The organism is Vibrio ouci, assembly GCF_004551525.1.
In the GTDB taxonomy this organism is placed as follows: Bacteria; Pseudomonadota; Gammaproteobacteria; order Enterobacterales; family Vibrionaceae; genus Vibrio; species Vibrio ouci.
In genome coordinates this window covers 1-115,343 of record NZ_SATR01000020.1, presented here as the reverse complement: position 1 = coordinate 115,343, position 115,343 = coordinate 1, and the positions used below count along the sequence as shown (strand labels likewise).

General features: G+C 44.8%; 91 protein-coding genes, 1 pseudogene and 1 other annotated feature (1 of these 93 running past the window's edge). Of the genes and pseudogenes, 46 read left to right on the top strand and 46 right to left on the bottom strand.

Annotated elements, in window-relative coordinates; all coding sequences use genetic code 11:
• The 4 genes from ELS82_RS14100 to ELS82_RS14085 form a co-directional block, all read left to right on the top strand.
• Window positions 1-1,224, top strand: the 3' portion of a protein-coding gene (locus ELS82_RS14100; protein WP_134836037.1) for an ammonium transporter. It extends 6 nt beyond the left edge of the window; only the last 1,224 of its 1,230 coding nucleotides appear in the window; its start codon lies beyond the left edge, outside the window; its stop codon occupies window positions 1,222-1,224.
• 144 nt (window positions 1,225-1,368) lie between these two features.
• Window positions 1,369-2,385, top strand: coding sequence for a Fe(3+) ABC transporter substrate-binding protein (locus ELS82_RS14095; protein WP_134836036.1), 1,017 nt, complete (start codon window positions 1,369-1,371; stop codon window positions 2,383-2,385).
• 229 nt (window positions 2,386-2,614) lie between these two features.
• Window positions 2,615-4,240 carry an ABC transporter permease gene (locus tag ELS82_RS14090; protein WP_134836035.1) on the top strand — a complete coding sequence of 542 codons (1,626 nt, stop codon included), beginning with the start codon at window positions 2,615-2,617 and terminating at the stop codon, window positions 4,238-4,240.
• Window positions 4,240-5,271 carry an ABC transporter ATP-binding protein gene (locus ELS82_RS14085; RefSeq protein WP_134836034.1) on the top strand — a complete coding sequence of 344 codons (1,032 nt, stop codon included), beginning with the start codon at window positions 4,240-4,242 and terminating at the stop codon, window positions 5,269-5,271. The genes ELS82_RS14090 and ELS82_RS14085 overlap by 1 nt, the downstream gene beginning before the upstream one ends.
• A 56-nt stretch (window positions 5,272-5,327) precedes the next feature.
• Here ELS82_RS14085 and ELS82_RS14080 read toward each other — a convergent pair whose 3' ends face one another.
• The 14 genes from ELS82_RS14080 to hemL all read right to left on the bottom strand — a co-directional run bounded on the left by ELS82_RS14080 (window position 5,328) and on the right by hemL (window position 27,772).
• Complete coding sequence (locus ELS82_RS14080; protein WP_134836033.1) at window positions 5,328-6,740, bottom strand: phosphoglucomutase/phosphomannomutase family protein; 1,413 nt, start codon at window positions 6,738-6,740, stop codon at window positions 5,328-5,330.
• A 53-nt stretch (window positions 6,741-6,793) separates the two neighbouring features.
• On the bottom strand, window positions 6,794-9,202 hold the full coding sequence (locus ELS82_RS14075; protein ID WP_134836032.1) for a glycoside hydrolase family 94 protein: 2,409 nt from the start codon (window positions 9,200-9,202) through the stop codon (window positions 6,794-6,796).
• Window positions 9,203-9,289: 87 nt separating this feature from the next.
• Window positions 9,290-11,200, bottom strand: a complete 1,911-nt coding sequence (locus ELS82_RS14070) for a beta-N-acetylhexosaminidase (RefSeq protein ID WP_134836031.1) — start codon at window positions 11,198-11,200, stop codon at window positions 9,290-9,292.
• Between the two features lie 11 nt (window positions 11,201-11,211).
• Window positions 11,212-12,087 carry a glucosamine kinase nucleotide-binding domain-containing protein gene (locus ELS82_RS14065; protein ID WP_134836030.1) on the bottom strand — a complete coding sequence of 292 codons (876 nt, stop codon included), beginning with the start codon at window positions 12,085-12,087 and terminating at the stop codon, window positions 11,212-11,214.
• Entirely contained in the window at window positions 12,084-13,808 is a 1,725-nt protein-coding gene (locus ELS82_RS14060; RefSeq protein WP_134836029.1) for a glycoside hydrolase family 9 protein, read from the bottom strand. Before ELS82_RS14060 ends, ELS82_RS14065 begins: the two co-directional genes overlap by 4 nt.
• 71 nt (window positions 13,809-13,879) lie before the next feature.
• Complete coding sequence (locus ELS82_RS14055; protein WP_134836028.1) at window positions 13,880-14,875, bottom strand: ABC transporter ATP-binding protein; 996 nt, start codon at window positions 14,873-14,875, stop codon at window positions 13,880-13,882.
• Between the two features lie 42 nt (window positions 14,876-14,917).
• On the bottom strand, window positions 14,918-15,901 hold the full coding sequence (locus ELS82_RS14050; protein ID WP_134836027.1) for an ABC transporter ATP-binding protein: 984 nt from the start codon (window positions 15,899-15,901) through the stop codon (window positions 14,918-14,920).
• A 2-nt stretch (window positions 15,902-15,903) separates the two neighbouring features.
• On the bottom strand, window positions 15,904-16,929 hold the full coding sequence (locus ELS82_RS14045; protein WP_134836026.1) for an ABC transporter permease: 1,026 nt from the start codon (window positions 16,927-16,929) through the stop codon (window positions 15,904-15,906).
• Window positions 16,930-16,931: 2 nt separating this feature from the next.
• Window positions 16,932-17,918 carry an ABC transporter permease gene (locus ELS82_RS14040; protein WP_134836025.1) on the bottom strand — a complete coding sequence of 329 codons (987 nt, stop codon included), beginning with the start codon at window positions 17,916-17,918 and terminating at the stop codon, window positions 16,932-16,934.
• Window positions 17,919-18,091: 173 nt separating this feature from the next.
• Window positions 18,092-19,774 carry an ABC transporter substrate-binding protein gene (locus ELS82_RS14035; protein WP_134836024.1) on the bottom strand — a complete coding sequence of 561 codons (1,683 nt, stop codon included), beginning with the start codon at window positions 19,772-19,774 and terminating at the stop codon, window positions 18,092-18,094.
• A gap of 653 nt (window positions 19,775-20,427) precedes the next feature.
• Window positions 20,428-23,814: a response regulator gene (locus ELS82_RS14030; protein WP_134836023.1), complete on the bottom strand. Its 3,387-nt coding sequence runs from the start codon at window positions 23,812-23,814 to the stop codon at window positions 20,428-20,430.
• A gap of 210 nt (window positions 23,815-24,024) precedes the next feature.
• Complete coding sequence (rsmC, locus tag ELS82_RS14025; RefSeq protein ID WP_134836022.1) at window positions 24,025-25,047, bottom strand: 16S rRNA (guanine(1207)-N(2))-methyltransferase RsmC; 1,023 nt, start codon at window positions 25,045-25,047, stop codon at window positions 24,025-24,027.
• 80 nt (window positions 25,048-25,127) lie between these two features.
• Window positions 25,128-26,219, bottom strand: a complete 1,092-nt coding sequence (locus ELS82_RS14020) for an AI-2E family transporter (RefSeq protein ID WP_134836021.1) — start codon at window positions 26,217-26,219, stop codon at window positions 25,128-25,130.
• Between the two features lie 260 nt (window positions 26,220-26,479).
• On the bottom strand, window positions 26,480-27,772 hold the full coding sequence (hemL, locus tag ELS82_RS14015) for a glutamate-1-semialdehyde 2,1-aminomutase (protein ID WP_053441173.1): 1,293 nt from the start codon (window positions 27,770-27,772) through the stop codon (window positions 26,480-26,482).
• A 252-nt stretch (window positions 27,773-28,024) separates the two neighbouring features.
• Between hemL and erpA the strand changes: the two genes are divergently transcribed.
• The 3 genes from erpA (at window position 28,025) to ELS82_RS14000 (ending at window position 32,828) form a co-directional block, all read left to right on the top strand.
• The gene (erpA, locus tag ELS82_RS14010) at window positions 28,025-28,366 is read left to right on the top strand and encodes an iron-sulfur cluster insertion protein ErpA (RefSeq protein WP_004410128.1); all 342 of its coding nucleotides are present in this window, start codon (window positions 28,025-28,027) and stop codon (window positions 28,364-28,366) included.
• 251 nt (window positions 28,367-28,617) lie between these two features.
• Window positions 28,618-29,700, top strand: coding sequence for an efflux RND transporter periplasmic adaptor subunit (locus ELS82_RS14005; RefSeq protein WP_134836020.1), 1,083 nt, complete (start codon window positions 28,618-28,620; stop codon window positions 29,698-29,700).
• Window positions 29,701-29,711: 11 nt separating this feature from the next.
• Window positions 29,712-32,828 carry an efflux RND transporter permease subunit gene (locus tag ELS82_RS14000; protein ID WP_134836019.1) on the top strand — a complete coding sequence of 1,039 codons (3,117 nt, stop codon included), beginning with the start codon at window positions 29,712-29,714 and terminating at the stop codon, window positions 32,826-32,828.
• A 59-nt stretch (window positions 32,829-32,887) separates the two neighbouring features.
• Here the strand turns inward: ELS82_RS14000 and shyC are convergent, their stop codons facing one another.
• On the bottom strand, window positions 32,888-34,174 hold the full coding sequence (gene shyC / locus ELS82_RS13995) for a peptidoglycan DD-endopeptidase ShyC (protein ID WP_134836018.1): 1,287 nt from the start codon (window positions 34,172-34,174) through the stop codon (window positions 32,888-32,890).
• A gap of 129 nt (window positions 34,175-34,303) precedes the next feature.
• On the opposite strand from shyC, the gene tyrS reads away from it, so the two are divergent.
• Both tyrS and ELS82_RS13985 read left to right on the top strand, forming a co-directional pair.
• Window positions 34,304-35,491 (top strand): tyrosine--tRNA ligase, encoded by a 1,188-nt coding sequence (gene tyrS / locus ELS82_RS13990; RefSeq protein WP_134836017.1) that lies wholly within the window; start codon window positions 34,304-34,306, stop codon window positions 35,489-35,491.
• Window positions 35,492-35,949: 458 nt separating this feature from the next.
• Window positions 35,950-36,795: a magnesium transporter gene (locus tag ELS82_RS13985; RefSeq protein ID WP_134836016.1), complete on the top strand. Its 846-nt coding sequence runs from the start codon at window positions 35,950-35,952 to the stop codon at window positions 36,793-36,795.
• Here ELS82_RS13985 and dacB read toward each other — a convergent pair.
• Window positions 36,774-38,210, bottom strand: coding sequence for a serine-type D-Ala-D-Ala carboxypeptidase (gene dacB / locus ELS82_RS13980; protein WP_134836015.1), 1,437 nt, complete (start codon window positions 38,208-38,210; stop codon window positions 36,774-36,776). The two genes, ELS82_RS13985 and dacB, sit on opposite strands and share 22 nt — an antisense overlap.
• A 101-nt stretch (window positions 38,211-38,311) precedes the next feature.
• Window positions 38,312-39,343: a porin gene (locus tag ELS82_RS13975; RefSeq protein WP_134836014.1), complete on the bottom strand. Its 1,032-nt coding sequence runs from the start codon at window positions 39,341-39,343 to the stop codon at window positions 38,312-38,314.
• 534 nt (window positions 39,344-39,877) lie between these two features.
• Between ELS82_RS13975 and greA the strand changes: the two genes are divergently transcribed.
• On the top strand, window positions 39,878-40,351 hold the full coding sequence (greA, locus tag ELS82_RS13970) for a transcription elongation factor GreA (protein ID WP_134836013.1): 474 nt from the start codon (window positions 39,878-39,880) through the stop codon (window positions 40,349-40,351).
• Between the two features lie 74 nt (window positions 40,352-40,425).
• Here the strand turns inward: greA and yhbY are convergent, their stop codons facing one another.
• A complete protein-coding gene (yhbY, locus tag ELS82_RS13965; RefSeq protein ID WP_134836012.1) occupies window positions 40,426-40,722 on the bottom strand; it encodes a ribosome assembly RNA-binding protein YhbY in 297 nt (98 codons plus the stop codon).
• Window positions 40,723-40,835: 113 nt separating this feature from the next.
• Here yhbY and rlmE point away from each other — a divergent pair, with 113 nt between their 5' ends.
• From rlmE to glmM, 4 genes are all read left to right on the top strand, one after another.
• Window positions 40,836-41,465, top strand: a complete 630-nt coding sequence (gene rlmE / locus ELS82_RS13960) for a 23S rRNA (uridine(2552)-2'-O)-methyltransferase RlmE (protein ID WP_134836011.1) — start codon at window positions 40,836-40,838, stop codon at window positions 41,463-41,465.
• 108 nt (window positions 41,466-41,573) lie between these two features.
• A complete protein-coding gene (ftsH, locus tag ELS82_RS13955) occupies window positions 41,574-43,538 on the top strand; it encodes an ATP-dependent zinc metalloprotease FtsH (RefSeq protein WP_134836010.1) in 1,965 nt (654 codons plus the stop codon).
• A 51-nt stretch (window positions 43,539-43,589) separates the two neighbouring features.
• A complete protein-coding gene (gene folP / locus ELS82_RS13950) occupies window positions 43,590-44,420 on the top strand; it encodes a dihydropteroate synthase (protein ID WP_134836009.1) in 831 nt (276 codons plus the stop codon).
• A 26-nt stretch (window positions 44,421-44,446) separates the two neighbouring features.
• Window positions 44,447-45,787, top strand: coding sequence for a phosphoglucosamine mutase (gene glmM, locus ELS82_RS13945; protein ID WP_134836008.1), 1,341 nt, complete (start codon window positions 44,447-44,449; stop codon window positions 45,785-45,787).
• 61 nt (window positions 45,788-45,848) lie between these two features.
• Here glmM and ELS82_RS13940 read toward each other — a convergent pair whose 3' ends face one another.
• A complete protein-coding gene (locus ELS82_RS13940) occupies window positions 45,849-46,292 on the bottom strand; it encodes a DUF2541 family protein (protein ID WP_134836007.1) in 444 nt (147 codons plus the stop codon).
• A gap of 55 nt (window positions 46,293-46,347) precedes the next feature.
• Between ELS82_RS13940 and ELS82_RS13935 the strand changes: the two genes are divergently transcribed.
• Together ELS82_RS13935 and rimI are read left to right on the top strand one after the other, a co-directional pair.
• Window positions 46,348-46,749, top strand: a complete 402-nt coding sequence (locus ELS82_RS13935; protein WP_134836006.1) for a DNA polymerase III subunit psi — start codon at window positions 46,348-46,350, stop codon at window positions 46,747-46,749.
• Complete coding sequence (rimI, locus tag ELS82_RS13930; RefSeq protein ID WP_134836005.1) at window positions 46,746-47,192, top strand: ribosomal protein S18-alanine N-acetyltransferase; 447 nt, start codon at window positions 46,746-46,748, stop codon at window positions 47,190-47,192. The genes ELS82_RS13935 and rimI overlap by 4 nt, the downstream gene beginning before the upstream one ends.
• A gap of 1 nt (window position 47,193) precedes the next feature.
• Here the strand turns inward: rimI and ELS82_RS13925 are convergent, their stop codons facing one another.
• Entirely contained in the window at window positions 47,194-49,245 is a 2,052-nt protein-coding gene (locus ELS82_RS13925) for a putative bifunctional diguanylate cyclase/phosphodiesterase (RefSeq protein WP_134836004.1), read from the bottom strand.
• A gap of 216 nt (window positions 49,246-49,461) precedes the next feature.
• Between ELS82_RS13925 and prfC the strand changes: the two genes are divergently transcribed.
• Window positions 49,462-51,051 carry a peptide chain release factor 3 gene (gene prfC, locus ELS82_RS13920; RefSeq protein ID WP_134836003.1) on the top strand — a complete coding sequence of 530 codons (1,590 nt, stop codon included), beginning with the start codon at window positions 49,462-49,464 and terminating at the stop codon, window positions 51,049-51,051.
• Window positions 51,052-51,814: 763 nt separating this feature from the next.
• Here the strand turns inward: prfC and srmB are convergent.
• Both srmB and ELS82_RS13910 read right to left on the bottom strand, forming a co-directional pair.
• A complete protein-coding gene (srmB, locus tag ELS82_RS13915) occupies window positions 51,815-53,053 on the bottom strand; it encodes an ATP-dependent RNA helicase SrmB (RefSeq protein ID WP_134836002.1) in 1,239 nt (412 codons plus the stop codon).
• Window positions 53,054-53,143: 90 nt separating this feature from the next.
• Entirely contained in the window at window positions 53,144-53,851 is a 708-nt protein-coding gene (locus ELS82_RS13910) for a tRNA1(Val) (adenine(37)-N6)-methyltransferase (RefSeq protein WP_167489320.1), read from the bottom strand.
• A gap of 317 nt (window positions 53,852-54,168) precedes the next feature.
• Here ELS82_RS13910 and brnQ point away from each other — a divergent pair, with 317 nt between their 5' ends.
• The 5 genes from brnQ (at window position 54,169) to ELS82_RS13885 (ending at window position 60,688) form a co-directional block, all read left to right on the top strand.
• A complete protein-coding gene (brnQ, locus tag ELS82_RS13905) occupies window positions 54,169-55,482 on the top strand; it encodes a branched-chain amino acid transport system II carrier protein (protein WP_134836001.1) in 1,314 nt (437 codons plus the stop codon).
• 162 nt (window positions 55,483-55,644) lie between these two features.
• Window positions 55,645-56,743, top strand: a protein-coding gene (gene prfB / locus ELS82_RS13900) for a peptide chain release factor 2 (protein ID WP_134836000.1) whose coding sequence is annotated in 2 segments (ribosomal slippage) — window positions 55,645-55,719 and window positions 55,721-56,743 — 1,098 coding nt in all. Because the reading frame shifts where the segments join, the coding sequence is not laid out codon by codon here.
• 52 nt (window positions 56,744-56,795) lie between these two features.
• A complete protein-coding gene (gene lysS / locus ELS82_RS13895) occupies window positions 56,796-58,328 on the top strand; it encodes a lysine--tRNA ligase (protein ID WP_134835999.1) in 1,533 nt (510 codons plus the stop codon).
• 283 nt (window positions 58,329-58,611) lie between these two features.
• Window positions 58,612-59,946 carry a cyclic-di-GMP-binding transcriptional regulator VpsR gene (gene vpsR, locus ELS82_RS13890; protein WP_134835998.1) on the top strand — a complete coding sequence of 445 codons (1,335 nt, stop codon included), beginning with the start codon at window positions 58,612-58,614 and terminating at the stop codon, window positions 59,944-59,946.
• Between the two features lie 490 nt (window positions 59,947-60,436).
• Window positions 60,437-60,688 (top strand): DUF1127 domain-containing protein, encoded by a 252-nt coding sequence (locus tag ELS82_RS13885; protein WP_134835997.1) that lies wholly within the window; start codon window positions 60,437-60,439, stop codon window positions 60,686-60,688.
• Window positions 60,689-60,752: 64 nt separating this feature from the next.
• On the opposite strand, the gene ELS82_RS13880 is transcribed toward ELS82_RS13885, so the two are convergent.
• Window positions 60,753-61,787 carry an NADP(H)-dependent aldo-keto reductase gene (locus ELS82_RS13880; RefSeq protein ID WP_134835996.1) on the bottom strand — a complete coding sequence of 345 codons (1,035 nt, stop codon included), beginning with the start codon at window positions 61,785-61,787 and terminating at the stop codon, window positions 60,753-60,755.
• A gap of 128 nt (window positions 61,788-61,915) precedes the next feature.
• Between ELS82_RS13880 and ELS82_RS13875 the strand changes: the two genes are divergently transcribed.
• Window positions 61,916-62,227 (top strand): DUF6482 family protein, encoded by a 312-nt coding sequence (locus ELS82_RS13875; protein WP_134835995.1) that lies wholly within the window; start codon window positions 61,916-61,918, stop codon window positions 62,225-62,227.
• Here ELS82_RS13875 and mutH read toward each other — a convergent pair.
• Entirely contained in the window at window positions 62,224-62,889 is a 666-nt protein-coding gene (gene mutH / locus ELS82_RS13870; protein ID WP_134835994.1) for a DNA mismatch repair endonuclease MutH, read from the bottom strand. The genes ELS82_RS13875 and mutH overlap by 4 nt on opposite strands.
• 620 nt (window positions 62,890-63,509) lie before the next feature.
• On the opposite strand from mutH, the gene rppH reads away from it, so the two are divergent.
• Genes rppH through ELS82_RS13845 form a run of 5 tightly spaced genes read left to right on the top strand, consistent with a single transcriptional unit; the run spans window position 63,510 to window position 68,816 of the window.
• Window positions 63,510-64,028 carry an RNA pyrophosphohydrolase gene (gene rppH / locus ELS82_RS13865; protein WP_006878813.1) on the top strand — a complete coding sequence of 173 codons (519 nt, stop codon included), beginning with the start codon at window positions 63,510-63,512 and terminating at the stop codon, window positions 64,026-64,028.
• A gap of 2 nt (window positions 64,029-64,030) precedes the next feature.
• Complete coding sequence (gene ptsP / locus ELS82_RS13860; RefSeq protein ID WP_134835993.1) at window positions 64,031-66,277, top strand: phosphoenolpyruvate--protein phosphotransferase; 2,247 nt, start codon at window positions 64,031-64,033, stop codon at window positions 66,275-66,277.
• A gap of 35 nt (window positions 66,278-66,312) precedes the next feature.
• Window positions 66,313-67,077, top strand: coding sequence for a sulfite exporter TauE/SafE family protein (locus tag ELS82_RS13855; protein WP_134836058.1), 765 nt, complete (start codon window positions 66,313-66,315; stop codon window positions 67,075-67,077).
• A gap of 56 nt (window positions 67,078-67,133) precedes the next feature.
• Window positions 67,134-67,955, top strand: a complete 822-nt coding sequence (gene lgt / locus ELS82_RS13850; protein WP_134835992.1) for a prolipoprotein diacylglyceryl transferase — start codon at window positions 67,134-67,136, stop codon at window positions 67,953-67,955.
• A gap of 9 nt (window positions 67,956-67,964) precedes the next feature.
• Window positions 67,965-68,816: a thymidylate synthase gene (locus ELS82_RS13845; protein WP_134835991.1), complete on the top strand. Its 852-nt coding sequence runs from the start codon at window positions 67,965-67,967 to the stop codon at window positions 68,814-68,816.
• Window positions 68,817-69,193: 377 nt separating this feature from the next.
• On the opposite strand, the gene ELS82_RS13840 is transcribed toward ELS82_RS13845, so the two are convergent.
• The 6 genes and pseudogenes from ELS82_RS13840 to ELS82_RS13815 form a co-directional block, all read right to left on the bottom strand.
• Window positions 69,194-70,228 carry an IS110 family RNA-guided transposase gene (locus ELS82_RS13840; protein ID WP_134835990.1) on the bottom strand — a complete coding sequence of 345 codons (1,035 nt, stop codon included), beginning with the start codon at window positions 70,226-70,228 and terminating at the stop codon, window positions 69,194-69,196.
• Window positions 70,229-70,417: 189 nt separating this feature from the next.
• Window positions 70,418-70,726, bottom strand: a pseudogene (locus ELS82_RS13835) (Na/Pi cotransporter family protein); the annotation flags it as partial.
• Window positions 70,727-70,752: 26 nt separating this feature from the next.
• A complete protein-coding gene (locus ELS82_RS13830) occupies window positions 70,753-71,253 on the bottom strand; it encodes a hypothetical protein (RefSeq protein ID WP_134835989.1) in 501 nt (166 codons plus the stop codon).
• 9 nt (window positions 71,254-71,262) lie between these two features.
• Window positions 71,263-72,303 carry a hypothetical protein gene (locus ELS82_RS13825; protein ID WP_134835988.1) on the bottom strand — a complete coding sequence of 347 codons (1,041 nt, stop codon included), beginning with the start codon at window positions 72,301-72,303 and terminating at the stop codon, window positions 71,263-71,265.
• A complete protein-coding gene (locus ELS82_RS13820) occupies window positions 72,300-73,316 on the bottom strand; it encodes a radical SAM protein (protein WP_134835987.1) in 1,017 nt (338 codons plus the stop codon). The genes ELS82_RS13825 and ELS82_RS13820 overlap by 4 nt, the downstream gene beginning before the upstream one ends.
• A 595-nt stretch (window positions 73,317-73,911) precedes the next feature.
• Window positions 73,912-75,057: a Na/Pi symporter gene (locus tag ELS82_RS13815; RefSeq protein ID WP_134835986.1), complete on the bottom strand. Its 1,146-nt coding sequence runs from the start codon at window positions 75,055-75,057 to the stop codon at window positions 73,912-73,914.
• Between the two features lie 411 nt (window positions 75,058-75,468).
• Here ELS82_RS13815 and nhaR point away from each other — a divergent pair, with 411 nt between their 5' ends.
• On the top strand, window positions 75,469-76,359 hold the full coding sequence (gene nhaR / locus ELS82_RS13810) for a transcriptional activator NhaR (protein WP_134835985.1): 891 nt from the start codon (window positions 75,469-75,471) through the stop codon (window positions 76,357-76,359).
• Window positions 76,360-76,518: 159 nt separating this feature from the next.
• Entirely contained in the window at window positions 76,519-76,815 is a 297-nt protein-coding gene (locus ELS82_RS13805; protein WP_053441210.1) for an ArsR/SmtB family transcription factor, read from the top strand.
• 94 nt (window positions 76,816-76,909) lie between these two features.
• Here ELS82_RS13805 and rpsT read toward each other — a convergent pair whose 3' ends face one another.
• Window positions 76,910-77,170: a 30S ribosomal protein S20 gene (rpsT, locus tag ELS82_RS13800; RefSeq protein WP_004410238.1), complete on the bottom strand. Its 261-nt coding sequence runs from the start codon at window positions 77,168-77,170 to the stop codon at window positions 76,910-76,912.
• 247 nt (window positions 77,171-77,417) lie between these two features.
• Between rpsT and murJ the strand changes: the two genes are divergently transcribed.
• The 6 genes from murJ (at window position 77,418) to ispH (ending at window position 85,274) form a co-directional block, all read left to right on the top strand.
• Window positions 77,418-78,980 carry a murein biosynthesis integral membrane protein MurJ gene (gene murJ, locus ELS82_RS13795; protein WP_134835984.1) on the top strand — a complete coding sequence of 521 codons (1,563 nt, stop codon included), beginning with the start codon at window positions 77,418-77,420 and terminating at the stop codon, window positions 78,978-78,980.
• Window positions 78,981-79,070: 90 nt separating this feature from the next.
• The gene (gene ribF / locus ELS82_RS13790; RefSeq protein ID WP_134835983.1) at window positions 79,071-80,015 is read left to right on the top strand and encodes a bifunctional riboflavin kinase/FAD synthetase; all 945 of its coding nucleotides are present in this window, start codon (window positions 79,071-79,073) and stop codon (window positions 80,013-80,015) included.
• 55 nt (window positions 80,016-80,070) lie between these two features.
• A complete protein-coding gene (gene ileS / locus ELS82_RS13785; protein WP_134835982.1) occupies window positions 80,071-82,908 on the top strand; it encodes an isoleucine--tRNA ligase in 2,838 nt (945 codons plus the stop codon).
• 217 nt (window positions 82,909-83,125) lie between these two features.
• A complete protein-coding gene (gene lspA / locus ELS82_RS13780) occupies window positions 83,126-83,629 on the top strand; it encodes a signal peptidase II (protein ID WP_134835981.1) in 504 nt (167 codons plus the stop codon).
• 223 nt (window positions 83,630-83,852) lie between these two features.
• A complete protein-coding gene (fkpB, locus tag ELS82_RS13775; RefSeq protein ID WP_134835980.1) occupies window positions 83,853-84,284 on the top strand; it encodes an FKBP-type peptidyl-prolyl cis-trans isomerase in 432 nt (143 codons plus the stop codon).
• Window positions 84,285-84,308: 24 nt separating this feature from the next.
• The gene (gene ispH / locus ELS82_RS13770) at window positions 84,309-85,274 is read left to right on the top strand and encodes a 4-hydroxy-3-methylbut-2-enyl diphosphate reductase (RefSeq protein ID WP_167489316.1); all 966 of its coding nucleotides are present in this window, start codon (window positions 84,309-84,311) and stop codon (window positions 85,272-85,274) included.
• 110 nt (window positions 85,275-85,384) lie between these two features.
• Here ispH and ELS82_RS13765 read toward each other — a convergent pair whose 3' ends face one another.
• Window positions 85,385-86,869, bottom strand: a complete 1,485-nt coding sequence (locus ELS82_RS13765; protein ID WP_134835978.1) for a carbon starvation CstA family protein — start codon at window positions 86,867-86,869, stop codon at window positions 85,385-85,387.
• Window positions 86,870-87,088: 219 nt separating this feature from the next.
• On the opposite strand from ELS82_RS13765, the gene ELS82_RS13760 reads away from it, so the two are divergent.
• Window positions 87,089-87,439: a DUF2799 domain-containing protein gene (locus ELS82_RS13760; RefSeq protein WP_134835977.1), complete on the top strand. Its 351-nt coding sequence runs from the start codon at window positions 87,089-87,091 to the stop codon at window positions 87,437-87,439.
• 105 nt (window positions 87,440-87,544) lie between these two features.
• The gene (locus tag ELS82_RS13755; RefSeq protein ID WP_134835976.1) at window positions 87,545-87,886 is read left to right on the top strand and encodes a hypothetical protein; all 342 of its coding nucleotides are present in this window, start codon (window positions 87,545-87,547) and stop codon (window positions 87,884-87,886) included.
• A 37-nt stretch (window positions 87,887-87,923) separates the two neighbouring features.
• On the opposite strand, the gene murQ is transcribed toward ELS82_RS13755, so the two are convergent.
• Window positions 87,924-88,850 (bottom strand): N-acetylmuramic acid 6-phosphate etherase, encoded by a 927-nt coding sequence (gene murQ / locus ELS82_RS13750; protein WP_134835975.1) that lies wholly within the window; start codon window positions 88,848-88,850, stop codon window positions 87,924-87,926.
• Window positions 88,851-88,858: 8 nt separating this feature from the next.
• Window positions 88,859-89,974 (bottom strand): anhydro-N-acetylmuramic acid kinase, encoded by a 1,116-nt coding sequence (locus tag ELS82_RS13745; protein ID WP_134835974.1) that lies wholly within the window; start codon window positions 89,972-89,974, stop codon window positions 88,859-88,861.
• A gap of 101 nt (window positions 89,975-90,075) precedes the next feature.
• Between ELS82_RS13745 and nagZ the strand changes: the two genes are divergently transcribed.
• Window positions 90,076-91,062, top strand: coding sequence for a beta-N-acetylhexosaminidase (gene nagZ, locus ELS82_RS13740; RefSeq protein WP_134835973.1), 987 nt, complete (start codon window positions 90,076-90,078; stop codon window positions 91,060-91,062).
• A 41-nt stretch (window positions 91,063-91,103) separates the two neighbouring features.
• On the opposite strand, the gene btsR is transcribed toward nagZ, so the two are convergent.
• Together btsR and ELS82_RS13730 are read right to left on the bottom strand one after the other, a co-directional pair.
• Window positions 91,104-91,826 carry a two-component system response regulator BtsR gene (gene btsR / locus ELS82_RS13735; protein WP_134835972.1) on the bottom strand — a complete coding sequence of 241 codons (723 nt, stop codon included), beginning with the start codon at window positions 91,824-91,826 and terminating at the stop codon, window positions 91,104-91,106.
• 9 nt (window positions 91,827-91,835) lie between these two features.
• A complete protein-coding gene (locus ELS82_RS13730) occupies window positions 91,836-93,512 on the bottom strand; it encodes a sensor histidine kinase (RefSeq protein WP_134835971.1) in 1,677 nt (558 codons plus the stop codon).
• A 237-nt stretch (window positions 93,513-93,749) separates the two neighbouring features.
• Here ELS82_RS13730 and ELS82_RS13725 point away from each other — a divergent pair, with 237 nt between their 5' ends.
• Both ELS82_RS13725 and tyrA read left to right on the top strand, forming a co-directional pair.
• Window positions 93,750-94,823 carry a 3-deoxy-7-phosphoheptulonate synthase gene (locus ELS82_RS13725; RefSeq protein ID WP_134835970.1) on the top strand — a complete coding sequence of 358 codons (1,074 nt, stop codon included), beginning with the start codon at window positions 93,750-93,752 and terminating at the stop codon, window positions 94,821-94,823.
• Between the two features lie 22 nt (window positions 94,824-94,845).
• Window positions 94,846-95,973: a bifunctional chorismate mutase/prephenate dehydrogenase gene (tyrA, locus tag ELS82_RS13720; RefSeq protein ID WP_053441229.1), complete on the top strand. Its 1,128-nt coding sequence runs from the start codon at window positions 94,846-94,848 to the stop codon at window positions 95,971-95,973.
• A 56-nt stretch (window positions 95,974-96,029) separates the two neighbouring features.
• On the opposite strand, the gene ELS82_RS13715 is transcribed toward tyrA, so the two are convergent.
• From ELS82_RS13715 to ettA, 3 genes are all read right to left on the bottom strand, one after another.
• A complete protein-coding gene (locus ELS82_RS13715; protein WP_134835969.1) occupies window positions 96,030-97,043 on the bottom strand; it encodes a M23 family metallopeptidase in 1,014 nt (337 codons plus the stop codon).
• 11 nt (window positions 97,044-97,054) lie between these two features.
• Window positions 97,055-97,426, bottom strand: a complete 372-nt coding sequence (locus tag ELS82_RS13710; RefSeq protein WP_134835968.1) for a PilZ domain-containing protein — start codon at window positions 97,424-97,426, stop codon at window positions 97,055-97,057.
• Window positions 97,427-97,594: 168 nt separating this feature from the next.
• Window positions 97,595-99,262: an energy-dependent translational throttle protein EttA gene (gene ettA / locus ELS82_RS13705; protein WP_134835967.1), complete on the bottom strand. Its 1,668-nt coding sequence runs from the start codon at window positions 99,260-99,262 to the stop codon at window positions 97,595-97,597.
• A 257-nt stretch (window positions 99,263-99,519) separates the two neighbouring features.
• Between ettA and sltY the strand changes: the two genes are divergently transcribed.
• Window positions 99,520-101,475, top strand: coding sequence for a murein transglycosylase (gene sltY, locus ELS82_RS13700; protein WP_134835966.1), 1,956 nt, complete (start codon window positions 99,520-99,522; stop codon window positions 101,473-101,475).
• A 14-nt stretch (window positions 101,476-101,489) separates the two neighbouring features.
• Entirely contained in the window at window positions 101,490-101,798 is a 309-nt protein-coding gene (trpR, locus tag ELS82_RS13695) for a trp operon repressor (RefSeq protein WP_134836057.1), read from the top strand.
• A 25-nt stretch (window positions 101,799-101,823) separates the two neighbouring features.
• Here the strand turns inward: trpR and yjjX are convergent, their stop codons facing one another.
• From yjjX to ELS82_RS13660, 7 genes are all read right to left on the bottom strand, one after another.
• Window positions 101,824-102,351, bottom strand: a complete 528-nt coding sequence (gene yjjX / locus ELS82_RS13690; protein ID WP_167489322.1) for an inosine/xanthosine triphosphatase — start codon at window positions 102,349-102,351, stop codon at window positions 101,824-101,826.
• The gene (locus ELS82_RS13685; protein ID WP_134835964.1) at window positions 102,323-104,668 is read right to left on the bottom strand and encodes a putative bifunctional diguanylate cyclase/phosphodiesterase; all 2,346 of its coding nucleotides are present in this window, start codon (window positions 104,666-104,668) and stop codon (window positions 102,323-102,325) included. The genes yjjX and ELS82_RS13685 overlap by 29 nt, the downstream gene beginning before the upstream one ends.
• The gene (locus tag ELS82_RS13680) at window positions 104,652-105,692 is read right to left on the bottom strand and encodes a polyamine ABC transporter substrate-binding protein (protein ID WP_134835963.1); all 1,041 of its coding nucleotides are present in this window, start codon (window positions 105,690-105,692) and stop codon (window positions 104,652-104,654) included. The genes ELS82_RS13685 and ELS82_RS13680 overlap by 17 nt, the downstream gene beginning before the upstream one ends.
• A gap of 168 nt (window positions 105,693-105,860) precedes the next feature.
• Window positions 105,861-107,039, bottom strand: coding sequence for a prephenate dehydratase (gene pheA / locus ELS82_RS13675; protein WP_134835962.1), 1,179 nt, complete (start codon window positions 107,037-107,039; stop codon window positions 105,861-105,863).
• Window positions 107,040-107,052: 13 nt separating this feature from the next.
• Window positions 107,053-107,172 (bottom strand) — a sequence feature (Phe leader region).
• Window positions 107,173-107,289: 117 nt separating this feature from the next.
• Window positions 107,290-107,616, bottom strand: a complete 327-nt coding sequence (hpf, locus tag ELS82_RS13670; protein WP_004410314.1) for a ribosome hibernation-promoting factor, HPF/YfiA family — start codon at window positions 107,614-107,616, stop codon at window positions 107,290-107,292.
• A gap of 337 nt (window positions 107,617-107,953) precedes the next feature.
• The gene (locus ELS82_RS13665) at window positions 107,954-109,393 is read right to left on the bottom strand and encodes an MltF family protein (RefSeq protein ID WP_134835961.1); all 1,440 of its coding nucleotides are present in this window, start codon (window positions 109,391-109,393) and stop codon (window positions 107,954-107,956) included.
• Between the two features lie 116 nt (window positions 109,394-109,509).
• Entirely contained in the window at window positions 109,510-110,235 is a 726-nt protein-coding gene (locus tag ELS82_RS13660; RefSeq protein WP_134835960.1) for an outer membrane protein assembly factor BamD, read from the bottom strand.
• A 134-nt stretch (window positions 110,236-110,369) separates the two neighbouring features.
• Here ELS82_RS13660 and rluD point away from each other — a divergent pair, with 134 nt between their 5' ends.
• From rluD to clpB, 3 genes are all read left to right on the top strand, one after another.
• Entirely contained in the window at window positions 110,370-111,350 is a 981-nt protein-coding gene (rluD, locus tag ELS82_RS13655) for a 23S rRNA pseudouridine(1911/1915/1917) synthase RluD (RefSeq protein ID WP_134835959.1), read from the top strand.
• Window positions 111,351-111,352: 2 nt separating this feature from the next.
• The gene (gene pgeF, locus ELS82_RS13650) at window positions 111,353-112,081 is read left to right on the top strand and encodes a peptidoglycan editing factor PgeF (RefSeq protein WP_134835958.1); all 729 of its coding nucleotides are present in this window, start codon (window positions 111,353-111,355) and stop codon (window positions 112,079-112,081) included.
• 111 nt (window positions 112,082-112,192) lie between these two features.
• Window positions 112,193-114,766 (top strand): ATP-dependent chaperone ClpB, encoded by a 2,574-nt coding sequence (gene clpB / locus ELS82_RS13645; protein ID WP_134835957.1) that lies wholly within the window; start codon window positions 112,193-112,195, stop codon window positions 114,764-114,766.
• The last annotated feature ends 577 nt before the right edge of the window (window positions 114,767-115,343 follow it).

The following is a 115,343-nucleotide window of genomic DNA, read 5'->3' as shown; positions in this document are numbered from 1 at the left end:
TTATCAACAACAGTAACTGAGTTACGTTACGCACTAGACACTTTTTTCTTCCTCATTTCAGGTGCGTTAGTAATGTGGATGGCAGCGGGTTTTGCAATGTTAGAAGCAGGCCTAGTTCGCTCAAAAAATACAACCGAGATCTTAACGAAAAACATCTGCCTATACGCGATTGCTTGTACCATGTACCTGATTGTGGGCTACAACATCATGTATGTCGATAATGGCGATAGCAGTTGGCTACCATCGTTTGGCGCACTTATCGGTACTCAAGGTGAGGGCGCAGACCACTCGCTTGAATCTGACTTCTTCTTCCAAGTGGTATTCGTTGCAACAGCGATGTCAGTGGTATCTGGCGCAGTAGCTGAACGTATGAAGCTTTGGTCATTCCTAATCTTCTCTGCTGTTCTAACGGCGTTTATCTACCCAATGGAAGGTTACTGGACTTGGGGCGGTGGTTTCCTATCACAAGCGGGTTTCAGTGATTTTGCTGGCTCAGGTATCGTGCACATGGCAGGTGCAGCTGCAGCGCTAGCAGGCGTACTATTGCTCGGTGCTCGTAAAGGTAAATATGGTAAGAACGGTGAAATCTACCCAATTCCTGGTTCGAACATGCCTCTAGCAACATTAGGTACATTCATCCTTTGGTTCGGTTGGTTTGGTTTCAACGGCGGTTCTCAGCTAATGGTTTCTGATTTTGAGAACGCAACAGCAGTAGGTCAAATCTTCCTCAACACAAATGCAGCAGCGGCAGCGGGCGCAATTGCAGCACTTCTAGTATGTAAGACAACTTGGGGTAAAGCTGATCTAACAATGATTCTAAACGGTGCGTTAGCAGGTCTTGTCGCTATCACGGCTGATCCGCTCTCACCTTCACCGCTATATGCTGTTGCCATTGGTTCAGTTGCGGGTGCACTAGTGGTATTTAGCATCATTGGCTTAGATAAGATTAAGATTGATGATCCAGTGGGTGCGATTTCAGTTCACGGTGTGTGTGGTTTCTTTGGCCTAATGGTTGTGCCGCTAAGCAATGCAGATGCAACATTTGGCGCACAGCTACTTGGTGCGGCAGTGATTTTTGCATGGGTATTTGGCGCGAGTTTAGTCGTGTGGGCTATCCTTAAGGCGACGGTTGGGATTCGAGTTTCTGAAGACGAAGAGCTGGAAGGTATGGATATGCATGACTGTGGTGTTGGCGCTTATCCAGAGTTTGTAACGGTTAAATAATTTACAACTAGTTACATATTCCTAAGGCAAAAACCTGCTCAAATGAGCAGGTTTTTTTGTTCCTAGTCATTGTTTTCTAAATTTTGATGAATATAATAACGCAACTGATAAACGTTATCATTACGATGTTAAAGGACTGAACCAATGAAAAAACTGCTAACTCTTTCTGCATTAGCCTGTGCGACAATTGCACCAACAGCGGCAATCGCTGCAGAAGAAGTGAACGTATACTCTTACCGTCAACCTTTCCTAGTTGAGCCTATGTTCAACGAGTTCACTAAAGAAACGGGTATTAAAGTAAACGTTAAGTTTGCAAAAAAAGGTCTAGCAGAGAAGCTAGCTCAAGAAGGCGAATACAGCCCAGCTGACGTTATTCTAACTGTTGATATCAGCCGTCTATCTGAGCTAACTAAGAAAGATCTTGTTCAAGCGGTAGAAAGCAACGTTCTTGAGAAAAACATTCCTGCACAGTACCAAGACACTGACAATGAATGGTTCGCTCTAACAACTCGTACTCGTAGCGTTTACTCTTCACGTGACCGTGTTGGTCGTCTAGGTGAAGACTTTACATACGCAGATCTAGCTAAGCCTGAGTTCAAAGGTAAGATCTGTACTCGTAGCGGTAAGCACCCATACAACGTATCTTTAGTTTCTGCGATGATCGCTCACAAAGGCGAAGCGGAAACTAAACAGTGGCTAGAAGGCGTTAAAGCAAACCTAGCTCGTAAACCTCAAGGTAACGACCGTGCACAGGTTAAAGCAATCAAAGAAGGTCTATGTGACGTTTCTCTTGGTAACAGCTACTACCTAGGTAAGATGGTTAACGATAAAGAGCAGAAAGCTTGGGCTGATGCGGTATACATCAACTTCCCTAACCAAGAGACAACGGGTACTCACGTAAACATCTCTGGTATGGCGATGGCTAAGTACTCTCCTAACAAAGAGAACGCAGTTAAGCTAATGGAATTCCTAGCAGGTAACACAGCTCAGAGCATGTACGCTGAAGTTAACTACGAATACCCAGTGAAAGCTGACGTTAAACCTTCAGAGCTTGTTGCTTCTTGGGGTGAATTCAAGGCAGACACTATCTCTCTAGATGCAATTGCTGATCACCACGAAGCGGCAATTAAACTTCTAGACGAAGTTAAATTCGACCTATAATAGTCTTAAGTGGGTCTTTGACCTATTAAGAGTACAACCTCAAGCTGTCTAATTTTAAGGCACTTGGGGTTGTTTGTTTTATACTGAAACACTTCCATTGCACGCTAATGCACAGTGTACCTTGAAGTCACTTACGTATATCGGTATAAATACCCCTAGACTATCAAAGGGATATGAGATGTATTTGCAAACGCATTTATATTTCATACTGCCTCGTTGTAATTAGGCGATGAAAGAAAAGAATTACTTATGGAAAACCAGTAGCGGAGTATTAGCTGTGCTGCTGGTTTTGCCGATCTTAGCAATATTCACCACCGCTGTTGGCGAAACAAATGAGCTCTTCACTCATTTGATGTCTACAGTGATGCCCACCTATGCCTACAATACAGTTGTGCTGGTGTTAGGCACTATGGCACTTTCTCTTGTTCTCGGTATTCCTTCCGCTTGGATTATGGCGATGTGCCGCATTCCGGGCGAAAAAGTACTGCAATGGGCACTGGTGCTTCCTCTCGCGATGCCTGGCTATATCGTCGGTTATATTTTTACTGACTGGTTTGATTTTGCAGGGCCGATTCAAATTCTATTGCGTGATTTGACGGGATGGGGCCCTGGTGAGTATTGGTTCCCAGATATTCGTACCATTAGCGGCGCTATCATCGTTCTGTCGTTAGTGTTGTACCCGTACGTCTATTTACTATGTCGCGCTGCGTTTATGGAGCAAAACGTTTCGTTACTGCAGTCTGCTCGCTTACTGAAATGCTCTCCTTGGGAAAGCTTTCGTCGTATCTCATTACCTTTAGTTCGCCCTTCTATTGCTGTTGGCCTTTCTCTGGTTGCGATGGAGACCATTGGTGACTTTGGTACGGTCAGTTACTTTGCGGTTAATACGCTAACTACCGCCGTTTATGATACCTGGCTTGGATATTCCAGCCTGACCGCTGCAGCCAAGATCTCTGCGATTATGCTGGTGGTGGTTATCTTGTTGCTTAGCTCTGAGAGGTACAGTCGCCGCAAGCAGAAACTATTCCAAAATCAATTCAGCAGCCGTGAAGATTTTCGTTATGTGCTGGTAGGGTGGAGAAAGTGGTTAGCGGTTTCTTGGTGCTGGGGGCTAGTATGTATCGCCTTTATCTTCCCGCTTGGCCAGCTCGTTATCTATGCGTACAAGTATTTTGCCCAAAGTTGGACTGCAGAGTTTCGTGAGTACGCACTGAATAGTTTATATGTTTCGTTTACTGCGGCGATTATTGGTGTCTTCGTTGCGCTAATCGTGAACTTCTGCCAGCGAGTAAATCCGGGCCGCAGAAGTTTGGCATTTATGCGTATTTCATCGATGGGCTATGCTGTTCCAGGAACGGTCCTAGCGATTGGTGTCATGGTGCCAGTTCTGTTTATGGATCATTTGGTGAATGATATTGCCAAGTGGATGGATTGGGACAGACCGGGGCTAATTTTCTCTGGCTCAATGTTCGCACTGATTTTCGCTATGGTAGTGCGCTTTTCTGCGGTAGCGATTGGTAGTATTGAAAGTAGCTTGAGCAAAGTCTCTCCTTCGCTTGATATGGCTTCGCGCACGATGGGCTGTAACGCTAATTCCATGCTATGGCGCATCCATTTTCCATTGGTTCGCCGTGGAGCTTTGATTGCTGGCTTACTTGTCTTTATCGAATCAATGAAAGAGCTTAATGCGGCATTATTGCTAAGACCTTTTAACTTTGAAACCTTGGCTACGTACGTTTATAACTTTGCCTCTGATGAGCACTTGGAGCTGGCGGCGATGCCAGCGGTGTTGCTTGTTCTGGTTGGTTTAGTTCCGTTAGTCATTGTTAACCGTTCTTTGGAGCATTCCCACTAATGAGCTGTGCACTATCCATTAATAACTTAACGTGTAAATACGACGAGCAGACAACGGTTTTAGAATCTTTGTCACTCGAAGTGGTTCAAGGTGAGATTGTTTGTCTTCTTGGTGCGAGTGGTTGTGGTAAGACAACCTTACTTAAAGCCATCGCAGGTTTATTGCCATTAAGCTCAGGTACTATGAGCTTGAACTGCATGATGATCGATGATGGAGCGAACTGGTTACCGCCGGAACAACGTAATATCGGTATGATCTTTCAAGATTATGCGCTGTTCCCTCATCTGACTGTGGCGGAAAACGTCGCCTTCGGCCTACGTGATGTTTCTGCGGCTGATAAAAACGCCAAAGTTGCCGAGATGCTGGAGCTAGTGCACCTGTCCGGTTACTCAGAGCGCTACCCTCATCAGCTTTCTGGCGGTCAACAGCAACGTGTCGCGATTGCACGTTCACTGGCGTATAAGCCAGATCTACTGCTGCTTGATGAACCGTTTTCCAACATTGATACCCAAGTGCGTCATGAGTTGATTGGCGAGATCCGTAAGATCTTCAAGAAGCAGGGTGTGACGGCTATTTTCGTTACTCACAGCCGTGAAGAGGCGTTTGCGTTTGCCGATAAAATGGCGGTAATGAACCACGGTGTTATCGAGCAATATGGCACGGCAAGTGAGCTTTACTACCAGCCATCAAGTAAGTTTGTTGCTGATTTCTTAGGCGGTGGTAGCTACTTAAGCGCGACTCGTTCATCAGAGTCTGAATTTGAAACTGAGCTTGGCTTAGTGGAGGCGACAGCGCAGCAGCATATTCAGATTGGCGACCAGTGTGAGTTATTACTGCGTCCGCAACATGTGCAAATTAGTGCTGCAGAAGAGAGTGCTGTGACCGTGCTTGAGCAGCAGTTTATGGGCGATCATTGCCGCTACGTGATTGATGCAAGCGGTAGTCGTCTATTAGCAAGCTCAGCAGAGCCATTAACGATTGGCCAGCAAGTGTCAGTCAAGGTCGAAACCCAAGGGGTTCTGGCCTTTTAAAACATAAAAAAGCCCGGTATCAGTGCCGGGCTTTTTAGTGCTAAGTCGAGTGACGGTTATAGCTGCAAAAAGTCTTTCACTTGCTGAACGACTTTCTCTGCCGTCTCTTTATCAGCCATTTCAGCAAAGATACGCAGCAGAGGCTCAGTACCAGAGAAGCGAGCGATCACCCAGCCGCCATTCTTGAAGTACACTTTGGCACCGTCGTCATAGCTAACCTTGTCGATCTCAAACTCAAACTCAGGTAACTGTTTTTCAACATAGATACGGTTGTACAGCGTCTCTTTCTGGGCAGGCTTAAAGGTGCAATCACCCTCTGCAGTATAGGCATAGCCATATTTACCGTAGATCTCATCAAGCAGCTCAGACAGTTTTTTGCCAGTAACGGATAGCATCTCTACCAGTAGGCTTGAAGCAAACACCCCATCTTTACCTTTGATATGGCCGCGAATCGTTAGACCACCAGAACTCTCACCACCAATCAGTGAATCATCGGCTTCCATCTGTGAGCTAATGTGCTTAAAGCCCACTGGAACCTCGAAAGATTTCTCGCCATGATCTGCAGCGATCTTGTCGAGAATATGCGTAGTGGCAATATTACGTACCACAGAGCCTTTCCAGCCTTTGTATTCCAGTAGGTAGTAGTAAAGTAACATCAGCACTTCATTCGGGTGAATAAAGTTACCTTTTTCATCGATGATACCTAAACGGTCAGCATCGCCATCAGTACCAATACCAATATCGTAGCCTTCAGCCGCAACAAGATGTTTTAAGCGGTATAGGGTTGCTGCGCTTGGTGATGGCATTAAGCCGCCAAAGTCCGGGTTTTTACCATCATTGATTACGTCAACATCACAGCGACCATTGATCAATACTGTCTGTAGCGCGTTTTTCGCCACACCAAACATAGGGTCGATCAGTACGCGTAGGTTAGCCTTTTTGATGGATTCGATATCAATGAAGTTAATGATCGAGTCAACAAACTCGTTCATTGGGTTAATCACTTCAACCAGTTTATCTTCAACCGCTTGTTCAAATTCGACTGACTTTACTTTAGCTAGTGTTAGTTGAGCGATTTGAGTTTCGATCTTTTCAGTGATGATTTCATCCGCATCACGTCCGCCTTCAATAAACACCTTAATACCGTTGTAGTCGGCCGGGTTGTGAGAAGCGGTAATACAGGCAGAGTAGGCACAGCCCATCTCTTTGGCTTTGAACATCACGATAGGAGTTGGGACAAACTTATCAATAAAGCTGACTTTGATGGCGTTTGCTGCGAGTACTTCTGTAAACCAGCGGCCTGCTTTGTCAGATAAAAAGCGGCGGTCATAACCGACCACGAAACCTTTGTCTGCCACTTGTTCGTTGTTAATGATGTTGGCCAGAGCTTGGGCGACGAGTTGGACATTGTCTTTGGTAAACTCTTCGCCGATAAATGCGCGCCAGCCACCTGTTCCGAACTTAATCATGGTTTAATCCTTTAAGTAAACAAAGAGCCTCTGTGAAGAGGCTCTGCTGACAATTAACCTAGTACAACAACAACGTCATTGACGCTGCCATCAGCTTGAACTGGAACAGCATTACCAGTGATAAGCTCACCGTTAACTGTGATTGATTTAACGCCTTTGCTCACTGAACTTGGGTTTTCAACTTTGATGTTGTAAGTCGCACCTAGCCATTGACGAGTTACCTCGAAACCAGGCCAATCCGTTGGGATACATGGGTCAATCGTCAGACCATCGAAGCCTGTACGTACACCAAGGATAAAGTTGGTTACCGCGAAGTATGCCCAGCCAGATGTACCCGTTAGCCAAGGGTGGTTTGCACGACCATGGTCTTGGTGATCGCGACCCATGATGAACTGAACGTATGAGTATGGTTCTGCGATACGTTTTTCGATGATGTCATTTTGGTTGTATGGGTTAAGTGCATCGTAGAACTTCATTGCACGGTCACCACGACCAAGCTTCGCCTCAGCAACCCATGCCCATGGGTTAGGGTGAGAGAAGATAGCGCCGTTCTCTTTCACGCCTTGGTATACGCGAGTTACGAAGCCGATGTCATCGTTTGGCGTTGCGAATGAAGGTGAGTTTAGATGCAGGCCGTATTCAGAGAATAGGTTCTCATCTACCGCATCCATCGCTTTCTCGCCACGTTCTTGAGAAACCGCGCCAGAGAGAACTGCTAGGGTATTTGACTCTAGGTGTACACGACCTTCAGCTTGCTGCGCAGTACCGATCTTATCGCCATCTTTAGTTAGACCACGGATGTACCAGCCACCTTCGTCATCCCAAAGATGACTTTCACATGCTTCACGAACGTTCGCTGCCATTTCAGTGTATTTAGCGACATCTTCATCTTTACCAAGGAACTTGGCTAGGTCGATAAACTCTTGTAGAGCCCAGAAATGTAGGAATGAAACCATTGATGATTCACCACCACCTAGGTTTAGACAGTCATTCCAGTCTGCGCGAAGACCTTTACAGATACCTGTTTGGCCTACGTACTCAGCAGAGAAATCTAGCGCTGCTTTCATATGTTCATAGACAGAGGCATCGCCGCCGTCTGCGTATGGAATCACTTCATCAAAGAAGCTGTGCTCACCGGTTTCCATTACGTACTTACAGATAGTTGGAACTAGCCATAGGTGGTCATCAGAACAGGTGTCTTCAATACCGTGGATTTTGTCATCATCAGATGGTGTAGGAACAACGGTTGGAGATTTTGATGGCGCCACATCCGCTTTCTCTGGATCGAACCAGTCTGGATCAAATAGGTGCAGACCGTAACCCGCTTTCACCTGACCGCGTAGTAGGTCAACGATACGCTTACGCGTCATTGCAGGGTTGGCATGTGGAACAGAAATCGCATCTTGCGCAGTATCACGGTAGCCAAGGCCTGTACGTCCACCAACTTCGATAAATGAAGCAAAACGAGACCATACAACACAGGTTTCTGCTTGGTAGAGTGTCCAAGCATTGATCATAGTGTCTAGACCTTCGTTTGGAGACTTCACTTGGAATTTCTCACAACGTTCGTTCCAGTGCTGCTTAATGCCAGCAAATGCAGCATCAACATTCGCAAGATCTTGGTACTTCTCGCGTAGGCGCTCACCGTTGCCTTTACCGATACCGAGAATGTAAGCAAAACGTACTTCTTCACCCGGCTGGATAGTGAACTGCTTGTGTAATGAACCACAATGGTTGTAACAAGTTTGCGCTGTGTTTGAACACTTACCTTGCTCTACTGCAATTGGATTTGCTTCATCGCGGTATAGACCTAAGAAGCTATCACGTTGGCCGTCGTATGAGTCTGGGTTAAATGTTGAAGCTAGATAGTAGAAACCTTCAAAGTCATTGGTGTTGTAGTAAAGGTCGTATTCGATCACGCCTTCACGGTACTCAGTACCTGCAGAGTAAAGAGACATCTGATGGTTTTGGTTATCAGATTGAATGTGGCTAAATGAGAACTCAACAAATGAGAACGCACTGATTGTACGTGGTTTGTCGGACGTGTTTTTAATCACGACATCCCATACTTCTGCGTCTTCACCTTTAGGCACGAACAGTGTTTTCGTTGCTGAGATACCGCTGTAGTCACATTTGAACTTTGAGTAAGAAAGACCGTGACGAACTTCGTAGCTTGCCTCGTCTAAACTCTTTGCAACTGGCTGCCAAGAGATTGACCAGTAATCACCAGTCTCATCATCACGTAGGTAGACATAGTGTCCAGGGCGGTCAAACGTTGCGTTCGGACGGAACTTAGTAACACGGTTATACTCTGGAGAGTTGTAGAAAGAGTAACCTCCAGCGTTGTGTGAGATAACGGTACAGAACTTTTCTGTGCCTAAGTAGTTAGTCCATGGCGCAGGGACGTCAGGGCGAGTAATGACGTATTCGCGATTGTCGTTATCGAAATAGCCGTATTTCATGTTAATTTCCTTTTTACCAAGCTACCAGTGGGGTAGCCAAAACTTTAAGCTAGTGAAAACTGCGAATGGACACCATTCGCTCAGTTGTTATTTCCAAGGTTGGCGGTATTCAATCTCTTGTTTATCAAGTAGAGCTAAATGACTCTTCAACCGTGATAGATAATCTTCCCAATCCCGCGCTGGCTTTTCGGTCCAACAGGCTTCTGCCATGGCGGTCAATCTTGGGAAAATCATGTAATCCATGCGAGATTGGGTCGTGACAATCTCACTCCATAAGGCACATTGAATGCCTAAAATACGTTTACGAATTGGGTCATGTTCAGGGACCTGAGCCAGTGGTTCATAGCGATATGCATTTTCTAACGGAATCACAGCAGCCCAATCGACCCCAGGCTCTTCCGGACTATAGTCTTGAGTCATATCTAGATACGTTGACTGACCTGGCTGCAAGATCACATCGAAGCCTTGTTTTGCACAGTTAAGCGCCGCTTCTTCGCTAAGCCATGAATAAATCACAGTATCTTTGCTGACCTTGTCGCCATGTTGTGCTTCTTCCCAGCCAACCATGCGCTTGCCAAGTGAGCGAAGTTTTTTCTCTGCGTAGCGAAGGAGGTGTCCCTGCAGCTCTTTAGCACTTTGGTAGCCTTCTTGCTTCATCAAGGCTTGGCAGGCCGGGCTTTCTAGCCAAACCCCATCAGGCACTTCATCTGCGCCGATATGAACCCAAGTGGAAGGGAATAATTCAGCTACTTCTTCCAATACTTTATCTAAGAACAGGTAAGTACCTGGTAGTGCTGGTGAGAGCACATTGTCGTTGTAGTGCTGAATACTGCGGTATTGAGAGCGATCTTCTGGATCTGCGAGCAAATCAGGTAATGATTTGATTGCCGCGCGGCAGTGGCCAGGAATATCGATCTCTGGGATGACGTTAATGCCTCGCTCTTCCGCATAGGCGATCACTTCTTTGATCTCTTCTTGGCTGTAATAGCCACCGTACACATCTGCTAAATGACTGTATTGTGGTTCGAGTGCTGTTTGAGTACCGCGGTAAGCACCGATAGATGTCAGCTCTGGCAGTGATTTTATTTCAATGCGCCAACCTTCATCGTCAGTAAGGTGCCAGTGAAAGGTATTGAATTTGTAGTGAGCAAGTTGATTGATCAGTCGCTTAACCATTTCGAGTGAATGGAAGTGGCGAGCACAGTCCAGCATCATGCCACGGTATTTAAAACGTGGGCGGTCGATGATTTTAAGATAAGGGATAGAGAGATTGTGTTGCTCATCGACTTGAATTAATTGGATCAGAGTTGCACTTGCATGGACAAAGCCTGAGCGAGAACCTGACTCTAGTCGAGCGCCTGAGCTATTGACCGTTAATTGATATTCCCCTTCATCAAGTGTTGGGTTGTTGCGATAAACAATGTCGCTTTGACCAATTGCTGGCGCAGTGAAGTCATATAATTGCGTTAGTTCTTGTTGTAACCAAGTTGCTGCTTTTTCAGCCAGCGATGCCTGTAGAGTGATCTGGCTTGAGTGAGTAAGGGAGAAATAGCCATCTTGAACTTCGATGTGATTCGGCTTTGGTATTAAGGCCAACTCACTTGGTTTAGCCTGTGCGAGTTCGCTGCGTTCACGGAAAGGTGAGGCTAAAGCAATCGGAGTTAGAGTCACAGGGTATTTATTTTCGCCTCCGTCAGCCACAATCAACGCGTCCTTAAAGCCGTCAGTGTAAAAGCGCAGTGGAGCGGTATTAATGCTAAATTCGCAGTAGTAATGCTGGTTCGCGGCTAGGCAATCAACATCAGGTTGCACGGTGCAGAAGCTACCAATTTGCACCACTTCACCATGAGTAAAACTGTCAGGTAAAATAAAGCGATCAATGATGAATTGCAGGCGCCAGTCGGTTAAATCCTTGTCGCTTAGGTTATGAATAGTCAGGCCGAAGCGGCAAAATTGTTTTTGCTCGGAAAGTACTGCAAGTTCAACGCGGTAGCTCATAGTTCTCGTCCTTAATACAAATTATGTTCAGGCTTGCCTGCAAACATAAGTGCGCCTTCAATCGCGTCAAACTGAGGTTCAACAACCCAAGCTTGTACGGGTGGAGACAGCCACGCTTTGATTCGTTCAGCGATACTGCCCATCAAACAGATACGCGTTGCTCCTTTACGGTTTAACGCGACAAGAAACATCTCTATATCAGCAGCAGTTTGTTGCAGCATTTTGATCGCTAATGGATCGCCTTGATGAGCATGGTGAAAAATAGCTGGCGAAAACTGACCGTAATCGCGTGGCAGGGCATTCTTAGACCAAGCGACGATTTGATCGACATCGTGATTAAAGTGAGCCATTACATGTTGAGAAAGAGGTGTTTTCTCAATGATATCGTCTTGCGCGAGTAGAACTTGCTGGATCAGGTGAAGGCCCATCACCGCGCCGCCACCTTGATCGGAAATTGGAAACTCTCGACCACCAACAACGTGCTGTGTACCGCCGGCTAGGTAAATGCCACATGAGCCGGTACCTGCAATCATGATCGCACCATCGTCACCGTTATGTGCGCCCACACATGCACCGTAAGCGTCGGTATTAAGAACCAGAGAGGCAAATGGATGAGGCAGAGCCATAAATTGCTGCCAAGCCGACTTTTGCTCTGCACCTGCCAAAGCAAGGCCTACGTGCATGGAGCCAAAATCAGACTCGCTTAGGTCACCTTGTTTCGCCGCTTGAGTAATAGCGTCGACAATTGAAGTCATAGCGACATCGACACCTAATAAAATATTAGCGCTACCACTTTTAGCTTCACCGATAAACTCGCCATTTTCAGTGCGAATACGTGCGCGACAAGAAGTGCCACCGCCATCAATGCCTACATAATAAAGCGTCATGACTTGTCTCCTTGAGCAATGAAGTAAGTAGAGTGGTTAAGAATTGCCAGCAGATACCAAGCACCATGAGGGATCCATTGCTCGCCCCAGCGCCAGTTCTGCAGCATGTCATCTTTCTGTTTAGGCGGGTTAAAGGCGATATCTTCTTCATCCTCAAATCCAGCAGTGATTCCGTTACAAACCCCGCCTTTGGCATTAAAGAAGCCTAGATCAGGTAGGTAGTCTGGGTTGTTATGACCGTGACCATCAAGCATGCACATGTCGTAAGGATTCAAGCCTAAGATCCAGTTGAGGCAATCTTGCGAGAAAGTCATCAGGTGCTGTTTCAGTGCTGGATCTTGCAGGTATGGCAAGGCAAAGAAAACCATGCTGCTCAAAGACCCTAAACGTGCATTTTCACCTTGCCACCAGTAACCAGTTTCGTTGTTGTGTGCGACGAAGAAGGCATCACGTTTATCACTATCAACCGCTTTTACATATTGGCGCGGGTAACCAAATGGGTTAGCGACGTGGGAAGTTATCGCCAGCTCAAATTGCAGCGCTTGAGTGACTGTGTTGAGAGCGGCAGCGTAAAGCGCCTCATCAGATTCAATCGCGAGGTATTCACATAGGGCTATGACAGGTAAGCCAGCTTCAGCCGCGTGATAGTATGGACGACTGCCATCACTATTGGCTGACCAGAAATGGTTAAACTGCTCATCGCTACGTTGGCGTTGCTGAAGTTTTTCACTCCATAGACGGCACTCAGTGAGGAACTCAGGATTGCTGCTGCTCTTAAATAGTTCAATAGCCGCGAGCAGAGCGCAGTACTCATCAATGATGTTCTCTTCACCATCATTTAGGTATTGTTGATTGTGCTCTTTTAAGTGCCAGTAACCGCGAGTGGCGGCATTTAAGTAATCACTAGACTGGTATTCACCATGTTCATCTTGGCGTGCTGCTGCGGCTAAAGCTGCGATGGCAACACCACCACCTTGTCGGTATGCCGCTTGATAATCTTCCGACTTAACGCCTTCTTGGGTCGCATAAGCACAGATTTCACGCTGCTTGATATCTTTCGACCACTTGTCGAATACCGTCATATAGAAGAAGCCTGCTTCATCTTGCATGCGGACTAAGAAGTCGGCACCGAACAGGGCTTCTTCGGTCAGGCGAACTTTAGAAAATAGCGGGACGTTATCATTGTCGCTAATGAGCTCGGCACCTTTAAACATATTCCACACAACCATTGGAATTTGTTGCGGGTTAAGGTAGTTCGCGTAAGAAAGGTGGCTTAGGTATTTACTCACGTCACCTGAGGCATCATACCAACCGCCATGTACGTCAGCGGTTTTGTCTGAGCCAAGCAGTGGAGCTTGACTGTCTTGCTGGTCAAAACGGCCACCACAGCGTTGAGACTTAAAGTAATGTAGAACGTCAGAGAAGGTATTTTTCAATAGTAAGCCTTCAGCTACCTGAAAGATTTCAGAGCGTAAATTGTCGACTCTTAGGTAGTAACGCCCAACTTGTTCAAAGTGGGAGAATTCGATGCGAAAAAAATTCCCTTGGTGCCAGTTGGCGACCTTAGTACCCTTATTGATACTAAAAGACGCTACAGTTTGATGACTATCAGCACAGACTAACAGCGCAGTGGTAGAAGAAAGTCGTGGCTTACGCGTCATCAAAACGGCCTGCTTAGGCCCAAGGGCTTCATAACCAATATGGTTAGTAAGTAGCAGCATCAAAATCTCCGAAATTAATATGTTATAGGTCTAGTAGAAGCGCCAAGAGCCGGAGCTCTTGGCGTAGGTCATTAATTTTCGTATAGGTAACAACGGACAAAGTGGTTATCAGACAGTTGAGTGACTGCTGGTAATTGTTCACGACACTTGTCTGAAGCATGTTGGCAGCGTCCAGCAAATGGACAGCCTGCAGAAGCTGGAGTCCAAAGAGGGATTTCCCCTTTGTTGCCCTTCAGCTTTTCATGGATCGATTTGCTTGGATCCGGTACTGCGGAAACCAGCAGTTGGGTGTACGGGTGTTGAGGGTTATGAATGATCTCATCAGTGTCACCCCACTCAACCATATGACCCACATACATAACCGAAAGATCTTCAGCGATGTAACGTGCGGTTGCGATATCGTGCGTGATGTAAAGTAGAGACATCTGCTTTTCAAACTTCATCTCTTCCATCAGGTTTAAAACACCTGCACGGATTGATACATCAAGCATCGATGTCGGTTCATCGGCCAATACCACTTCTGCGCCAACAGCGATGTTGCGAGCAAGGTTGACACGCTGACGCTGACCACCAGATAGCTGGTGAGGGAACTTCTGCGCAGTCTCTTTTGGCGGGATCAAACCTACTTGTTCTAGTAGATCGTAAACGCGCTCTTCCTGCTCTTTTTTATTGCGTGGATCGACTTTCTTGTGGATCAGCAATGGACGCAAAATATGGTGAAAGATGTTATGAGTTGGGTTAAGAGAACCAAATGGGTCCTGCCATACCATCTGCACACCTTCACGGTAGTTCATGACATCAGAACGCGAGGTGATTTTTTGAATATCACGCCCTTTGTATTCGATTGCGCCAGACGTCGGTGCGTACATTTTGGCAATCATCTTCGCGGTGGTCGATTTACCTGAACCTGATTCACCTACTACAGCAAGGCCGCGGCTTTTATACATTTTGAAAGACACGTCATTAATTGCACGCATCATAGGTTGTTGTAAGGAATTACTATTGATTGGGAAATCCTTAATTAGGTTTTTTCCCTCGACTAGTAATTCACCAAATTCTTTGCTCATGATTGTCTCCAGTAATCTTTATTATTATTTCTCAATCGCTTTCTAGAGCTTCGCTTGAGCGATTGGCTCACCATATAGGTGGCAGTTTGAGAAACGATTTGGCTCAATTTGTCTTAGCTGGGTTGGGATGCGAGTACAAGCTTCATGAACGCGGTCACAGCGAGCTTGGAAACGACAGCCTTGAGGTACCTCTAAAAGGTTTAGAGGGTTGCCAGGAATACCCGTTAGCTTAGTTTTAGGGCCTGTTAATGGAGGGAAAGAACTACCCAAACCTTTCGTGTATGGGTGGAAAGGACTTTCCAAGATCTCTTTCGATGGAGCGACTTCAATCAGTTCACCGGAGTACATGATGCCGATGCGGTCTGAGAATTCGACCATCAATGAAAGGTCGTGAGTAATGAATAGGATAGAGAAACCAAACTCTTCTTTTAGCGCATAAATCTTTTGTAGGATTTCGCGTTGTACAACCACATCTAGCGCGGTAGTTGGCTCATCCATGATGATCATTTTCGGGTTTAGCGCGAGTGCAATCGCAATCACTAGACGTTGACGCATACCACCAGAGAACTGGTGAGGGTAGTCATTCAGACGGCTAGGGTGAATATCAACGATTTCCAATAGACCTTCAGCGCGCTTACGAGCTTGCTCGCGAGTCATGTTGGTATGACGCATGATTACGTCGCAGAATTGGTCTTCCATTGTCAGTACTGGATTCAGCGCGTTCATCGCACTTTGGAACACCATAGACATCTCACTCCAGCGGAACGCCTGCATACGATCATCGCTGTATTTCAGAATATCTTCACCGTTGAAGATTACCTCGCCACCAGTAATAAATGCTGGCGGCTTGTGAAGGCGCATTAGTGAGAATGCGACGGTTGATTTACCACAGCCTGACTCGCCTGCTAGGCCGAAAACTTCGCCTGGTGCAATATCAAAGCTCACATTATTACAGGCACGGACGTCGCCCGCTTCTGTAATATAGTCAACGCATAAGTTGCGGATAGAAATGAGTGGTGCTGTCATGATTATTTATCTCCGCTCCAAAGTGCATTTTGAGGTGCTAGTTCTGGCTCACGCTCTTTTTGGTCTTGTGCTGCTAGCTTCTTCCAACGCTTCATACCTTTGTGTGAGCGAAGTTGTGGGTTAGCAATTTCATCAACTGCGAAGTTAAGGAGTGCTAGGCCAGTGACTAGAATGGTTAGTGCAATACAAGGTGCAACAACTTCCCACCATGCACCAATCAGCATTGCAGATGATGTTTGTACGTTGTACAGCATGATGCCCCAACTGATAGTGCTTGGGTCGCCTAGACCTAGGAATGAAATAATAGACTCCATACCAATTGCGTACATTACTGAACCAATGAAGCTTGCGCCCACGATTGGGATTAGGTTCGGTAGAATCTCAACGAAGATGATTCGGAATGAAGACTCGCCTAATACTTCAGCGGCTTTTACGAACTCTTTCTCACGTAGCGCTAGAGTCTGAGAGCGTATTACCCTCGCACCCCAAGCCCAGGAGGTACAGCCAATGATGATGGCAATGGTTAGTGGGCCTGCTTCACCGATGAAAGCAGCAAGAACGAACAGTAGTGGATATTGGGGGATTACCAGCATGATGTTCATCGCAGCAGTGAGCACGTCATCCACGCGACCGCCGAAGTAACCCGCTGAAATACCGATGACTGTTGCTAGGAAACATACAGTTAGACCTGCACCAAAGCCGACACCTAGAGAGATACGCGCACCGTGTACTAGCTGTGACCAAATGTCACGGCCCATACGGCTTGTACCTAAAACGTGGTCCGCTTTCTTTGACATGATCATAGTGCGGCGGTCAGTTGCTAGGTTTTCAGCGATCCAACCGTCTGGGTTAGCTTGAGCTGATTTTACGATATAGCTTGGGTATTCATGTGGGTTACCCGTACGTTTATCTGGAGCATGCTTAGTGATAAGCGGCGCGGCAAGAGCCATAAAGATAAACAATGAAACAATCACTAGGCCTGCACATGCGTATGCATTGCCAAGAATAAGTTTGAATAGGTCTTTCATAATTATTTCCCTCCCTTACGAAGGCGAGGATCTAGAACAACGTAAAGCATGTCGGCAATAAGGTTAAATGACAGCATGAATAGCGTCATGATGATCAGCTGTCCTTGCAGTACTTGGTAATCACGAGCGTGGATAGCATTAAGAAGAACCGTACCAAGACCCGGGTAGTTAAAGATGATTTCAATGATTAACTGACCACCGATTGCCATACCTAACGACATAGATAGCGCGGTGACACTTGGTAGTAATGCGTTACGAGCTGCGTAGTTGAAGACAACGCGGTTTTCACTTAGGCCCTTACCTTTCGCCATTGTGATGTAGTCTTCTGCCAGTAGGTTGATCATGTTGTTACGCATGTTCACTAGGAAGCCGCCGATTTGGATAATAGACGCACAGAAAAGCGGCAATACGGCGTGATAAGCAACGTCTTTATAGAACTCCCAGCTTGTCCAATCGGGTGTAACACCTGCTGTGTAGGCATAACCAGTTGGGAACCATTTAAGTCCAATTGCAAAGATGAAGAGCGCCATCATTGCGATTACAACCTGAGGTACTGCCTGAATGATTAGCATACCTGGAGTAACAAACGCATCGTATTTACTACCGCGTTTCCAAGCTGCGAAAATACCTAGGATTGAACCTAACGAGAAAGAAAGGATAACCGCAGAGCCAGCTAAGAATAGAGACCAGCCAAAAGCGCCACCTAGTAGTTTATTTACTGAAAGCGGGTAGAACTGGATAGAAGTACCTAGCTCCCAGCTCAAAATGTTTTTCATGTAGGCAACATATTGTGCAAATAGACCGCCATCGACAAAGCCTAGTAGCTCTTTCATAGCAGCAATACGTTCCGGTGTTACCTGTACCGAAGCGTTAGCAAACATCATGGTAACCGGATCGCCCGGCATCGCACGAGGAATAATAAAGTTTAGTGTCGCAGCAACTAATAACGCGACAAAGTAAAACGACAAACGTCTTAAAAAATAACCCATAACTCACACCTTACTCACCCAGATTTTCCCTGTTTCTGGTTTCAGGTCGCTCCTAGCGAAAACTCAAATTTAGAGCGAATAATCCCCTGACGACAGGCGCCATATTGTAAATAACTCATAGAGTGGGGGATTGAGTGGCGCACAGGAAGTGCGCCACAAGATAGAACAACTACTTATTTAACTGGTTTTAGGTCCAGTACGTGTAGTAGACGCTCTGGGATACCAGCCCAAATGTTTGGACGGCCTTTTGGATTTTCTTCGTTCCACCAACCAGTAAAGCGAGTTGTGTTGTATTGGAACATGTAAGCACCAGATAGAACAGGAATCGTTACTTGGTCTGCAGCGATGATTTTTTGGATACCATGAGCGATGTCTAGCTGTTCGTTCTTATCAGCTGTTTTGTAGAAGCTGTTTAGAAGACCATCTAGCTTGTCGTTCTTGTAGTAGTGCATTGCAAAGCGAGGCATACCGTCACCAGACTGTAGCTCTGAGTTGTAAGCACTGTTCCAGTATAGGTGTGGATCCGCACCGTGGAAGTAGTTGGTGTAAGCTACGTCGTACGTTGCTTCAAGCATAGCTTGGTTGTACACAGAGAAATCTGGAGTACGAGCTTTCGCTTTGATACCAATTTCTGCTAATTGCTCAACTGCTAGCTGAACAGTGTTGTTAAAGTCTGTCCAACCGTTAGGAGATTGAATTAGAAGCTCGAAAGACTTACCAGATGGAGTGTCAACGAAACCATCTTTGTTTACGTCTTTAAAGCCTGCTTTCTTAAGTAGCTCTTTAGCACCTTCTACGTTGTATGTGTTGTAGCCTTGGTATTTCTTATGAGTTCCCTCATCAGACCAAGTCTTAAACGCGTAACCTAGGCCAGATGCGAAGTCATTTACCGTACCGCCACCGTAGAATGCGATATCAATGATAGTTTGACGGTCAAGAGCCATAGAGAACGCGCGACGGAAGTCTACGTTAGTTAGCGCTTCGTTCTTCGCAGCATCAGGGTGCTTGAAGTTAACTACGAATGCCTGTGTACCTGCTGGCGGGTACCAGTATTGGTGGTTAGGGCTTGCAGCCGCGTAAGTACGGTCGATATCTGGAATGAATGATGAAGTCCAGTCCATTTCGCCGTTTACAACTTTACCAAGGAATTGGTCGTTGTTCGCAATTTGTGGAACACGTAGACAGTCAACGTCTAGGTTGTCTGCATCCCAGTAGTTAGGGTTTTCACACTGAATGTAAAGCTGTGGAGTAAACGTTGCGATTTCAGTAAATGGACCAGAACCTACAGGGTTTTCGTTAGTGAATGTTGAAGGATCTTTAATCTTGCTCCATACGTGCTGTGGTACTACAGGCACTTTCACGATTTCGTAAGGAGCGTTTGAGTTAGCTTCTTTGATGTTGAACTTAACTTGGTAGTCGTTCAATTTCTCAACGCTAGAAACCCAAGAGTTGATGCCGCTTTGATCTAGCTCTGGCTTCTCTTTAACTAGGTTGAAAGAGAAAATTACGTCGTCTGCGTTGAATGTTTCACCGTCAGACCACTTAACACCTTTACGTAGGTCAAATACAACACTCAGTAGATCGTCAGCAATTGTGTAGTTCTCTGCTAGACGGAATACAGGAGTGTTACCTTGCATTTCGTTGAATACTACTAGTGGCTCGTATAAGAAGTCAGTCGTAGTGTGTAGGTTAGTAGCACCTAGGTACGGGTTAAAGTTACGTACAAAAGTGGTGAACTCTTTAGGGTGGATCGTTAGTTCACTGCGCTCAGCGGCTGCTGCAACAGATGTGAATCCGGTTGCTGCTGTTGCAATAATTGCTGTTGCTAGTGCTGTTTTTTTAATGTTGGCAAGCATAGCTGTTCCTTACTATTTGCTTTCATTTCACTTATATGGATGGAATGTCATCAATTGATAAACACTCACTAAGGCCTACCTCTCTGTCTGAACATCTTCCGGAGGAGGTCGAGGTTCGAGAGTGGCCTGTAGGCCTTAGGCACAGTAAGAAAACACCTTAACGTTAATTTTCGCAATTGCTATTCCCGTTAAAACCGTTAAAACCTCACTCGCCATCGTCAATTCCGTTGAAAAGTTTGCGTTTGCTGTTTTTTTGTTCGCAATTTGCACTTTGAACTGAGTCGCATAACATCCTACCTTGAATTTTGAATGTAAGTGGTTACTTACTTGTCGTGTTTTTATTTGTATGAATTTTTGGTGCTGTGGATAATCTTGAGATCTTGGTCACTGGTGTTGGTTAGTGTTAATTTACGTGCCTAAATAAAAACTGCCGTCTTGTTGTGATTGCCTTCGCAATATGAACTCTTTTTATCCAATGAGCGAGGTTTTAGGCAATTTTAGATACTCAGTGAGCGCTTTTATGCAGCGATACATTGACGTGAAATCGTGTTGTTTTACGCAGCGTATTAACTACAAGTGAAGGCCATACCATCGATTTTTAGCCAATAAAAAAGCCCACATATAGCGGGCTTTGTTTAGTATTGAGATGCTCTTTAACTGGTGAGTAAATGCTGCAGTTTATCGCGTAGCGCTTCGATATGACTGCGCTCAGGGCTTTGCTCATTACAGTGCTCTAAGATGTAATCTAGCGAGCTTAAAACCGTTCTCCAGCGAGGAGTTTTTGGCAAGGTCTCAGGGCGTAGATACTTATCAAGAGTACGTGTCTGTAAGGTGCTACGGTCAAGGTAGACACGCCATAACCCACTCTGCTCGGCGAAAGCGAACTTGGTTTGCCCTGTGACGGACTCCCAATATGAAATCGCACTTGTCATTGCATCAACCAACACTTCGCGCATGATATCTTGCTTAGACTTGCTATCACTAGCAACGCGGTCTGCAAGGCGGGTAAATTCGCCACCTAGCTCTTTTAGCTCTTGCAGCTTAGCTTTGTCGCCTTCAAAGGCAAAGCTAGAAAGCGCCTCAATCGCTGTCTCTAAATTATTGATGCGAGATGCATTAATACTGCCGCCAACATTAAAGATGTACATTGACTTCAAACCTGCGCCTTCTGGCAGTTTTAGAATATCGGCAGAGAGGTGTTGTCTAACATCTTCTACGTAGATATCAATAATGCCACAGTAATGTTCCTGCACGACATTTAGGAACTTAGGCGCAATCAATTCGTCAGCATTAGAGCGTTTCAGTTGCTCCGTTGAACGTTTGAAAAGTCGCGAAGCTGCTTCATTAGCAAAGCGAATCTTGTTGTCATCACGGACACAGACAATCGCTTCAGGCGCGGTTTCAAGCTGCTCAAGCAGGCGGCCTTGTGTCTCTAACAGACTTGCTTCAACCATCGCACGTTGTTTTAGCTCCAATTGCAGCGCTTGGTTTTCTAATCGACGTTGCTCTGCTTTGCTTGCCGTTAAGTGTGCAACGATACGTGCCGCCAACTCTTGCTTATTAAATGGCTTCGACAAATAGTCGTTGGCACCGACGCTAAAGCCTCGAACTCGATCATCGGTTTGATTTAATGCTGTCAGCATGATAATTGGGAGCGCGGCATGATCGTAAGTTTCACGTAGTGATTCACAAACTTGGTAGCCGCTCATACCTGGCATCATGATATCAAGCAGCAATAGCTCAGGCTTTTCTTTTTCAACCGCAGCAAGTGCTTCATGACCATCTTTTGCGGTGCGAACGCGGTAGCCTTCAAGGCGTAGGAAACTGTCTAATACTCTTAAGTTGACCGGTTCATCATCAACCACAAGTAACAATGGGCCATCCGGGTTTTCTGGCAGGCTTGCAGGCTCTGCTAATTCAATATTGCCAGTTTCTGGCGCTTTAAAGTGCGGTGCTTCGTATTGGTTGGCGACTTCAATTTGTTCAAGTGACGCGATTGGTAGGGTAAAGCTAAAGGTTGTTCCTACCATCGGTTGGCTGCTGACATACAACGAGCCGTTCATCAGCTCAATCAACTGACGACTAATCGATAAGCCCAGACCAGCACCTTGGCGGTAACGGCTAGAATCACTGCCCGCTTGAATTAATGGTTCAAAGATATGCTCAAGCTGATCGGCTGGGATACCTTGACCAGTATCGACCACTTGTACACGAATATTGTCATCAACCACATTAGCTGAAATAACGATCTTACCTTCACTAGTGTACTTGATCGCATTGCCAACTAGGTTATACAGCACTTGTTCTAAGCGCTGAGGATCCGCGCTGACCCAAACGGGTTCATTAGGCACTTGGTTAATGATGCGAATCGGTTTATTGCCCAATAAGTGTGAAGAGAGCTCAAGTACAAGGCGGGTTGAACCAGCAAGATCAACCGCACTGGTCTCAATGTCTAAGTTGCCATAGCGCATCTTGTGGTAATCAAGCAGGTCATCAACCAAGGTTGCAAGTCGCTGTCCGCTGCTGATAATGATATCGAGCTGATATTTATGCTCTGAAGTAATTGGTCCATTTGCGCCAGAGGCCAAAGCTTCGGCGATACCCACCATACCGTGCAAAGGGGTACGTAACTCGTGAGAGGTGGTCGCTAAGAACTCATCTTTCAGCTTGTTGGCCAGTTGTAACTCATCATTTTGCTTTTGAATAAGTTTAAGGTTGCTTTCCAGCTCTTCGTTTTGCTGTTTGATGAGCAAGATCTTTTCACGAATTGAGCGCTGCATACGCTCAAAACTGACTGCAAGTCGACCGATCTCATCTTTGCGCTGAGTATTGGTCATATCTGCGTCAAGATCACCCGCCGAGACTTTTTCCGCTGCCCAAGTTAGCTTGAGTAGTGGCGAGGTAATAAAGTTAGACAGGTAATGAGAGGCCATCACTACCAGCAAAATAGCGGTCAGCATGGCGAAGATAAACAGTGTTTCAAGTTGGTGAACCCGAGCAAAAGCAACGCTTTCAGGCACCTCAACCACAATCGCCCAATCAATGCCTTTTAGTGAAATTGGGCTATAAGCAGCGATGATCGCTTCGTCTTCCGTATTTGAGTAGGTACCAACATTTGTCAGTCCTGATAGGGCGAGATCGACCACTTGGCGGCTCTTATCAATGTCTTCTTGTTGATAAGCGAGCGTACGAGATTGGTGATCACTGCCGACTAGCAGTGTTTTCATTGAGGCAATGTTGTTGGTGTCAGCGATGAGCTTGGTGATGCCATTATTCGGTAAGCGGAATAATGCATAGCTGTGCAAATAGCCTTGCTGGATGATAGGCGCACCGAACCAAGCGACTGATTTACCTTGTTCTTGTGAGAAATCAGAAAGGACAACTGGGGTAAAATCCTCGTTGGTTTTACGCTTTTCGGTCACTAGCCTGTTTAGCTTGGCAAAGGTTTTACCGAGATTAGCGTCTTTGTATTTTCCGGTCAGTAAGTTGGTGCCGTAGTTATCGTACTTGTAAATAGAGTAGGTAACGTTACCCTCTCTATCGACCAAGAGAATGTCGTCAAAATCAGAACGTTTTAGCAGTTCTTGATACGCCCAGTGATAACGTTTATGCAGCAGTCGGTATCGCTCGGTGCCATTGTAGTTGCTTGATTGCGGCAATATTGACGTTTTGATCTGATCCCCAGAGCCTTCAATATAGCGCTTTTGAGCATATTGACGTGCTTGTTCGATATCGATGCCGAGACTTTGAAAGGCGTTAACCAAGCCGTAAAAGCGCCCACCACTCGCGTAAGCCAGTTCTGAGCGGACGAACCCCATCACTTCTGACTCTTTGGCATACAAGTAGTCAATCACTTGCTGCTGTTTGCTATCTCGGACAGAAACTAGGTGTGACGTGCTCTGTTCCTGCAGATCTTTGGTATGAGATTGTAAGAAGAAAATGGCGATAACAGTAAGAGGGGTAATGCTCAAGACGAGAAACGCGAGCATTAAGGTGTTTTGCAGACGCTTAAATTTTTGCTTTCGATACAGCTTAAACATGATCTAATTAGACTTTCCGTGAGAATTCAGCTTGTCGCGTCAAAGTGCACATCAACAAGCGAGTTGAAAACGTTATTTTCCTAAGATGACAAAATTAACGAGTTTTTTTACTTTGACAAGTAAGTTGCAAGGAAAGCGTGCAGATAAGCGCAATTTTAGCGAATTGCGCTGAAGGTTTGCCCAATCAAAGGCAATGATTGGGCGGCTGTGTTACTTTTTCGCCTGATAGATAGCGAATTTGTTGGTCTTATTTAGCGTCTCGCAATTACCGAATGCCTTTTCAATAATTGGCGGGTATTTTAGAAAGCTATTAGCAACAATAAACAGCTGACCTGATTTAGCCTGATAGCTTGGCGCTTTGGCAAGTAAGGTCTCAGTGGCACTGTAGCTGGTGTCTAACCCAGCGTGGAATGGAGGGTTGCTGATAATGAAGTGATAGTCATTGCTAGTATTTGAATAGACATCTGACGCAAACACTTTACCGCTTAAGCCATTGGCCGCTAACGTTGCTTTGCTTGACTCAACGGCTAGCGCACTAATATCGCACATCTCCAGTTCGATCTTTGGGTTGAGTATCGCCATAACACTGCCAATCACCCCAGCACCACAGCCAAAATCGAGCACTTTGCCTGAAAGAGCAGGTAGGGTGTCTAGCAGCAGTTTACTGCCAATATCGAATTCGCCATGACTAAACACACCCGGTAAGCTTTTGATTGTCAAAGAGGTCTCTTTGTAGCTGACTTGGTAACTCTTGAACCATTGATTGAGCTCAAAACGTTGTGGTGCTTGTGTACACTGGCCCCAGTAAAATGAACAGCGTCGTGCAGAGTCGTATTTAGTGATTGGGCCGTAAGGCTTGAACATCTTTTCAATGCTCTTAATACCTGAGCGGTTTTCACCCACAACAACGATTTCAGTATCTTCCCCAAGCTTGCTCATAAGCATGGCAAGTAAGTACTCAGCTTCAGCCTTCGCTTTTGGCCAATAGAGCAACACCATATCTGCTTGTGTATCTTGATCAAACTCTGCACCAAACACACTTTTGATGTTAGGTTGCGACTCAAGTTGTCTGTAATAACCATAGTTAGTGGTAAACACAGTGACTGAGTGGCAATGATTCGCTAGTTCAACAGGGAAAAGATCTTCGGCTTCTCCAGCAACTAGGACGTGTTTACCTTCAAAGTAAGCAAGTTGTCGCTGAGCAATTTGGCTAGGAGCGATGTAAGCAGACATAATGAACTCGGTGTAAAAAAGTGAGGGAGGATTCTCGCATAATCCTCCCTCCGCGTGTAGTGGTAAATCGTGTTGACTGACTAGCTACGATCTTGCTGATCTAGGAAGCCCTGAAACTCTTCTTCATAGATATTAAATAGCACCATAGTGATGGCGAAGATCAGTGGGCCGTAAATTAAGCCGATCAAGCCAAATAAGTGTAAGCCGCCTAGGAGCGAGAAGAAGATCATCAGAGTGCTCATGCCGGCATTACCGCTACCCTGCATCAGTAGTGGGCGTAATAGGTTATCGATAGAGCCTACAATCGCAACACTCCAAACGGTTAAGAAGATAGCCCAAGTAGTATCGCCAGTAACGTATAAGTAGATCGCTGCGGGAATCCAAATTAGTGCGGTGCCGACGACAGGAATAAACGAAGCAAAACCCATCATGGTTCCCCAGAATAATCCTGGGAAGCCAGCAAGCCACATACCTAAACCACCAGCAACACCTTGTGCAATGGCGGTGAGGAATGAGCCCATCACCGCTGACTTTGAAACTTGCTCAATTTCATCCAACAGTTTGTCTTCTTGGCTGCGAGAAAGAGGCAAGATGTGACGCATGGCACTGATGATCTTATCGTGGTCACGCAGCAAGAAGAACAGCACGAACAACATCAAGAAGAAATCCATCAGGAAGCTTGTTGCATCACCTAAGATTTTTGCACTGATCCCGACAAGGTTACTACCAAATGATGTGGCAAATTGCGCCACTTTTTGCGCGACTTCTTGTGGTTCGATGGTATCGAAAGGTAAGTAGGTATTGACCAGAGACAAGCCTTTGACCACCCATGGATGTTCGAAAATTGCTTGGATACCGCCGTTTGTCACCCATTGATAGACATTCTGAGAAAAGTTGGAGCCTTGCTGTACTATTGCAGCGAATACAAACAACAGTGGCACAACGACGATAAAGGTCAGCACAATGCACGACAGCAATGAGGTGATGTTGTGATGATTAGGCAGACGTTTCTCTAGCCACTCATGAATAGGGAACATCAGCAAAGAGATGATGAATGCCATAACAATTGAGTTGATGTAAGGCTCTACAAGCAAGAAGCAAGCAAAGCCTGCAGCAAGTAGTGCAACAATCAATACCCAATGGCTGGAAGTTATTTTGACCTTATCTGACACAATAGTTGTCCAATGATGCGATTTTATACCAGTATAATGGCTGCAAAATTTCCAGTCTTCAATTCAAAATCAAAAAGTTATCCATGAGGCATTTATTTTATGGGCTGTTGTAACAATGAGAAGTGCGCAAGTGAAGCTAAGGCAAAGAGACGTAACCTCCCTTGGTTTAGTCTGCTAGTTGCGGCATTGGTTGTGTTGGTAGTACTTAACTGGCAATAAAAAAGCTGCACTAGGCAGCTTTTTTATAAGTAAGGAGCTAATTAAGCTTCTTGAGCAAGGATAGCAAAACAGCGGTCTGCTGCTTCTAGCGTTGCTTCAATTTCTTTACTGCCATGTGCTAGTGAAGTAAAGCTTGCTTCAAATGCTGAAGGTGCTAGGTAAACACCGTGCTTAAGCATTAGGTGGAAGAAGCGCTTAAAGCGTTCGATATCGCACTTAGTAACGTCTTCGTAGCGAGTGATGGTCTCTTGCTCAGTGAAGAAGAAGCCAAACATACCGCCTACTTGGTTAACCACCAATGGGATACCGTGGCTCTCTGCCAGTGCTTTAAAGCCATCTGCCAGTTGCTTAGTCTTAGAAGCAAGGCGTTTCTCGTTGCCTTCTTCTTTTAGTAGGTTAAGACATGCGAAGCCCGCAGCCATTGCTACTGGGTTACCTGAAAGTGTACCTGCTTGGTAAACTGGACCTGTTGGAGCGATGTACTGCATCACTTCCTTACGGCCACCAAACGCGCCTACTGGCATACCGCCACCAATCACTTTACCTAGTGTCGTTAGGTCTGGTTTGATGTTGTAGTAACCTTGAGCGCCACCAAGAGCAACGCGGAACCCCGTCATTACTTCATCAAAAATCAGTAGTGCGCCTTCTTCATCACAGATTTGACGCAGACCTTCGTGGAAGCCTTCTACAGGTGGGATACAGTTCATGTTGCCCGCAACTGGCTCAACAATGATACAAGCGATTTCACCTTTGTTTGCAGCGAACAGCTCACGTACTGAGTCAAGATCGTTAAATGTTGCGGTTAGGGTATGTTTTGCAAAGTCTGCTGGTACACCTGGTGAGCTTGGTTGACCAAGTGTTAGAGCACCAGAGCCAGCTTTAACTAGTAGGCTATCTGCGTGGCCATGGTAACAACCTTCGAACTTCATGATTTTATCGCGGCCAGTGTACCCACGAGCTAGGCGAATCGCACTCATGGTTGCTTCTGTACCTGAGCTCACCATGCGGATTTGCTCCATTGATGGTACGAGCTCTGACACAAGCTCAGCCATAGCGATTTCCATCTCAGTAGGAGCGCCAAAGCTAAGGCCGCGCTGCGCTGCATCAATAACCGCTTCACGGATCACTGCATGGTTATGACCTAGAATCATAGGACCCCAAGAACCAACGTAGTCAATGTACGCCTTGCCATCAGCATCAAAAATCAATGGGCCATCTGCACGCTCAACGAAAATCGGTGCGCCGCCAACGCCATTAAAAGCACGTACTGGAGAGTTCACGCCACCAGGAATGGTTTGTTGTGCTTTTTGAAATAGATCTGCTGATTTGGTCATGGGATATCCTCTTTTGATTGCTCGGACCAATTTGGCTCGCATTGTACCTGCCCAATCCAATTCAATAAAACGCTTTGCGCCACATTCTGAGTACTTTGGCAGCAAATAGACCAGTTTTTGCGTAAAAAATAGCTTCAAAAGTGGTGAATACTTGAACGCTTCACTCAGGTATTAGATAATCAGCCTAATATTAGAATATAAAACTCCAGATGGTGAGAGCGGTCTGGGTATAGACGACTGAGAGAGGTCATCGTGAGCGAAGTAAATATCCCACTAACATTTTCAGACGCAGCCGCTAACCGAGTTGGGGCGCTGATTGCTGAAGAAGAAAATCCGAATCTAAAACTGCGTGTTTACATCACGGGTGGTGGCTGTAGCGGTTTCCAATACGGTTTCACTTTTGACGAGAGCGTCAATGAAGGTGATACAACAATCGTAAACAGCGGTGTGACATTAGTTGTTGACCCTATGAGTTTGCAATATCTAGTGGGTGGCCAAGTCGACTACACCGAAGGTCTAGAAGGCGCGCGCTTCTTTGTTAACAACCCGAATGCGACAACAACCTGTGGCTGCGGTGCATCATTCAGTGTTTAATCACTAACAACTTCCCTAAGGCTGCTTTCGCAGCCTTTGTTTTATCTAGTATTCCTTATCGCCACATAGTGATTATTCCAGAAACTGAGACCTGACCTAAATTACTGTCCAACTGTATTTTATTTTTTAGTGGTTAATTTATATCCTGATAAATAGTTCTTGTTTAGTTCTGAGCTGCAATACATAAAAGATGATGTTTTAACCGCATTTGACGCGTATCTAAATACTAAGTAGCAACACTAAGGACAGTTATGGCTAGTTTCTCTCCACTGCGTTTTTTCGCAGTTCGCCCCTATTTGATCTCTCTGATTCTGGTAACAATACTGACGCTGTGGCTTGGTGTAGGTATGTTGAATGCTGAAGACACGACGCCTCAGAAGGAAACTGAACAGATTCCACTGGCTAAAGTAGCCTTTACCACCTTTACTGCGCAATCGACGCATAAGTCGATAGATCTTTATGGCCGCACTGCGCCGAATAAGCAAGCCAAGTTAGGCGCAGAAATTGCCGGCAAGATTATTCAGCTTAAAGTGAGAAAAGGGGACAGCGTTAAGCAAGGTCAGGTTATTGCCCTGATTGATAAAGGGGATCTCGAGATTCAACTTCAGCGCGCTCAAGCGATGCTGAAAGTAAAAGAGAAAGAGTATAAAGCGGCCCAATCACTGAAGAGCAAAGGTTTGCAAGGTGAAGTCGCATTTACCAATGCCCAAGCGGGATTAGTCGAAGCTAAGGCAAGCGTCAGTAATGCCAAGATTGCATTAAGAAACACATCTGTTACTGCTCCTTTTGGTGGCGTGGTGGATCATTTATTTATCGAGAAAGGTGACTTTGTTGGGGTTGGCGATCCGGTGGCGACTCTGATTGATCTAGAAAAAATTATTATTGAAGCGGATGTCAGTGAGCGCCATATTCAAGATTTACTTGCTGATCAACAAGCTAAAGTGCGCTTTATTAATGGCCAAGAAGCTATGGGGACGGTGCGCTACATTTCACGTGTTTCCTCTTCTTCGACCAATACCTTCCCAATTGAAATCGAAATGGCCAATCCTGAGCAGAAAATCCCAGCTGGTATCAGCGCCGAAGTGACATTAAACCTGCAAGATCAGTTGGCGATTAAGATAACCCCTGCAATGTTGGCGCTTGATGAAGCCGGCAATCTGGGTGTCAAAACCTTAGTTAAAGAACGTATTGAGTTTGTGCCTATCCAACTGGTGAAGGCCGAGCAAGATGGGGTTTGGCTTACCGGTCTTGGTGAACGAGTCAAGATTGTCACGACCGGACAAGGTTTTGTGCGTGATGGCGACCAAGTCGTTGCCATCGAGCAGCAAAACTAGGAGGCACAATTATGTTTGCATTAATTGATGCCGCGATGTCGCGTACCCGCACCATGATGGTATTGCTGATATTCATTTTGTTGGCAGGTATTGGCACTTATATCACCATTCCTAAAGAGTCGAGTCCGGACATTACCATCCCGATTATTTATGTGTCGGTTGGACACCAAGGGATTTCCCCTAACGATGCTGAGCGATTGCTAGTTCGACCTATCGAGCAAGAGCTGCGAGCGATTGAAGGGGTGAAAGAGATGACCTCGACTGCCTCAGAAGGCCACGCTTCGGTGATGCTTGAGTTCAGTGTTGGTGTCGATTTGAATAAGGCGATGTCGGATGTGCGTGAAGCGGTCGACTTAGCCAAACCTAAGCTGCCTAGTGACAGTGATGAACCTACGGTAAATGAAGTGACGCTAGCCTCGGAAGAGCCAGCGTTATCCGTAGTGCTCTATGGCACAGTGCCCGAGAGAACCATTGTACAAATTTCCCGTCAGTTAAGAGACAAGTTGGAAAGCTATCGTCAGATCCTTGAAGTCGATATTGCTGGTGATCGAGAAGATATTGTTGAGATTATCGTCGATCCGCTGTTGATGGAAAGCTACGGTCTTGATCAAGCGGATATCTACAATCTAATCGCGTTGAATAACCGCGTGGTTGCCGCAGGCTTTGTTGATACGGGGTATGGGCGCTTTTCGGTCAAAGTCCCATCGGTCTTTGACTCATTGAAAGATGTGTTGGACCTGCCGGTTAAAGTCGATGGTAAGCAGGTAATTACCTTTGGCGATGTCGCAACAGTTAGGCGAGCATTCCGTGATCCTGAAAGTTATGCACGATTAGATGGCAAATCAGCCATCGTTATGGATGTGAAAAAGCGTGCTGGCGAGAACATCATTGAAACCGTTGATTTGATTAAACTGGTATTGGAAGAAGCGCAGAAGCGTCCTGAATGGCCGAACAACTTATTGGTTAAGTACACTTGGGATCAGTCGAAAGATGTCAAAGTGATGCTCAACGATCTGCAAAACAATATCTTATCAGCGATCATATTAGTGGTGATTGTCATCATTGCTATCTTAGGTGTCAGAACCGCATTTCTGGTTGGGGTCTCGATTCCTGGTTCTTTCCTTACTGGTTTATTGGTGCTTTCTGTATTCGGCTTAACGGTCAATATCGTGGTGCTTTTCTCATTGATCATGGCCGTGGGCATGCTGGTGGATGGCGCGATTGTTGTTACTGAGTTTGCTGATCGGCGCATGCAAGAGGGTACGCCGAGACGTGAAGCATATCGAGATGCCGCTAAGCGCATGGCTTGGCCGATTACCGCATCAACAGCCACAACACTAGCTGCGTTCGCTCCGCTACTATTCTGGCCTGATGTCACTGGCGAGTTTATGAAGTACTTACCGTTAACCTTGATCGCCACACTCAGTGCTTCGCTAGCCATGGCATTGTTATTAGTGCCTGTGTTGGGCAGTTTGATTGGCCGACCGCAGCATGTGACCAAAGAGCAGCGCGAGAAAATGGTCGCGTTACACGATGGCGATTTTTCTAAAGCGACAGGGCTGACCAAACTCTATTTCCATACCTTAGATATTGCTATCAAGCATCCGCTAAAAATCCTGTTTAGTGCTATTTTGCTCGCTATTGCGGTGGGCTTTACCTACGCCAAAGCGGGGTTGGGTGCGGAATTCTTCCCTGAAGTTGATCCGCCATTCTTTACCGTCAAAGTTCGTTCGTATGGTGACTTATCTCTTGATGAGAAAGACGTGATTATGCGTGATATTGAAGCGGTAATGCTGGGCCATGATGAGTTTGAAAGTGTCTATACACGTACTGGCGGGGACGATGAAATCGGTCAGATTCAGATTACCCCGGTTGATTGGCAGTATCGACGTAAAGTGAAAACCATCATTGAAGAGCTGAAACAGCAAACCGATCATTATGCTGGGGTAGAGATTGAGTATAAGTTCCCAGATGCAGGTCCTCCAGTAGCACACGACCTAGTGATCGAAATGTCTGCTCGCATCCCAGGCGAGTTAGATAACGCGGCTAAGTTAGTTAGGCAGTGGGCGGACAACCACCCTGCGTTTACTAATATCAGTGATACCTCCAGCAAAGAAGGTATCGACTGGCAGATTGATATTCGCCGAGATGACGCCTCTCGTTTTGCAGCCGATGCAACACTGGTCGGCAATACGGTTCAGTTTGTGACTAATGGACTTAAGATTGGTGATTACTTGCCAGATGATGCCACCGAAGAAGTGGATATTCTGGTTCGTTACCCAGAAGAAAAGCGCGATATTGGTCGATTCGATCAGCTGCGGGTAAAAACGCCTGCCGGGCTGGTGCCGATCACCAACTTTGCCAATATTGTTCCTGAACATAAGCAAGACACTATCCGCCGTATTGATGGCCATCGCGTGATCAACATAATGGCTGATATGAAAGAGGGTTATAACCTAGCGCTAGAGTTGCCTAAGATAACTCAAGCGGTCGCCCAGCTTGAATTACCTTCAGGGGTCGAGTTTAAGATCCGCGGACAGAACGAGGAGCAAGAGAACTCTTCTGCCTTCTTACAAAATGCGTTTATGGTCGCGCTTGTCGTGATGGCGCTGATATTGATCACTCAATTTAATAGCTTCTATCAGGCATTCTTGATCCTAAGTGCGGTGCTGTTTTCAACCGTTGGGGTATTTGTTGGTTTGCTGGTATTTCAAAAGCCGTTTGGCATTATTATGTCGGGTATTGGTGTGATTGCCTTAGCGGGCATAGTGGTGAACAACAATATCGTTTTGATTGATACCTACAATCAGTTGTTAAAGCGTGGACTGGATAAACGAGAAGCGATATTACGTACCGGTGTACAGCGTCTGCGCCCCGTATTATTGACGACAGTGACGACGATTTTAGGACTATTACCTATGGTGCTAGAGATGAACATCGACTTGATTAACCAGAAGATTGAGTTTGGTGCACCAAGTACTCAGTGGTGGTCGCAATTAGCGACTGCGGTTGCTGGTGGGTTGGCGTTTGCTACGGTTCTGACATTAGTTCTGACGCCGTGTCTGCTGATGCTGGGTAAGCAGCACAAGGTAGAAGAACAAGCCAATAGGGTGATAGAGGCTGATTAGCCGAAGAAACTCCAATAGAACAAGACCCGCTCTAGTAGGCGGGTCTTTTTTATTGGTATTTATTGTGTGGCGAGCAGCTCGCCATATCGTTCCAACTTATCCAATCTTATCTTCGCATTGGCAATAAAGGTGGTTTTTGTTTTACCAGTTAAAGACTTAGACTGAGGTAACTTAACCGTTCTGGCATTTTTATGTACCCCATTAACGAGGAATTCATAATGCAGGTGAGGGCCTGTCACGCGGCCTGTTCCGCCCAGAGTACCAATCGTCTGTCCCTGTTTAACGCGTTGGCCTGTTTTCACGGTACGTTTGGTTAAGTGGAGGTATTTGGTAATGTAGGTATTGCTGTGTTTGATAAATACGTAGTTACCATTGAACTGGTTGTAGCTAGACTTCTGAACAATACCATCACCAGCAGCCCAAATCGGCGTACCTACTGGAGCTGCGTAATCGGTGCCGCGGTGTGCTCGCACTTTACCCGTTACTGGGTGGCGGCGAGTTGGATTGAAGTTGGACGTTACACGACGAAAATCAAGCGGTGAGCGTAAGAAGGCTTTCTTCATCGCACGGCCGTTTTCATCATAGTAATTTCCGCTCTTATCATCACGGATGGCTGTAAAGGTATCGCCTTGGTTGGTAAAGATCGCAGCAATGATTTTACCTCGACCTACCACTTCACCTTCGACCACTTTTTCTTGGTAGAGGATTCTGAAGTTATCGCCATTACGAATATCGAGTGCGAAGTCGATATCCCAGCCAAAAATTCCCGCCAGTTCCATAATCTGATTGGCTGTTAAACCTGCACTAATACCCGCATTCCAGAAGTTGGAAGTGATTTTCGCTTCAGCATAGTTGTATTGAAAGTGAACGTCTTTTTTATCAATGGTAGAGGTGTAGCCATTATCAGACTTAGTCACTAAGAAAGCTTCGTAAGGGCTAAGTTGACGCTTAATTTGAATCAGTTGTTTGTCTGCATCAAAACCAAACTGAAAAGAGTCACCGGGTCTTACTCGTGTTAACTGACGTTCAATATCTTTGTTGGTTGAAGTTAGCTCATACAGCAGACGAGAAGATAGTCCTGCGCGTTGAAATAGCAAAGCCATGCTATCACCGGAGCCAATGGTGTGTTTTTCCCAACGTAGCACAGCTAGTGTAGGTACAGAGGATTGCTCTGCGAATATCCCTTGATCAATTTTGATCGGGTAAGCCTTGCCGATTTGGTAATTACTTTCCTCCTCTCGAAGATCTTTCGGTGCAGGAAGAAACAGCGCGACAACAATAATGGCGCTAAAAAAAGCGATGAGAGCTCGGTGAATCCATGGAAGTCGAGCGAAAAGCGACAACATCTTATGTCCGTTCTAAAAAATTCAATAAAAAAGCTAAGCTGTTTAGTCTAACTGGTTTCAAAAAGCATCGCTATTCAAGTAAGATGGCAAACTAACAAATTTTTGCCAAATCTGTGGGAGTGAACAAGAATGGCGAGCATTGAAGCTGCACTAGCCGAGATTAAGCGCGGTGTTGACGAATTAATTCCAGAAGAAGAACTGATTGCTAAATTGAAAGAGGGTCGTCCTCTTCGCATCAAATTGGGTGCCGATCCAACTGCTCCTGATATTCACCTAGGTCATACAGTTATTTTGAACAAGCTGCGCGCTTTTCAAGAACTAGGTCATGATGTGACGTTCCTAATTGGTGACTTCACTGGCATGGTTGGTGACCCAACTGGTAAGAACACGACTCGTCCACCACTGACTCGTGAAGACGTTCTGCGTAACGCTGAAACGTATAAAGAGCAGGTGTTCAAGATTCTTGATCCAGCAAAGACTAAGATTCAATTTAACTCTGAGTGGCTATCTGAACTTGGTGCTGAAGGTATGATTCGCCTTGCTGCTAACCAGACTGTTGCTCGTATGCTTGAGCGTGATGACTTTAAAAAGCGCTACACAGGCGGCCAGCCAATTGCTATCCATGAGTTTATGTATCCACTCCTACAAGGTTATGACTCAGTAGCAATGGAAACAGACGTTGAGCTAGGTGGTACTGACCAGAAGTTCAACCTACTGATGGGTCGTGAACTGCAAAAAGCACACGGTCAAAAACCTCAGGTTGTTCTGACAATGCCACTTCTTGTTGGTCTTGATGGCGAGAAGAAGATGTCTAAGTCAGCGCACAACTACATTGGTGTGAGCGAAGCGCCGAGTGAAATGTTCGGTAAGATCATGTCGATTTCTGATGACTTGATGTGGAGCTACTACGAGCTGCTGTCATTCCGTCCTCTGGAAGAGATTGCAGACCTTAAAGCTGGCGTTGAAGCGGGTAAAAACCCACGTGATGTGAAAGTTGCACTAGCAAAAGAGATCATTGCGCGTTTCCACACTGAAGCTGATGCTGACGCTGCAGAGCAAGAGTTCGTTAACCGTTTCGCTAAGAACCAAATCCCTGACGAAATGCCAGAGTTTGAGTTTGATGCAGGTCTTCCTGTGAGCAATCTTCTGAAAGAAGCGGGTCTGTGTGCGTCTACTTCAGAAGCGATGCGTATGGTTAAGCAGGGCGCAGCGAAGATTGAAGGTGAGAAGGTAGCAGATTCTAAATTTGCACCAGAAGCAGGCACATACGTATTCCAAGTTGGTAAACGTAAGTTTGCTCGTATTACTATCAAGTAATCGACGATAAAGTCATTCAACTGACCGTTCATAAAAGCGCCTAGTTAGGCGCTTTTTTTATATTTTCCATTCGAACTATAACTTGCTCAAATATTGTGCTTTTTTTGCCTAAAGTGACTGATTTTCTGTTTGGGTTTTGTTACTATGCCCGCGCTGCTATTACAGCAGTTTATTCGGAGACTTTTATGAACAATATCGACCATCCTCCTAGTATCAAGGGAGAAAAATAAACCTCATCGGTATTGTCATATTTGCCTCTACCTATGTGGTAGAGCAGTCCGCTTTTCTCTGATTCCTCTCATTTTTCTCCATGAAAACTAGTACTTAAATACTCAGCTAGCTTCACTGAACCGTTTAGTGATCGTGGTTAGTCGTGAGCTAACTTCGGCCACACCGCTATATTTGTCGGTTAGCTGGTGTTTGATGGTCGTTACCTATTGCCAATCGGGAGATTCGCCATGACGGTAATGAGCAATACTTACATTGAAAATACACCTCACTTTTCCAATGAAGAGATCGGGGCAGCTCGCAATGCATTTCTGCGTTATGAGCAAACTCAACAAGTCCACCTATTAACGGTAATGCCTGTTGAAGAAGCGGTAGCCATACTTCACCACTGTTCTATCGGCTATGTACAACAGTTGATTTCAGCGTTAGAAGTGGAAGGACATGACAAGCTAGCAAGGCATTACGCTCACCAGCTTGGTTTTATTCATTCTGAAGTTGAGACACCAAGCAGCTATCTTGATACTACGGTAGTAGAGCATGTTAAGCAGCGTATTGGCTGGATCATCGCTTTAGCGCTATTAGGGATAGTCTCTGGGCTTATTATTTCCCAGTATGAAGATACCTTAAGCCAACTTGTGCTTTTGGCGATTTACATGCCAGTTATTGCCGCAGCAGGGGGGAATACCGGGACTCAGGCGGCGACGTTAGTTATTCGTGCTCTGGCAACAGGGGAGTTACGTAAACGCCAATGGCTAGCGGTATTTTGGAAAGAGAGCCGAGTGGCTTTATGTCTTGCGTTAGCTATATCGCTGGTGATTGTTGGCCGCATTTTATTATTCAGTGACGCTAGCGCTACAGGTGGTTTTGACCTTAACCTTATTGCATTAGCGATTGCGGTAGCGCTGTTTATCCAAGTGACTATGTCCACAACGCTAGGTGGCTTGCTGCCGATCTTAGCCAGAGCGTTTAGACTGGACCCAGCGGTTCTCGTGAGTCCAGTGTTAGCGTCAATTGTTGATATCTCAGGTATGTGGATCTATTTCTCGGTAGTGAACTATTTCTTAGGGATTGCCTGACTGAAGTTCACTACATCTTGATAGAACAGAGTTTCAAACTGAGTAATTGGAGCGACGGTAGGTTTACTGTCGCTCTTTACTTTAGGAGGGTGATAGTCAGCGACAAACTGAACAAACAGTGTACTTGGCTTGCCAGATTTGTCTAACCCAAATCCTGCCATATTTGAGCTGCCATATAGCGAACCACTTTTTGCGGTGATCTCACCTTTCACTGGTGCTTTACGCATGCTGCGACGGTATTTTAATGTGCCATTTGTGCCGGAAGTTGGCATCAAAGCGATCAGGTCTAATTCATCGTCATGTTGCCAGATATAGCGTAAAACTGCGGCCATATTTTGGCTGGTAAAACGGTTATTGCGCGATAAGCCAGAGCCGTCTGCCAATGGCGTATGCTCGATATCAATCCCTGTGTTAGCAAATAAGATCTGCTTGATCGCTTGAGTACCATTACCAAAGCTGCCTGGTTGGATATAGAACTTAGCGCCAATGGTTTTAGTTAGGTTATCAGCAATCAAGTTATCGGATTTGCGTAGCATCACTTCTAATAGCTCGGGTAGCGTTTTTGAGTTATGAGTCGCTAACTGTTTGCCCTGTTGATTGGCTGAACCGACTTTAATACTGCCCTTGAGCTCAATATTCAGTTGAGAAAGCAGTGTATGAACGACGCGCTGGGTATACAGCGAAGGGTCTTGTACTGCAAACTTAAGTGGTAATGGCTTACTACGTTGCTGCAAGCACCCTTGCAATTGGTAATGATTGTCTGGAGATGTGAGGAGTTCTAAATCGCACTGCAGGCTCTCTTGTTCGCTCTTGGAGACAGTAGCTGCCTGTGTCGTTACGTAGATTGGTTGATGTTCCGGTACGTAAACACGGGTTTTACCATCATCTTGGGTATAAATTGAAGCTTGTACACAGTTGTCATCAAGAGTAATAGCACTGGCAGGCGCGCTATAGCAGACGCCAAGAATATCCCACGGCCAACCGACTGCACGGTCATAGCCAGTAAACGCGCTATTGTCTAACCACAAATCCCCTTGAATTGTTTTTACGCCACTATCTCGCATCGTGCTGAGGAGCTGCTTGAGATCTTGTGTGGTTAAGGTTGGATCGCCACTAAAGCGAACAATGACGTCTTTGCCCGATTTATCGATACTGGTTTGATAATAGAAGTCATCTCCAAGCTCTAGTTTTGCTGCTAGAGCCGTGACGATTTTTAGGGTACTTGCTGGTGGAAAAAGCTGGCTCTGATTGTCGGTGGCGACATAGCTTTGATTGTTCGACAGCCCTTGTACTTTAAGCGCTGCGCGACTGCCTTGAGGCAATTCGTTGAGTGGAGAGTACGAAGACGCCACGGCTAACATAGGGAGACAAAGCGCTAACAAAGCGAGAGAGAGTTGTTGTATGGAGTGTCGCATAGTTAAAGAGCCACTATTGAGTCGAGAAATTTCAGTATAACGAGTAAAAAAAACGCCCGCTATAGAGCGGGCGTCTTAGATTCATGACATTAAGCCATAAATTAGAAGTCGTAACGTAGACCGATTGCTAGTTCGTCTTCAGCTTGTGCTTTAGTAGCAGTACCGTTACCTGCACCAATCTCACCAATTGCATCGCCTGCACTGATTAGGTTGAAGTTGTACGAGATGTAAGTACGGAAGTTAGGCTTGAAGTAGTAAGTCGCATCGATTGCAACGTTGTCTGCTGATGTTTCGCCATCAGTTTCAGCGTTGTTGTACGTTGCTGTGAATACTGTCTTCTTTAGCGTGTACGCTGTTGCGAATTCGTAACCAGTGTAGTCGCCGTTGTCTTTCGCTTTTTCACCATCTGTGAATACACCTGCGAAGTATAGGTCGCTGATGCGGTAAGATGCTGCAAGCATGTATTCGTTTTGCTCGTCTTGGTCAGCGTAACCACCACCAAGTTTAAGACCTGTGTCACCTAGAGCGTAGATTGCAGATAGAGAGTAACCATCTTGCTTGTTATCAGTGTAACCGCCAGTAACTACGTTGTCTTCGCGGTCAGCAAAGCGGTAGCTTGCTTTTAGACCTAGGTCAGCAAATTGGCCTTTGTAAGAAATCATGTTGTCTGTACGGTCAGCAACAGAAATTTTATCTGCAGCAGAGTTACCGTGGTAAGACATGATATCGGTAAAGTCAGTGATAACGCCTAGCGCACCGTCGTTTTTACCGTAAGTTACTTCACCGAAGTCACCGCCGATACCAGCGTAAGTGTAACGGTGGTCGATGTCATTCTGGCTAGTTAGAGAATTATCGTTTGCGTTGTATTCAGCTTCGTAGAAACCAACACCGTATAGGCCGTCAGTGATCTGAGTCTTACCTAGGAAGTTTAGACGTACTCGAGTGTTGTCTTGTGCTTTGCCATCTTTAAGAGATAGACGAGCTTCAGCACGACCACCGATCTCTAGAGAGTTGCCGTTTGAGCTGTATACTGAAGTACCTTCGATACCGCCAGCTTGTTTACCGTCAGCCGCTACTGCGCCTGTCGCCACTGCTGCAGCTGAAACTGCTAGAGCAATCAGAGTTTTGTTCATCTTATTAGTCCTAATTTACTGTCCATAAATAGTTGTTTTTGCGAGTGATAACTCACGTGTGGTTATCCTCTACTTATTACTCTCGTGAATCAATGTTCATATGTGAGACTTATGTCAAAATTACGAAGCATCCAAAAACACGCATGAGCAATCGCTGAGCAATGTTTTACCGTTAAAGTTCCGCTGTGGGGTAGTAAAACGATATAAAAGGCGATTATGAACAGTGTTTTATTTGTGGTAAAAAAATCTCAAGTTATTGTATTTAAATGATTATACCTATTTTCTAATTGGATTTTACTTAGAAATAGTTTTAGTTTTTTTTATTCAATGATGCTTGAGTTAGAGTTTTTTGAAGTTTTTTACAGTGCTGGTTAATTTGGCACCGATCTCACTTTTTGGGCCGGGGTTGATTTAAGGTGATTTAGTTGCCAAGTTTGTTTACACTAGAAGAAATTGTTAGTTAACACACTACCTAGTCCATCGGATTAGGTAGTTTTGTTTTGTCCAAAGATTGCTTTGGCAAAGAGGTACATAATGGAAAAAGTCCCAATGACACTACGTGGCGAACAGCAGCTACGTGTAGAATTAGACCGTTTATTAAAGCTTCGTCCACAGATTTCTGAAGCAATTGCAGAAGCTCGTGAACTTGGCGATCTAAAAGAGAACGCTGAATACCACGCTGCTCGTGAAGAGCAGGGTATCTGTGAAGCGCAGATTCGTGATATCGAATACAAGCTGTCTGTGGCTCAAGTGATTGACGTAACTAAGATGGACAACTCAGGTAAAGTTATCTTTGGTTCAACAGTGACTCTAATTGACTGCGATACTGAAGAAGAGAAAACTTACCAGATCGTTGGTGATGACGAAGCGGACATTAAAGCTGGTCGTATTTCGGTAAGCTCGCCAATCGCACGTGGTCTAATCGGTAAGATGGAAGGTGACGAAGTAGTCATTTCTACACCGGGCGGTGATCGTGATTTTGAAATCGACAGCGTAGAGTATCTCTAAGCTAGCAATACCTATTGCACAAATATCAAAAAAGGTCGCATTAGCGACCTTTTTTATTGCCGATTGACGTAAGATTACTTACGTGGCAATTCGATTTTACGCTCTTCGCCTTGGCGGAATAGCACAAGAGTTTTACCGATTACTTGTACTTTTTCTGCGCCAGTTTCACGCACGATAGCTTCAATGATCAAGTTTTTAGTATCGCGGTCTTCTGACGCAACTTTCACTTTGATCAGCTCGTGGTGGTTAAGAGCAATTTCGATTTCCGCTAGAACAGCTTCAGTTAGTCCGTTAGCGCCCATAAGCACAACAGGTTTTAGACTGTGCGCTAGGCCTTTTAGATGCTGCTTTTGTTTAGTGCTTAGGTTCATTACGCGGCCAATTTTCTTTAATATAAGGGTTGAAAAATACCATTTTAACGCCATCTAACCCTGAAGACTATAATTTATTGGGTTAGTTGTTCCCTCTATCTATTAGGATACCAATGAGTAAACAGAAACACTCGGCCAGTTCTGGTCGCTGGTTGAAAGAGCATTTTGATGATAAGTACGCCAACGAAGCACGAAAAAAGGGCTATCGTTCACGTGCTTACTTCAAGATTGAAGAGATCCAAACCAAGGATAAACTGCTAAAACCAGGTATGACCGTTGTCGATCTTGGTGCGGCTCCGGGCGGTTGGTCTCAATATGCTGCTAAGATAATAGGTGAAGAAGGACAGATCATTGCATGTGACCTACTTCCAATGGACCCAATCGCTGGCGTAAGCTTTTTACAAGGTGACTTCCATGATGAAGCGGTACTTGAAGCATTACTTGAGCGTATCCAACCTTCAATGGTGGACGTTGTAATGTCGGATATGGCACCAAACATTGCAGGCAATAACTCTGTGGATCAGCCGCGCGCTATGTATTTAGTTGAATTGGCTTTAGATATGTGTCGACAAGTTCTAGCACCTAATGGTAGCTTTGTTGTAAAGGTTTTCCAGGGTGAAGGCTTCGATCAATTTGTGAAAGAAGCTCGTGACATGTTTAAAGCTGTGAAAATCCGAAAACCCGACTCATCGCGAGCTCGCTCTCGAGAAGTCTTTGTTGTAGCCACTGGTTACAAAGGTTAACTATTTTGGCCTCTAATGGCCGAGTTAACACTATAGCTACAGGTTATAAACTGTAGTACCCTACCTTTAATTACAATTAGTTATCGAGAGGCTGACACCTTGAGTGACATGGCAAAAAATTTAATTCTGTGGCTTGTTATCGCTGTCGTATTGATGTCGGTTTTCCAGAGCTTTGGCCCTGGAGAGAGCAATGGCAGAGCGGTGGATTACACCACGTTTGTACAGGAAGTTGGCCTAGGCCAGATTAAGGAAGCAACTTTTAAAGACGGTGAGATTAGTTTCACTCGTCATGGCGGCGGCGCGCGTTATGTTACTTACATGCCAGTCTACGACCAAAAGCTCCTTGATGACCTAATTAACAAGAATGTGACAGTACAGGGCACACCTCCAGAAGAGCAAAGCCTACTAGGTACTATCTTTATTTCTTGGTTCCCTATGATCTTACTGATTGGTGTATGGATTTTCTTCATGCGTCAAATGCAAGGCGGCGGCGGTAAAGGCGCTATGTCTTTCGGTAAGAGCAAAGCTCGAATGATGAGTGAAGAACAAATTAAGACCACTTTTGCTGATGTTGCAGGCTGTGATGAAGCGAAAGAAGATGTAAAAGAGCTAGTGGACTACCTACGTGATCCAAGCCGTTTCCAGAAACTGGGCGGTAAGATTCCAACGGGTGTGCTGATGGTTGGTCCTCCTGGTACAGGTAAGACGCTACTTGCAAAAGCAATTGCAGGTGAAGCGAAAGTACCGTTCTTTACTATTTCTGGTTCTGATTTCGTTGAAATGTTTGTTGGTGTTGGTGCATCTCGTGTACGTGACATGTTCGAACAGGCGAAGAAAGCGGCACCTTGTATTATCTTCATCGATGAAATCGATGCGGTAGGTCGTCAGCGTGGTGCTGGTGTTGGTGGTGGTCACGATGAACGTGAACAAACACTAAACCAAATGCTCGTTGAAATGGATGGTTTCGAAGGTAACGAAGGTATTATCGTTATCGCCGCGACTAACCGTCCTGACGTACTTGACCCTGCGCTATTGCGTCCGGGCCGTTTTGACCGCCAAGTTGTGGTTGGTCTACCAGACGTACGTGGTCGTGAGCAGATTCTTAAAGTACACATGCGTAAAGTGCCTCTAGCAGGCGACGTAGAGCCATCTCTAATCGCACGTGGTACTCCAGGTTTCTCTGGTGCAGACCTAGCTAACCTAGTTAACGAAGCAGCATTATTCGCGGCTCGCGGCAATAAGCGCAACGTTTCTATGGTTGAGTTTGAACTGGCGAAAGACAAGATCATGATGGGGGCAGAGCGCCGTTCTATGGTGATGTCTGAAGAGACTAAAGAATCAACAGCGTACCACGAAGCAGGTCACGCAATTGTTGGTCGTCTAGTACCCGAACATGATCCAGTGTACAAGGTATCGATCATTCCACGTGGCCGAGCGCTAGGTGTGACTATGTACCTGCCAGAACAAGATCGCGTAAGTATGTCTCGTCAACACCTTGAGTCTATGGTTTCAAGTTTATATGGTGGTCGTCTTGCTGAAGAGCTAATCTACGGTGCAGACAAAGTATCAACGGGCGCTTCAAACGATATCGAACGTGCGACTGATATTGCGCGTAAGATGGTGACTCAATGGGGCTTCTCTGAAAAGCTTGGTCCTCTTCTTTACGCAGAAGAAGAAGGTGAAGTATTCCTAGGTCGCAGCGTGACACAGACTAAACATATGTCTGATGACACAGCGAAGCTAATCGATACAGAGATTCGTCAAATCATCGACCGCAATTACTCTCGTGCTCGACAGATTCTTGAAGAGAACATGGATATCATGCACGCAATGAAAGATGCGTTGATGAAGTACGAAACGATCGATGCTGGTCAAATTGATGACCTAATGGCTCGTAAAGACGATATTCGTGAACCAGCGGGTTGGGGCGATAACGCCAACAAACCTGAAGAAAAGCCAGAAGTGAAAGCTGAAGAAGCACCTGCAGAGCAGGCAGCTGATAAACCAGCAGAAGAAAAAGTAACTTCTGAGGAAACAACGACTGAAGCGCCAGAGAAAAAAGACTCTGAGTAATTCACTGCTTAAGACCAAACCCCGGGGAAACTCGGGGTTTTTGCATTTATTATGATCTTGAAAGCCAATAATAAATCTCTCGATTTATCCAAGCCCCAAGTGATGGGGATTCTTAACGTTACTCCTGATTCATTTTCTGATGGCGGCAAGTTCGACACACAAGATAATGCGCTTACCCAGGCCAAACGTATGATTGAAGCCGGTGTGACTATTATCGATATCGGTGGCGAATCGACGCGTCCTGGAGCTCCGGATGTTGCGTTAGAAGAAGAGCTGCAACGTGTGATTCCTGTCATCACGGCTATTCGCCAGCATAGTGATGTATGGATTTCGATTGATACCAGCAAAGCAGAGGTGATGCGCCAAGCTATCGAGGCTGGAGCTGATATCATTAATGACGTTCGTGCATTGCAAGAACCGGGTGCATTAGAGGTGGCAGCGCAAGCGGGTCTACCGATTTGCTTAATGCATATGCAAGGCCAACCACGCACCATGCAAGCGAACCCGCACTATGAAGACTTAGTCAAAGAAGTCGGGGAGTTTTTGCAAGAACGCATCGAGGCTTGCGAGAAAGTTGGTATTCAACGTGAACAGTTGATTCTCGATCCCGGTTTTGGTTTTGGCAAAACGCTGGAACATAACTATCATATGCTTGCTCGCCTTGAAGAGTTCCATCAGTTTGGCCTACCAATTCTTGCGGGTATGTCGCGTAAATCGATGTTGTTTAAGTTACTTGATAAAGCCCCTGCAGAGTGTGTCGCTGCCAGTGTCAGCTGTGCAACGATTGCCGCGATGAAGGGCGCACAAATTATTCGTGTTCATGATTTTGAACAAACGCTTGATGCTATGAAAATTGTCTCAATGGTCAAAGAAAACCATTGAAAATTAAAAAATATAAAGGAATAACTATGTCAGACAAGAGACGTTATTTTGGTACCGATGGTGTCCGTGGCAAAGTAGGTCAATATCCTATTACTCCTGATTTTGTCTTGAAGCTAGGTTGGGCAGCAGGCCGCGTACTGGCTAAGCAGGGCACTAAGAAAGTGATCATTGGTAAAGATACCCGTATTTCAGGGTATATGCTGGAGTCAGCGTTAGAAGCGGGACTTGCGGCTGCAGGTTTGAAAGCAACCTTTACTGGCCCAATGCCAACGCCTGCTGTTGCTTATCTAACTCAAACCTTCCGTGCTGAAGCTGGCATTGTTATCTCTGCATCACACAACCCTTACTACGATAATGGCATCAAATTCTTCTCATCTGAAGGCACTAAACTACCGGATGACATTGAATTAGCGATTGAAGCGGAACTCGATAAAGACATTGAATGCGTAGAGTCGTCACTGCTTGGTAAAGCGACTCGACTTAACGATGCTGCAGGACGTTACATTGAATTCTGTAAGAGTACTTTCCAGACAGAGTTAAGCCTAGCGGGTCAAAAAATCGTAGTCGATTGTGCACATGGCGCGACTTACCATATCGCTCCTGCGGTATTTAGCGAACTAGGCGCAGAAGTGGTTGCCATGGGTATTGAGCCTAATGGGACTAACATCAACCATGAAGTTGGTGCGACCGATGTTCGTGCACTACAAAAACGTGTCGTTGAAGAAGGTGCTGCTCTTGGTCTTGCTTTTGATGGCGATGGCGACCGAATCATCATGGTTGATCACTTAGGTAATAAGATCGATGGTGACCAAATTGCTTATATTATCGCTCGTGATGCGTTACGTCGCGGTGAGTTAAAAGGCGGTGTTGTTGGTACACTGATGACCAACCTAGGTATGGAAAACGGCCTTAAGCAGTTGGGTATTCCATTTGTTCGTGCCGCTGTTGGTGACCGTTATGTGATGGAGCAACTGCTGGCGAAAGGTTGGAAGATCGGTGCAGAGAACTCGGGTCACGTCATTCTACTAGACAAAGTCACTACAGGTGACGCGATTGTGGCGGCGCTACAAGTACTTGCTTCTGTTGTCGGCAGTGATATGTCTCTCCATGACCTATCACAAGGCATGACACTCTACCCGCAGGTGCTAGAAAACGTTCGTTTTGAAGGCGACTCAAACCCACTTGAAGCGGAAGCCGTAAAACAAGCGACGGCAGAAGTTGAAGCTGAGCTTGGCGATAAAGGTCGAGTGCTGTTGCGTAAATCAGGTACAGAGCCGTTGATTCGCGTCATGGTGGAAGGACAAGATGGTGAACTTGTTCAAGCTTCAGCACTCAAGATTGCTGATGCAGTAAAAGCAAGCTTTTAACAATAAGCGCTAATATTGAAAGAAGCCACCTGACGAGGTGGCTTTTTTTATTGGCAAATCGTTATTCTTCTTCAGTGCGCTTTTTGCCCCATACTTCAATTTTAGCTTTTTTGCTTAAGCCGACTGCGCTGAGTGTGTTGCTGCCCCAGCTATCATAAGTCATATCGAGCTTTTTAAACTTGGCATTTTCATCACCTGGTAAAGTCCATGCTCGAGTCGACATACCTTTAGTCAAGGTGCCCATTGTTTTTAGCTCTTTAGTGCTGCCATCTGACATGGTGACAACCAGCTCTTTAAGGTTTACTGTGCCTTGAACGACTTTGATTTTTAACTTGCTGAAGTTTCGTTCACTGATATAGGCCAAAGGCTCAACAGTATCGGTTTCAGCTTTATAGTTAACCACCTTGTCGCTGATTAATACCCAGCCATCGGCCTCTTTGGCGAAACTGTGCGGAGCAAAAAATAGAACCAGTGATGACAGTAAAATTGTGATGATTTGTTTCATGTTACCTCTGCGTTTTATGTTAGGATTGCCTCGTTTAATTTAGTGACGATGCCTTATGCCACACCACGAGATACAGTATTTACAAGAAATGGGAATTCAGTATTACCAACTGAACCACCCAGAAAGGCTGCAAGGCTATCAATCGCCAAATATAGTATTGCAAGAGTCTTGTAAACTTTTGCTGGTATCTCCCCAATATCCGAAAAAAGAGACAGCTTTAATGTTTGAACGGGTGTTGAAAAGTATCAAATTGGACTTATCACAGGCGTTACATATTTACCCAGAGCAGCTCTCTCAGCTGGCTCAGCCTTTTACTAGATGGATATGGTTCGCTGGCTGTGAAGCGCCATCGCAAGTCTCAGGACAGATGCTAACGTCTCCTTTGCTCAGCGATATTGATGGAAACAACGAGCAACGTCGTGCTCTTTGGCAACAAATTTGTTCATACCAAAAATGAAAAACTCAATCCTTCCCTTAGATAATGCTCACTTAGACAGTGTGTTACGTATCGAGCGCGCAGCGCATAGTCATCCTTGGTCAGAAAATCTGATTCGAGACATCAATAGTCGCGGCGCTAGTCATCATGTCTTAGTGCAAGATGATAAGGTGGTGGGTTACTTTTACGCGCAGAATATTGTTGGTGAAGTCACTTTACTTAATATCGCTGTTGATCCGAATGAGCAGGGCAAAGGCTATGGTAAGCAGTTGATTGAGAGCTTTCTAACCATGTGTGAGCAGGCGAAAGCAGACAGTGCGTGGCTCGAGGTAAGAGAAAGTAATATTCGCGCGACAGCCTTGTATGAGGCGGTAGGCTTTAATGAAGTCGATCGACGTATCAACTATTACCCTACGATTAAGGGCAAAGAAGATGCGATTATCATGAGCTATATCTTTTTCTAGACTATTTCTGCACGGCTTTAATAACGGTCGGCTCATCAACTGGGTAGAAATTCTTTTCAAATCTCTGGGTTAGCTCTGTTACTGGAAGAGGCTTATCAAATAAGTAACCTTGGAATTGGTCACAGCCCAGTTGTTTCAGAGCTTGCAGTTCATAGGCGTCTTCAACACCTTCCGCAATCACTTCTAGGTTGAGTCTTTTGGCCGTCATAATGATGGTGTCGACGATCGCTTGATCACTCTCATCTAAGTGAAGTTGAGTAACGAACGACCGATCGATTTTCAAGACATCGACAGACAGGTGTTTGAGGTAACGAAGTGAAGAGTAACCGGTACCAAAGTCATCGATAGAGGTTTTCAAATTATGTTGCTTAAGCTCCTTCATTTTTTGTACTGTCCCTTCGACATTCTCTAGCAACAAGTTTTCGGTAATTTCCAGTTCAATGTGCTCACCACTAATGCCTGCCTGTGCCATCGAATCGACGATATGTTCTACAAACGCGCTTTGGGAAAACTGCAAAGGGCTGATATTGATCGCTAAGCGGCGGAAGGTATCGGGTAATACGTTGAGTTTTCTCCACTTAGCGTACTGATAGCATGCTTGTTCAATAATCCAATTACCGATTTGCAGGATCTGTCCGGTTTCTTCCGCAATAGGCATGAAGACCCCTGGCGGTAACAGCCCTTTTTCAGGGTGATTCCAACGAATTAAAGCTTCAACACCAATGATATGGTGCTTGTCATCCACCTGAGGTTGATAGTAGAGCTCAAGCTGACCTTTATTAATCGCTTCATGCAGTCCTTTCTCAATTTCCAAGAATGACTCTACCTGAGCTTGCATCTCTGGCTCATAGAACATGTACTTGTTGCGACCTGCCACTTTGGCTCTATAGAGGGCAGTGTCTGCTTGGCGAAGCACATCAATATTGGTGCCGCCAACCGAAGGGTAAACGGCGATACCGACACTGACCGTACAATAAAGCTGGTGATCGTCAATCGAATAAGGGTTGGAAACAAGAGCCAGTAACTGTTGAGCCAGTTCATGGGCTTTATCAACCGATGTGTGGGGAAGAAGTATGGCAAATTCATCGCCACCGATGCGCGCTGCGGTAAATTCTTCTTGTAGCCATGCTTCAATGCGCATTGAAATCGCTTTGATCAGATGATCGCCAATGGTATGTCCGAGAGAATCATTGATAGTTTTAAAGCGGTCTAAATCGAGATAAAAGAGTGCCCCAGCTTGATTGTCCTTGTTGGCATGAGTAATGGCTTCTTCCAGCATTTGCAGTAATAGGCTGCGGTTTGCTAGGCCAGTTAAGGAGTCATAGTAAGCAAGCTGATTGAGTTTGACCTCTGCCGCCTCTCTGTCTTTCCACAGGGTGTGAAAGGTTTGCGCTAGGTGACCAAGTTCGTCGTCGCGATATTGTGTCGGAGGTGGAAGCACACTGTTTTTATTTTGCAAAGAACGCACCCAGTCAATCAGAGTCACTAACGGCTTCGACAGTTTCTGATAAAAGAACATCAACAAAATAGATGTCAGCAGGATATTTCGGAATAGATCAAACAGCAGAATCTGGGTTGTCTTAGCGATAAAATCTTTGGCGATATAAGCGCCGTTCACCGAAAAGCTTAAGGTACCGACTACAACATGAGAATTAGGCTGATGCAGGTCGGTCCTATAAATCGGTGTAGTGGGTGTTAAATAGCGTGAAAGTGCTTCGGTAAAGTCGCTTTGCTGAGAAATGTTTTTTTCTCGCTCGGTCAGGGTGTCACCAAAGTCATCAATAATTTGCACTTGGTAAATCGCATTATCCATCATCAAGCTTGACGTGACTTGCTCTGCGAGCAGTTGGTTTAAGTGATAGGCGGCTTGGCTAGCGTTAGAGTAGTTCTGCAGAAGCTTAAATTGATAGTGTTCTTCAATGCGCTTTTGCTCCTGATGGAGATCCACCAAAATATGATAGAAGCTAAAACAGATCCCCAAAATGACCGATACTAGGAAAACTGTTTTAGCTTGTCTAAAAGCGAGTGAGTTGATTTTTTTGTTTTCTGGCATAGTTGAGATAAGTTCCTTCTACTTCTTTAGTTATAGTCCATATTTATTGATATTTTAATTTGTAGCAGGATAGAAACTCTTTTTGCGTCATTTTCATTGATGAAGTTGCCCCTTAAGTGAATATAAGCGAAAATACCGCGCAAAATTGAATCGAACCGCTAGAGCTAGAGTTGTGACTCGCTCGATATAGCTCATAGACAGAAGAAGAACCCTTTCATGTCAAATACTCCTTTTCTTGGCGAAGTTTCTAAACGTAGAACTTTCGCTATCATCTCGCACCCAGATGCGGGTAAAACCACTATTACAGAAAAAGTGCTGTTATTCGGAAACGCAATCCAAAAAGCAGGTACAGTAAAAGGTCGTGGCTCTGCTCAACATGCGAAATCTGACTGGATGGAGATGGAAAAAGAGCGTGGCATCTCGGTGACAACCTCTGTAATGCAGTTTCCTTACAATGATTGTCTTGTAAACCTACTCGATACTCCGGGACACGAAGACTTCTCGGAAGATACTTACCGTACACTGACAGCGGTAGACTCATGTCTAATGGTTATCGATGCGGCGAAAGGTGTCGAAGACCGTACCCGCAAACTAATGGAAGTAACGCGCTTACGTGATACTCCAATCGTTACCTTCATGAACAAATTGGACCGTGATGTACGTGATCCAATGGAAGTGCTTGACGAAGTAGAAAGCGAACTTGGCATGGCGTGTGCGCCAATTTCATGGCCTATCGGTTGTGGTAAAGAGTTTAAAGGTGTTTACCACATTCACCGTGATGAAACGATTTTGTACGAATCTGGCCACGGTCATGAAATCCAAGAAGTACGCATCATCAAAGGCCTAGATAACCCAGAGCTTGATGAAAAAGTTGGTGCAGATCTAGCGGAAAGCGTGCGTGAAGAGCTTGAGCTCGTAATGGGTGCATGTCCTGAGTTTGACCACGAGCTGTTCCTAGCAGGTGAACTTACGCCAGTATACTTTGGTACCGCACTAGGTAACTTTGGTGTTGATCACATGCTTGATGGCCTAACTAAGTGGGCGCCAGCACCAAAAGCGCGTCAAGCAGTAGAGCGTGATGTTGAAGCTACAGAAGATAAGTTCTCAGGCTTTGTATTTAAGATCCAAGCAAACATGGATCCTAAACACCGTGACCGTATTGCTTTCATGCGTATTGTGTCAGGTACTTACACCCAAGGCATGAAAATGAACCACGTGCGTACTGGTAAAAACGTCAGTATCTCTGATGCGGTAACCTTTATGGCGGGCGATCGTTCTCGTGCTGAGAATGCTTACGCAGGTGACATCATTGGTCTGCATAACCACGGTACGATTCAGATTGGTGATACCTTTACTCAAGGTGAAGCACTGAAATTCTCTGGTATTCCAAACTTTGCTCCTGAACTGTTCCGTCGCATCCGACTAAAAGATCCATTGAAGCAGAAGCAGCTACTAAAAGGTCTGGTTCAGCTATCTGAAGAAGGTGCGGTGCAAGTATTCCGTCCACTACAGAATAACGACCTTATCGTAGGCGCAGTAGGTGTGCTTCAGTTTGATGTGGTTGTTGCGCGTCTAAAAGCAGAATACAACGTAGAAGCTATCTATGAAGGTGTTAACGTTGCGACAGCACGTTGGGTGGAGTGTTCAGACGGTAAGAAGCTAGATGACTTCCAGCGTAAGAACCAAACCAACCTAGCACTGGATGGTGGTGATAATCTGACATACATCGCACCAACTATGGTGAACTTGAATCTGGCTAAAGAGCGTTTTCCAGAAGTGGAGTTCCGCGCGACTCGCGAGCACTAATCTTCTTCGCCTTTGCTGCGATAGCAGCGTTGACTGCGTAAACTCACTGGAGTGCCAGCCCAGCTAAGTCACGTAGCGTACTACGCTCCCAAGGTTGAGTTTACTTGTCGCCTTGCTCTCACAGCAAACGCTTTGAAGAACTATTTCCGAAATACCGCCTTATTAAGGCGGTATTTTTTATCTGGTCAAAGCAGTCATTCCTTAGAACGACGAAGGAGTGAGTAAGGAACCTCTCAAAGCGCGTCGTAACTTTGATGAGATCCCCAACTCGTTCGTACCTCACTCTTGAGGATGACATTGTCTTATCATCGCTGAATATGTACGCGTCATTCGACGAAGGAGTGAGTAAGGAACCTCTCAAAGCGCGTCGTAACTTTGATGAGATCCCCAACTCGTTCGTACCTCACTCTTGAGGATGACATTGTCTTATCATCGCTGAATATGTACGCGTCATTCCTTAGAACGAAGAAGGAGTGAATAAGGAATCTCTCAAAGCGAGTCGTAGTCTCGATGAGATCCCCAACTCGCTCGTGCCTCACTCTTGAGGATGACGTTGTCTTATTGTGGTTGAATATATGCGCGTCATTCCTTAGAACGACGAAGGAGTGAGTAAGGAATCTCTCAAAGCGAGTCGTAGTCTCGATGAGATCTCCAACTCGTTCGTACCTCACTCTTGAGGGTGACATGGTCTTAATATGATTGAATAAAAGAAAGGGTTGATGCTTTCACATCAACCCTTACCAATATTGTTTAAATCAAAAGATTACTTTTTCTTCTTAGCGACTTTCTTCTTACCTTTAACGGCAGTTTTCTTCTTGTCGTCTTTTTTCTTGTTCTTTTTCTTAAACACAGGCTTTTTGTGTTTAGGACGCATCTCTTTGATAAAGCGCTCTTTGATCTCTTCTTTTACGTAGCGAGCTACACGGTCTAGCATTGGTTGATCGTGCGCTTCAACAAGAGATACTGCATTACCTTTCTTGCCGGCACGGGCAGTACGACCAATTCGGTGTAGGTAAACGTCTGCACTACGAGGCATGTCGTAGTTGATAACATGGCTTACGTCAGGAAGGTCGATACCACGCGCTGCAACGTCGGTTGCCAGTAATACGTTCACCGTACCGTCACGGAAGCGGGCGATGGCGTTATTACGACGATCTTGTGGCATTTCACCTTGAATCCAAGCACACGGAATTTGCGCTTTTTCAAGTTCAGCACGAAGCTCACCAAGACGCTCACGAGTTTTTAAGAACACAATTGAACGCTCAGCTTGATCAGTGATTATCTTTTTCAGCAGCTCAAGTTTATGGTTCATGTCATCAGCACGGTGGTACCACTGTGCGATTTTCTTACGCTCACGGCGAGATGGCTCAGCGTCAATTTCTGCAGGCTCTTTTAGTAGATCGGCTGTGAAGCCTTCTACACCTTTACCTTCAAGCGTTGCAGAGAAGAGTAGCGTCTGTTTACGCCAGCGGCATTCTGTAGAAAGGCGATCAACTGTTGGGCCAAAACCCATATCTAGCATGCGATCGGCTTCATCAAGGATCAGCCATTCAATCGCACGACAGTCAAAACGCTCTGCGTTGATGTATTCCATCAAACGGCCAGGTGTTGCTACCACGATATCTTGGGTTTTACCTAAGATATCTGCATGCTCTTGGTACTGAACACCACCAGTGATAGTAAAGATATTGAGCTTAGTATGCTTCGCTAGTGCACGTGCTTGGTCTGCAACCTGCATCGCTAACTCACGTGTTGGAGTCAGGATCAGAACACGAGCAGGCCCCGGTTTACGGCGAGGAAAATCTTGCAAATATTGCAGTGCAGGTAAGGCAAATGCTGCTGTTTTACCTGTCCCTGTTGGGGCAGACGCCAAGATATCTCGGCCATCTAACGCTTGCGGAATGGCTTCAGCCTGAATTTGTGTTGGGCGGTCATAACCCATTTCTTCAATGGCGAGGAGTAGGTTAGGGTCTAGCTCCAATTCAGCGAAATTTCTGATCACTATAAGGTCTCCACAAGCGAGTTGGTGTGAGCATTAAATTTAAGGGGTCGTATTATAGAGTGTTCGGTGATAAGGATCACACCTTATTTTCTACATCTTTAGATAAAACGCCTTTGTTAGCTGAACAAAGTCACTGCTATAGCCGCCATTATCATGAATGGTTAATGCTGAGTGAACCACAGGGATGGATACTTTACCTAATTGAATCAGTAGCCTAGATACCTCTTTGCGCTCAGTTGGTTTAACTTGGCAAAGACGTTGTAGTGACCAACCTTGCTGCTTGGCTAGCGCAATAAATATATCCCCTTCTACTTTAGGTAGCACAAAGCTAGCGTAGCCGTGATCGGTTAATAGATCCCAGCAGCGCTTGAGCAAATCTTGATGGCTTAAGCTAGTAGTATGTCTGGCGGTTGCTCGGCTGATATTTTGCGCTTGTTCACCGCTATTAAAGTAAGGAGGGTTGCAGATTATGCAATCAAACGTGCTATCAAACGAATAAGTCAGCACATCTCCACAGTGAAGCTCGATACGATCATGCCAGGGAGAATGGGTAAAATTGTATTGCGCCGCTTCCACAGCATGATTGTCTATCTCAATCGCATCAATGCGTAAAGATAGTTTACGTTGAGCACTCATTAGACTCAGTAGCCCAGTACCAGTACCTATGTCGAGTAAGGTTTTAGGGTTCTCCAGTTCTGCCCAAGCACCCAACAACACTCCGTCGGTGCTGACAGGCATCCCCGAGTATCTTCCCGAGACGCTAAATTGTTTAAATTCAAAACTTTTTGTCTTTTTCATAAAAAATTATGTTTATCGGTCAATGTTCGATTTTTAAGTTAAATGATCTGTTGTTAATAAATTGTTTGGATTTTTGTTCTGATTGTTTTTTATTTGTAGTGCTTATTGATTAGTTAATTGGCCTGGTTATTTTTATTGATGTAGTGATATATGCTGCATTTGTGACGATATTTTGAATTTATATGGCGTTTTAAGTCGATGACTTGCTACTGAATCAGGATTTCGTCATTATGCGCGCCTAAATTTTATAGAGTGGACATCTATTTGTACTGCTCAACAAACACAACATCGATTAAATAATAATGAAAGGGTCTACAGTGAATCAGACTTTAAAATTAACAGATATTATTGCGGTAGGCTTTATGCTTTTCGCATTCTTTTTAGGTGCAGGTAACATCATATTCCCTCCATTGGCAGGTCAGCTTGCTGGTGAGAATTTATTGCCGGCGATGGCAGGTTTCCTTTTAACTGCGGTAGGTCTTCCTCTAATTACCATCGTTGCTATTGCAGTTGCTGGTGGCTCTTGGGATCACTTGACTAAAGATCTGCCGAAACGTGCGGCTATGACCATCGCGATACTGATCTTTATTATTATTGGCCCTGCTTTTGCTGCTCCAAGAACTGGGTTAGCGGCTTATGAGATGGCAATCAAACCATTTTTCGTCGAGGCGACGCAATCGCATTTGACCATCTTTTCCATACTGTTTTTTGCAGTAGCAATGTCTTTCTCGTGGTCTCAAGGCAAGCTTATCGATGTCATCGGTAAGGTGCTAACTCCTGTTCTTTGCCTGGGACTAATTACACTTGCAGTTGCTGTATTTATTGACCCTCAAGGTGAAATTGTCGCTGCTCATGGAGAGTACTTAACTCATCCACTGCAGAAAGGTTTCCTTGAAGGTTACAACACGATGGATACTTTTGCTTCATTGATGTTCGGCGCTTTAATGGTTGATGCTTTAAAACGCAAAGGTATTACTGAGCAAAAAGCAACGTCTAAGTATTTAATTAGCGCTGCGTGTATTGCAGCCGTTGGTCTGACGATTGTTTATGTAGCACTGTTTTACTTGGGTGCAACCAGTGCGGCTGTTGCATCAGGTGCAGACAATGGTGGTGTGATCCTTAGCCTATATGTTCAGTCTCTTTTTGGTCCATATGGTCAGTCTGCTTTGTCTATTATCGTGCTACTTGCTTGTTTAACGACGGCGATTGGCCTTATCTCTGCTTGCTCTGATTTCTTTAGCTCGTTGACTCCTATTTCTTATAAAGGCTGGGTGATCATCAATGGTATCGCGTGTGCAACCGTCGCTAATGTAGGGCTGTCTCAATTGATTGCTTTATCTGTGCCGGCATTATTTGCTTTATATCCGGTGGCTATTGCGCTAGTGGCATTGACCTTCTTACGTAAGAAACTACCAAACCCTAAAGCGGCATACCGCGTAGTGATCCTAGTGTCTTTAATGTTTGCTTTGATTGATGCAGCTAAAGTTGCTGGCGTTGACGTGTCTGCATTCAACATGTTGCCGCTATTTAATATCGGTATGGGTTGGTTGTTACCGACCGTTGTAGCGATGATTGCGATGATGTTCGTCGGCAAAGCAGAACAACCTGCAATCGCAGAAGAAACTGCATAATAACTCAGTAAACCTGAATCATTGATCCCCTGTCACGTAAGGCGTGGCAGGGGATTTTTTATATCGGTGGATTTTTATTCGCCAATAAAAAATTCCTGTATCTTCGTCACACTTTTGAGTACAATTCTTCGGTTAAATTCTACTCATAAATGTTGAGCAAACATGTTTGAAATCAATCCTATTAAAAACCGCCTAAAGGACGTGTCTGAGTGCACTAATGTCCTGAGGGGGTACCTTTGACTATGACGCTAAGCAAGAGCGTCTAGAAGAAGTCAACGCAGAACTAGAACAGCCGGATGTATGGAACGAGCCTGAGCGTGCGCAAGCGCTAGGTAAAGAACGTTCTTCATTGGAAGCGGTTGTTGAAACGATTGATCAACTTGAGCAAGGTGTCGAAGACGTTGAAGGTCTTTTAGAGCTTGCTGTTGAAGAAGAAGATCAAGAGACGTTTGACGAGATCGAACCAGAATTGGCAGAACTTGAAGCGAAACTTGAGAAGCTTGAATTCCGTCGTATGTTCTCTGGCGACCATGACTCATCGGATTGCTACATTGACCTGCAGTCTGGTTCTGGTGGTACAGAAGCGCAAGACTGGACATCAATGATGCTACGTATGTACCTACGTTGGGCTGAAGCGAAAGGCTTTAAGACCGAGGTTATCGAAGTATCAGAAGGTGAAGTTGCTGGCCTTAAAGGCGCGACAGTCAAGATCTCTGGTGAGTACGCTTACGGTTGGTTACGTACTGAGACCGGTGTTCACCGCCTTGTTCGTAAGTCTCCATTCGATTCTAGTGGTCGTCGCCATACGTCGTTTGCTTCTGCGTTTATTTACCCAGAGATTGATGACAACATCCAGATCGATATTAACCCTTCGGATCTTCGTATTGATGTTTACCGCGCATCTGGCGCGGGTGGTCAGCACGTAAACACCACTGAATCTGCGGTACGTATTACCCACGTACCAACCAATACTGTGGTTCAGTGCCAGAATGACCGTTCTCAGCATAAGAACAAAGACCAAGCGATGAAGCAGCTTCGCGCTAAGTTATTTGAATTAGAGATTCAAAAGCAAAATGCTGAGAAGCAAGCCAATGAAGATGCGAAGTCTGATATCGGTTGGGGTAGCCAGATTCGTTCTTACGTTCTGGATGACTCACGTATTAAAGATTTACGTACTGGCGTTGAAAACCGCAATACTCAAGCGGTTCTTGACGGCGATCTAGACAAATTTATTGAAGCTAGCCTGAAATCAGGTCTTTAAGCTTTTCACCGAAAAAACTATTTTTCATATAGCAAGACAGGATACATCGAAAATGACTGATGCTGTTCAAAACGAAAACGTACAAGAAGGCTCTCTCCCTGAAGAGAACAAGCTAATTGCTGAGCGCCGCGCTAAACTGGATCATATCCGTCAGGGCTGCAAAGCAAATGGTCACCCAAATGACTTCCGTCGTGACGCACTAGCGGGCGACCTTCAAAAAGAGTTCGGTGAAAAGACTAAGGAAGAGCTGGAAGAGCTAAATCATGTAGTTGCAATTGCAGGTCGTGTAATGGCTAAGCGTGGTCCTTTCCTTGCGATTCAAGAAACATCGGGTCGTATCCAAGCATACGCAGCGAAAGATGTACAAAAAGAGCTGAAAGAAAAGTACCAAGGTCTAGATATCGGTGACATCATCGGTGTTAAAGGTGCGCTTCATAAGTCAGGTAAAGGCGATCTTTACGTGAACATGGAATCTTACGAGCTGCTAACTAAAGCACTTCGTCCACTTCCAGAGAAGTTCCACGGTCTAACTGACCAAGAGATGCGCTACCGTCAGCGTTACGTTGACCTAATCGTGAACCAAGATTCGCGTGAAGCATTCATCATTCGTTCTAAGCTTGTATCGGCTATCCGTAACTTCATGAGCTCAAAAGGCTACCTAGAAGTTGAAACACCAATGATGCACGTGATCCCAGGTGGTGCAACGGCTCGTCCATTCATCACACACCACAATGCACTAGATATCGACATGTACCTACGTGTTGCTCCAGAGCTTTACTTGAAGCGTCTAGTAGTGGGTGGCTTTGACCGTGTATTCGAGATCAACCGTAACTTCCGTAACGAAGGTCTATCACCACGCCATAACCCAGAATTCACTATGATGGAATTCTACCAAGCGTACTCTGATTACAAAGATCTAATGGTTCTGACTGAAGAGATGCTAAGCACAGTAGCGATGGATGTTCTTGGTTCAACATCTATGCCTTACGGTGATGAGACGGTTGAGTTTGGTGGTAAGTATGCGCGTCTAAGCATGTTCGATGCTATTAAGCAGTACAACCCTGATCACGCTGAAATTCAAGCGCTGACAGAAGCCGATCTACAAGACCGTGACAAGATGGTAGCAATTGCTAAGTCTGTACACGTTGAAGTCGAGTCTTTCTGGACATGTGGTCAGCTTCTTGAAGAGATCTTTGGTGAAACAGCTGAGCCTCAGCTAATTCAACCAACTTTCATCACTGGTTACCCAGCGGACATCTCTCCACTGGCTCGCCGTAGCGATGATAACCCGTTCTTCACTGACCGCTTTGAGTTCTTCATCGGTGGCCGTGAAGTTGCAAACGGCTTCTCAGAGCTTAACGATGCACAAGACCAAGATGAGCGTTTCAAAGCGCAAGTGAATGCAAAAGATGCAGGTGATGACGAAGCAATGTACTACGATGCAGACTACATTACTGCACTAGAACACGGCTTACCGCCAACGGCTGGTCAAGGTATTGGTATTGACCGCCTAGCGATGCTATTCACAAACACGCACACTATCCGTGACGTGATCCTATTCCCAGCGATGCGCCCACAAGCGTAAGTGCTGAAATAGACCACTCTAAAAAGCCATCTTCGGATGGCTTTTTTATTGTCTAACAAATGATACCCTCGCAAAATATCATCCTGTAACTTACTGAAAACAAAAATAAAGCCGCAAATTTCTTTGAGACCACTCTCACTATGTATGGAAAAAGGTCGATTCAGCCACTAGTCTTATTATTGAGACAGACTCTCTGGTCGAGTCTCTATAATGTAACCACATAAGTTGTTATGTGCTTTTGTGCGCACATTATTTACGCTATCAATAATAAGGAACTAGCTTCATGGGTAGTCAATTCCGGATGGATTCCGTTCCAGGCTCTTTGGTTGTAGTTGGAGGAACCTATGAGCCCTGGCTTTCAGTCTTAGAGCAAGTTGGTTGGAGATGTACTCAGTGCGGCGATTTACGTAAAGCGGATGAACTGTTTACTGAAACGGGTCCTTGTATCGGCATTGTGGACTTGAGCCACGACGAGTTTAGCTTAAACGGAATTGCTAACTTGGTGAGCAAACATAAGCAGGTTCGCTGGTTAGCCTTTATTCGTGAGTCACAACTGAGCTCAGATACTATCTGCCAGTTTATCGTTAACTTTTGTATCGACTTTTTCACTGCTCCAATTCCTGATGCGCAGTTATTAAGCACCATTGGTCACCAGCTTGGTATGCTTAAGCTAGAGAAAAAAGTCTGGCCTCACTATGGCAATCAAAGTGATATGGGGTTAATCGGTGATTCGATGCCTGTTAAGCGTCTGCGTGACCAAATTAAGCGTATTGGACCTACTGATGTCAGCATTCTTATTTATGGTGAGAGTGGCACAGGTAAAGAGACGGTTGCTCGTGCGGTTCATCGCACCTCTGCGCGTGCCAATAAAGAATTTATCTCGGTCAACTGTCGCGCGATGTCTGAACGTCGTATCGAAAGTGACTTATTTGGTATTAACCGTGAAGACGCGTCAGAACCGTCAATCCTAGAAAAAGCGCACGGTGGTACGATTCTTCTCAATGATATTCTTACCTTACCTAAATCTCAGCAGTTTAACTTATTGCGCTTCTTACAAGAGGGCACCGTGGATACTGCATCAGGTCGTAAAGAAGTGGATGTACGCGTCCTTGCTGCAAACTCGGCAGATATTGAAAAAGCCCTAATTGATGGTGATTTCAATGAGGAGCTTTACCACTACATCAACGTGCTGAGAATTAACGTCCCGAGTTTGAAAGAGCGAGCAGGGGACATTGTTATCTTAGCGCGCCATTTCTTGCAGGAATATTCCAAAGAGTACAATGCTCAGGCTCGCAGCTTTACTGAAGAAGCAGCACGTGCACTGACTCGCTATCATTGGCCTGGTAACGTACGTGAATTGATGAACCAAATTAAGCGAGTGGTATTGATGTCAGATACCGTGATGCTTGATGAGGTCAACCTTGATCTACCAAAACGCAGTGACAGTCGCCGCAGCTTGAAGAGCATTCGTGAGCGTAGTGAAAGAGATGCACTGCTGTTGGTTTTGGAGTCTCATTCAGGTCAAGTGTCGATGGCGGCCAAAGAGTTGGGTGTTTCGCGTGCAACAATGTATCGTTTGTTAAACAAACATAACCTTATCTCAGATATACCAGCCTAGCTGATTGATTTGTCGATAAAAAGCCGCGCCATATCTTGCGCGGCTTTTTTATAAAATCAAGATTATCTGTCGGGAGTTGGATATTCCTTAGCTGAATATCTTATATCCAAAACATCGAAAAGGTTAATTCTAGGTAAAAAAATTGTTTTGGAATTTTATGCAATAAAGTGGTTGAAATATCACCTCTGATGCTTAGAATTTAACCATGAGCTCGGGCTCATACCCATCAAATTATTTTTGGATTAATACATTAGCTAGGAGGCGCACAATGAAACACATTACTGTTATCTGTGCGTCTGTCGATCAAACCATTCCTGCAATGGGTGCCAATAAGCACACCTCTGTTATGGCCGATCGAAAACTAGGTAATTTAGTGTAATTAATCCGTACCCTCTTAATTTTAATTGGCTGCGGAAAGGCAGCGAATTAAAAATCAATCTTTCTAGATTCGTTGATCTTTCCCCAGCATATACTCAACTGGAGAAAACTCATGAATCATTCTGTATATCTAAAGCTAGCCACCGTCTTAGTAAAGGCAGATCTTAAACGTGAAGAACGCGAATGGAAGCGAAAACTACGTCGCAGCACGTACGATATTCCATGGAACAATCCACATTTGCTAAAAGATATTGGCCTTGAACAAGATGGTCGTCCAATCGGTTTCAGCGAGCCTGATAGCGTTAAAGCCGAGCGTCGTATCCGCCATCTTCGTCGTGTACTCAGTGCGCGAATACTGACGTAACGAAAAGGGGCAGGTTGCTTCACCTGCCCCGAACTCAATTACTGCCTATGATTAGTTAGACAGTTTATGGGCAAGGGTTGGAGTAAGTCGTCCCAATCTCTTGAATCCCTTGAAGCAGCTCATCCGTTAAGACGACATCTAAACTATCAATATTTGATTTAAGTTGTTCAAGGTTTGTCGCTCCAATGATGTTGGATGCGACAAACGGCCTCTGATTGACAAACGCTAGCGCCATTTGAGCGGGATCTAAGCCATGCTCTCTTGCTAAATCAACATAGGCTCGTGTAGCTTGAATGCCTTGGGGCGTAAAATAACGTACGAAGCGTTCAAACAAAGAGCAGCGAGCACCTTCAGGGCGAGCCCCCTCTAAGTATTTACCACTTAGGCAGCCAAACGCCAGCGGGGAGTAGGCTAGCAGTTGAACCCCTTCATAGTGGCTGATTTCAGATAACCCGACTTCGAAGCTGCGATTGAGCAAATTGTATGGATTTTGAATCGAGACAATTCTAGGTAACTCGTGCTTTTCTGCGAGGCGCAATAAGGTCATTAAGCCCCAAGGCGTTTCATTAGACACGCCGATATAGCGAACTTTCCCCGCTTTGATAAGTTCAGCGAGCGCTTCCAAAGTTTCGATTAGCGTCACTTCTTCTTGTGAGTCTGGGTAAGGGTAATTGAGTTGACCAAAGCAGTTGGTTTGACGTTGAGGCCAGTGCAATTGATATAAGTCGATATAGTCGGTCTGTAAGCGTTTAAGGCTGTCATCAATGGCTAAGTGGATATTCTTCCTATCCAAGCTCATGTTATCTCGGATATACGGCACATTACGCGGACCAGCTACTTTCGTTGCGAGGACCACTTTCTCACGCTTGCCTGATTTTGCTAACCAATTACCGATATATTGCTCGGTCAATCCTTGCGTGGTCGCCTTTGGTGGAACCGGATACATTTCCGCGGTATCAATGAAATTTACACCACGCTCAAGGGCATAATCGAGTTGGCTAAAAGCTTCTTGCTCTGTGTTTTGCTCACCAAACGTCATCGTGCCAAGACAGATCTTACTTAGCTCAAGAGTCGAGTGAGGTAACTTATTGTATTGCATCGATCTTCCTTGTTATGGCTTTTGAAGTGATACCACTATAGGTGATCTTTCTTAGGTTAGAAAAGGTATCAGATAACAAATTCGCAAAATTTGATAAGTTGGCTAATACTGTTTTATGGAGGTGAATTATGCAAAAAAGTCAGTTAGATAAATGGATCCATGGACACCATAAAGACAGCTACCAGCCACCGAAGGTGTTTGTGATTGGTTGTTCCGATTTATCTCAGTATTTATTAGCCGTCGAATATAAACACAAGCTAGAGCCGATCAAAGTCGATGATGAACCGATCCATTTTGACTCGCTGGAGTTAGTGAAAGAAGAGCTATTACGGTTGGGAGTAGAGAGAGCTTATTTGCGTTTGCACAACGCCTATGATGAATTTGGTGTCGGCGATGGGCCGTTATACCACGATGTGGAACTGTCTCTGACGACGCATTAAATATAATGCTGCTCTAGAATACGAGCAGTAAATTGTGTTCTTAGGTAAAACCCTCTTGGGAGGGTTTTTATTGGTTTACCACTGGCCCCATACGCTTCGGTTAATACTCGGCTATTGGCCGCTTTGGGGCGCAATTGGAGCATTTCACCATGTCGGGCGTTGATCTGTTCGACACGGCCCAGCACGATCATTTCCATTAGCTCTTCCCAGTCCGTTTTTAGCTGCAGTTCTTCTTCTTCACTTGGTGACCAAATGAGTGGTGAACCGACGCGCCTTTCTGCTAAGGGAATCTCGCGCTCTCCTTCGACAGGAACCCATAAAACCCGAGACAGCTTATTTCTAACGTGACTGGTTTCCCATGTCAGCCCGTGTACACCGACTAAAGGGGCAACACAGACAAAGGTGGTTTCTAGAGGCTTTCCTGAATAACTAATTGGGATGGTTTTTAATTCGATCCCTAGCTGCTCAAAGTCTTGAGTTGGCTTGCTTCCTGCCGTTGCCCCTAAGTGCCATTCGAGCAGTTGACCAACCCAGCCTTTATCGCGGCGAAGATCTGGTGGAACCTCGATCTTTGCTTCATCAGCGAGTTCTTGAAAGCTAATGCCTGCAATGTTACTCGCTCGTTCAAGCAATTCTAGTTCTGACTGAGGTTCTGATTTCATGTGCCGTCGATTTATCTATGAATAGGGCGCTATTGTAGCGGAATCTATGCAAATTTCGAATCGACTAAGATTGATCGTTATGTGCAAAAGATCATCACTTAACGGGTTATCCACAGGCTAGGCAATAAAATAGTCTATATTTGTTAGTTATGTATAAATTAACAGTGATTTCTTGGTGATAAAATACTTGTTTTTTCAAGTTATTACTCAGTCCGTTGTAAGTCAGTGTGGATAAATGCAGTGTTGATTGATCTTTAACCGATCTGTGTGAGGCTTGTGTTTTTTAGATCTTATGCGTCAAATAATGTGTCGGCTTTCCTGTAATTTACTGTTTTAAAAGATATAATTTATTTTTCTTGGTGGCTGTAAATCCATCGCACTTCAAGCGTGTTCGTTTATTGATCACTTTCTCATTGATTCTTCACATAGTTATACACAGAAAAGGTGAATAAATGTGGGCTATGTCTCACATGCGTGTGAGTAACCTCTTATTTGATTAAAAGTTATTCATTATTTAAGAGGAAGGTAATATTTTTTGTGTGAGTCACACTAGTAAGTTTGCTCCTACTGGGGATATGTGGAAAAATCACTGTAATTAAGAATTTATTAGAGGTTGGCCAGTGATAGATGGCGATGGTTACCGCTTAAATGTGGGAATTGTAATCTGTAACAGCCATGGTCAGGTCTTCTGGGCAAAACGATACGGACAACACTCTTGGCAGTTCCCGCAAGGCGGAATTGATGAAGGTGAAACCCCTGAACAAGCAATGTACAGGGAGTTGTATGAAGAGGTTGGTCTTACTAAGAAAGATGTCAAAATCGTTGCGACAAGTCGTCACTGGTTAAGGTATAAACTACCAAAACGACTTGTACGTTGGGATTCTAAACCTGTTTGTATCGGCCAAAAACAGAAATGGTTTCTACTGCGCTTAGATTGTGATGAGTCACGGATCAATATGCAGCGAGGTAGTTCCCCTGAATTTGATGGTTGGCGTTGGGTAAGTTACTGGTATCCAGTGCGACAAGTGGTCTCTTTTAAGCGTGATGTATATCGACGCGCAATGAAAGAGTTTGCATCGATGGCGATGCCATTTAAAGAACGCAGAGTCAAAGGTAAACGTAAACACCGAAGAGGATAGACATGCTTTCTCAGCTAAGGGACATAGTTGAACAAGTATCTAAAGTAGATGAGGTTCATCAGGCTTTAGATATTCTAGTAAAGCAAACATGCAGTGCCATGAACACTGAGTGTTGTACTGTCTATCTGGCCAATGAAGAAATGCAGCGCTTAGAGTTAATGGCGACTCAGGGGCTGCGTTTCAAAGGTGACAAGATTCATATTCGTTTCAGTGAAGGTTTGGTTGGTTTAGTTAAACGTAGTGCTGAACCTTTGAATCTCGCTGAGGCGTCTAAACATCCCAAATTTAAATACTTCTCAGAGCTAGGTGAAGAGATTTACCAAAGCTTTCTCGGTACACCAATTATTTACCGCAAGCAGGTGCTTGGGGTATTGGTCGTCCAGCAAAAATCACCGCGCTTGTTTAATGAAATGGAAGAGTCCTTCTTGGTGACTCTTGCTGCTCAGCTTGCAGTTATCATTGCTCATGCGCAAACCCAAGGCCATTGGCGTTTAGAGAAAAAACAACAAGCGATCCGTGGTGTACCTGCCTCATCTGGGGTAGCAATTGGTGAGTTGTGGTGGGATGACACTCAACCAGATCTGTCAAATGTCTATCCTGCTTCCACGCTTGATGTCGAACGTGAACAAGAGTGGTTACTGCTGGCCATCGAAGAGGCGTTGGGCGATTTTCGTCGGATGCGCAAAAAATTAGACAGTGAAATTAACAAAGATGCACTGGCTATTTTTGACCTCTTTACTCACTTACTAAATGACCCGATGCTGCGCAAAGACTTAAAAGCGCAGATTCAAAAAGGGGATCGTGCTGACTGGGCGCTTCGTCAAGTGGTTGAGTCTTACTCCAACCGTTTTGCGCGCATGTCGGACGTTTACCTACGCGAACGAGCTCAAGACATTCGTGAATTGGGCCAGCGCTTATTGTTCTTTTTGCACAATACTGCACAAGATCGTCAGGTTATTGAAAAGCCAGTCATTCTGGTGGTTCGAGAGTTAACGGCAAGCTTGCTCGCCTCGGTACCCAAAGAGAAACTTCTCGCAGTGATCTCGCTTGAGGGCGCAGCCAATTCCCATGCTGCAATCTTATCCCGAGCGCTGGGGATTCCTGCTGTTATGGGCGCTAACCTTAATCCTAAAGTGATTAAGGGGAAGTTAGGTGTGGTCGATGGCTACAGCGGTAAGATCCTCATTTCGCCAAACAAACAGCTGTTACGTGAGTACCGTTCACTGGCCAATCAGGAACGAGAATTAGCCAAAAAGGTTAATCAACGCATCGAAGAGCCTGCGTTTACTAAAGATGGTGAGCGGGTCGAAGTGATGCTCAATGCCGGCTTAAGCGCCGATGCAAATATCGCTATCAACCAAGGTGTAGATGGGGTAGGGCTGTATCGAACGGAAATATCCTTCTTACTTCAGCATCGCTTTCCTTCTGAAGAAGAACAAACTCAGCAGTATCAAGCGGTAATGAACAGCTACCCCGATAAACGCGTGGTGATGCGTACCCTTGATGTTGGTGGTGATAAGGGACTGCCATATTTGCCAATCGAAGAAGACAACCCATTTTTGGGATGGCGTGGCATTCGCTTTACCTTAGACCACCCGGATATCTTCTTGATGCAGATTCGCGCTATGATGCGTGCCAGCGCCAGTCATCAAAACTTGAGTATTCTGTTGCCAATGGTGTCAGGTGCGCAGGAATTGGATGACGCAATTGAGCTGATAGAGCGCGCTTATGATGAAGTCTCTGAGCTTGACGAGCGTGTTCGTATGCCAGAGATCGGCGTGATGATTGAAGTGCCGTCGATGATTTACTTACTGCCATTGATTGCGAGTAAAGTTGATTTTGTTTCAATTGGTACCAATGACTTAACTCAATATCTCTTAGCTGTGGATCGCAACAATGCTCGAGTGGCCGATGTTTACGAATCCATGCACCCTTCAGTGATTATGGCGCTAAGTCATATTCATAAGAGCTGTCAGCAGCTGAAGCTGCCGGTTTGTATCTGTGGTGAATTGGCTGGTGATCCGATTGGTGCGCTACTTATGGTCGGTTTAGGCTACCGTAGCCTGAGTATGAATACCTCAAACGTGGCCAAAGTGAAATATCTGCTGCGCCATACTGACGTAAACGAACTTGAAGCTCTTGCTGACAAAGCGCTGATACAGCCTTATGGTCATGACATATATACTATGATGCAGACATTTTTCGAAGATAAGGGCTTTGCTGGCTTTATCCGTGCTGGTAATAAGTAAGGTTGTTTGTGTTAATTGAATTAGTTCTCGCATTTATGGTGCTTGGTGCCTTCGTCGGTGTGATGGCTGGGCTATTGGGCATCGGCGGCGGTTTGATCGTTGTTCCAGCGCTGCTATTTTTGTTACCTATGGCAGGGATTGACCCTAGTGTCAGCATGCACATTGCGTTGGCGACGTCTCTTGCAACCATCATTGCAACTTCGGGTTCATCTGCTTTGAATCACTTCAGACTCGGTAATGTTGATATGTATGTTGTGAAGTGGTTAATGCCAGGCGTTGTGGTCGGCGGCTTCTTAGGCGCTAAAGTCGCTGAATGGATACCCTCTCAATACCTACCTAAAGTGTTTGGTGTGATTATTTTATGTCTCGCTGTGCAAATGCTGTTTTCACTGAAAGGTAAGGTTGCTAAAACCATGCCTAGTAATGCAGTCACTATGGGGATTGGTACTGGAATTGGCATGATTTCCAGCCTAGCGGGTATCGGTGGTGGCTCTTTGTCGGTGCCTTTTCTTAATCGCCACGGTATTGAAATGCGTAAAGCGGTCGGTTCCTCGTCTGTTTGCGGTTGTATGATTGCGATCTCAGGCATGCTAGGTTTTATTATGCATGGTTATAAGGTCGAGTCTTTACCTGCGTACAGCATAGGCTACGTATACCTTCCTGCACTTATCGCTATTGCTTCGACGTCTATGTTGATGACTCGAACTGGAGCGAAATTGGCGACATCTTTACCAACCCCAACTTTGAAAAAAATATTTGCGCTGTTTTTAATGTGTGTTGCTGGAACTATGTTGCTGTAAGGCACTCTCATCTATACGCTTCATGATTATCTAAACTTAATAAGAGTAAAAGTCCTATGTCTCAGGGATACCTTTCCTTTCCTAATATAGACCCTGTATTGGTCTCTATTGGCCCCCTTTCTATTCGTTGGTACGGTTTAATGTACCTAGTGGGTTTTGCTTTCGCTCTTTGGTTAGCAAACCGACGCGCAGATAAGCCTGATAGCGGTTGGACAAGAGAACAAGTTTCAGACTTACTTTTTGCCGGCTTCCTCGGTGTAGTGATTGGTGGTCGAGTTGGCTACGTGCTGTTCTACAACTTTGAGCTGTTCCTACAAGATCCTATCTACCTATTTAAGGTATGGACGGGGGGGATGTCATTCCATGGCGGATTGCTGGGTGTGATTACGGCGATGTTCTGGTATGCGCATAAAAATGGCCGAACCTTCTTTGGTGTGGCTGACTTTATCGCCCCGCTAGTGCCATTTGGTTTAGGCATGGGTCGTCTCGGTAACTTTATGAACAGCGAGCTTTGGGGCCGTGTGACTGACGTTCCTTGGGCATTTGTCTTCCCTAATGGTGGCCCACTGCCACGTCACCCTTCACAGTTATATGAAATGTTCCTAGAAGGGATTGTACTGTTCTTCATCTTGAACTGGTTTATTAAGAAGCCTCGTCCTCTTGGCGCAGTATCAGGGCTATTTTTGGCAGGATATGGTACATTCCGATTCCTAGTAGAATATGTACGTGAACCTGATGCTCATTTAGGTCTGTTTGGTGGGTTTATCTCAATGGGACAAATCCTATCTCTACCTATGGTGATCATTGGTATTTTGATGATGGTTTGGGCGTACAAGCGTGGCCATTACAAAGACGAGTTACCACAACAAACGAAGTAAGGAATTGGTGTGAAACAGTATTTAGATCTCTGTCAGCGTATCGTTGACCAAGGTGAGTGGGTAGAAAATGAACGCACAGGCAAACGCTGCCTAACCGTGATTAATGCCGATCTAACTTACGATGTAGCCAACAACCAGTTTCCTTTGGTGACAACCCGTAAGAGCTTCTGGAAAGCAGCAGTCGCTGAGTTGCTTGGTTATATCCGCGGTTACGATAATGCCGATGATTTTCGTAAACTAGGTACTAAGACTTGGGATGCCAATGCCAACCTGAATGATACCTGGCTGAATAACCCTTTGCGTAAGGGTGAAGACGACATGGGACGCGTGTACGGTGTACAAGGTCGTGCTTGGGCTAAACCAGATGGCGGTCATATCGATCAGTTACGTAAGATTGTTGATGATCTGACTCGTGGCGTTGACGACCGTGGTGAAATTCTTAATTTCTACAACCCAGGTGAGTTCCATATGGGCTGTTTACGCCCTTGTATGTACAGCCATCACTTTTCGCTATTAGGTGACACTCTGTACTTAAACAGTACTCAGCGCTCATGTGATGTTCCTCTAGGCCTTAACTTCAATATGGTTCAGGTTTACGTGTTTCTTGCGATTATGGCGCAGATCACGGGTAAGAAGGCGGGTCAGGCCTTCCACAAGATTGTCAATGCGCATATCTATGAAGATCAGCTAGAGCTTATGCGTGATGTTCAACTCAAGCGTGAGCCACTAAAGGCTGCGACTTTCCATATCAACCCAGAGATTAAGTCTCTTGAAGATTTAGAAACCTGGGTAACATTGGATGACTTCTGGGTCGAAGGTTACGAGCACCACGAAGCGATTAAGTATCCGTTCTCGGTATAACGAACAAGTTTAATTGTCTAAGCCGCCTTTCATAGGCGGCTTTTTTGTAGGTGATGGAGTGGGCTGCGCCCTATAAAACGCTTTGCTATGAGAACACTGCGTTCCGAGAATAGAGAGAGAACTTCGTCCTTCAAGAGGAGTTGAACCTGTCATTCCATATATGGACTCCCAAGTAAACACAACCTTTTTAGCGAGAATAGATTAGATGCATGCGTATATTCGGGTTTTGATGAGTAGCTAACTCTGACCCTAGATGTATTCGCACCTTGATGCCATTTCGAGAACTCGGGGATTACCCAATGGAATGATCTGGCTCTTCAAGGTCGGTCTTACCTGTTCTTCGCTATATCAGGATGTGCTTTACGTTATTAGGGCCTTTATGTTGTGCTTGGAAGTTGATATTCACTTCCGTAGTGTAAAAGTGCCCAAGCCGTTCTTGTCGTTTTGTTCGCCAGAGCAACCGCCGCTTTCATCAGTCCAGCCCTATGAATAAGGGATTTGAGCCAAGCTTCTTTTTGATTTTTAGGCTCCCGTTTTTCAACTTGCCTTGCCACTGAAAGTGCACCTTGGATTAAATTGGAACGTAATCGTTTCTGGGCTGCATTTTTGCTGATACCGAGCAAAACAACTTTTCCGCCAGTACTATGTTGTTTTGGTGTAAGACCTATACAGGCTGATGCTTCTCGACCATTTTTGAAGTTTCCCCCAGTGGCCCCCAAGGAAAGGTAAAGGCCTAGGGCATTAACGGGGCCAACACCTTCTAGTGCTTCTAGTTTTTTGCACGACTCATGACATTTAAGATGGTTGGCGAGTTGGGATTCAAGCTCATCTTTCTGTCTAGATAGTGTTTCATACAGGTCAAATGTTTTAGCGATATGCTCCCTCAAAATATCAGGCAAAGTATTTTCTGCGTCTTCTAATATTTCAGGAATACGGCGTTTAAAGGCGCTCACTCCTTTAGGTATTTCCAATCCAAACTCAGCAACTAAAGCACGCGCCATATTGGCCGTAGCTGTCATCGAGTTGTTAAGGTGCTGGCGTATCCTTTCAATAGATTGCAACGCTTGCTCATCAACAGACTTCAGCGCAATAAACCTAGCATTGGGTTGCTGAGAAGCGACAGCAATCGCAATAGCATCATTTTTATCGGTCTTTTGACCGCTACGAAAGGCGGTAACGTATTTAGGGGCAATAAGTTGGACAGTATGTCCTAATTCTGAGCAAAACCGTCCCCAATAATGGGCGGTAGCGCATGCCTCCATAACAACAGTCGCCGATGGTTGTTGGATTAACCACGACTTTAATTTGTTGCGCGTGAATGACTTATTGAACTCACAAGAAGTGCCGTTGAGCTTACAGACTTGAAAAGAGCTTTTTGCCAAATCGATAGCAATGGTTATAGACTTTCTCATGTATGGACTCCTTGAGTTTAGGTTTGGTCACCATAAATTCTAGTACCCTCTTGAGGGAGGGAGTCCATACATCGAGAGTGACGAAGGAGCGAGTAGGGAATCTCAATAAGCCTTTGACTCGCTTTCGTCCAAACACAAAAAAAGCCCGCTACCTAAGTAGCGGGCTTTCAATAAGCGATGGTTTTAGTATTAAGCTGTCAGCGCTAGGATAGTACCTGGTAGCGCAACGAATACTGCTAGTAGGTAACCAGCAACAACGGCTTTGTTCTTCACTGCCATGTCAGAGATAAGGTCTGCACCTTTCACTGGAATCTCACGTAGGAACGGGATGCCGTAGATGAATACTGTTGCCATGATGTTGAACACTAGGTGCACTAGAGCAATCTGTAGAGCGAATACTGCGAACTCGCCAGATACTACTGTTGCTAGTAGAGCCGTAATACATGTACCGATGTTAGCGCCCAGAGTGAACGGGTAAACGTCACGTACCTTTAGAATGTCACCAACTTAGTTACCAAATGTTGCTAGAGGCTTTTTAACAACGCTTTTCTAAGTGCATCTGAACCAGAAAAAATGAAAAGTGACTTATCGCGTGTTGTAACAACTAAATAAGGTGGGTATGTAGCAAGTACAAATGAATCTAATTTGTTGTGTGTTTTATAATGACCCGAAAAGTAACCTGGTAGTTGAATACCGTTAGTTCGCTGTATTAAGTAATATTGCGTCGGCAACTCTTGTGCAAAAGACTCTACCGAAGTAATGTCTTCTAGAAGAACTTCCGATGAATAAAACATACTTTTTAATACCAGTTTATTATCAGTAACTATAACTTTAGTTCCTTGGAGTTGATAGGAAAGAGCAACAGTTACAACTCCCATTATAAATACTGCTAACACTGAAACCTTTAATGTCAGGCGTTTAGTGAAAAAAAATTCAGAAATTAGTGTTATGACTGTAGGTAATACAAAAACGATCACAATTAACCATATGTAAATACTAGAGTCTATCTTTAGACTTTCACTCATAACTTTCTCCTAATATGTGAAACTTGAATCGACCACTTTATCCAATACTAAAAAAACTTTTTCTTTTTTATCATCTTCAATGTGAATTAATCCCGTATTCAATGCAGCATTAATAATTGCACGGACTTCTTTTTTTTGGAAATCTTTATGCGCTAATGACATAATTTCTTGATTATTATTGATGGCAGCTAAGTACGTCATGGTCTTAAAGTTGTGATTAGATTGAGCGGTCATTCTAGAAAAAGAGCTTTCATGGCAGCTGCCGCAACTTGGCCCACCATGAACTCCTGAGCCTCCTGTTACACCTACATTGCCTTGCACTGTGACCGCTGCATTTACAGCTACTGCTAAATATGCGATGACGTTACCAGCAGCAGCTACGTTTACAGCCGCCGCCACGTAAGTCGCTGCTGCAACTGCTACAACTACGACCACAGCAGCTGCTGCTACAACGCTCTCTTGCATATTGGGTTGAATATTACGCTGTAAGAATTGAATATCGTTATCAAATTCTAGGTTCTCAACTCCTGAAAGGCTTTTTTGAACTTGAGAGCTAATTTGGTCATTTGCAGTAAAAATTTCTTGGAACTTGTTTTGCAAGCTTATTTCATCGTTGGTGTTCCATAGTCCAAGCTTATCTAACTCCGTCAATAGACCTTCATAATCTTGATTATTTACCATACCAGTTACAGAAGGGGATGCCATTAGCTTAAGAATCTTATAAGCATTATCTTGGGTTAAAATGTGCTTAGTCTCAGTGCGTAAAGAGGCTCGATCGAGAATGTTCACATAATTGACAATGGGTAATCGTTCTCTATGCATTTTTGACCAAATCTTGTTTAATTCCTCAATATCCTCCCAAACATAGGATGGTAAGCCAGCTCTTGACATAGACAGTCGTAGTGGGGTTATTTCTTTTGTAGGGACAACCTCTAAACTTTTAGGTTTTCCATATAGCCGATTGGAGTTTTCATCAGGTAAAGCATTAACCGACGCTCCAGTCGTGCTAAGCGTCCCGATTACACCATAAGTCAAATATTTCTTATTCATACATACTCCATTTTCTTAACACTTATGCCATTTTTCTTCAAATTAAACTTCTGAATTGTTGGTATCAAATGCTCTTTCCAGGTGCTTGATAATTGTTTTTTGATGGCTTCATCTTTATGTAACATGACACAGGCTTGGCATTGGTGATGAACATTGTGCTCTTTGAAATAGTCAAAACCCATTAATGTTTTAATTATCCCAATTGGGCCATCGGTATAAATCCAGAGTTTAAGAAAGTCATCTTCTTGGTTAATAATGAAGTCTGATAGGTTATTTATCTTACCAACTTTAATTTCATCAATATGTTCCAATGTAAGGCCACAACATGCTGCAATCTCCCCATTTGCAGTTATGACACAATTATTAAACAACTGATCACATCCCCCCTCAATTTCTTTGATATCTATAACTTGCCGCGTCACTGAGTCTTTATGAAAAGGCATCCACGCATTGACCTGAAGAGTAAATTTTTCCGAGTGCTCTTTTCTGATGGTTTGTACACGCTGGTTTTGAGTTAAGTCACTTAAGCATGTTGATGTTTCTGTATCTGATTCAATGGTAATCAATGTAGAGATTGAATGACTAACGAGAACTTCTAAGGCATTAACAACTGTGTTTAAAGAAACCCAGCGTTGATGATCTAATCCCGTGCTGATATTTACTTCTGTAAGGCCTGAATTAGAAAGTTCTCTGACAATTTCATTAGCCCTTGAGCGATTCTTTGCCCAATAAGCATTTGTAACACACCTTGTTACCAACCCTAGAGAGGTTGCCAATGCTATCGAGCGAAATAGAGTGTCTTTGAGCATAAAGCATTCACCACCAGAGAACACAACCTGCTTCAGAAGGGGGAAATTCAGTTTAGCCTGTAGAATCGCATCTTTAATCTGTTCTTCCGTAAGCTTCACTGATACTTGTGGAGTGCACTCAAAACAACAGTCCTTACAAGCAGCAGTGCATTGATACGTTGTTAATATTGTTAGCGTTTCTGGGGAGATTTCTGTTTTAAACATTGACCAAACCAAAGATTAACTTTTTGAAAGCATCTTACTTTAAAGGCTAGTGCTAATGATAGTGATTGTCGTTGTTATTTGGATTTCGATCACAAGTTATTAACTTGGTGGCATATTGACTGGCAGTTTACGTTTGGAGGCTCTTTAGTTTGAAGTAATATCTACTCTGTGAGGCTGGAAATAAGTTGCATGATGGATTTGCTACAAAGAATAGGCCAAAGCCTAAACTCATTTAGGGATAAATGGGTTTGAAATAGTTACCTGAATACTTCTTTGATGTAGCTATTTCGTTTATTAGAAAGAGGGGGCGCTTCGGTTACTTGCTTCATATCTTCGTTACTCTCGACGATTTGAATTTCACTTTCTGTCCTTATAACTGACGTCTAGAGCTAGCTCTATCTACTATCTTTCGTTTTTTGTAGTGTAAAGTGTTCGTATAACTCAGAAGCATGCAGTTTAGACCTGATTGCGTCACCTCAACTGTGAGAAGAAGAAGTGAGTAGGGAATCTCAATAAGCCTTTGACTCGCTTTCGTCCAAACACAAAAAAGCCCGCTACCTAAGTAGCGGGCTTTCAATAAGCGATGGTTTTAGTATTAAGCTGTCAGCGCTAGGATAGTACCTGGCAGCGCTACAAATACTGCTAGAAGGTAACCTGCAACGACTGCTTTGTTCTTCACTGCCATATCAGAGATAAAGTCAGCGGCTTTCACTGGTAGTTCACGTAGGAACGGGATGCCGTAGATGAATACTGTTGCCATGATGTTGAACACTAGGTGTACTAGAGCAATCTGTAAGGCGAATACTGCGAACTCGCCAGACACCGCTGTTGCTGCTAGTAGAGCCGTAATACATGTACCGATGTTTGCACCAAGAGTGAACGGGTAAACATCACGTACTTTAAGAACGCCTGAACCAACCAGTGGAACCATTAGACTTGTTGTCGTAGAAGAAGACTGAACAAGTACTGTTACCACAGAGCCAGATACGATGCCGTGAATTGGACCACGACCGATTGCATTCTTCAGGATTTCACGAGCACGGCCAACCATTAGACTCTTCATTAGTTTACCCATCACTGTGATTGCAACGAAGATTGTTGCGATACCCAGAACGATAAGTAGAACGCCACCAACTTGGTCACCGAATGTTGCTAGTGGCTCCTTAACAGCACTTACAACTGGCTTAGTAATTGGTTTGATGAAGTTTAGGCCTTTGATGCTCATATCACCTGTTGCTAGGAATGGAGAAACTAGCCAGTGTGAGATCTTATCAAGAATGCCGAACATCATTTCTAGAGGTAGGAAAATGGCTACCGCTAATAGGTTGAAGAAGTCGTGAATCGTCGCACTTGCAAATGCGCGTTTAAATTCTTCTTTGCAGCGAACGTGGCCTAGAGAAACTAGCGTGTTCGTTACTGTTGTACCGATGTTTGCACCCATAACCATTGGGATTGCAGTTTCCACCGGAAGGCCGCCGGCTACTAAGCCCACGATAATGGAAGTTACTGTACTTGAAGACTGGATAAGTGCGGTTGCAACTAAACCGATCATCAAACCTGCTACAGGGTGAGAGGCAAATTCAAATAGAACTTTAGCTTGGTCGCCAGTTGCCCATTTGAAACCACTACCTACCATAGATACCGCTAGAAGTAGCAGATACAACATGAATGCCAAGTTAGCCCAGCGCAACCAGCGAGTAGTGCTCGAAATCGGCGCCGCTGTAGTAGTAGCTTGGTTCATAATCATTTTCTCCGTGGACCGTTAATGTCTTTGTTTTGGTCTGTTGTTGAAACTGAGGCCGATGTTAGAGGGGAAATATTTCAGTAATATTACAGTTGTGTGTAATGGTTTTTTTTTTGCTCGGGTGATGAGTTTTTGTGTGTAATTGGAAATTTACATTACACTTAAAGTGTTGAATTTTAAATGCTTTATTTGTTATTTTTGGCCGATTAAAAGGTGTGACGAGAATCGAAAAAAAACACAAAGAATTTAGCGTGAGTAGAAGTTTATGACAGCGAATTGTCATATTATAAAATCGAAATTCGGTAAAACTTAATTAAATCATCAATTAGCACTAGTTTTGTCGAGTTATTGTTGTCATGGTTTGCTTCTGATATAACCATCGTATTCGCTTAACAAGGGTATCTGTTGATGTCGCACTTAAACTATAACCACCTTTATTACTTTTGGATGGTGTGCAAACAGGGATCAGTCACCAAAGCGGCTGATGCACTATTCCTGACCCCGCAAACTGTCACTGGGCAGATTAAAGCATTAGAAGAGCGTATGGAGGGTAAGCTGACTAAGCGAAATGGCCGCAGTTTAGAGCCAACAGAGCTTGGACAGCTAGTGTTTAAATACGCTGACCGTATGTTTGGTTTGAGCTACGAGATGTTGGATATCGTGAATTACAGCCAACGCTCGAACATCTTGTTTGATATCGGTGTGGCAGATGCGTTGTCAAAGCGATTAGTCAGCAAGATCTTAATGACCACAGTGCCGGATGATAACAGCATTCATCTGCGTTGCTTTGAGTCCACCCACGAAATGCTACTTGAGCAGCTTGCTCAACATAAATTGGATATGATCTTGTCAGATTGTCCGGTTGATTCGAGTCAAAGCCCTGGTTTGTATAGTAAAAAGCTTGGCGAGTCGAACATGAGCTTCTTCTGCTCTGGTAATGTCGACAACGTCAGTTTCCCTGCGGTACTAGAGCAAAGAAAATTGCTGATCCCTGGCAGTCGGACTGCGATGGGGCGTAAAGTGTTGCAGTGGTTTGATCGCCAAGGCTTAAAGCCGAATATCTTAGGTGAGTTTGATGACGTCGCATTGATGAAATCATTTGCTCGCTACCACCATGATGTGATCTTCTTAGCGCCTTCTATATACGTAACAGAGGTTGAGAGTGACCTCCCTCTACAGTTGATTGGTCATATCGAAGAGTTGAAAGAAGAGTACTACGTCATCTTTGCAGAACGAATGATTCAACACCCTGCAGTGAAGAATGTTTGTGATGCAGACTTCACAACCTTGTTTAATTAAGAACCTTTTTCATTTGAACAAATAGATTAGTTGTAACAATTCGATTAGTATTTGAAATACTCTCGTTAAATTTCATTACTTAAATTGTGGTTATATAGTTTGGTTGTGGGATAGCGAGAGGTAATCCTTGTTGTTAGATAGTTTTAGGGGTAGTAGCCGATGAATTTACAAGAGATGGAAAAAAACTCTGCACAGGCGGTAGTACTACTTAAGGCGATGGCAAATGAACGTCGCCTACAGATTCTGTGTTTGCTGCATAACCAAGAACTGTCAGTCGGAGAGCTGTGTAGTAAGCTTGAACTAAGCCAATCGGCACTTTCTCAGCACCTTGCATGGTTAAGGCGTGATGGGTTAGTGAATACTCGCAAAGAAGCGCAGACAGTTTACTACACTCTCAGCAGTGAAGAAGTGAAAGCGATGATCCAGTTGCTGCATGATCTTTACTGTAGCGAGTAAATACTTCTTTTCTTTGAGTTGATAACCTGAATTTTAGATATAAAAAAACCGGCGCAAGCCGGTTTTTTCTTTCACTGTATAATCAGAGTTCTAATTAAAGAGCTTTGATTGCAGCAGCGAAACGAGACTTATGACGAGCAGCTTTATTCTTGTGAATAAGGCCTTTAGTTGCCATACGGTCTAGGATTGGTGTAACTGTAGCAAATGCTTCAGTTGCAGCAGCTTTGTCGCCAGCTTCGATAGCAGCAACAGTTTTCTTCATGTAAGTACGCATCATTGAGCGACGGCTAGCGTTGTGCTGACGACGTTTCTCAGCCTGGATAGCGCGCTTCTTAGCAGATTTACTATTTGCCAAGGGTCTAACTCCCAAAAACTTAGTTCAGTGACAATTTAAGGGCGAGGAATATCCCCTATTTGCTCTTAAATGTCAAATAATTTGTGCAAAAACCAATCGAGCCAAACAAATTTTGGAATGAAAGGTCTTCACGGTTAAGATGGCGGGGATTCTAACAGTATTTTTTTTTCAATGCTAATACTAATCTGCTCTGGTTATGACATTCCTAGTGTAAAGTAAGGCAAAATTTTCAAATCCCGAGGTTATTGTGAGTAAACGTCTACTCAAGTCAGGCATGATTGTAAGTGCCATGACATTGATTTCTCGCGTTTTAGGCTTAGTGCGAGACGTTGTTGTTGCCAATTTAATGGGGGCAGGGGCGAGCGCAGATGTCTTCTTCTTTGCTAACAAAATTCCTAACTTTCTGCGCCGCTTATTTGCAGAAGGGGCATTTTCACAAGCCTTTGTTCCAGTATTAACTGAGAGCCATGCCGCCGGAGACATGGACAAAACCCGTGAGCTGATCGCTAGAGCGGCGGGTACCCTTGGGGTGATTGTCTCTATTGTTACGTTACTTGGCGTCTTAGGCTCGGGTGTGGTGACAGCGCTGTTCGGTTTCGGCTGGTTCCTTGATTGGATGAATGGCGGACCTTCGGCGGAAAAATTTGAGCTAGCGAGCTTTATGCTCAAAATTACTTTCCCGTATTTGTGGTTCATTACTTTTGTCGCTCTGTCGGGAGCAATACTCAACACCATGGGTAAGTTTGCGGTCTCTTCTTTTACGCCTGTCTTCCTCAATGTCATGATCATCTTGTCGGCATGGTATATCGCACCTCAGTTAGAGCAGCCAGAAATTGGTCTCTCTATTGGTGTATTCCTTGGTGGCCTCGTGCAGTTCTTGTTCCAGATTCCTTTCCTTATTAAAGCAGGCGTCATGATTAGGCCAAAGTGGGGGTGGCGCGATCCTGGTGTTGTCAAAATTCGCACTCTGATGATTCCAGCTCTGTTTGGTGTGTCAGTGAGTCAAATTAACCTTTTGTTTGATACCTTCATTGCCAGTTTCTTACAAACTGGCTCAATCAGTTGGCTTTATTACTCAGACCGTTTATTGGAGTTCCCTCTTGGTCTGTTCGGTATTGCGATTGCGACGGTAATCCTTCCTGCGCTGTCGCGTAAACACGTTGATGCGCAAAGTGACGGCTTCGCCCAAACTATGGACTGGGGCGTACGTATGGTGACGTTGCTTGGTATTCCGGCGATGTTGGGGTTGATGGTTCTCGCTAAACCTATGCTGATGGTGCTATTTATGCGTGGTGAATTTAGCCCGCAAGATGTTCAGTTTGCATCGATGTCTTTGGTTGCTTACGCATCAGGCCTATTAAACTTCATGCTGATCAAAGTATTAGCGCCGGGATATTACTCTCGACAAGACACCAAAACTCCAGTTAAGTACGGCATTATCGCTATGGTCACCAATATGGTGTTCAATGCTATCTTTGCCTGGTTCTATGGTTATGTGGGCTTGGCTATCGCGACTGCGCTGTCTGCCTTCGTCAATATGTCATTACTCTATCGTGGTTTGCATCTCGCTGGGGTGTACAAGCTAACACGTAGAACCATCACGTTTATTATCAAGTTAGTGATTGCTGGTGGCTTAATGGTCGCTGCTATATTGTGGCAATTAGAAGACATGTCTGTTTGGCTGACTTGGAGCTTTGTTGAGCGGGCGACGGGACTGGTGATGTTGATTGGATTAGGTGCTGCGGCTTATCTAGTAACCTTGCTCCTTTTAGGTGTTCGGTTAAAAGACTTAAAAGCAGCGACAGAGTGAACCTGATTAGTATATAATCCGTCAGTTTTACGCAACATGACTCTTTTTCGAAGAGTAATTAATACAAAGATAGGTTTTTAGCGGTTTCCAATGGAATTGATCCGAGGCATTCATAACATCAAATCACACCATCAAGGGTGTGTATTGACGATCGGAAACTTCGATGGTGTGCACTTAGGCCACCAAGAAGTATTACGCCAAGTGTCTGAACAGGCAAGCGTATTGGGTTTACCGTCAACGGTGATGACCTTTGATCCTCAGCCTTTGGAATTGTTTGCTAAAGATAAAGCGCCAGCACGTTTAACTCGCTTAAGAGATAAATATGTCCAGTTGAGTAAGCTCAACATTGAAAGGTTGCTTTGTGTTAATTTTAACCATAGGTTTGCCAACCAAAGTGCTGATGAATTTATTAGTGACTTGTTGGTGAAGCGTTTGGGTGTTAAGTTTCTCGTCGTAGGTGATGACTTTTGCTTTGGCCGTGGCCGTGAAGGCAACTTTGCAATGTTGCAAAAAGCGGGCAAACAGTATGGCTTTGAAGTCGTGAGTACTCAAAGTTTTCGTTTGGAACAACTGCGAGTTAGCAGCACTGCCATCCGTAAAGCATTAGCGAAAGATAAGCTTGACGCTGCAGCAGAAATGCTAGGGCGAGATTATAGTATTAGCGGCCGCGTATCACATGGTCGCAAATTAGGTCGTACGATCGGCTTTCCTACGGCGAATATTCCCCTAAAGCGTTGCGTATCTCCTGTCTCTGGTGTGTATACCGTTGAGGCTCTTGGCCTTGGTGAACAACCAATAGGAGGCGTGGCGAACATTGGTAACCGACCAACCGTAAATGGGGTTCGCCAACAACTAGAAGTACATCTATTCGACTTTAAAGCCAATTTATATGGTAAACAGCTAGAAATTGTACTTTTAGATAAGATTCGAGATGAACATAAATTTGAATCATTCGAAGCTTTAAAACAACAAATTGAATTGGATGCTGAAGCAGCAAGGGTGTGGCTGCGTCAGCATAAAGACCAAGCGGTTTAGTTCGCTGCTTGGCATAATGTCTAACTGTCACCCAACACAACGGAATTAAGAATCGATGAGTGAGTATAAAGATACCCTGAACCTTCCTGAAACAGGGTTTCCGATGCGCGGCAATCTGGCGAATCGCGAGCCAGAAATGCTTAAGCGTTGGTACAAAGAAGACCTTTACGGCGAGATCCGTAAAGCGAAGAAAGGCAAAAAATCTTTCGTTCTGCATGATGGCCCTCCATACGCAAATGGTGACATTCACATTGGTCACGCACTAAACAAGATTCTTAAAGACATTATTATTAAATCCAAAACACTTTCTGGTTTTGATGCACCGTACATTCCTGGTTGGGACTGTCACGGTCTACCAATTGAACTAATGGTAGAAAAGAAAAAAGGCAAACCAGGCCAAAAAATCTCTGCGGCAGAATTCCGCGAAGAGTGCCGTAAGTACGCGGCAGGTCAGGTAGAAGGTCAAAAAGAGAGCTTCAAACGTCTAGGTATCATGGGTGAGTGGGATAAGCCATACCGCACTATGGATTTTGCAACAGAAGCGAACATCATCCGTGCGCTAGGTAAAATCGCCGATAACGGCCACCTACTAAAAGGCTTCAAGCCTGTTCACTGGTGTACTGACTGTGGTTCTGCTCTTGCAGAAGCGGAAGTTGAGTACAAAGATAAAGTATCGCCATCTATCGATGTGAAATTCACAGCTGCAGATGAAGCCGCTCTTCTGGCTAAATTCAACCTAGCAGAAGGTCATGAAGGCCAAGGCGATATCTCTATCGTTATCTGGACTACTACGCCATGGACACTGCCTGCAAACCGCGCAGTATGTCTACGTGATGATCTGGAATACGTTCTTATCCAAGTGGAAGCAAACGCTGAGCAAGCCGCGCAACGTATCATCGTAGCGTCTGAGCTAGCGAAAGACGTAATGGACCGTGCTGGTATTGAGCACTTCCACAACCTTGGTTTTGCTACAGGCGCAGATCTTGAACTGACTCAGTTCAACCACCCATTCTACGACTTCACAGTACCGGCGATCCTTGGTGATCACGTGACGACTGAATCAGGTACAGGTGTCGTTCACACTGCACCAGGCCATGGTCAAGAAGACTTTGTGGTTGGTAAGAAATACGACCTAGAAATCGCAAACCCAGTAGGCTCTAACGGTGTTTACCTACCTGACACTGAGCTATTTGCTGGTCAGCACGTATTCAAAGCGAACGATTCAGTTCTTGAAGTTCTGAAAGAGAAAGGTGCACTACTACACCACCACGCTTACGAGCACAGCTACCCACATTGTTGGAGACACAAAACTCCAATCATCTTCCGTGCAACACCACAGTGGTTCGTATCTATGGACCAAGCTGGCCTACGTGCAAAAGCACTAGAGTCAATCAAGGGTGTTGAGTGGATGCCTGAGTGGGGTCAAAGCCGCATCGAAGGTATGGTTGAAGGTCGCCCAGAGTGGTGTATCTCTCGTCAACGTACTTGGGGTGTACCAATCGCTCTATTCGTTCATAAAGAAACAGCAGAGCTTCACCCGAACACAATCGAACTGGTTGAGAAAGTCGCTCAGCTAGTTGAAGAGAAAGGCATTCAAGCATGGTGGGATGTGGAAATCGCAGACCTACTTGGCGAAGAAGCAGACAAGTACGAGAAAGTACTTGATACACTAGACGTATGGTTCGATTCAGGTGTTACTCACTACTCAGTCGTTGATGCTCGTGAAGAGTACAACGGTGCAAGCGCTGACCTATACCTAGAAGGTTCTGACCAACACCGCGGTTGGTTCCAATCTTCACTGATCTCATCTATCGCGATGAAAGGTGAAGCGCCATACAAGCAAGTACTAACACATGGCTTCGTGGTTGATGGTCACGGCCGTAAGATGTCTAAATCTATCGGTAACGTAGTTGCGCCAAAAGATGTAACCAACAAGCTAGGTGCAGATATCCTACGTCTATGGGTTGCTTCTACAGACTACACGGGTGAAGTAGCAGTATCAGACGAAATCTTGAAGCGCAGCGCAGATGCATACCGTCGTATCCGTAACACTGCACGTTTCTTCTTAGCGAACCTAAGCGGCTTTAACCCAGCAACTGACATCGTTCCTGCAGAAGAGATGGTGGCACTTGATCGTTGGGCTGTAGGTCGTGCACTGGCTGCGCAAGAAGAGATTGTTAAAGCGTACGGTGAGTACAACACGCACGCAGTAACACAGCGTCTAATGCAGTTCTGTTCGATTGAAATGGGTTCATTCTACCTAGACGTGATCAAAGACCGTCAGTACACAGCGAAACTGGGTGGTCACGCTCAACGTAGTTGTCAGACGGCGCTTTACTACATCGTAGAAGCTCTTGTTCGTTGGATGGCGCCAATCATGTCATTCACAGCAGACGAAATCTGGAACGAAATGCCTGGTGAGCGCGATAAGTTCGTCTTCACTGGTGAGTGGTTCGAAGGTCTATTCGGTCTTGCTGAAGGCGAAGAGCTAAGCAACGAATTCTGGGCAGAGATGCAAGCGGTTCGTGGTGGCGTGAACAAGCTGCTAGAAGACGCGCGTAAAGACAAGACTATCGGTGGTTCACTACAAGCAGAAGTAACCCTATACGCAGATGATGCGCTAGCGGCGAAAATCAACAAACTAGAAGATGAGCTACGCTTTGTTCTTCTAACCTCTGCAGCAACAGTGAAGCCTCTAAGCGAGAAAACAGAAGCTGCACATGCAACTGACGTTGAAGGCCTATTCGTAGAAGTCGCAGCAACAGAGAACGAGAAGTGTGACCGTTGTTGGCACCACACTCCAGACGTAGGCACAATCGCAGGTCACGAGAAGATCTGTGGTCGCTGTGCAACTAACGTTGATGGTGAAGGTGAAGTTCGTAAATTCGCATAATTGCTCGTCATTCTTGGCGTTGTAGCTGCGTTGACTGCATTTACTCGCTCCATCACATAGGACTACTATGCTCAGGAGCCTCGTAAATTTGTCGCCTTGCTACAACACCAATAATTTAGAGCAGCTAGAAGTTGAACTTTATTGAAATATTATAGCCCCAGTACATACTGGGGTTATTTTTAGGCTCCACTCTTAGGGCTCATTTTTAGGGGATAAGATGTCAAATATTCCATTAAAACAATCAGGTGTACGTTGGCTTTGGCTAGCGATTGTTATCTTCTTTGCTGATATTGGTATTAAGTTGTTTGTGATGGACAACATGGGTTATGGCTGGGCTAATCGTATTGAAGTGCTGCCTTTCTTTAACCTGCTGTATGTGCACAACTACGGCGCAGCATTTAGCTTCCTAAGTGATCAGGCCGGCTGGCAGCGTTGGCTGTTTACTGGTATTGCCTTTGCGGTAACCGGTATGTTGACGTACTGGATGAGCAAACTACCAGCAAAAGAGAAGTGGAATAATATTGCTTATGCGATGATTATTGGTGGCGCGGTAGGTAATGTGTTTGACCGCGTAGTGCATGGGTTTGTTGTCGATTACCTAGATTTCTTCTGGGGTGATTACCACTGGCCTGCATTCAACCTAGCGGATACTACGATTTGTATCGGCGCGGCTATGATTATTCTTGATGGCTTTCGTAAGAAAGAAGAAGCCAAAGCGTAATTCGTGATTGATCAAATAACCTTAAGCGCTGTTGGTTGATTCCGGTGGCGCTTTTTAGTATACCCGTCATATTTGAAGCTGCAGCGTTGTTGACTGCGATAATTCCCCCTAATCACATAGCGCACTATGCTCATAGGGTTGAATTATCTTGTCGCCTAGCTGCAACTCCAACTATTTAGGGTATACACCTATAAAACTAGAATGACTTCAAGGAAGCAGTAACGTGACGACAATTGCCCAAGATTCAGCAGTAACTCTGCACTTTACCATTAAAATGAAAGACGGTTCTGTTGCAGACAGTACCCATAATATGGGGAAACCAGCAAAGCTTGTGATCGGCGATGGCAGCTTAAGTGCAAACTTTGAGCAGTGCTTAGTCGGTTTAAAGACCGGTGACCAAAAAGCGATTGAGCTTAAAGCTGAAGACGCGTTTGGTATGCCAAATCCTGATCACGTCCACCACATGGACCGCACAAAGTTTGTCGGTGATGCTGAGGTTGAAGTTGGTACTATAATGGCCTTCTCTGGCCGTGATGGTATGGAGATCCCAGGCATTATTACCGAAATCGCCGGTGATTCAGTAACAGTAGACTTCAACCATCCACTTGCTGGGCAAGATGTGACTTTTGAAGTTGAGATTTTGTCAGTAGAATAAGCGCCCAAAGAAGAAAACGACTCCATGAGCAATGAAATGAAAATTAAGTTAGCTAACCCTCGCGGTTTTTGTGCCGGTGTAGATCGTGCCATCAGCATCGTTGAGCGTGCTTTAGAAATGTACCAACCACCGATCTATGTACGCCACGAAGTGGTACATAACCGCTTTGTTGTGGAAGGGTTAAAGCAGCGCGGGGCTATCTTTGTTGAAGAGTTAAGTGAAGTGCCAGATGACAACATCGTTATCTTCTCTGCTCATGGCGTATCTCAGGCAGTGCGTAAAGAGGCTAAACAGCGTGATTTGACGGTGTTTGATGCAACTTGTCCGCTCGTGACTAAGGTTCATATGGAAGTGGCTCGCGCGAGCCGTAAGCATATGGAAGTGGTCTTGATTGGTCATGCCGGTCACCCTGAAGTAGAAGGCACGATGGGCCAATACGCCAGTGATGAAGGCGGTATGTACTTGGTTGAGCGTCCTGAAGACGTTCTTAAGCTTAAAGAGTTGGTTAAAGATCCAAGTCATCTGCATTACGTAAGCCAAACTACGTTATCCGTCGATGAAACGGCAGATGTGATTGAAGAGCTGCGTCGCGTATTCCCTGATATCCAAGGTCCGCGTAAAGATGACATCTGTTACGCGACACAAAACCGCCAAGATGCGGTGCGTGAAATGGCCACTGATGTAGACGTGGTGATTGTGGTGGGTTCTAAAAACTCATCAAACTCTACTCGTTTAAAAGAGCTAGCTGAAAAGCTTGGCACGCCGGGGTTCCTAACGGATTGCCCTGAAGATATCGAACCGAAATGGTTTGAAGGTAAAGTTAAAGTTGGTGTTACTGCTGGCGCCTCTGCGCCTGAAGAGCTGGTTAACAAAATCCTAGAGCGCATTAAACAACTTGTTGGAACGCGTTCCGTAGAAGAGATTCAAGGCCGTGAAGAGAACATGTTCTTTGAAGTGCCTAAAGAGTTGCAAATTAAGCAAGTTGATTAAGCGTTAACTCTTACTTAAAGCCAGCATCTATTGCTGGCTTTTTTATTATCTGTGAAAAAGAAAAGGCTCCCTAAGGAGCCTTAAAAGTTAGCAAGCGAGGTGCGACTAGCTTATGCAGTTTCTGTTACTGCTTGTGGTTTTTCTTCATCAGCTAGGTCAATTTCGCCTTTACCTTTCGAACGCTTAATCACGTAAGCAGTTACAGCTAGAGTAAATAGAAGTCCCGAAACCGTTGATACTTGAATCGGTAGACCAAAGCCTAATGTGCTGTTGTTAAGAATGAAGGTCGCACACACAGTGGTCATAAACATCGCAGGGATAGTAGTAATCCAGTGCATCTTGTTGTGACGTAGTAGGTATGCTGACGCAGTCCATAGCATCATCACAGCCGTTGATTGGTTAGCAAAGCCGAAGTAGCGCCAAATAATGCCGAAGTCTACTTGAGTTAAGATACCGCCAATCACAAACAGTGGCACGGCCATCATTAGGCGATTGCGTAGGGCTTTTTGATCAACGTTGAAGTACTCAGCTAAAATTAGACGGCTTGAGCGGAATGCTGTGTCACCAGAAGTAATTGGTAGAATCACCACACCTAGGAAGGCAATCACACCACCAAAGACACCCAGTAGGCCAAATGATGCGCTGTATACCACGTTACCCGGGCCGCCGTTCTTCACTGCTTCAGACAGTGCGTCGAGTGAGCCGAAGAAAGACAGAGCAATTGCACACCAAATTAGTGCGATAACACCTTCACCAATCATTGCACCGTAGAATACAAAGCGGCCATTCTTTTCGTTCTCCATACAACGTGCCATCAGAGGTGACTGTGTTGCGTGGAAGCCAGAGATAGCGCCACAAGCAATGGTAATGAATAGCGCAGGCCATAGCGGCATATCATTCGGGTTTAGGTTTGTGAACATGTCAGAGACTTGGAAGTCACCCATAACAGTATGCTCGCTTGAGAAAGCAACCGCCGTCATTAGGCCAACAGACATGAAAATCAGTAGAGCGCCGAATAGTGGGTAGAAGCGGCCGATGATCTTATCGACAGGAACAATCGTTGCGATGATGTAGTAAGCAAAAATCGCGATAACCATTGTTGTCATACTTACGCTTAGGCTCGTTTGATCATTAATTAGATTGGTGATCATACCCGCTGGAGCGGAAACAAACACAACGCCCACGAGTAGCAGCAGGACAATGGCAAAAATGTTCATAAAATGTTTTGCGCCATTACCTAGGTAGCGACCAGTAATTGTTGGGACTGAAGCACCGCCATTGCGAACCGATAGCATGCCAGAGAAATAATCGTGTACTGCACCAGCAAAGATACAACCGATCACAATCCATAGCATTGCCGCTGGGCCATACAGGGCGCCCATGATAGGGCCGAAGATTGGACCAACACCTGCTATGTTCAATAATTGAACCAGGTAAACTTTCTTCGTCGACATTGGTACATAGTCAACGCCATCTGTTTTGGTATGGGCAGGCGTTTGACGCTTTTCGTTGATACCAAAAATCTTTTCAACGAACGCACCGTAAATAAAGTAGCCACCGATTAAGGCTGCAACACAGGTTAGAAACCACAACATAACACTTGTTCCTTGGTGAAATTGATTAAGCTCACGGTGAATACTAAATAAACCCACTCCAAGCTTCATTCGCTTCACAAGTGAACGGTCATATAGCAGTTTGAGTGGTTTGCTGGGAAACTAAATGGTTTTTCTCTAATCTGAGTGGCATTTATTTAAGTTTAGTGGTTTGATAGCTAGGTTTACCTACCTTAACCAGCAAAAAAACAAGGAAAAACAATGAGAAAAATAGTTATCGCTGCGATGGTGTCACTCGTTACGGCTTGCGCGAGCAGTCCTGAGCAGTTGGCTGAACAAGGAGATTGGCATCAAATTGGTTATCAAGATGGAGTCAGTGGTCACACACAGCGTTCGTTTAAAGAGCTGGCAAGTTTGGGCAGTGTTAAACAAGCGGACTACGATCAAGGCTATTTAGAGGGAGTCGGTGAATACTGTAACCCAGACTTTGCTTACCAAATTGGCCTATCTGGTCAATATTATGAAGGCGTTTGTGAAGGCACAGAAAGTGCGCAAAAGTTCCGAATGGAGTGGCAGCGTGGCTGGAATGAACATTCTAATCATGCAAACTAACTTGTCTCATATTTGAGATGGATAATTAGAAAAGCCTGACAGAGCGAGTTGTTGATCTTTGTTACTTTGTTTTGCAAATCAAACATAAAGTAACATGAGATTAGAATGAAAAAGTATTGGATGCTTGCGCTCTGTTTAGCTCCGCTGATGGCAAATGCGGGTAACCCACTAAAAGATGCGGTGAAAGCCAATCGTAGTTACCAAGCGGAAAAGCAGCAAATTAACCATCGCATTAATAAAACTAAGCGTTCGTTAAAGCAAGTTGGTGATGGAACCTATGTTGACGATAAAGTTAAACAAAAGGTCAACCAAGCATCAAGCAAGTACACCCATAAGATTAACAATGCCAAGAAGCTAACGGATCCGAAACAACTTAAGCGCAAAGCGAATAATAAGATAAAACAAGAGAAGCGCAAAGCCGTCGATAAATGGTTATATGAAGATTAATAAAGGGAGCTCAGTGCTCCCTTTATCGTTTTAATCACTATGTATTTTGATGACTTTGTACCGCTTTACGTAAGAAGCCATCTTGTTTTTCTAGCTGTTGGCGGGCTGTCTCTAATGGCATGCCGGTTAACAGGATCAAGATGGCAAGCTTCACATCATAATCGGTTTGCTCTAGCGTTTTGGTCGCTTCACTCTTGTCACAATCGGTCGCTTGCATCACGATACGAGATGCGCGAGCGATCAACTTTTTGTTGGTCGCTTTTACATCCACCATTAGGTTTTGATAGCTCTTACCTAAACGAATCATACTTGCCGTTGTGAGCATGTTGAGCACCAGCTTTTGCGCAGTACCTGATTTTAGTCGAGTTGATCCCGTCAGAGCTTCCGGGCCAACAACGGGACTAATGGCTATTTTAGCTACATCCGCAATTGGAGAGTCAGGGTTACAAGACAGGGCTACGGTTGTAGCGCCTATGTCGTTGGCGTAGTTTAGCGCGCCAATCACGTAAGGTGTACGTCCACTTGCCGCGATTCCGACCATGACATCCTTAGCGCTAAAATCGATCGATTTCAGATCGTCGACACCAAGTTCAGCTGAATCTTCAGCGCCTTCTTTTGCCTTCAAAATAGCTTCAGGGCCACCGGCAATCAATCCAATCACCATTTGATCGGAGACACCAAAGGTTGGTGGACACTCGGATGCATCCAGCACACCTAGTCGCCCGCTGGTACCCGCACCCATATAAATTAGGCGTCCACCTTGTTGAAATGCCGCTGTGATTTTATCTACCGCTTGCGCTATTTCAGGCAACACTTTTTCTACGGCTAAAGGAACAAGCTGATCTTGTTGGTTAATTCGCTTCACTATCTCTAAAGAAGGCAGTAAGTCGATATCCATAGTTTCTGGGTTTCGACCTTCTGAGACAAGGTGAGATAGGGCTGCAATAAGTGCGTCGTTTGTCATGTGAGTCCTTATTTATCTGCGGGGTAGATAACCCCAAGAGAAGCCAATTTAGAGGCTCCTGTCACTTCAGGCAGATTGCTTGGTAAGTTGTGAATGCGGCGATAGGCAAGCCAGGCAAAGGCCATCGCTTCCATATTATCGCTGTCGATGCCTTTGTCATCTGTGGTCATCACTGTCCAATCAGGAAGTAGCTGAGACAATCGCTCCATAAGTAGCGGGTTTCGCGCGCCGCCGCCACAAGTGAGCAGTTCTGGCTTATCGCCGATTTGATACTTCTTCACTTCCTGTGCAATAGAGATGGCGGTGAATTCGCATAGAGTTCGTTGCACATCATGGTGAGGCAGTGAGTGCCTAGCCAAGATGCTTTCTAGCCATGTTAGGTTAAATAGTTCGCGGCCAGTGCTTTTCGGTGCAGCCAGTGATAAGTAAGGTTCGCTGAGCAGCTCAGCAAGCAGTGAATCATTCACCTTACCCTGCAGAGCAAACTGAGCATCTTTATCATAAGGCTGTTTGAGGTGCTTCATACACCACGAGTCCATTAGCATGTTGCCTGGGCCGGTATCATAGCCAATCACGGCTAGGCTAGGGCGAAGTACCGAAATATTGGCGATACCACCGATATTAAGTACCACCACACTAGAGTGAGTGGAGTGAAAGATAGATTGATGAAAGGCAGGGACTAACGGCGCACCTTGGCCACCTAGTGCCATATCTTTACGTCTAAAATCCGCTACCGTATCAATGCCAGTACGCACAGCAATGATATTGGCATCACCGAGTTGCATCGTAAACGGGCTGAGACTGTTAGGCTGGTGGAACACGGTTTGACCATGATTACCAATGGCGGTTATTTGCGATGCCGTATAGCCAGAGGCACTCAGTAAGCTATTGATTGCTTCTGCATAGAGCTTGCCGAGTTGGTGGTCGATTTCGCCCACTTCAATGAGGTTAGTTTGTTGGCCAATACAGATGTTGAGCACGCGCTGTTTAAGCTCATCAGGGATTGGGTAATCTTGTGATGCTAAGAGGCGCAGCTGATTATCTTCAATGTCGACAAGTGCGGTATCAACGCCATCAAGGCTAGTGCCGGACATGACGCCTATATACAGTTGTTTACTGGTCATCTAGCATCCTAAATTCAAATGGTTGAAAGTTATTGTAATGCAAATTTAAACAGAATAACCTCACTCAACTATACAAATTGAATCAAGGCCTAGGAGTTTACATGGGACCGTTATGGCTAGACGTGGCAGGCTGCGAGTTGACTGCTGAAGATAAAGAGATATTACAGCATCCAACCGTTGGTGGTTTGATCCTATTTGCACGCAACTATCATGATAGTGAGCAATTGCTGGCGTTGAACAAATCTATCCGTCAAGCGGCGAAGCGTCCAATCCTAATTGGCGTTGATCAAGAAGGCGGCCGAGTGCAGCGCTTCCGTGAAGGTTTCTCGCTGATTCCTGCCGCAGAGCAATATGCCAAGCAGGCAAATGGTGAGCAACTGGCAGAGCAGGGTGGCTGGCTCATGGCCGCTGAGCTGGTGGCTCATGATATCGATTTAAGCTTTGCTCCTGTGTTGGACAAAGGCCATGAGTGTAAAGCGATTGGTAGCCGAGCATTTGGTGATGATGTTGATACCATTATCCGTCATAGCCTTGCGTATATGAAAGGGATGAAATCCGTTGGTATGGCGACTACCGGCAAGCATTTTCCTGGTCACGGAGGGGTTGTCGCAGATTCTCACTTAGAAACACCATTTGATGATCGAGATAATATCTTCGATCAAGACATGGCAATCTTTAAAGCTCAAATAGAAGCGGGAATATTGGATGCGATGATGCCTGCGCATGTGGTGTACCCACATTATGATGATCAGCCAGCAAGTGGTTCAGAGTTTTGGCTTAAGCAAGTGCTGCGTCAAAAGCTAGGCTTCAATGGGATCATCTTCTCTGATGACTTAACCATGGAAGGCGCGGCGATCATGGGCGGGCCTGCTGAGCGAGCTCACCAATCGCTGGTGGCTGGGTGCGATATGGTGCTGGTATGTAATCAGCGAGATGCCCAAGTCGAAGTACTGGATAACTTACCTATTATGGAAACTCCGGGAGCAGAAAAGCTGCTTAAAACGCAGAGTTTCTCCCTAGCTGAGTTGCAGCGCAGTGAAGCTTGGAAGCAAGCATCACAAGCTATGCAGCGATTGATTGAAGCATAATCAAAAAAGAGCCTCATCGAGGCTCTTTTTTTCGCACTATGTTAGTGAAAACCAAGCATCTCTTTTAAGGTTTTAAGGTAGCGGCGACTGACAGGTAGCGGGTGTCCACTCACCGTGATGATTTCAGCCAAACCATTTTCCAGTAACTTGATCTCTTTGATCGCCTGAATATTGACCAGAAACTGTCGGTGGCAGCGGACTAGGTTAGTTTTCTCTTCCAGCACCTTTAAGGTCAACTGAGAGTCGGCCTTTTGATCATGAGTTTGAATGTGCACACCGCTAATGTCGCTATAAGAAAACTCGACATCTTTAGTCGGAATGATGACGATGCGGTTAAGGCCAATGCAAGGAATCTGGTCCAAGCTTGGTGGCGTTATCGCCGCAACTTGTTGTTTGTTGATGGTTAGCTGGGACTTGATCAGTCTTTGTATAGTTTTGTCTAAACGGCAGGTATCGACAGGTTTTAACAGGTAATCAAACGCATTGTCCTCAAAGGCTTGAATAGCGAACTCATCGTAGGCAGTGACAAAAACAACCTTTGGCATGGTATCAGGGTCGAGCATTCCGAGCAGTTCAATGCCAGTGATTTGTGGCATCTGAATATCGAGAAAAACCACGTCAGGTTTTAGCTGATTGATTTTTTTGAGGCCTTCAATGGCGTTGCTGGCTTGATCAATTACTTCGATATGACCCGTTTCTTCGAGTAATTCGGTTAACTCCTCACGAGCCAACAATTCGTCATCAATGACTAAAGCAGAGAGCATAGGGATACCTTAATACGTGTTCTCATCAGGAATAATAAAGCTCATTTGGGTTAAATGATTAGGTTTGACCTCAATATTGAGAGCTGCCGCGCGACCAAATTTGTTAGTTAATCTTTTATCGACGATCTGCATGCCTAGCCCGGCATGATCTTGTGAAGGGGCCACATAGCTTCCGGCATTGTCTTCCACTACGACTTGCACTCCACCTGATACCTTTTGGCTGTATATATGGATCTGACCACCTTCAATCAGGTTCGAGATGCCGTGCTTGATGGCGTTTTCGACTAACGGCTGCAAAGTAAACGTTGGGACTTTGCGCTTCAACAAGCCTTCATCAATATCAATATTGACCTCAAGACGATCGGTAAAACGGGCTTTCTCAATCGATAAGTAAGCGTTGACGTGTGCCAGTTCCTCTTTAAGCGTCACCGTTTCAATATCTTGTTTTAAGTTACTACGGAAAAAATGCGATAACTGCTGAATCAGCTCACGCGCTTTGGCTGGGTCACGGCGAACCACGGCACTTATGGTATTAAGGGCGTTGAAGAGAAAATGCGGATTGACCTGCGCATGCAGCAATTTGATTTCAGCTTGAGAAAGTAGGGTCTGTTTTAGTTGATACTCACCAAAGAGAATTTGGCTTGAGAGTAGCTGGGCAATACCTTCTGCCATCGACATATTAATGGTCGAAAATAGCTTTCTCTTCGGCTCGTACAGCTTGATAGTGCCAATAACCTTATCGCCGGTACGCAGTGGAATAATCAGCGCAGAGCCTAGTTTGCAGTCCGCCGAGAGTGAGCACTGATACGGCTTTTCTTTACCATCTAGGTAGATAATGGCATTTTTATTGATCGCATCTAATGTGCTTTGTGAGGAGATTGGTGTGTTTGGCTTATGGTGATCATCACCAATGCCAACAAAGGCAAGGATCTTCTGTTCATCAGTGATCGAAACCGCGCCAACATTGGTCTCTTCATAAATGATGCGAGCAATTTTGTCGGCATTTTGCGAGTTAAACCCGGAAGCGAGAATACCGATCGAACGCTCGGCAATATTCAGTGCACGACGAGAAAAAGTCGCCGAGTACTCTTCAAAGATGGTTTTACGATCTTGCAAGATACTCATAAACAGCCCTGCACCGACCGAGTTAGCAATGATCATTGGTGCAGCAATGGCCGAAACAAGTGCGTAAGCTTGATCGAAGGGCTTAGCCACGATCAGTATGATCGTCATCTGTACTACTTCGGCGATTAACGTGATGGCAAATACCACACTAGGGTTGAACAGTTGCTGCGATTTGCCTTTTCTTACAAAGTAGACGTGAAAAAGGCCACCAATCAAGCCTTCTGCTGTGGTCGAGATGGCGCAAGCTAAATCAGTAAAACCACCCAGCGAGTATCGGTGCAGACCGCCAGTTAGGCCGACAAAGAAACCGACGACAGGGCCGCCAAACAAGCCTCCCATTACTGCACCAATAGCCCGTGTATTAGCGATGGCGTCGTTGATCTGCAAACCAAAATAGGTGCCCATGATGCAAAACAGGGAAAAAAGCACATAGATGCTTAACTTATGGCTAAGTCGATTGGAAATATTAAGCAGAGGCAAAAAGATAGGGGTCTTACTTAGCATGTAGGCAAGCATTAGGTAGACACACATCTGTTGCAGTAAGGAAAGGATTAAGTCCATAGCGATAAAGTCAGCGGCATTTGAGTGCTATTTTAGAAAAGAATGTTGTGAGAAAACATGCTTAGTTCATATTTCTGGTAGAAAAGTCGATAAATGGATGTGTGTAAATTTAAATTTACAGTGTGTTTTTTATTGTTTACATCTTGAAATCTGAATTCATGCTGTTATGTTATAGCTATTCCAGCCAAGTTAATACGGAATATACTTGGTGTAAAAAATAATATACAGGTTAGAGTTATGCAGAAAAGTGAATTAAGCAATATTAACATCAGCGATGAGCAGGTGCTGATTACACCAGAAGAGCTGAAAGCAAAGTTACCGTTAAGTGATAATGCTCGTCGCTTTATTCAAGAGTCTCGCCAAACTATTGCTAATATTCTTCATAAGAAAGATCACCGACTGCTCATCGTCTGCGGTCCTTGTTCTATTCACGATGTTGAGGCGGCGAAGGAATACGCGAAACGCCTTAAAGCATTGTCAGAGCAACTAAGTGACCAACTGTATATTGTTATGCGCGTGTACTTTGAAAAGCCACGTACAACCGTAGGCTGGAAAGGCTTGATCAATGACCCGCACTTAGATGGCACGTTTGATATTGAGCATGGTCTGCATGTTGGTCGCGAGTTACTGGTGGAATTGGCTGAGATGGAAATTCCGCTAGCAACTGAAGCTCTAGACCCGATCAGTCCGCAATACTTAGCCGATACATTTAGCTGGGCAGCAATTGGTGCACGTACCACGGAATCACAGACTCACCGTGAAATGGCGAGCGGCCTTTCAATGCCAATTGGTTTTAAAAATGGTACCGATGGCAACCTAGCAACGGCTATCAATGCGATGCAAGCTGCGTCATCTAGCCACCGCTTTATGGGGATTAACCGTGAAGGTCAGGTTGCGCTGTTGACCACTCAAGGTAACCCAAATGGCCACGTTATTTTACGTGGTGGTAAGCAGACTAACTATGATTCTGTATCTGTTACTGAGTGTGAGCAAGATATGGCAAAACATGGTTTAGATGCATCATTGATGGTCGACTGTAGCCACGCTAACTCACGTAAAGATTTCCGTCGTCAGCCATTGGTGGCAGAAGATGTCATCCACCAAATTCGTGAAGGCAATAAATCGATTATTGGCCTTATGATTGAAAGTCATATCAATGAAGGCAACCAACCATCTGATATTCCGTTAAGTGAGATGCAATATGGCGTATCTATTACCGATGCGTGTATCAATTGGGATACAACTGAGGCACTATTACGTCATGCACATGAAGAGCTAGTCCCTTTCCTAGAAGACAGATTGAAAGGCTAAAACGAGAGCACAAGGAATATCAATGGCCGTTGAATTGAACGAATTGCGTGATCAAATTGACGCAGTAGACAAACAAATTCTGGATTTATTAGCACAGCGACTCTCTTTAGTTGAGAAAGTCGGTGAAGTGAAAAGTGAGCATGGTTTACCTATCTATGCTCCAGACCGTGAAGCAGCGATGTTGGCTTCGCGTCGTCAAGAGGCTGAGAAGAAAGGTGTACCACCACAGCTGATAGAAGATATTCTTCGCCGTACCATGCGTGAATCCTACGCCAGCGAAAAAGACTCGGGCTTTAAATGTCTAAACCCAGAGCTTCGTTCTGTGGTGATTGTTGGTGGTAACGGCCAGCTAGGTGGCTTGTTCGGGCGTATGTTTAAGCTGTCAGGATACGATGTCAAAGTACTGGGCAGTAAAGACTGGGATCAGGCTGACGATATCCTTGCTGATGCAGGCATGGTGGTAGTGACTGTACCGATTCACCTAACCGAAGGTGTGATTGAGAAACTGGGTAAGCTGCCAAAAGACTGCATCTTATGTGATTTAACGTCGATTAAGTCTAAACCGCTGCAAGCGATGATGAACGTTCACCAAGGACCAGTTGTCGGTTTACACCCAATGTTTGGTCCAGATGTACCAAGTTTGGCCAAGCAGGTTATCGTCTACTGTGATGGCCGTGGGGAAGAGCATTACCAATGGTTATTGAAGCAGTTCTCTATTTGGGGAGCGAGCCTTTGTCAGATTGATGCCAGTGAGCATGACCACGGCATGACGCTGATTCAGGCGCTGCGCCACTTTACTTCATTTGCTTACGGTCTCCACCTCAGTCGTGAGAACCCGAACATTGATAAATTGCTGCAATTAAGCTCTCCGATTTACCGTCTAGAGTTAGCAATGGTTGGGCGTCTGTTTGGTCAAGACCCTAACTTGTATGGCGACATCATTCTTTCTTCGGATGAAAACATTGCGATGATCAAACGTTTCCATCGTTGCTTCGGTGAAGCACTGGAAATTCTTGATGGAAAAGATAAGCAAGCCTTTGTCGAGAGCTTTGATCGAGTGAGCGACTGGTTTGGCGATTACTCAAAGCAATTCTTAGATGAAAGTCAGAATTTGCTAAAGCAAGCCAACGATTCGATTCATCGCGGTTAATTAAATGAATCTAGAAAAAGAGCGACCAACTTGGTCGCTCTTTTTATTTAGTCTTGTTACTGAACTGAGATATTTTCTGGCGCTAGTTCAGTTTCGTTCTTCACTGTACTCACGGAATTGTCGTGGTAAGGATTGTTGGTCAGGTTAACCTGTAAACGCACCGTATCATCAATCAACTTAACCAGTGGCGCCCATTTCACTTTCTTCTCTTTCTCAAAAAGGTAGTTAAAGTTTTCTGGAGTCCAGTCCATGGTGTATTGAGGGTTTAGTGCTCGACCAAGGAAACGTACTTCATAATGAAGGTGTGGGCCGGTTGAATTACCGGAGTTGCCACAAGTCGCAATCAGGTCACCTTTACTGACAAACTGTCCACTGCGCACTTTGAATCTTTGTAGGTGAGCGTAAGAGCTCATAAAGCCAAATGAGTGGCGTAAGGTGAGAAAGTTACCATACCCTTTTGAGCTAGGACGAACCGTTTCAATTACGCCGTCGGCAGGGGCGTAAATCTCTTCTCCACGCTTACAAGTTAAGTCGATACCCGTATGTGTATGACGTTTACCAGTGATTGGGTTCGTTCGGCGACCATAGGATGAGGAGGCGCGGAGGTAATTCAGCGGTGAATCATTCGGAATCATGCGAAACATGGTTGCGCGTACGGCTGAGTCAATCGCAGCAGCATCAATACGGTTCTCTAGATTATTTTCATCAATAGCGTTTTCATCTGCTAGCCCGAGCACAGACTCAACATCAAAGACACGCTTGCCGAGAATACTGACTTGGTCGCGCTTCTCTTCAAGTTCTTGGGAAAGGTTGTGAGTCTCTTGAACTTGTTCTTGATAGAGAAGTTCAAGATCTTGTTTCTGCGCTTCAATATCTTGCAGTTGGCTGACTAAAAGACGAAATTCTTGTTCTGTTTGGCGCTCTTGTTGCCAACTATAGACACCATAGCCAACTCCTAGAGCGACGGAGCCAACCGTAGCTGCGATAGACACTAGTAGCGTGGTTCGAGAAACGTAGAAATTTTGTACCCCTGATTTAGCAGGGATAGAGATGGTAATATTCTTAGACATAACGAGTTAGATTAGGTGTATTCACCTAGATCAGATAAGTGCTCGATGTCCCTATGTAATAGTTCATCGTCACCTACATTTAATTCAACTAACCGCTTTAAATGCCCGATACTTTCAATATCAATATGATCAATACAAATACGAATCACATTGTTATTAAGCCCAACGATGTTCCCTACAAGCTGGATCGAGACATCACTTCCTGAAAGCGAAAAATCCACATCGACCTGTTTATCACTATCTAGCAATCCTGACTGTTCACTAGTCACCAATAATCCATGTAGGGAAAGGTCACTTATCAAGGCGCTGATCTGAGTTGAACCTTGAGTTAGAACTGCTTGATTTTGATATACAATTCGCGAAAAACGACGTCGTTCAATCATAACTTTCTCTCTTAATTCCGATTCAGAAGGGTATCAAAATTACAGTGGCCACTATGCGTGCTCGTTCGCATTCTTCATGTTTATCAATGTCTGACTTAACAGTATTGAGATCGATATAATAAAGGCCGCTAATATTAGCGGCCTTTGCATGAATATCAAGCGATATTATTACTTAGTAATACGCTTGTATTTAATGCGATGTGGTTCCGCAGCTTCTGGACCAAGGGTCTTCTTCAACCACTCCATGTACTCAGTATAGTTACCTTCGTAGAAGTTCACCTGACCTTCGTCACGGTAGTCGATGATGTGAGTCGCGATACGGTCTAGGAACCAACGGTCGTGCGAGATAACCATTGCACAGCCAGGGAACTCAAGTAGAGCTTCTTCTAGTGCACGTAGCGTTTCAACGTCAAGGTCGTTGGTCGGTTCATCGAGTAGCAATACGTTACCGCCAGCTTTAAGCAGCTTAGCTAAGTGAACACGGTTGCGCTCACCACCAGAAAGTTCGCCGATGATCTTCTGTTGGTCTGAACCTTTGAAGTTAAAGCGTGAGCAGTATGCGCGAGCAGGGATTTCGAAGTTGTTGATCTTGATGATATCAGCGCCTTCAGAGATCTCTTGGAATACTGTTTTGCTGTCATCCATTGAGTCACGGAACTGATCAACAGAAGCAAGCTTAACTGTGTCACCCATTTCAATCGTACCAGCGTCTGGCTGCTCAGTGCCGCTTAGCATCTTGAATAGGGTTGATTTACCTGCACCGTTGGCACCGATAATACCGACGATAGCACCTTTAGGCATGCTGAATGATAGGTCATCAATCAGTACACGACCGTCGAACGATTTAGTTAGGTTATTTACTTCGATAACCTTATCACCTAGGCGCTCACCTGGCGGGATAAACAGTTCGTTGGTTTCGTTACGCTTCTGGTGATCGCCACTTTGCAGCTCTTCAAAGCGCGCCATACGAGCTTTTGACTTCGCTTGACGACCTTTAGGGTTTTGACGAACCCACTCAAGTTCTTTCTCAATGGTCTTTTGACGAGCTTTCTCTTGCGATGCTTCTTGTTGTAGACGTGCATCTTTTTGCTCAAGCCAAGAAGTGTAGTTACCTTGCCATGGAATACCTTCACCACGGTCAAGTTCAAGGATCCAGCCCGCAGCGTTATCTAGGAAGTAACGGTCGTGGGTAATCGCAACAACAGTACCAGTGTAATCTACTAGGAAGCGCTCAAGCCAAGCCACTGATTCTGCATCAAGGTGGTTGGTTGGTTCGTCTAGCAGTAGCATGTCTGGTTGTTCTAGCAGTAGACGACAGATAGCAACACGGCGGCGTTCACCACCTGATAGGTGTTCAATCTTAGCGTCCCACTCAGGAAGACGCAGTGCATCTGCCGCGCGCTCAAGAGAGTTTTCTAAGTTGTGGCCATCTTTCGCTTGGATAAGTGCTTCTAGCTCGCCTTGCTCTTTTGCTAGCGCATCAAAATCAGCATCAGGTTCAGCGTAAGCTGCGTATACTTCGTCAAGACGCTTCATTGCACCAGCAACATCAGATACGGCTTCTTCAACGATTTCACGAACGGTCTTTGACTCATCCAGTACTGGTTCCTGAGGTAGGTAACCAACATTTAGACCAGGCTGTGGACGAGCTTCACCGTCGATATCTGTATCGATACCCGCCATGATACGCAGTAGCGTCGATTTGCCTGCACCGTTTAGACCCAAAACACCGATTTTTGCGCCAGGGAAGAAGCTTAGAGAGATGTCTTTAAGAATTTGTCGCTTTGGTGGCACAACTTTGCTCACGCGCGACATGGTATATACGTATTCAGCCATTGCCGATCGTTCCTAAATAATCAATTTACATAAAGAGTCATTTTATACTAATAGCGCTCAGTTTGTTACCAGAGAAACAACACCTAGTAGTAACAAAGGTTACTGCTGATGAATTTATAGGCAATGGTAAGCATAAAGTCGGCGAAACGTCACAGTAGTGTGAATTTATTAATATTTACACCTAATCGCTTTACACAGATGTTTACAATGAGCATTAATAGGAAATCGCATTAGTATAATCTCAGGATGAGACCATAATGAACCTGACTTTCTCCAAGTCGCTGCAACGTATTCCTTCATCGATTGTTTTTGTTTCTACGATGACCTGCAGCGCAATTTTTGCAACGTCAGCAATGGCTGTCGACCTGCAAACCCAACGTGATATTTATGATCAAGCGCAAACGCTACTCGACTCTCAACAAGTCGCGGAATACCAAAAGATTCGACCATCGATCGCGGATTATCCTCTGACTCCTTATGTCGACTATCGCAGTTTTTTAGTCGGACTAGGTGAGCGTTCACCTAGTGAGGTCGAGACCTTTATCAAAGACCATTATTCATTCCCGTTTTCGAAACGTATTCGCGCACCTTATATTGATCAGCTAGCGAAAAAAGGTGAATGGAAAACATTGCTAGAATTCCAGACCAGCGAGCCTAGAGGTGAAGCCTATCAGTGTCATTACTTCAATGCGAACGCGATAGCCGGTGATAAAGCGCTTGCATTCCAAGGCGCAGAAAAACTCTGGTTGTCGGGTAAAAGCATTGCCGATGCCTGTGACCCGCTGTTTGACCGTTGGGATAAGGCTGGACTTAAAACTGATCAACTGATCCTTGATCGAATGGTATTGGCATTTCAGTCCCGCAATGGTCGCTTGATGAAATACCTAAAGAAGCAGCTATCAGGTGGCAAAGCTCAGGCGCAAGCGAAGACTATGTTGGATCTGTTTAACAAACCGGAGGCTGTGCTGTCATTTGCTAAAAAGCAGCCCGCAACAGATTTTAATCGCCAACAAACTAAATTGGCGCTGCAAAAACTCGCTCGTAAAGATGTAGAGCAAGCCCAACAGGTATTTGCAGGGGTTGTGAAAGCGCAAAAGTTCGATCAAAAAGCCAGTCAAAAGTTGGCTGATTATATTGCGCTTAGGTTGATTAATACTGACTCAGACTCATTGGCCAATTGGCGAGATAAGCAAACGGAAAACTCTTCAAGTGATACCTTGATAGAGCGCCGTATTCGTTTGGCTATTCAGCATGCCGATTGGCAAGGCGTAGCGGATTGGATTGCGATACTGCCAGAAGGTAAACAGGATAGCTTACGTTGGCAATATTGGTTAGGTCGCAGTGAGCTTGCGCTAGGTCAGCGAACTGCGGGTAAGCAGCGTATGGAGGCAATCATTGGTCAGCGCAATTTCTACAGTGTTGCTGCGGCTAAAGAGCTCAAGCGTTCGATTGAGTATCCGACTTCTGAGATCATCCTAGATAAGAAGCAAGTCAAAGGTTTTAATAGTGATCTTGTTCGGATTGAAGAGTTGATTGCACGAGATAAAATTGCGGCAGCGAAGAGTGAGTGGAATTGGCTTCTAGAACGTGCCGATAGTTCACAAAAAGAGATGTTAGCGGCATTTGCTTCATTCAAAGGTTGGCACCACCTAACAGTGACAGCGAGCATCAAAGCTAAGATGTGGGATAACATCCATATGCGCTTCCCTGTCGCTCATCGCTGGTGGTTTAATTTTTATGCTGACAAACACAGCATAGATCCAATTACTTTGATGTCTTTGGCAAGACAAGAGAGTGCACTTGATATTGAAGCTCGTTCGCCAGTGGGTGCGCGAGGCATTATGCAGATCATGCCGTCGACCGCAAAGTACACCGCGAAGAAATACAAACTGAGCTATCAGGGTTCAAAAGACTTGTATCAAGTAGGTAAGAACATCGAAATTGGTAGCCATTACCTCGATGGTTTGTTGGAGCAATACGATAACAATCGAATTTTCGCATTGGCAGCGTATAATGCAGGGCCTAACCGAGTGAAAACTTGGCGTGAGCGTACACAAGGCAAGCTGGACGCTTACGCATTTATTGAGGCAATTCCGTTTAACGAAACCCGAGGCTATGTACAAAACATTTTGATGTTTGAAACATACTACCGAGAGCTTCTTGGCGTGGATGGTGCCTTTTTAAATCAACATGAGTTGAATGCGAAATATTAGTGAGCACCTTATCGATGTCATTAGAGCCAGAGTATAAAGAGTGGCAGCAGATCTTAGATTTGATCAGCGAGAGCAGCCAATCCCAGCAACATGAAATGCTATTAACCATGTTGCTGACCCCTGATGAGAGAGAGGCCTTGGTCGCGCGAGTAAATATCTTTCGCGAGTTGCTTAAAGGGGATCTATCTCAAAGACAAATTAGTCAGATGCTCGGCGTGGGGATTGCAACCATTACCCGCGGCTCTAATGAACTGAAATCAAAGAGCGCAGAAGAGAAGCAAGAGATTGCTCAACTGCTAGAAAAGAAAGAAGGGTGCCAATAGGCACCCTTCTTGTTTGTACTACAGATTATAAGTTGGCAGGGAAGTGCTCTGGGTTAACAAAGGGAATCAGCGCTAGAATTAACGCCTGATGATAGACGGAACTACGGGTCAGTAGGTCATGGGTCAGTAGACTAATTGCCCCGCCTTTTTGTTTAATGTTCTCGGTAGCAAACACTTCATCCATGACATCACCTAGTTCATTAGCGTGCTGAAGCTTTTCGATGACAACAGGTGGAAGCATCAGGCTCGCTGAGCGTGACTCACCACGATGAGTCGCGGATTCAATCACCATCCAAGCGAATGTAACACTGCCTTCGATCCCTGCTTCAAGGCCAACATAATAGTCGCCACTACTGTATTCTGCTTTCGCGTTTGTAACTCGATTGAGCGCGCCCGTATGAGTCTCTTCATTGCTCATTGGCTGATCGGCCACGCCGCTTGCAACGCTTACCCCAATAAATTCAAATGGTTCGTCGTTAAATGATGCCTCAAACGCACTTTTTACTGCGTTAATTTTAGCCGGATTAAGCGAGGCTACAATAACCTTCTTCATGGACATCAAGGTTTCCTTCTTGGGCTTTATGATCATGTTTTAACTGAGCCAAAGAGAGCGGTGGTGATAAATAATAGCCTTGCATATAGTCACACTTGTTTTCGGCCAACCAATGATGCATCTCTTCTGACTCAATGCCTTCGGCGGTTACTATCATAGATTGAGAGTGGCAAAGATCAACTAGCGGTTTTACCACTTGATGATTGTCGGTTTTGATTAAGGTCTCTAAGAATTCGCGATCAAATTTAATCTTCTGCACTGGGTATTCGACCAGTTGGGTAATTGAAGTGTAGCCAGAGCCAAAATCATCAATCGTCAGTTTAAAGCCCATTTGTGCCAACTCATGCAGTAATAAGTAGCTTTGTGAATCTGAAGCGAAGGTTTCCGTTATCTCAAAATCAATCAAGTGAGGTGTCACTGGGTATTGAATCATTAATGATTGAATATCACTGGCCAGTTGCAGTGAATCTAATTCAGCGGAAGATAGATTAATCGACAGATTAATCGGGGCTTCAAAACAGCTTTGCAGTTTTGAGAAGTCTTTAAAAGCTTGTTTGATAACCCAACGGTCAATGGTACCAAACAGGCCAATTTGCTCTGAAATTGGAATGAACTCGCTTGGATTGACCTTACCTAATAGAGGTGAATCCCAACGTAGCAGAGCTTCAACACCCTTAATGATTTGTCCAGTGCGATCGAAATAGGGTTGGTATAGCAAGGTGAACTCGTTTTCTAAGTCACCATTTCTTAATGCGCGTTCTACTTGCGCTTGACGACGAGAAACCTCATCAAGGGCTTTGGAGTAATGGGCAATTTGGTTTTTACCTGCACGCTTGGCTTGATACATCGCGGTATCTGCGTGTGACAGTAGCTTAGCGAGCTTAGTACCGTCTTCTGGAAACGAAGCAATGCCAATACTGGCAGTGATAGGAAAGTTACCAATTGAGCTATAGGCTGGGTTTTGAATCGGTTCGAGCACCGCCTGAGCTAAGCTTTCTGCATAACTGGTATTGTGAGCGGAGGCAATAAAGATGGCAAACTCATCCCCAGACAGTCGAGAGGCTAAGCATTTAATTCCGTGACGGCGTTCGTATTCAAGGCTGATACGTTTGATATGTTCAGCAAAGCTTACCAGTAGAGAGTCGCCAATGTGGTGGCCATACTTGTCATTAACGTACTTAAAGTTGTCGAGGTCGATATACAAAATCCAAGCAAACTTATGGACTAACTTTTGCGCGAGAGCACATTCAACATAGGTTTGAAATTGATATCGATTAGCTAATTGAGTGAGGTGATCATTTTCCGCCATCGCTTTAGTCTTCTGATAGCTTGAATTGAGCTCTTTATACATATCGTAGAAGCGAATCGATAGACGGCCAATCTCATTGTCGTTGTTCAGCTTTTCAATATTGCTGCGCCTTTTCATCTCAACATCTTGCAGCTGACGATCAAGGTGAGTAATAGGTTTAATCACATGGCGGTAGAGCAAAAATAGTAGGATGAGTACTGTAACTAATGACGAGGCGCCAAATGACATCAGCAATCGTTGTTCAATTTTGGCTAATTTCTCTGTCGTAAGGTATTGAGCGGGATCGAGAATGGCATGAAGGCCGGGTTTGAGTTCTACCGATTGTGATAGCCCTGATTTGATTACGGGTTCATCTGCAAAGAAGATACTACTATCGTTATCAAATTCTAAGATGTGTTTAAGTTGGTCGAACTTTTCTAAAGATAAGGAAACAACGATGAAGAAGATCTGGTCTTTATTGTAGCTAAGCGGGGAGACTAACGTGCTCCTGTCTAACACATCATAGCGAACCAATATGCTTTGTCCCTGATAGCTTTTGGCAAAGCCAGTATAGGAGTTATGTCCGGTATCTTGGTAAATATTCTTAACGTAATTTAAGACGTTTTCATCAAGGGAAGCAAAAGGGTCTGTTTGATTGTCGGCATAGAACTGAATGTTCTGGTTACTATCAACGATGGCGACGGCAATATCATCTTGTATATTGGCTTGTAAGTTTTCAATCGTTGTCTGTAGGTTGCTAATCAGTTTCATCTCTCGGTAGGGATTATCTCCTTGACCGAAATAATTACGGATAATGTCGCTCTTAGTTAGGGTCAGAGAGTAACTGTTGATTAGGGCTAATGATTGACGAAAGTGCCCAGCAAGTTTCTCCATAGAAAGTTGCAGGTAACTGTTTTCTCGTTTAATTAGCGCATCTTTTTGATTGATATAAATGCTATAGCTAGAGACAGCTGCACTTAACATAATCACCGGTGCGACAAGTAATAATACTCTAGTGTTTAGCTTCATGACGTTTCAGTAACTGGTTAATCATTTTTACTCTCATACTGATATTTTCTGCCGAGAGTTCACTATCTATTCTGGCGTTTTTCATACGCTCTTGTGATGGGAACAATGATGCATCATCTAAATACCAATCAGGTAATAGTTCTATAGCACTTAAGTTGGGCGTAGCAGCTTTGATATCAGTTGCATTCTTTGCAGCAACACTGGGATCCATCAAGTAGTTTAAAAATGCTTTCGCCGCTTGTTTGTTTTCGGAATGGCTAGCGACGGCTAGGCAATCGACCCAAAGAAATATTTCACCCTCAGGGATGACATAGTCCCATTTATCTTGACCAAAGAAGCGATTTAATGAGTACTGATCGCCACTGTAAGCCAAAGCGATTTGCAACTGGTTAGGATCAGACTGGCTGCGGATATAGCTCAGGATGTACTCGTATGTTAAGACGTTATCATTGAACTCCATGATGGAGGAATAAGCTGCTTGAAGGTCTGCAGAGTTCGCTGTAGTGGGGGACAAGCCTAAGCTATAGAAGATAGGTAAAAAGGTTTCGATACTGTCATTGATTAGGCCTATTTTGCCAGCCCATTCACCGCTGGGGTGAACGAACTCTTGCCATGTTAAAGGAGGCGCTTGAATCAGGTCTTTTCGATAGGCGAGCCCGACGGTTCCCCAGAAGTAGGGAATTGCATGAGTGCCACAAGCTTGGTTCCACTGACGCTTATTGTGTGACCGATTAGTAAGGTGAGACAAATCTTCAAATACGTCCAGTCGACCATATATCTGAGCGGAGACGTTATCTAGAACCACAATATCAAATGGCAGTTGGACACTCTTCATCATTAATAAGCTTCGTTCATCATCATTGTCAAAATGAGATAGTGTGATAGGTACACCGGTTTGTTTTTCCCAGTCACTGCGGACGTTAGGTGACAAGGTGTCTTCCCACATATAAATGTTGAGAGGAGTTTCAGAGGCGAAGCTAATAGAGCTGACAAATAAGAATAGTGATAAGAAAGGAACTCTCATACTGACTAGGTATTACCTTTTGAATAAATCTGAAGGGACAGGCTTATCAGAGTCAGTGAATTCGAGCTGACACAACACTAATATGCAACTTAATATCCAGCGATACTAAAAATATTAATAAAATGTGTCAGCTAGGAGAGTGTATTTATTTGACCTGCGTAGGTTTATTTATTGTAATTTTACCTGAGTCGGTTTCACATTTTCGCTTGGGTAGCAGCCCAATACTTTCAAATGTTTGGTGATTTTAGTTAGCTCATTGAGTGCTTGTTGCATCTGAACAGAGTCTAAATGCGACTCTAAGTCGACATAAAACATCTCTTCCCAAGGGTTACCCATGATTGGGCGCGACTCTAGCTTAGTCATATTAATGCTGTAACGCTGCAGCACTAACAACGTCTCAACCAATGAGCCAGCATCTTGAGACGTTGACATGATCAGTGTCGTTTTCGCTGGGATCTGCGCAGAAACTTCGACTGGTTTACGTGCAACAACGATAAAGCGGGTGTGGTTTTCTGTTTGATTGGCGATATTGCTCTGGATTGGCTGTAGACCATACAGTTTGCCACTCGACGCATTACCAATGGCCGCGACGTCTGTACGCTTCATATCTTTCACTTTTCGCATCGCATCAGCAGTACTTGCACATGATTCAAGCTTTACACCATCTAGCTTGCTCAAAAACTCACTGCATTGCGCATGTGGCTGAGGGTGCGAGTAGAGCGTTTTGATCTCTTCTAGTCTTAAGTCTGCGGTAGCAACCAAGCAGTGCTCAATCGGTAATGTTAGCTCGCCAACAATGTACAGCGTGGTGTGCTGCAGTAAGTCGTACACTTCATTGATTGAACCAGAGCTGGTGTTCTCGATAGGTAGAACGCCGTAGTCAGCATGGCCTGACTCTACAGTGTTGGTGACTTCTTTAAAATGTTCGCAGTTGAGTTCGATAAGCTCTGTATTCTTACGGCTGAAGTACTCACGGCTTGCCAAGTGAGAATATGAACCTTTAGAACCGAGAAAAGCGACGCGTGCTAAGGGTTTACGGCTAAGCTCAGGGTTAGCTAGGTTTTGTAGGTACGACTGCTGAAGAAGAACCGAGTCTTCGATAATAGTGTGGAATAGCTTAGTGATGTATTGCGCATCAAGGTCGTATTTTTGATAGCCGTTATTGATCAGTTTAACCAGCAATTGCTGTTCTCTGTCGGCATCACGGACTGGTTTTGATGTTTGGACTTTGCTTTTTGCCACTTCAATACTCATTTGACGACGCTCCGACAACAGCTTCAGCAGTTGGTCATCCAGTTCATTTAATCGTAAGCGTATTTCTTCAAGCGAGTATTTTTGGTCAGTCATCCTAGTATTCCTCATAAAAAAAGCCTCCCTTTGGGAGGCTTTCTGTTCGTTTTTGACTTATCTTTCGAAAACGAGAGAGCCTCCAAGCCTAGTGGAGAAAAAATAAGTCAAAAAAGAACAGAGTTGTGTTGTGCATATTCATAGGCTTTGTTGTGAATCTTTAAACACCATAAGCAACCGAGAATGGAGCGTCAAGCAAAAAAATAGCGCCATTCGGCGCTATTTTTCTCAATCCTCTAATTTTATATTTCTATTCCACTTCTTCTTCCAGCTCAGGCTTGTCTGTACGACGTGCTTCTGGCTTGTGGCGTAGTTTGTTTAGCTGACGTTCTAGTTTCTGTTCTACCTCGTTAACGGCAGCGTATAAATCTTCGTGTGTTGCGGATGCGATAAGTTGGCCTTTCGGTACAGTAATTACAGCTTCAAATTTTTTCTGCTTATTTGGTTCTTCGCTGAAGCTTGCCTGACAACCGATAATATCTACTTGCCACTTTTCTAGCTTTTTAAACTTGCTCTCAATGTGAGTGCGGATTGCAGAGGTGATGTCGATGTTTTTACCAGTGATGTTTACTTTCATAGATGTTTTCCTCTGTGTCATCCCTCATGGGTTAACTCCAGATTACTTATCCCATGGAGAAATAATGTGACCCAGATCATCATTCCGGTAGTGTTTTTATTAGCTAAATTCAAACGTGATCTGGCTCAAAGTGTGTGACTATTTTGCATCGAAAAAGCTTGTCTCGTTTAAAAAACTCATTAGATTGGAAGAGGTAAACAACTAAAAATCATCTGTTTTTTAGTGGCTTAATACGGCCTGATAAAAAGCACTGATTAGGATTTGACCATTCAATGTTTGTGAATTGAATTCCAGATTTCTCAACGCTTTATTTTCCTCCCCCCTTTCTGACTTTGTACTAATCATCAATCACTAGTGACGGCGAGTTTTGATGATTTTGTGTTGCTTGAGATTCCCTGACTTGTTTTAAAGCATTCAGCTGCTTGTAGATAATGAAATAACGATTGATGTTCGAGACGTAATGGACTGGCTCACGACCGATATTTCTCCTCGCCATGATTTCGACGTTGCGAAACCACTTATTAGGGTCATAGCCATTTCTCTCCGCTAGGCGGCGCATTTTGCGGATATTAGCTGGGCCAGCGTTATAGGCGGCAAGTGAAAAGTAGACTTGATCTTCAGGTATAATCGACTCATCACTAAAGTAACGATCTTTGATAAAACGCATATACTTCACACCAGCATGGATGTTGTTTTCGACTTGGTAGATGTCTGGGATGTTGACGTTGGGATCTTTGGCAGTGCTTGGCAGGACTTGCATTACCCCTACAGCCCCCTTGTGTGACACTTTACTTTGGTCTAAACCTGATTCTTGGAAGCCCTGAGCAGATATCATCAATGAGTCGAAACTGTATTGTTCAGAGTAGACTTCAAATATCTCTGATAGTGACTCTAATTTGGTCATGTATTGAGGGTTTAACACTCGCTTGAGCCACTTGGTGTTATCTAGATATTTGCCATATATCACGTTTCCCAGCAGTGTGCCTGAACGATACTTCTTCAAGTATTGATTGACGAAAGCTTCCAACTTAGGGCTGTTCTTTCTCATTGCCCAGGCAATTTGGCCCTCTTCGCGAAGTGGAATCGCATCATGAACTTGGATGTTATTCATTACCTTGAGCCAGAGTTCGGTTTTGTGGCTATCTAAAATAGTGGCAGGAATGTGTCCTTGATTCACTAATTCAATTAACTCTAAGTCTTGTAACGTTTCTTCGATAAAGCGAACAATGACAGGGGCTTTTCCTTGTTTATCAAGCTCGGTATTGAGTTTTTGCAAGCTTTCGAAATAGCTTGAACTAGCACGCACCCAGATCTCCTTACCACTCAATGACCAAAGTGAGTCGATCGGCGGATGGCTTTTATGGGTCACGAGTAACTCATCGACTTTTTTTAACACAGGAGCACTAAAGTCGACCTGTTCCTTTCTGGCTGAGGTAATCGTCAAGTTAGCCACGACTAAATCGCCAAAGCCCTTTTCTAGTGAAGGCAGCAGTTCATCTCTATGAACCGGAATGACTTGAAGGTTAAAGTAAGAAGAACGTTGTCTTAGCTCTTTTTCAAAGTGGTATAAGAGTTCAGCTAAGATACCTTTCGGTTTGCCACCTTCGACATAGTAAAAACCGAGATCAGCTGCGACAAGCACTCGAATCACGCCTTTTTTCTCGAGAGCAGGGAGATCACCCATGTAGGGTTGTTTTTGCATCGGAGACAAAGATAGTGCGCTCGACTGACCAGCATATAAACTAAAGATTAAGGCAAGAAAAATTACTCGTAGCATGAAACACCTCTAAACCACATTGATTAAAATGTAGTCCCAAAGTAAAGCTCACGCAAAATACTAGATATAAAAAAACGCCTCAGGTTAGAGGCGTTTTTTTCTTATTTTATAGCTGCTTATTGAGGGTTTAGCTCAATCAACTTCTCAGTGCGCTCAATGGCATCTTGCAGGTTTAGCTGCTTATACGCTTCAAGCTGAATCTCAAGTGACTTTCGAGCGGCTTCGGTATTCGGGTAGGTTTTTTGAAGCTCTTGAGTACGATTGATTGCTGCAATCCATGCTTCTCTACGTAGATAGAAATCTGCCGTTGCTAAGTCATATTCAGCTAGACGATTTTTTAGAGCGTACATGCGCTTTTGCGAATCTTCCGCGTATGGGCTAGAAGGGTATCGTTCAAGGAGCTTTTTAAAATCAGCAAACGCCTTTTTAACCGGTTCAGGGTCACGATCGCTACGATCGACATTGAACAAGTCATGCATGAAGTTTCGGTCTTGTGCCATATGGGTAAGGCCGCGCATGTAAAGTACCCAGTCTAATTTTTCGTGGGTAGGGTTCAAGCGCATAAAGCGTTCGATAGTTGCAAGACCTAAAGCAAGATCATCATTTTTGTAGTAGGCGTAGATCAAGTCTAACTGAACTTGCTCAGAGTAAGCACCAAACGGGTAACGAGAATCTAGAGCCTCTAGCTTTTCAATTGCAGTTAGCCAGTTACCACTTTGAAGCGAAATCTGTGCATCTGAGTAGAGCTCAGATGGTGGCACGTCTGGAACAACTTCTTCGCTGCTAGAGCAGCCAACCAGTAGTGATAATGCCAACAAGCCAGATAAAGTATGCTTTTTCATGTCAGGATTCGATTCCTTGAGATAAATATTTTAGTTGCTTCCGTTACTTTCTAAGCAGTAACAGATACAATGTCCAATAGTACATTTTTCCACAGTAGTGACAATTAGTCTCACAGTTTTTAAAAAAGTTCGATATGGCTCAGCAGATTGAATTAACAAATACAGTAAAAGATAGCCAATTAGGTCAACGCCTAGATCAAGCTATCGCCGAATTATTCGCTGACTTTTCTCGCTCGCGCCTAAAGGAATGGCTGCTTGGCGGTAAAGTTAAAGTTAACGGTGAAGTGATTACAAAGCCTCGCACCAAGGTTATGGGTGGCGAGGAAATCATCCTGCAAGCGGAACTTGAAGATGAAGAGCGTTGGGAAGCACAAGACATCCCACTGGATATCGTTTATGAAGATGACGATATTTTAGTGATCAACAAACCTCGTGGTTTTGTTGTTCATCCAGGTGCGGGTACGCCAGATGGTACCGTGCTAAACGCTCTGCTACATCACTACCCAAATATCGCGGAAGTTCCTCGCGCAGGTATTGTGCACCGTCTCGATAAAGATACGACAGGTTTGATGGTGGTAGCAAAAACTGTCCCAGCTCAAACTCGTTTAGTTCGTGCGCTACAGAAAAAACGTAACTTTGTACGTGAATATGAAGCTATCGCGATTGGTCGTATGACCGCTGGTGGACGAGTAGAGCAACCAATCGGTCGCCACTCAACCAAGCGAACCTTGATGGCGGTAACGCCTACGGGTAAGCCTGCAATTACTCATTACCGTGTTGCGGAACACTTCCGTGAGCATACGCGTATCCGTTTACGCCTAGAAACAGGTCGTACTCACCAGATTCGTGTTCATATGTCTTATTTGCAACATCCTCTATTAGGGGATACCGCATACGGTGGTCGCGCACGTATTCCAAGTGGTGCGTCAGAAGAGCTAGCGAACCACATTCGCAGCTTTGATCGTCAAGCGCTTCATGCGGTAATGCTCAAATTTGAGCACCCAATTACTGGTGAAGAAGTGGAGTTTCATGCTCCAGTGCCTGACGATATGGTCGAAATGGCAGAAGCACTGCGTCAAGATACTCAAGAACACGGCTTAAAAGACGAGTTTTAAGTATGGAAATGATCACCCCTAACTGGCCTGCCAAAAAACAGGTTAAAGCCATCGCGTCGACAAGAGTGGGTGGCTTTTCGATTGGTCCGTATCAAGGGCTAAACCTAGGCACTCATGTTGGGGATGAGCAAGCTATCGTAGTGAAAAACCGCGCCGACTTAGCGCTTGCGGCAAGCATGCCATCAGCACCTATATGGTTGAACCAAACGCATTCTACCGTAGTGGAAGATGCATTTGAGCCAACAGAACAAGTGATAGATGCCGATGGCCTGTTTACAGCTTCTGCTGGTGTGGTTTGCTCTGCGATGACGGCAGATTGTCTTCCAGTGTTGCTTACCAATATAGAGGGCACCCAAGTGGCTGCCGTTCATGCTGGTTGGCGTGGCTTAGCAAATGGCATTGTCGAAAATGCGGTTGCTAAGTTTGATGGTGAAGTCATGGCTTGGATTGGCCCAGCAATTGGTCAGGCTGCATTTGAAGTCGGCCAAGATGTTGTTGATGCTTTTACTTCAGTGATTCCTGAGGCCGAGCAAGCGTTCACCGCTAAGTTAGAACTGGGAAAGTGGCTTGCTGATATGAATATGTTGGTGACTCAACGACTCAATAGTGTCGGTGTTGATCAAGTTTACTACAGCAATCTGTGTACATTTGAAAATGCTAACCGTTTCTACTCTTATCGCCGAGACGGGATAACTGGTCGACAAGCAACTTTTATCTGGATCGAAAAATAATCGTCTATTTTCATAACGGAAAGCGACGACATCCCCTTGAAAATCCCTCAAAGCGTATCCATCTTTCATACTGATTAGTTATTTTTTCTCAGTTGAGGTAGGAAGGTAGATATGCATCTTGACAGATTTACTAGCAAATTCCAAATCGCTATATCTGACGCTCAGTCGCTTGCTTTAGGTCGCGACCATCAATACATCGAACCTGTGCATTTGATGGTGGCATTAATGGACCAAAATGGTAGTCCGATTCGTCCACTGCTGACGATGCTCAATGTCGATATTACGCATTTGCGCTCTAAGTTAAGCGAGATTTTAGATCGTTTACCGAAGGTGAGTGGTATTGGCGGTGACGTACAGTTGTCGAGTGCGATGGGCACTATGTTTAACCTGTGTGATAAGGTGGCTCAAAAGCGCCAGGACTCCTACATCTCATCTGAAGTCTTCCTGCTTGCTGCATTGGAAGATAAAGGCCCACTCGGCTCTTTGCTCAAAGAGTCTGGCTTAACTGAAGCTAAACTATCCGAAGCGATTGATAAAGTTCGTGGTGGTCAGAAAATTGATGACCCAAACGCAGAAGAGCTACGTCAAGCTCTAGAAAAGTTTACGATTGATCTGACCGAACGAGCTGAGCAAGGCAAGCTTGACCCAGTTATCGGTCGTGATGACGAGATTCGTCGCACTATTCAAGTCTTGCAACGCCGCACTAAAAATAACCCGGTCATTATTGGTGAGCCAGGGGTGGGTAAAACCGCGATTGTTGAAGGTTTAGCTCAGCGAATCATCAATAATGAAGTACCAGAAGGATTACGTGGTCGCCGAGTGCTCTCTTTAGATATGGGCGCTTTAGTCGCGGGTGCTAAATATCGTGGTGAATTTGAAGAACGCTTAAAGTCGGTATTGAATGAACTGTCAAAAGAAGAGGGCAACATCATCCTCTTTATTGATGAGATTCATACTATGGTTGGAGCGGGCAAAGGTGAAGGCTCAATGGATGCCGGAAATATGCTTAAGCCTGCTTTAGCACGAGGAGAGCTGCACTGTGTGGGGGCGACGACACTTGATGAATACCGCCAGTACATTGAAAAAGATCCTGCTCTCGAGCGACGTTTTCAAAAAGTCATTGTTGATGAGCCTAGTGTCGAAGATACCGTCGCTATCCTACGTGGATTGAAAGAACGCTATGAACTGCACCACCATGTGGAAATTACCGACCCTGCCATTGTTGCGGCGGCGAGTTTGTCTCATCGTTATGTATCTGATCGCCAACTACCAGATAAAGCGATCGATTTGATTGATGAAGCGGCTTCAAGTATCCGCATGCAAATCGACTCTAAGCCAGAGTCATTGGATAAGTTAGAGCGCAAAATCATTCAGTTGAAAATAGAACAGCAAGCGCTGACTAATGAACATGATGAAGCAAGTGAGAAGCGCTTAACCATCCTAAATGATGAGCTTAATGAAAAAGAACGCGCGTTTGCTGAACTCGAAGAAGTTTGGAATGCGGAGAAAGCGGCTCTATCTGGTACGCAACATATTAAATCAGAGCTAGAACAAGCGCGCATGGATATGGAGTTCGCACGACGTGCAGGTGATTTGAATCGCATGTCGGAACTGCAATACGGACGTATTCCTGAATTAGAGAAACAGTTAGATCTTGCGACTCAAGCTGAGATGCAAGAGATGACGTTGCTGCGAAACAAAGTCACCGATAACGAAATTGCCGATGTGCTCTCTAAGCAGACAGGCATTCCTGTCTCTAAAATGCTCGAAGCAGAAAAAGAGAAACTGCTGCGTATGGAAGAGGTGCTGCATAAACGTGTCATCGGACAGACCGAAGCGGTAGAAGTGGTTGCGAATGCGATTCGACGTAGCCGCGCTGGCTTATCAGACCCAAATCAGCCAATTGGTTCGTTCCTCTTTTTGGGGCCAACGGGCGTCGGTAAAACTGAATTATGTAAAACGCTAGCTAACTTCATGTTCGATAGTGAAGATGCGATGGTTCGTATCGACATGTCGGAGTTTATGGAGAAGCACTCGGTGGCACGCTTAGTCGGTGCGCCTCCGGGTTATGTCGGTTATGAAGAAGGTGGCTATCTGACAGAAGCTGTACGCCGCAAACCTTATTCTGTGATCTTGTTAGATGAAGTAGAGAAGGCTCACCCGGATGTATTCAACATACTGCTGCAAGTTTTAGATGATGGCCGCTTAACGGATGGACAGGGTCGAACGGTCGATTTTCGTAACACGGTTGTAATTATGACGTCGAACCTTGGTTCAGCACGTATTCAAGAAAACTTCGCCACGCTCGATTACCAAGGGATGAAAGAGCAAGTGATGGATGTGGTGAGTAAACACTTCCGTCCTGAGTTCTTAAACCGAGTAGATGAGAGTGTTGTCTTCCACCCACTTGGCCAAGAGCATATTAAGTCTATTGCCTCTATACAGCTTTTGAGACTTTCAAAACGTATGGAAGAGAAAGGTTACTCATTGGATGTATCGGACAAAGCGCTTGATCTGATAGCGCAAGTTGGTTTCGATCCAGTATATGGTGCAAGGCCGTTAAAGCGTGCGATCCAGCAAAGTGTAGAAAACCCACTTGCTAAAGCGATTCTCGCGGGCAAAGTAATACCAGACAAACCGGTGAAACTACTGGTAAGCAACGATCAGATAATTGCGCATCAATAGTTTTCATCAAAGTAAACGATAAAGAAGGGCCTAAATTTAGGCCCTTTTGTGTTCTTTTTATGCTTATTGATGAATTGTTGAGCTAACGACTTAAAAAACGCATTTTTATTGAAAATAGGGGTTGCGCTTAGTTCGGAACTCCCTATAATGCGCCTCCGTTGTCACGGGAAACCAAGCTAACAAGCAATGATAACAGCGGCGGTGAAAGTTAAATGATAACTTTCGAAGAAATAACGAAAAAAGTGTTTGACACAATAAGTTATCTCGATAAAATGGCCGTCCGTTTTGAGCAGAGCCCAAAACGAAGTTCTTTAAAAATATAGACCTATCAATCTGTGTGGGCACTCGTTGATGATAATCCAATTAGAAATTTCTCTTAATAAAGAGCGGTTTCAAATTAGGTTTCAATGAAACGAAGTGACCAATACGAATAATTACTTTCTTTATAGAGAGGGGTTATTTGGCACAGTCAATTCATTATCGTTCTGTTGGAACGATAATAGCTTTAAAATTACACAGTAGTTTTGAAGTCAGTATTCATTGAGCCGAACAAAATCTTAAATTGAAGAGTTTGATC

Excerpts from the sequence above, each read along its gene's own strand:
- ELS82_RS14095 (WP_134836036.1), top strand. The coding sequence starts at position 1,369 with ATGAAAAAACTGCTAACTCTTTCTGCATTAGCCTGTGCGACAATTGCA.
- ELS82_RS14090 (WP_134836035.1), top strand. The coding sequence starts at position 2,615 with ATGAAAGAAAAGAATTACTTATGGAAAACCAGTAGCGGAGTATTAGCT.
- ELS82_RS14085 (WP_134836034.1), top strand. The coding sequence starts at position 4,240 with ATGAGCTGTGCACTATCCATTAATAACTTAACGTGTAAATACGACGAG.
- ELS82_RS14080 (WP_134836033.1), bottom strand. The coding sequence starts at position 6,740 with ATGATTAAGTTCGGAACAGGTGGCTGGCGCGCATTTATCGGCGAAGAG.
- ELS82_RS14075 (WP_134836032.1), bottom strand. The coding sequence starts at position 9,202 with ATGAAATACGGCTATTTCGATAACGACAATCGCGAATACGTCATTACT.
- ELS82_RS14070 (WP_134836031.1), bottom strand. The coding sequence starts at position 11,200 with ATGAGCTACCGCGTTGAACTTGCAGTACTTTCCGAGCAAAAACAATTT.
- ELS82_RS14065 (WP_134836030.1), bottom strand. The coding sequence starts at position 12,087 with ATGACGCTTTATTATGTAGGCATTGATGGCGGTGGCACTTCTTGTCGC.
- ELS82_RS14060 (WP_134836029.1), bottom strand. The coding sequence starts at position 13,808 with ATGCTGCTACTTACTAACCATATTGGTTATGAAGCCCTTGGGCCTAAG.
- ELS82_RS14055 (WP_134836028.1), bottom strand. The coding sequence starts at position 14,875 with ATGAGCAAAGAATTTGGTGAATTACTAGTCGAGGGAAAAAACCTAATT.
- ELS82_RS14050 (WP_134836027.1), bottom strand. The coding sequence starts at position 15,901 with ATGACAGCACCACTCATTTCTATCCGCAACTTATGCGTTGACTATATT.
- ELS82_RS14045 (WP_134836026.1), bottom strand. The coding sequence starts at position 16,929 with ATGAAAGACCTATTCAAACTTATTCTTGGCAATGCATACGCATGTGCA.
- ELS82_RS14040 (WP_134836025.1), bottom strand. The coding sequence starts at position 17,918 with ATGGGTTATTTTTTAAGACGTTTGTCGTTTTACTTTGTCGCGTTATTA.
- ELS82_RS14035 (WP_134836024.1), bottom strand. The coding sequence starts at position 19,774 with ATGCTTGCCAACATTAAAAAAACAGCACTAGCAACAGCAATTATTGCA.
- ELS82_RS14030 (WP_134836023.1), bottom strand. The coding sequence starts at position 23,814 with ATGTTTAAGCTGTATCGAAAGCAAAAATTTAAGCGTCTGCAAAACACC.
- rsmC (WP_134836022.1), bottom strand. The coding sequence starts at position 25,047 with ATGTCTGCTTACATCGCTCCTAGCCAAATTGCTCAGCGACAACTTGCT.
- hemL (WP_053441173.1), bottom strand. The coding sequence starts at position 27,772 with ATGACCAAATCAGCAGATCTATTTCAAAAAGCACAACAAACCATTCCT.
- ELS82_RS14005 (WP_134836020.1), top strand. The coding sequence starts at position 28,618 with ATGGCTAGTTTCTCTCCACTGCGTTTTTTCGCAGTTCGCCCCTATTTG.
- ELS82_RS14000 (WP_134836019.1), top strand. The coding sequence starts at position 29,712 with ATGTTTGCATTAATTGATGCCGCGATGTCGCGTACCCGCACCATGATG.
- shyC (WP_134836018.1), bottom strand. The coding sequence starts at position 34,174 with ATGTTGTCGCTTTTCGCTCGACTTCCATGGATTCACCGAGCTCTCATC.
- tyrS (WP_134836017.1), top strand. The coding sequence starts at position 34,304 with ATGGCGAGCATTGAAGCTGCACTAGCCGAGATTAAGCGCGGTGTTGAC.
- ELS82_RS13985 (WP_134836016.1), top strand. The coding sequence starts at position 35,950 with ATGACGGTAATGAGCAATACTTACATTGAAAATACACCTCACTTTTCC.
- dacB (WP_134836015.1), bottom strand. The coding sequence starts at position 38,210 with ATGCGACACTCCATACAACAACTCTCTCTCGCTTTGTTAGCGCTTTGT.
- ELS82_RS13975 (WP_134836014.1), bottom strand. The coding sequence starts at position 39,343 with ATGAACAAAACTCTGATTGCTCTAGCAGTTTCAGCTGCAGCAGTGGCG.
- greA (WP_134836013.1), top strand. The coding sequence starts at position 39,878 with ATGGAAAAAGTCCCAATGACACTACGTGGCGAACAGCAGCTACGTGTA.
- yhbY (WP_134836012.1), bottom strand. The coding sequence starts at position 40,722 with ATGAACCTAAGCACTAAACAAAAGCAGCATCTAAAAGGCCTAGCGCAC.
- rlmE (WP_134836011.1), top strand. The coding sequence starts at position 40,836 with ATGAGTAAACAGAAACACTCGGCCAGTTCTGGTCGCTGGTTGAAAGAG.
- ftsH (WP_134836010.1), top strand. The coding sequence starts at position 41,574 with ATGGCAAAAAATTTAATTCTGTGGCTTGTTATCGCTGTCGTATTGATG.
- folP (WP_134836009.1), top strand. The coding sequence starts at position 43,590 with ATGATCTTGAAAGCCAATAATAAATCTCTCGATTTATCCAAGCCCCAA.
- glmM (WP_134836008.1), top strand. The coding sequence starts at position 44,447 with ATGTCAGACAAGAGACGTTATTTTGGTACCGATGGTGTCCGTGGCAAA.
- ELS82_RS13940 (WP_134836007.1), bottom strand. The coding sequence starts at position 46,292 with ATGAAACAAATCATCACAATTTTACTGTCATCACTGGTTCTATTTTTT.
- ELS82_RS13935 (WP_134836006.1), top strand. The coding sequence starts at position 46,348 with ATGCCACACCACGAGATACAGTATTTACAAGAAATGGGAATTCAGTAT.
- rimI (WP_134836005.1), top strand. The coding sequence starts at position 46,746 with ATGAAAAACTCAATCCTTCCCTTAGATAATGCTCACTTAGACAGTGTG.
- ELS82_RS13925 (WP_134836004.1), bottom strand. The coding sequence starts at position 49,245 with ATGCCAGAAAACAAAAAAATCAACTCACTCGCTTTTAGACAAGCTAAA.
- prfC (WP_134836003.1), top strand. The coding sequence starts at position 49,462 with ATGTCAAATACTCCTTTTCTTGGCGAAGTTTCTAAACGTAGAACTTTC.
- ELS82_RS13910 (WP_167489320.1), bottom strand. The coding sequence starts at position 53,851 with ATGAAAAAGACAAAAAGTTTTGAATTTAAACAATTTAGCGTCTCGGGA.
- lysS (WP_134835999.1), top strand. The coding sequence starts at position 56,796 with ATGACTGATGCTGTTCAAAACGAAAACGTACAAGAAGGCTCTCTCCCT.
- vpsR (WP_134835998.1), top strand. The coding sequence starts at position 58,612 with ATGGGTAGTCAATTCCGGATGGATTCCGTTCCAGGCTCTTTGGTTGTA.
- ELS82_RS13885 (WP_134835997.1), top strand. The coding sequence starts at position 60,437 with ATGAATCATTCTGTATATCTAAAGCTAGCCACCGTCTTAGTAAAGGCA.
- ELS82_RS13880 (WP_134835996.1), bottom strand. The coding sequence starts at position 61,787 with ATGCAATACAATAAGTTACCTCACTCGACTCTTGAGCTAAGTAAGATC.
- ELS82_RS13875 (WP_134835995.1), top strand. The coding sequence starts at position 61,916 with ATGCAAAAAAGTCAGTTAGATAAATGGATCCATGGACACCATAAAGAC.
- mutH (WP_134835994.1), bottom strand. The coding sequence starts at position 62,889 with ATGAAATCAGAACCTCAGTCAGAACTAGAATTGCTTGAACGAGCGAGT.
- ptsP (WP_134835993.1), top strand. The coding sequence starts at position 64,031 with ATGCTTTCTCAGCTAAGGGACATAGTTGAACAAGTATCTAAAGTAGAT.
- ELS82_RS13855 (WP_134836058.1), top strand. The coding sequence starts at position 66,313 with ATGGTGCTTGGTGCCTTCGTCGGTGTGATGGCTGGGCTATTGGGCATC.
- lgt (WP_134835992.1), top strand. The coding sequence starts at position 67,134 with ATGTCTCAGGGATACCTTTCCTTTCCTAATATAGACCCTGTATTGGTC.
- ELS82_RS13840 (WP_134835990.1), bottom strand. The coding sequence starts at position 70,228 with ATGAGAAAGTCTATAACCATTGCTATCGATTTGGCAAAAAGCTCTTTT.
- ELS82_RS13830 (WP_134835989.1), bottom strand. The coding sequence starts at position 71,253 with ATGAGTGAAAGTCTAAAGATAGACTCTAGTATTTACATATGGTTAATT.
- ELS82_RS13825 (WP_134835988.1), bottom strand. The coding sequence starts at position 72,303 with ATGAATAAGAAATATTTGACTTATGGTGTAATCGGGACGCTTAGCACG.
- ELS82_RS13820 (WP_134835987.1), bottom strand. The coding sequence starts at position 73,316 with ATGTTTAAAACAGAAATCTCCCCAGAAACGCTAACAATATTAACAACG.
- ELS82_RS13815 (WP_134835986.1), bottom strand. The coding sequence starts at position 75,057 with ATGAACCAAGCTACTACTACAGCGGCGCCGATTTCGAGCACTACTCGC.
- nhaR (WP_134835985.1), top strand. The coding sequence starts at position 75,469 with ATGTCGCACTTAAACTATAACCACCTTTATTACTTTTGGATGGTGTGC.
- ELS82_RS13805 (WP_053441210.1), top strand. The coding sequence starts at position 76,519 with ATGAATTTACAAGAGATGGAAAAAAACTCTGCACAGGCGGTAGTACTA.
- ribF (WP_134835983.1), top strand. The coding sequence starts at position 79,071 with ATGGAATTGATCCGAGGCATTCATAACATCAAATCACACCATCAAGGG.
- ileS (WP_134835982.1), top strand. The coding sequence starts at position 80,071 with ATGAGTGAGTATAAAGATACCCTGAACCTTCCTGAAACAGGGTTTCCG.
- lspA (WP_134835981.1), top strand. The coding sequence starts at position 83,126 with ATGTCAAATATTCCATTAAAACAATCAGGTGTACGTTGGCTTTGGCTA.
- ispH (WP_167489316.1), top strand. The coding sequence starts at position 84,309 with ATGAGCAATGAAATGAAAATTAAGTTAGCTAACCCTCGCGGTTTTTGT.
- ELS82_RS13765 (WP_134835978.1), bottom strand. The coding sequence starts at position 86,869 with ATGTTGTGGTTTCTAACCTGTGTTGCAGCCTTAATCGGTGGCTACTTT.
- ELS82_RS13760 (WP_134835977.1), top strand. The coding sequence starts at position 87,089 with ATGAGAAAAATAGTTATCGCTGCGATGGTGTCACTCGTTACGGCTTGC.
- ELS82_RS13755 (WP_134835976.1), top strand. The coding sequence starts at position 87,545 with ATGAAAAAGTATTGGATGCTTGCGCTCTGTTTAGCTCCGCTGATGGCA.
- murQ (WP_134835975.1), bottom strand. The coding sequence starts at position 88,850 with ATGACAAACGACGCACTTATTGCAGCCCTATCTCACCTTGTCTCAGAA.
- ELS82_RS13745 (WP_134835974.1), bottom strand. The coding sequence starts at position 89,974 with ATGACCAGTAAACAACTGTATATAGGCGTCATGTCCGGCACTAGCCTT.
- nagZ (WP_134835973.1), top strand. The coding sequence starts at position 90,076 with ATGGGACCGTTATGGCTAGACGTGGCAGGCTGCGAGTTGACTGCTGAA.
- btsR (WP_134835972.1), bottom strand. The coding sequence starts at position 91,826 with ATGCTCTCTGCTTTAGTCATTGATGACGAATTGTTGGCTCGTGAGGAG.
- ELS82_RS13730 (WP_134835971.1), bottom strand. The coding sequence starts at position 93,512 with ATGGACTTAATCCTTTCCTTACTGCAACAGATGTGTGTCTACCTAATG.
- ELS82_RS13725 (WP_134835970.1), top strand. The coding sequence starts at position 93,750 with ATGCAGAAAAGTGAATTAAGCAATATTAACATCAGCGATGAGCAGGTG.
- tyrA (WP_053441229.1), top strand. The coding sequence starts at position 94,846 with ATGGCCGTTGAATTGAACGAATTGCGTGATCAAATTGACGCAGTAGAC.
- ELS82_RS13715 (WP_134835969.1), bottom strand. The coding sequence starts at position 97,043 with ATGTCTAAGAATATTACCATCTCTATCCCTGCTAAATCAGGGGTACAA.
- ELS82_RS13710 (WP_134835968.1), bottom strand. The coding sequence starts at position 97,426 with ATGATTGAACGACGTCGTTTTTCGCGAATTGTATATCAAAATCAAGCA.
- ettA (WP_134835967.1), bottom strand. The coding sequence starts at position 99,262 with ATGGCTGAATACGTATATACCATGTCGCGCGTGAGCAAAGTTGTGCCA.
- sltY (WP_134835966.1), top strand. The coding sequence starts at position 99,520 with ATGAACCTGACTTTCTCCAAGTCGCTGCAACGTATTCCTTCATCGATT.
- trpR (WP_134836057.1), top strand. The coding sequence starts at position 101,490 with ATGTCATTAGAGCCAGAGTATAAAGAGTGGCAGCAGATCTTAGATTTG.
- yjjX (WP_167489322.1), bottom strand. The coding sequence starts at position 102,351 with ATGAAGAAGGTTATTGTAGCCTCGCTTAATCCGGCTAAAATTAACGCA.
- ELS82_RS13685 (WP_134835964.1), bottom strand. The coding sequence starts at position 104,668 with ATGAAGCTAAACACTAGAGTATTATTACTTGTCGCACCGGTGATTATG.
- ELS82_RS13680 (WP_134835963.1), bottom strand. The coding sequence starts at position 105,692 with ATGAGAGTTCCTTTCTTATCACTATTCTTATTTGTCAGCTCTATTAGC.
- pheA (WP_134835962.1), bottom strand. The coding sequence starts at position 107,039 with ATGACTGACCAAAAATACTCGCTTGAAGAAATACGCTTACGATTAAAT.
- hpf (WP_004410314.1), bottom strand. The coding sequence starts at position 107,616 with ATGAAAGTAAACATCACTGGTAAAAACATCGACATCACCTCTGCAATC.
- ELS82_RS13665 (WP_134835961.1), bottom strand. The coding sequence starts at position 109,393 with ATGCTACGAGTAATTTTTCTTGCCTTAATCTTTAGTTTATATGCTGGT.
- ELS82_RS13660 (WP_134835960.1), bottom strand. The coding sequence starts at position 110,235 with ATGAAAAAGCATACTTTATCTGGCTTGTTGGCATTATCACTACTGGTT.
- rluD (WP_134835959.1), top strand. The coding sequence starts at position 110,370 with ATGGCTCAGCAGATTGAATTAACAAATACAGTAAAAGATAGCCAATTA.
- pgeF (WP_134835958.1), top strand. The coding sequence starts at position 111,353 with ATGGAAATGATCACCCCTAACTGGCCTGCCAAAAAACAGGTTAAAGCC.
- clpB (WP_134835957.1), top strand. The coding sequence starts at position 112,193 with ATGCATCTTGACAGATTTACTAGCAAATTCCAAATCGCTATATCTGAC.